Origin of the sequence: Edaphosphingomonas haloaromaticamans (assembly GCF_001853345.1) — a bacterium.
Lineage (GTDB): Bacteria > Pseudomonadota > Alphaproteobacteria > Sphingomonadales > Sphingomonadaceae > Sphingomonas_E > Sphingomonas_E fennica.
Genome location: NZ_MIPT01000001.1, coordinates 2968744 through 3078442, shown reverse-complemented (window position 1 = coordinate 3078442; position 109699 = coordinate 2968744). Strand labels below are relative to the sequence as shown.

At 67.5% G+C, this 109699-nt stretch carries 118 protein-coding genes, 2 tRNA genes and 1 pseudogene (1 of these 121 cut by a window edge); 51 read left to right on the top strand and 70 right to left on the bottom strand.

Annotation, left to right across the window (positions count from 1 at the left end):
* Positions 1–182 carry the 5' end (the start) of a 1,9-bis(guanidino)-5-aza-nonane synthase gene (locus BHE75_RS14200; RefSeq protein ID WP_015457432.1) on the bottom strand. It extends 871 nt beyond the left edge of the window, so the window shows 182 of its 1053 coding nt (coding positions 1–182); the start codon lies at positions 180–182; its stop codon lies off the left edge, out of view.
* Positions 183–308: 126 nt separating this feature from the next.
* Positions 309–1529 carry an Orn/DAP/Arg decarboxylase 2 gene (locus tag BHE75_RS14195; protein ID WP_015457431.1) on the bottom strand — a complete coding sequence of 407 codons (1221 nt, stop codon included), beginning with the start codon at positions 1527–1529 and terminating at the stop codon, positions 309–311.
* 297 nt (positions 1530–1826) lie between these two features.
* On the opposite strand from BHE75_RS14195, the gene BHE75_RS14190 reads away from it, so the two are divergent.
* Complete coding sequence (locus BHE75_RS14190) at positions 1827–2012, top strand: hypothetical protein (RefSeq protein ID WP_015457430.1); 186 nt, start codon at positions 1827–1829, stop codon at positions 2010–2012.
* Between the two features lie 352 nt (positions 2013–2364).
* Here BHE75_RS14190 and BHE75_RS25015 read toward each other — a convergent pair.
* Together BHE75_RS25015 and BHE75_RS14180 are read right to left on the bottom strand one after the other, a co-directional pair.
* Positions 2365–2643: pseudogene (locus BHE75_RS25015) on the bottom strand (class I SAM-dependent methyltransferase); the annotation flags it as partial.
* Between the two features lie 145 nt (positions 2644–2788).
* Positions 2789–3436 (bottom strand): alpha/beta hydrolase, encoded by a 648-nt coding sequence (locus BHE75_RS14180; protein ID WP_015457429.1) that lies wholly within the window; start codon positions 3434–3436, stop codon positions 2789–2791.
* Between the two features lie 105 nt (positions 3437–3541).
* Between BHE75_RS14180 and BHE75_RS14175 the strand changes: the two genes are divergently transcribed.
* Genes BHE75_RS14175 through BHE75_RS14155 form a run of 5 tightly spaced genes read left to right on the top strand, consistent with a single transcriptional unit; the run spans position 3542 to position 7503 of the window.
* Positions 3542–4597, top strand: a complete 1056-nt coding sequence (locus BHE75_RS14175) for a cysteine desulfurase family protein (protein ID WP_070934273.1) — start codon at positions 3542–3544, stop codon at positions 4595–4597.
* Positions 4594–5709 carry a cysteine desulfurase family protein gene (locus BHE75_RS14170; RefSeq protein WP_070934272.1) on the top strand — a complete coding sequence of 372 codons (1116 nt, stop codon included), beginning with the start codon at positions 4594–4596 and terminating at the stop codon, positions 5707–5709. The genes BHE75_RS14175 and BHE75_RS14170 overlap by 4 nt, the downstream gene beginning before the upstream one ends.
* The gene (locus tag BHE75_RS14165) at positions 5706–6041 is read left to right on the top strand and encodes a 2Fe-2S iron-sulfur cluster-binding protein (protein WP_041865122.1); all 336 of its coding nucleotides are present in this window, start codon (positions 5706–5708) and stop codon (positions 6039–6041) included. Before BHE75_RS14170 ends, BHE75_RS14165 begins: the two co-directional genes overlap by 4 nt.
* A 3-nt stretch (positions 6042–6044) precedes the next feature.
* A complete protein-coding gene (locus BHE75_RS14160; RefSeq protein ID WP_084653219.1) occupies positions 6045–7148 on the top strand; it encodes an endonuclease/exonuclease/phosphatase family protein in 1104 nt (367 codons plus the stop codon).
* On the top strand, positions 7138–7503 hold the full coding sequence (locus BHE75_RS14155) for a DUF983 domain-containing protein (protein WP_015457424.1): 366 nt from the start codon (positions 7138–7140) through the stop codon (positions 7501–7503). The genes BHE75_RS14160 and BHE75_RS14155 overlap by 11 nt, the downstream gene beginning before the upstream one ends.
* A 15-nt stretch (positions 7504–7518) precedes the next feature.
* Here the strand turns inward: BHE75_RS14155 and BHE75_RS14150 are convergent, their stop codons facing one another.
* Entirely contained in the window at positions 7519–8307 is a 789-nt protein-coding gene (locus tag BHE75_RS14150) for a crotonase/enoyl-CoA hydratase family protein (protein WP_070934271.1), read from the bottom strand.
* Between the two features lie 114 nt (positions 8308–8421).
* Between BHE75_RS14150 and BHE75_RS14145 the strand changes: the two genes are divergently transcribed.
* The 3 genes from BHE75_RS14145 (at position 8422) to BHE75_RS23345 (ending at position 12828) form a co-directional block, all read left to right on the top strand.
* Entirely contained in the window at positions 8422–10473 is a 2052-nt protein-coding gene (locus tag BHE75_RS14145; protein ID WP_070934270.1) for a S9 family peptidase, read from the top strand.
* A 67-nt stretch (positions 10474–10540) separates the two neighbouring features.
* Positions 10541–10717 carry a hypothetical protein gene (locus BHE75_RS24535; RefSeq protein WP_191225200.1) on the top strand — a complete coding sequence of 59 codons (177 nt, stop codon included), beginning with the start codon at positions 10541–10543 and terminating at the stop codon, positions 10715–10717.
* Positions 10714–12828 (top strand): AMP-binding protein, encoded by a 2115-nt coding sequence (locus BHE75_RS23345; RefSeq protein WP_084653217.1) that lies wholly within the window; start codon positions 10714–10716, stop codon positions 12826–12828. The genes BHE75_RS24535 and BHE75_RS23345 overlap by 4 nt, the downstream gene beginning before the upstream one ends.
* On the opposite strand, the gene BHE75_RS14135 is transcribed toward BHE75_RS23345, so the two are convergent.
* The 11 genes from BHE75_RS14135 to BHE75_RS14085 form a co-directional block, all read right to left on the bottom strand.
* Complete coding sequence (locus BHE75_RS14135) at positions 12825–13844, bottom strand: glycosyltransferase family 2 protein (RefSeq protein ID WP_070934269.1); 1020 nt, start codon at positions 13842–13844, stop codon at positions 12825–12827. The genes BHE75_RS23345 and BHE75_RS14135 overlap by 4 nt on opposite strands.
* Complete coding sequence (locus tag BHE75_RS14130; RefSeq protein WP_070934268.1) at positions 13841–14902, bottom strand: glycosyltransferase family 2 protein; 1062 nt, start codon at positions 14900–14902, stop codon at positions 13841–13843. The genes BHE75_RS14135 and BHE75_RS14130 overlap by 4 nt, the downstream gene beginning before the upstream one ends.
* Entirely contained in the window at positions 14889–15932 is a 1044-nt protein-coding gene (locus tag BHE75_RS14125; protein WP_070934267.1) for an acyltransferase family protein, read from the bottom strand. The genes BHE75_RS14130 and BHE75_RS14125 overlap by 14 nt, the downstream gene beginning before the upstream one ends.
* Positions 15933–16019: 87 nt before the next feature.
* A complete protein-coding gene (gene rfbB, locus BHE75_RS14120; protein ID WP_070934266.1) occupies positions 16020–17093 on the bottom strand; it encodes a dTDP-glucose 4,6-dehydratase in 1074 nt (357 codons plus the stop codon).
* A 1-nt stretch (position 17094) separates the two neighbouring features.
* A complete protein-coding gene (gene rfbD, locus BHE75_RS14115; protein WP_070934265.1) occupies positions 17095–17952 on the bottom strand; it encodes a dTDP-4-dehydrorhamnose reductase in 858 nt (285 codons plus the stop codon).
* Positions 17949–18491 (bottom strand): dTDP-4-dehydrorhamnose 3,5-epimerase, encoded by a 543-nt coding sequence (rfbC, locus tag BHE75_RS14110; protein WP_139181731.1) that lies wholly within the window; start codon positions 18489–18491, stop codon positions 17949–17951. Before rfbC ends, rfbD begins: the two co-directional genes overlap by 4 nt.
* The gene (rfbA, locus tag BHE75_RS14105; RefSeq protein ID WP_070934263.1) at positions 18491–19378 is read right to left on the bottom strand and encodes a glucose-1-phosphate thymidylyltransferase RfbA; all 888 of its coding nucleotides are present in this window, start codon (positions 19376–19378) and stop codon (positions 18491–18493) included. The genes rfbC and rfbA overlap by 1 nt, the downstream gene beginning before the upstream one ends.
* Before the next feature lie 7 nt (positions 19379–19385).
* Positions 19386–20183 (bottom strand): CpsD/CapB family tyrosine-protein kinase, encoded by a 798-nt coding sequence (locus tag BHE75_RS14100; protein WP_015457413.1) that lies wholly within the window; start codon positions 20181–20183, stop codon positions 19386–19388.
* Positions 20184–20228: 45 nt separating this feature from the next.
* Positions 20229–21674, bottom strand: coding sequence for a GumC family protein (locus BHE75_RS14095; RefSeq protein ID WP_015457412.1), 1446 nt, complete (start codon positions 21672–21674; stop codon positions 20229–20231).
* Positions 21671–22885, bottom strand: a complete 1215-nt coding sequence (locus BHE75_RS14090) for a hypothetical protein (protein ID WP_070934262.1) — start codon at positions 22883–22885, stop codon at positions 21671–21673. The genes BHE75_RS14095 and BHE75_RS14090 overlap by 4 nt, the downstream gene beginning before the upstream one ends.
* Positions 22882–23496 carry a polysaccharide biosynthesis/export family protein gene (locus BHE75_RS14085; RefSeq protein ID WP_070935901.1) on the bottom strand — a complete coding sequence of 205 codons (615 nt, stop codon included), beginning with the start codon at positions 23494–23496 and terminating at the stop codon, positions 22882–22884. Before BHE75_RS14085 ends, BHE75_RS14090 begins: the two co-directional genes overlap by 4 nt.
* A gap of 625 nt (positions 23497–24121) precedes the next feature.
* On the opposite strand from BHE75_RS14085, the gene BHE75_RS14080 reads away from it, so the two are divergent.
* From BHE75_RS14080 to BHE75_RS14070, 3 genes are read left to right on the top strand one after another with little or no spacing between them, the layout of a single operon-like run.
* Positions 24122–25705 carry a tetratricopeptide repeat protein gene (locus BHE75_RS14080; protein ID WP_070934261.1) on the top strand — a complete coding sequence of 528 codons (1584 nt, stop codon included), beginning with the start codon at positions 24122–24124 and terminating at the stop codon, positions 25703–25705.
* Positions 25702–27174 (top strand): undecaprenyl-phosphate glucose phosphotransferase, encoded by a 1473-nt coding sequence (locus tag BHE75_RS14075; RefSeq protein WP_015457407.1) that lies wholly within the window; start codon positions 25702–25704, stop codon positions 27172–27174. The genes BHE75_RS14080 and BHE75_RS14075 overlap by 4 nt, the downstream gene beginning before the upstream one ends.
* A complete protein-coding gene (locus tag BHE75_RS14070) occupies positions 27164–27913 on the top strand; it encodes a WecB/TagA/CpsF family glycosyltransferase (protein WP_070934260.1) in 750 nt (249 codons plus the stop codon). The genes BHE75_RS14075 and BHE75_RS14070 overlap by 11 nt, the downstream gene beginning before the upstream one ends.
* An 88-nt stretch (positions 27914–28001) precedes the next feature.
* On the opposite strand, the gene BHE75_RS14065 is transcribed toward BHE75_RS14070, so the two are convergent.
* A complete protein-coding gene (locus BHE75_RS14065) occupies positions 28002–28904 on the bottom strand; it encodes a peptidyl-prolyl cis-trans isomerase (RefSeq protein WP_438830625.1) in 903 nt (300 codons plus the stop codon).
* Positions 28905–29072: 168 nt separating this feature from the next.
* Between BHE75_RS14065 and BHE75_RS14060 the strand changes: the two genes are divergently transcribed.
* Positions 29073–29324 carry an XrtV sorting system accessory protein gene (locus BHE75_RS14060; protein ID WP_015457404.1) on the top strand — a complete coding sequence of 84 codons (252 nt, stop codon included), beginning with the start codon at positions 29073–29075 and terminating at the stop codon, positions 29322–29324.
* A gap of 88 nt (positions 29325–29412) precedes the next feature.
* Here the strand turns inward: BHE75_RS14060 and epsI are convergent, their stop codons facing one another.
* On the bottom strand, positions 29413–30129 hold the full coding sequence (gene epsI / locus BHE75_RS14055) for an exosortase-associated protein EpsI, V-type (protein ID WP_015457403.1): 717 nt from the start codon (positions 30127–30129) through the stop codon (positions 29413–29415).
* Positions 30126–31109 carry an exosortase V gene (xrtV, locus tag BHE75_RS14050; protein WP_368073066.1) on the bottom strand — a complete coding sequence of 328 codons (984 nt, stop codon included), beginning with the start codon at positions 31107–31109 and terminating at the stop codon, positions 30126–30128. The genes epsI and xrtV overlap by 4 nt, the downstream gene beginning before the upstream one ends.
* Before the next feature lie 300 nt (positions 31110–31409).
* Between xrtV and BHE75_RS14045 the strand changes: the two genes are divergently transcribed.
* Entirely contained in the window at positions 31410–32015 is a 606-nt protein-coding gene (locus BHE75_RS14045; RefSeq protein ID WP_236626843.1) for a hypothetical protein, read from the top strand.
* On the opposite strand, the gene BHE75_RS14040 is transcribed toward BHE75_RS14045, so the two are convergent.
* Complete coding sequence (locus BHE75_RS14040) at positions 31995–32540, bottom strand: CAP domain-containing protein (RefSeq protein WP_015457400.1); 546 nt, start codon at positions 32538–32540, stop codon at positions 31995–31997. The genes BHE75_RS14045 and BHE75_RS14040 overlap by 21 nt on opposite strands.
* Positions 32541–32706: 166 nt before the next feature.
* Between BHE75_RS14040 and BHE75_RS14035 the strand changes: the two genes are divergently transcribed.
* Entirely contained in the window at positions 32707–33468 is a 762-nt protein-coding gene (locus BHE75_RS14035; protein ID WP_070934258.1) for a metallophosphoesterase family protein, read from the top strand.
* A gap of 10 nt (positions 33469–33478) precedes the next feature.
* Here the strand turns inward: BHE75_RS14035 and galE are convergent, their stop codons facing one another.
* Entirely contained in the window at positions 33479–34489 is a 1011-nt protein-coding gene (galE, locus tag BHE75_RS14030; RefSeq protein ID WP_070934257.1) for a UDP-glucose 4-epimerase GalE, read from the bottom strand.
* A 123-nt stretch (positions 34490–34612) separates the two neighbouring features.
* Between galE and BHE75_RS14025 the strand changes: the two genes are divergently transcribed.
* On the top strand, positions 34613–35413 hold the full coding sequence (locus BHE75_RS14025; RefSeq protein WP_070934256.1) for a metallophosphoesterase family protein: 801 nt from the start codon (positions 34613–34615) through the stop codon (positions 35411–35413).
* 47 nt (positions 35414–35460) lie between these two features.
* On the opposite strand, the gene BHE75_RS14020 is transcribed toward BHE75_RS14025, so the two are convergent.
* The gene (locus tag BHE75_RS14020; protein ID WP_015457396.1) at positions 35461–36876 is read right to left on the bottom strand and encodes an amino acid permease; all 1416 of its coding nucleotides are present in this window, start codon (positions 36874–36876) and stop codon (positions 35461–35463) included.
* A 175-nt stretch (positions 36877–37051) separates the two neighbouring features.
* Here BHE75_RS14020 and BHE75_RS14015 point away from each other — a divergent pair, with 175 nt between their 5' ends.
* Positions 37052–37537, top strand: a complete 486-nt coding sequence (locus BHE75_RS14015) for a GreA/GreB family elongation factor (RefSeq protein WP_015457395.1) — start codon at positions 37052–37054, stop codon at positions 37535–37537.
* On the opposite strand, the gene BHE75_RS14010 is transcribed toward BHE75_RS14015, so the two are convergent.
* A complete protein-coding gene (locus tag BHE75_RS14010) occupies positions 37521–38921 on the bottom strand; it encodes an alanine/glycine:cation symporter family protein (RefSeq protein WP_191225199.1) in 1401 nt (466 codons plus the stop codon). The two genes, BHE75_RS14015 and BHE75_RS14010, sit on opposite strands and share 17 nt — an antisense overlap.
* An 84-nt stretch (positions 38922–39005) precedes the next feature.
* On the opposite strand from BHE75_RS14010, the gene glmM reads away from it, so the two are divergent.
* The 5 genes from glmM to folP all read left to right on the top strand — a co-directional run bounded on the left by glmM (position 39006) and on the right by folP (position 44346).
* Positions 39006–40343, top strand: coding sequence for a phosphoglucosamine mutase (gene glmM / locus BHE75_RS14005; RefSeq protein ID WP_070934255.1), 1338 nt, complete (start codon positions 39006–39008; stop codon positions 40341–40343).
* Entirely contained in the window at positions 40340–41173 is an 834-nt protein-coding gene (gene thiD, locus BHE75_RS14000) for a bifunctional hydroxymethylpyrimidine kinase/phosphomethylpyrimidine kinase (RefSeq protein ID WP_070934254.1), read from the top strand. The genes glmM and thiD overlap by 4 nt, the downstream gene beginning before the upstream one ends.
* Positions 41170–41793 carry a ribonuclease HII gene (locus BHE75_RS13995; RefSeq protein ID WP_191225198.1) on the top strand — a complete coding sequence of 208 codons (624 nt, stop codon included), beginning with the start codon at positions 41170–41172 and terminating at the stop codon, positions 41791–41793. The genes thiD and BHE75_RS13995 overlap by 4 nt, the downstream gene beginning before the upstream one ends.
* Positions 41794–42043: 250 nt before the next feature.
* The gene (locus BHE75_RS13990) at positions 42044–43192 is read left to right on the top strand and encodes a site-specific DNA-methyltransferase (RefSeq protein WP_015457390.1); all 1149 of its coding nucleotides are present in this window, start codon (positions 42044–42046) and stop codon (positions 43190–43192) included.
* A gap of 41 nt (positions 43193–43233) precedes the next feature.
* Positions 43234–44346, top strand: coding sequence for a dihydropteroate synthase (folP, locus tag BHE75_RS13985; protein WP_070934253.1), 1113 nt, complete (start codon positions 43234–43236; stop codon positions 44344–44346).
* A 53-nt stretch (positions 44347–44399) separates the two neighbouring features.
* Here the strand turns inward: folP and BHE75_RS25010 are convergent, their stop codons facing one another.
* Together BHE75_RS25010 and BHE75_RS13975 are read right to left on the bottom strand one after the other, a co-directional pair.
* Positions 44400–45062 (bottom strand): PEPxxWA-CTERM sorting domain-containing protein, encoded by a 663-nt coding sequence (locus BHE75_RS25010; RefSeq protein WP_070934252.1) that lies wholly within the window; start codon positions 45060–45062, stop codon positions 44400–44402.
* 152 nt (positions 45063–45214) lie between these two features.
* Positions 45215–46627, bottom strand: coding sequence for a sigma-54-dependent transcriptional regulator (locus BHE75_RS13975; RefSeq protein WP_070934251.1), 1413 nt, complete (start codon positions 46625–46627; stop codon positions 45215–45217).
* Positions 46628–46801: 174 nt separating this feature from the next.
* Between BHE75_RS13975 and BHE75_RS23340 the strand changes: the two genes are divergently transcribed.
* The 5 genes from BHE75_RS23340 to BHE75_RS13955 all read left to right on the top strand — a co-directional run bounded on the left by BHE75_RS23340 (position 46802) and on the right by BHE75_RS13955 (position 51085).
* Positions 46802–46939 (top strand): aa3-type cytochrome c oxidase subunit IV, encoded by a 138-nt coding sequence (locus BHE75_RS23340; RefSeq protein WP_015457386.1) that lies wholly within the window; start codon positions 46802–46804, stop codon positions 46937–46939.
* Positions 46940–46942: 3 nt separating this feature from the next.
* Positions 46943–48079 (top strand): NAD(P) transhydrogenase subunit alpha, encoded by a 1137-nt coding sequence (locus BHE75_RS13970; RefSeq protein ID WP_015457385.1) that lies wholly within the window; start codon positions 46943–46945, stop codon positions 48077–48079.
* A 113-nt stretch (positions 48080–48192) separates the two neighbouring features.
* The gene (locus BHE75_RS13965; protein ID WP_010125866.1) at positions 48193–48480 is read left to right on the top strand and encodes an NAD(P) transhydrogenase subunit alpha; all 288 of its coding nucleotides are present in this window, start codon (positions 48193–48195) and stop codon (positions 48478–48480) included.
* Between the two features lie 136 nt (positions 48481–48616).
* Positions 48617–50071 (top strand): NAD(P)(+) transhydrogenase (Re/Si-specific) subunit beta, encoded by a 1455-nt coding sequence (locus tag BHE75_RS13960; RefSeq protein WP_070934250.1) that lies wholly within the window; start codon positions 48617–48619, stop codon positions 50069–50071.
* Positions 50072–50146: 75 nt separating this feature from the next.
* The gene (locus tag BHE75_RS13955) at positions 50147–51085 is read left to right on the top strand and encodes a hypothetical protein (protein WP_139181730.1); all 939 of its coding nucleotides are present in this window, start codon (positions 50147–50149) and stop codon (positions 51083–51085) included.
* On the opposite strand, the gene BHE75_RS24125 is transcribed toward BHE75_RS13955, so the two are convergent.
* Positions 51043–51237 (bottom strand): hypothetical protein, encoded by a 195-nt coding sequence (locus tag BHE75_RS24125; RefSeq protein WP_041864772.1) that lies wholly within the window; start codon positions 51235–51237, stop codon positions 51043–51045. The genes BHE75_RS13955 and BHE75_RS24125 overlap by 43 nt on opposite strands.
* Before the next feature lie 173 nt (positions 51238–51410).
* Between BHE75_RS24125 and BHE75_RS13950 the strand changes: the two genes are divergently transcribed.
* Positions 51411–51485 (top strand) — tRNA-Val (locus BHE75_RS13950).
* Between the two features lie 152 nt (positions 51486–51637).
* Here the strand turns inward: BHE75_RS13950 and BHE75_RS13945 are convergent.
* The 10 genes from BHE75_RS13945 to BHE75_RS13900 form a co-directional block, all read right to left on the bottom strand.
* Positions 51638–52015, bottom strand: a complete 378-nt coding sequence (locus BHE75_RS13945) for a SecDF P1 head subdomain-containing protein (RefSeq protein ID WP_070934248.1) — start codon at positions 52013–52015, stop codon at positions 51638–51640.
* The gene (locus tag BHE75_RS13940) at positions 52012–52434 is read right to left on the bottom strand and encodes a SufE family protein (RefSeq protein ID WP_015457381.1); all 423 of its coding nucleotides are present in this window, start codon (positions 52432–52434) and stop codon (positions 52012–52014) included. The genes BHE75_RS13945 and BHE75_RS13940 overlap by 4 nt, the downstream gene beginning before the upstream one ends.
* A gap of 51 nt (positions 52435–52485) precedes the next feature.
* The gene (locus tag BHE75_RS13935) at positions 52486–52728 is read right to left on the bottom strand and encodes a hypothetical protein (RefSeq protein WP_015457380.1); all 243 of its coding nucleotides are present in this window, start codon (positions 52726–52728) and stop codon (positions 52486–52488) included.
* A gap of 16 nt (positions 52729–52744) precedes the next feature.
* The gene (locus tag BHE75_RS13930; protein ID WP_070934247.1) at positions 52745–53002 is read right to left on the bottom strand and encodes a hypothetical protein; all 258 of its coding nucleotides are present in this window, start codon (positions 53000–53002) and stop codon (positions 52745–52747) included.
* A 27-nt stretch (positions 53003–53029) separates the two neighbouring features.
* Positions 53030–53356 carry a hypothetical protein gene (locus tag BHE75_RS13925; protein WP_015457378.1) on the bottom strand — a complete coding sequence of 109 codons (327 nt, stop codon included), beginning with the start codon at positions 53354–53356 and terminating at the stop codon, positions 53030–53032.
* Positions 53357–53442: 86 nt separating this feature from the next.
* Positions 53443–53736: a hypothetical protein gene (locus BHE75_RS13920; RefSeq protein ID WP_070934246.1), complete on the bottom strand. Its 294-nt coding sequence runs from the start codon at positions 53734–53736 to the stop codon at positions 53443–53445.
* Positions 53737–53776: 40 nt separating this feature from the next.
* Positions 53777–54157, bottom strand: a complete 381-nt coding sequence (gene pspC / locus BHE75_RS13915) for an envelope stress response membrane protein PspC (protein WP_015457376.1) — start codon at positions 54155–54157, stop codon at positions 53777–53779.
* 26 nt (positions 54158–54183) lie between these two features.
* A complete protein-coding gene (gene pspB / locus BHE75_RS13910) occupies positions 54184–54495 on the bottom strand; it encodes an envelope stress response membrane protein PspB (RefSeq protein WP_015457375.1) in 312 nt (103 codons plus the stop codon).
* Positions 54496–54499: 4 nt separating this feature from the next.
* Positions 54500–55171 carry a phage shock protein PspA gene (gene pspA / locus BHE75_RS13905; RefSeq protein WP_041865107.1) on the bottom strand — a complete coding sequence of 224 codons (672 nt, stop codon included), beginning with the start codon at positions 55169–55171 and terminating at the stop codon, positions 54500–54502.
* Positions 55172–55249: 78 nt separating this feature from the next.
* The gene (locus BHE75_RS13900) at positions 55250–55447 is read right to left on the bottom strand and encodes a hypothetical protein (RefSeq protein WP_015457373.1); all 198 of its coding nucleotides are present in this window, start codon (positions 55445–55447) and stop codon (positions 55250–55252) included.
* A gap of 213 nt (positions 55448–55660) precedes the next feature.
* Here BHE75_RS13900 and pspF point away from each other — a divergent pair, with 213 nt between their 5' ends.
* From pspF to BHE75_RS13880, 4 genes are all read left to right on the top strand, one after another.
* Positions 55661–56722 (top strand): phage shock protein operon transcriptional activator, encoded by a 1062-nt coding sequence (gene pspF, locus BHE75_RS13895; protein WP_015457372.1) that lies wholly within the window; start codon positions 55661–55663, stop codon positions 56720–56722.
* 45 nt (positions 56723–56767) lie between these two features.
* Positions 56768–57502 carry a glycosyltransferase family 25 protein gene (locus BHE75_RS13890; protein ID WP_070934245.1) on the top strand — a complete coding sequence of 245 codons (735 nt, stop codon included), beginning with the start codon at positions 56768–56770 and terminating at the stop codon, positions 57500–57502.
* A gap of 141 nt (positions 57503–57643) precedes the next feature.
* Positions 57644–58270, top strand: a complete 627-nt coding sequence (locus BHE75_RS13885; protein WP_015457370.1) for a superoxide dismutase — start codon at positions 57644–57646, stop codon at positions 58268–58270.
* 244 nt (positions 58271–58514) lie between these two features.
* Positions 58515–58820 (top strand): hypothetical protein, encoded by a 306-nt coding sequence (locus BHE75_RS13880; RefSeq protein ID WP_015457369.1) that lies wholly within the window; start codon positions 58515–58517, stop codon positions 58818–58820.
* Positions 58821–58872: 52 nt separating this feature from the next.
* On the opposite strand, the gene BHE75_RS13875 is transcribed toward BHE75_RS13880, so the two are convergent.
* Both BHE75_RS13875 and BHE75_RS13870 read right to left on the bottom strand, forming a co-directional pair.
* Positions 58873–59970: an IS630 family transposase gene (locus BHE75_RS13875; protein ID WP_070934244.1), complete on the bottom strand. Its 1098-nt coding sequence runs from the start codon at positions 59968–59970 to the stop codon at positions 58873–58875.
* Positions 59971–60077: 107 nt separating this feature from the next.
* Positions 60078–61319: an MFS transporter gene (locus tag BHE75_RS13870; protein WP_236626842.1), complete on the bottom strand. Its 1242-nt coding sequence runs from the start codon at positions 61317–61319 to the stop codon at positions 60078–60080.
* A gap of 96 nt (positions 61320–61415) precedes the next feature.
* Here BHE75_RS13870 and BHE75_RS13865 point away from each other — a divergent pair, with 96 nt between their 5' ends.
* Positions 61416–62180: an AraC family transcriptional regulator gene (locus BHE75_RS13865; RefSeq protein WP_070934243.1), complete on the top strand. Its 765-nt coding sequence runs from the start codon at positions 61416–61418 to the stop codon at positions 62178–62180.
* A 51-nt stretch (positions 62181–62231) separates the two neighbouring features.
* On the opposite strand, the gene ispZ is transcribed toward BHE75_RS13865, so the two are convergent.
* Genes ispZ through dapF form a run of 4 tightly spaced genes read right to left on the bottom strand, consistent with a single transcriptional unit; the run spans position 62232 to position 65825 of the window.
* Positions 62232–62870 carry a septation protein IspZ gene (ispZ, locus tag BHE75_RS13860; protein WP_015457366.1) on the bottom strand — a complete coding sequence of 213 codons (639 nt, stop codon included), beginning with the start codon at positions 62868–62870 and terminating at the stop codon, positions 62232–62234.
* Positions 62867–63793 (bottom strand): signal recognition particle-docking protein FtsY, encoded by a 927-nt coding sequence (gene ftsY, locus BHE75_RS13855; protein ID WP_015457365.1) that lies wholly within the window; start codon positions 63791–63793, stop codon positions 62867–62869. Before ftsY ends, ispZ begins: the two co-directional genes overlap by 4 nt.
* On the bottom strand, positions 63790–65034 hold the full coding sequence (gene mtaB / locus BHE75_RS13850; RefSeq protein WP_070934242.1) for a tRNA (N(6)-L-threonylcarbamoyladenosine(37)-C(2))-methylthiotransferase MtaB: 1245 nt from the start codon (positions 65032–65034) through the stop codon (positions 63790–63792). The genes ftsY and mtaB overlap by 4 nt, the downstream gene beginning before the upstream one ends.
* Positions 65031–65825 (bottom strand): diaminopimelate epimerase, encoded by a 795-nt coding sequence (gene dapF / locus BHE75_RS13845; protein WP_015457363.1) that lies wholly within the window; start codon positions 65823–65825, stop codon positions 65031–65033. Before dapF ends, mtaB begins: the two co-directional genes overlap by 4 nt.
* Here dapF and BHE75_RS13840 point away from each other — a divergent pair.
* The gene (locus tag BHE75_RS13840) at positions 65824–66414 is read left to right on the top strand and encodes a DUF924 family protein (RefSeq protein WP_070934241.1); all 591 of its coding nucleotides are present in this window, start codon (positions 65824–65826) and stop codon (positions 66412–66414) included. The genes dapF and BHE75_RS13840 overlap by 2 nt on opposite strands.
* Positions 66415–66573: 159 nt before the next feature.
* Here BHE75_RS13840 and BHE75_RS13835 read toward each other — a convergent pair whose 3' ends face one another.
* Both BHE75_RS13835 and BHE75_RS13830 read right to left on the bottom strand, forming a co-directional pair.
* Entirely contained in the window at positions 66574–67422 is an 849-nt protein-coding gene (locus BHE75_RS13835) for an alpha/beta fold hydrolase (RefSeq protein WP_015457361.1), read from the bottom strand.
* 181 nt (positions 67423–67603) lie between these two features.
* A complete protein-coding gene (locus BHE75_RS13830) occupies positions 67604–68065 on the bottom strand; it encodes a YbaY family lipoprotein (protein WP_070935894.1) in 462 nt (153 codons plus the stop codon).
* A 123-nt stretch (positions 68066–68188) separates the two neighbouring features.
* Here BHE75_RS13830 and BHE75_RS13825 point away from each other — a divergent pair, with 123 nt between their 5' ends.
* Positions 68189–69187 (top strand): retroviral-like aspartic protease family protein, encoded by a 999-nt coding sequence (locus BHE75_RS13825; protein WP_070934240.1) that lies wholly within the window; start codon positions 68189–68191, stop codon positions 69185–69187.
* A gap of 34 nt (positions 69188–69221) precedes the next feature.
* Here BHE75_RS13825 and dcd read toward each other — a convergent pair whose 3' ends face one another.
* The 5 genes from dcd to BHE75_RS13800 all read right to left on the bottom strand — a co-directional run bounded on the left by dcd (position 69222) and on the right by BHE75_RS13800 (position 72340).
* Positions 69222–69776 carry a dCTP deaminase gene (dcd, locus tag BHE75_RS13820; RefSeq protein ID WP_015457358.1) on the bottom strand — a complete coding sequence of 185 codons (555 nt, stop codon included), beginning with the start codon at positions 69774–69776 and terminating at the stop codon, positions 69222–69224.
* Complete coding sequence (locus BHE75_RS13815) at positions 69776–70240, bottom strand: cytidine deaminase (RefSeq protein ID WP_191225197.1); 465 nt, start codon at positions 70238–70240, stop codon at positions 69776–69778. Before BHE75_RS13815 ends, dcd begins: the two co-directional genes overlap by 1 nt.
* Positions 70241–70249: 9 nt before the next feature.
* Positions 70250–70732, bottom strand: coding sequence for a UPF0262 family protein (locus BHE75_RS13810; protein WP_015457356.1), 483 nt, complete (start codon positions 70730–70732; stop codon positions 70250–70252).
* Positions 70733–70811: 79 nt separating this feature from the next.
* Positions 70812–71855 (bottom strand): HlyD family secretion protein, encoded by a 1044-nt coding sequence (locus BHE75_RS13805; protein ID WP_070934239.1) that lies wholly within the window; start codon positions 71853–71855, stop codon positions 70812–70814.
* On the bottom strand, positions 71852–72340 hold the full coding sequence (locus BHE75_RS13800; protein WP_236626840.1) for a MarR family winged helix-turn-helix transcriptional regulator: 489 nt from the start codon (positions 72338–72340) through the stop codon (positions 71852–71854). Before BHE75_RS13800 ends, BHE75_RS13805 begins: the two co-directional genes overlap by 4 nt.
* Positions 72341–72456: 116 nt before the next feature.
* Between BHE75_RS13800 and BHE75_RS13795 the strand changes: the two genes are divergently transcribed.
* The 6 genes from BHE75_RS13795 to trxB all read left to right on the top strand — a co-directional run bounded on the left by BHE75_RS13795 (position 72457) and on the right by trxB (position 79406).
* A complete protein-coding gene (locus BHE75_RS13795) occupies positions 72457–73968 on the top strand; it encodes a replicative DNA helicase (protein WP_015457353.1) in 1512 nt (503 codons plus the stop codon).
* A 389-nt stretch (positions 73969–74357) separates the two neighbouring features.
* Positions 74358–74918 carry a TIGR00645 family protein gene (locus BHE75_RS13790; RefSeq protein ID WP_070934238.1) on the top strand — a complete coding sequence of 187 codons (561 nt, stop codon included), beginning with the start codon at positions 74358–74360 and terminating at the stop codon, positions 74916–74918.
* Between the two features lie 214 nt (positions 74919–75132).
* Entirely contained in the window at positions 75133–77532 is a 2400-nt protein-coding gene (gene lon / locus BHE75_RS13785; protein WP_015457350.1) for an endopeptidase La, read from the top strand.
* A gap of 227 nt (positions 77533–77759) precedes the next feature.
* Positions 77760–78032, top strand: a complete 273-nt coding sequence (locus BHE75_RS13780; RefSeq protein ID WP_015457349.1) for an HU family DNA-binding protein — start codon at positions 77760–77762, stop codon at positions 78030–78032.
* Positions 78033–78213: 181 nt separating this feature from the next.
* Positions 78214–78288: transfer RNA gene (locus tag BHE75_RS13775), tRNA-Val, on the top strand.
* Positions 78289–78434: 146 nt separating this feature from the next.
* The gene (trxB, locus tag BHE75_RS13770) at positions 78435–79406 is read left to right on the top strand and encodes a thioredoxin-disulfide reductase (protein ID WP_070934237.1); all 972 of its coding nucleotides are present in this window, start codon (positions 78435–78437) and stop codon (positions 79404–79406) included.
* A 20-nt stretch (positions 79407–79426) separates the two neighbouring features.
* Here the strand turns inward: trxB and BHE75_RS13765 are convergent, their stop codons facing one another.
* Positions 79427–79702 (bottom strand): acyl carrier protein, encoded by a 276-nt coding sequence (locus BHE75_RS13765; RefSeq protein WP_015457347.1) that lies wholly within the window; start codon positions 79700–79702, stop codon positions 79427–79429.
* A 195-nt stretch (positions 79703–79897) separates the two neighbouring features.
* On the opposite strand from BHE75_RS13765, the gene BHE75_RS13760 reads away from it, so the two are divergent.
* A complete protein-coding gene (locus BHE75_RS13760) occupies positions 79898–81364 on the top strand; it encodes an acyl-CoA ligase (AMP-forming), exosortase A system-associated (protein WP_070935890.1) in 1467 nt (488 codons plus the stop codon).
* On the top strand, positions 81361–82590 hold the full coding sequence (locus tag BHE75_RS13755) for a pyridoxal-dependent decarboxylase, exosortase A system-associated (protein ID WP_070934236.1): 1230 nt from the start codon (positions 81361–81363) through the stop codon (positions 82588–82590). Before BHE75_RS13760 ends, BHE75_RS13755 begins: the two co-directional genes overlap by 4 nt.
* 60 nt (positions 82591–82650) lie before the next feature.
* On the opposite strand, the gene BHE75_RS13750 is transcribed toward BHE75_RS13755, so the two are convergent.
* From BHE75_RS13750 to fmt, 3 genes are all read right to left on the bottom strand, one after another.
* Complete coding sequence (locus tag BHE75_RS13750; RefSeq protein ID WP_015457344.1) at positions 82651–82878, bottom strand: hypothetical protein; 228 nt, start codon at positions 82876–82878, stop codon at positions 82651–82653.
* 108 nt (positions 82879–82986) lie between these two features.
* Complete coding sequence (truA, locus tag BHE75_RS13745; RefSeq protein WP_070934235.1) at positions 82987–83730, bottom strand: tRNA pseudouridine(38-40) synthase TruA; 744 nt, start codon at positions 83728–83730, stop codon at positions 82987–82989.
* The gene (gene fmt, locus BHE75_RS13740; RefSeq protein ID WP_070934234.1) at positions 83727–84632 is read right to left on the bottom strand and encodes a methionyl-tRNA formyltransferase; all 906 of its coding nucleotides are present in this window, start codon (positions 84630–84632) and stop codon (positions 83727–83729) included. The genes truA and fmt overlap by 4 nt, the downstream gene beginning before the upstream one ends.
* Before the next feature lie 105 nt (positions 84633–84737).
* On the opposite strand from fmt, the gene recR reads away from it, so the two are divergent.
* Together recR and def are read left to right on the top strand one after the other, a co-directional pair.
* Complete coding sequence (gene recR, locus BHE75_RS13735; RefSeq protein WP_015457341.1) at positions 84738–85334, top strand: recombination mediator RecR; 597 nt, start codon at positions 84738–84740, stop codon at positions 85332–85334.
* A gap of 70 nt (positions 85335–85404) precedes the next feature.
* Positions 85405–85938 (top strand): peptide deformylase, encoded by a 534-nt coding sequence (gene def / locus BHE75_RS13730; RefSeq protein ID WP_015457340.1) that lies wholly within the window; start codon positions 85405–85407, stop codon positions 85936–85938.
* 20 nt (positions 85939–85958) lie between these two features.
* On the opposite strand, the gene BHE75_RS13725 is transcribed toward def, so the two are convergent.
* Positions 85959–86345 (bottom strand): four-helix bundle copper-binding protein, encoded by a 387-nt coding sequence (locus BHE75_RS13725; protein ID WP_015457339.1) that lies wholly within the window; start codon positions 86343–86345, stop codon positions 85959–85961.
* Between the two features lie 124 nt (positions 86346–86469).
* On the opposite strand from BHE75_RS13725, the gene BHE75_RS13720 reads away from it, so the two are divergent.
* Positions 86470–87966: a DNA recombination protein RmuC gene (locus BHE75_RS13720; protein WP_070934232.1), complete on the top strand. Its 1497-nt coding sequence runs from the start codon at positions 86470–86472 to the stop codon at positions 87964–87966.
* A 400-nt stretch (positions 87967–88366) separates the two neighbouring features.
* Here BHE75_RS13720 and BHE75_RS13715 read toward each other — a convergent pair whose 3' ends face one another.
* The 8 genes from BHE75_RS13715 to BHE75_RS13680 all read right to left on the bottom strand — a co-directional run bounded on the left by BHE75_RS13715 (position 88367) and on the right by BHE75_RS13680 (position 94492).
* On the bottom strand, positions 88367–89203 hold the full coding sequence (locus BHE75_RS13715; protein ID WP_070934230.1) for a universal stress protein: 837 nt from the start codon (positions 89201–89203) through the stop codon (positions 88367–88369).
* Positions 89204–89298: 95 nt separating this feature from the next.
* Positions 89299–90105, bottom strand: a complete 807-nt coding sequence (locus BHE75_RS13710) for a TrmH family RNA methyltransferase (RefSeq protein ID WP_070934227.1) — start codon at positions 90103–90105, stop codon at positions 89299–89301.
* A 60-nt stretch (positions 90106–90165) separates the two neighbouring features.
* Positions 90166–90447, bottom strand: a complete 282-nt coding sequence (locus BHE75_RS13705; protein ID WP_015457335.1) for an HPr family phosphocarrier protein — start codon at positions 90445–90447, stop codon at positions 90166–90168.
* Positions 90444–90848, bottom strand: coding sequence for a PTS sugar transporter subunit IIA (locus BHE75_RS13700; protein WP_015457334.1), 405 nt, complete (start codon positions 90846–90848; stop codon positions 90444–90446). Before BHE75_RS13700 ends, BHE75_RS13705 begins: the two co-directional genes overlap by 4 nt.
* Complete coding sequence (gene rapZ / locus BHE75_RS13695) at positions 90849–91796, bottom strand: RNase adapter RapZ (protein ID WP_070934225.1); 948 nt, start codon at positions 91794–91796, stop codon at positions 90849–90851.
* Complete coding sequence (locus BHE75_RS13690) at positions 91793–92242, bottom strand: HPr kinase/phosphorylase (RefSeq protein WP_070934224.1); 450 nt, start codon at positions 92240–92242, stop codon at positions 91793–91795. The genes rapZ and BHE75_RS13690 overlap by 4 nt, the downstream gene beginning before the upstream one ends.
* Positions 92239–93813 (bottom strand): sensor histidine kinase, encoded by a 1575-nt coding sequence (locus BHE75_RS13685; protein ID WP_015457331.1) that lies wholly within the window; start codon positions 93811–93813, stop codon positions 92239–92241. The genes BHE75_RS13690 and BHE75_RS13685 overlap by 4 nt, the downstream gene beginning before the upstream one ends.
* Positions 93782–94492 carry a response regulator transcription factor gene (locus BHE75_RS13680; RefSeq protein ID WP_015457330.1) on the bottom strand — a complete coding sequence of 237 codons (711 nt, stop codon included), beginning with the start codon at positions 94490–94492 and terminating at the stop codon, positions 93782–93784. The genes BHE75_RS13685 and BHE75_RS13680 overlap by 32 nt, the downstream gene beginning before the upstream one ends.
* A 279-nt stretch (positions 94493–94771) precedes the next feature.
* Between BHE75_RS13680 and BHE75_RS13675 the strand changes: the two genes are divergently transcribed.
* Positions 94772–96370, top strand: a complete 1599-nt coding sequence (locus BHE75_RS13675) for a phosphoenolpyruvate carboxykinase (RefSeq protein ID WP_015457329.1) — start codon at positions 94772–94774, stop codon at positions 96368–96370.
* Positions 96371–96471: 101 nt separating this feature from the next.
* Here BHE75_RS13675 and BHE75_RS13670 read toward each other — a convergent pair whose 3' ends face one another.
* The 3 genes from BHE75_RS13670 to BHE75_RS13660 are packed head-to-tail and all read right to left on the bottom strand — an operon-like array spanning position 96472 to position 98458.
* Positions 96472–97029 (bottom strand): SEL1-like repeat protein, encoded by a 558-nt coding sequence (locus BHE75_RS13670; protein WP_070934222.1) that lies wholly within the window; start codon positions 97027–97029, stop codon positions 96472–96474.
* Positions 97026–97463: an NfeD family protein gene (locus BHE75_RS13665; RefSeq protein ID WP_015457327.1), complete on the bottom strand. Its 438-nt coding sequence runs from the start codon at positions 97461–97463 to the stop codon at positions 97026–97028. The genes BHE75_RS13670 and BHE75_RS13665 overlap by 4 nt, the downstream gene beginning before the upstream one ends.
* Before the next feature lie 5 nt (positions 97464–97468).
* Positions 97469–98458 carry an SPFH domain-containing protein gene (locus BHE75_RS13660; protein WP_015457326.1) on the bottom strand — a complete coding sequence of 330 codons (990 nt, stop codon included), beginning with the start codon at positions 98456–98458 and terminating at the stop codon, positions 97469–97471.
* A 15-nt stretch (positions 98459–98473) separates the two neighbouring features.
* Here BHE75_RS13660 and BHE75_RS13655 point away from each other — a divergent pair, with 15 nt between their 5' ends.
* Entirely contained in the window at positions 98474–100099 is a 1626-nt protein-coding gene (locus tag BHE75_RS13655; RefSeq protein WP_438830592.1) for a M20/M25/M40 family metallo-hydrolase, read from the top strand.
* A gap of 54 nt (positions 100100–100153) precedes the next feature.
* Entirely contained in the window at positions 100154–101611 is a 1458-nt protein-coding gene (gene guaB, locus BHE75_RS13650) for an IMP dehydrogenase (RefSeq protein WP_015457324.1), read from the top strand.
* 102 nt (positions 101612–101713) lie between these two features.
* On the opposite strand, the gene BHE75_RS24120 is transcribed toward guaB, so the two are convergent.
* The gene (locus tag BHE75_RS24120; protein WP_070934220.1) at positions 101714–102388 is read right to left on the bottom strand and encodes a PEPxxWA-CTERM sorting domain-containing protein; all 675 of its coding nucleotides are present in this window, start codon (positions 102386–102388) and stop codon (positions 101714–101716) included.
* A gap of 195 nt (positions 102389–102583) precedes the next feature.
* On the opposite strand from BHE75_RS24120, the gene BHE75_RS13640 reads away from it, so the two are divergent.
* Both BHE75_RS13640 and BHE75_RS13635 read left to right on the top strand, forming a co-directional pair.
* Positions 102584–103783: an RsmB/NOP family class I SAM-dependent RNA methyltransferase gene (locus BHE75_RS13640; protein ID WP_070934217.1), complete on the top strand. Its 1200-nt coding sequence runs from the start codon at positions 102584–102586 to the stop codon at positions 103781–103783.
* A gap of 32 nt (positions 103784–103815) precedes the next feature.
* On the top strand, positions 103816–104340 hold the full coding sequence (locus BHE75_RS13635) for a hypothetical protein (RefSeq protein WP_070935886.1): 525 nt from the start codon (positions 103816–103818) through the stop codon (positions 104338–104340).
* A gap of 82 nt (positions 104341–104422) precedes the next feature.
* Here the strand turns inward: BHE75_RS13635 and rsmA are convergent, their stop codons facing one another.
* The 4 genes from rsmA to BHE75_RS13615 form a co-directional block, all read right to left on the bottom strand.
* Positions 104423–105253, bottom strand: a complete 831-nt coding sequence (gene rsmA / locus BHE75_RS13630) for a 16S rRNA (adenine(1518)-N(6)/adenine(1519)-N(6))-dimethyltransferase RsmA (protein ID WP_070935884.1) — start codon at positions 105251–105253, stop codon at positions 104423–104425.
* 17 nt (positions 105254–105270) lie between these two features.
* The gene (pdxA, locus tag BHE75_RS13625) at positions 105271–106284 is read right to left on the bottom strand and encodes a 4-hydroxythreonine-4-phosphate dehydrogenase PdxA (RefSeq protein WP_015457319.1); all 1014 of its coding nucleotides are present in this window, start codon (positions 106282–106284) and stop codon (positions 105271–105273) included.
* Positions 106268–107647, bottom strand: coding sequence for a peptidylprolyl isomerase (locus BHE75_RS13620; RefSeq protein ID WP_015457318.1), 1380 nt, complete (start codon positions 107645–107647; stop codon positions 106268–106270). The genes pdxA and BHE75_RS13620 overlap by 17 nt, the downstream gene beginning before the upstream one ends.
* 79 nt (positions 107648–107726) lie before the next feature.
* The coding region (locus tag BHE75_RS13615; RefSeq protein WP_070934216.1) for an LPS-assembly protein LptD at positions 107727–109699 on the bottom strand (1973 nt) is incomplete at its 5' end.

Sequence of the window (109699 nt, the reverse complement as noted above, 5' to 3'; positions counted from 1 at the left end):
TCCGGATCGGCGAGCATCTGATTGTAGATGCCGGTCGCCCGCGCCAGATCGCGGCTGGTGAAGCTCATCTTGCCCATCGCATCGACGATGGGACGCGCGTCGAAGCTCTTGATGTCGATATGCTCGACGACGGTGGAGAGCAGATCCGCCTTGCGCGTATCGTTGGTGGGGGCGTCGTTCATGGTTGTTCCTCGAAATGCAAACTGGCCGTCATCCCGGCAAAGGCTGGGATCCCGGGAAGCGAGCGAACCCGTGCTTCGCGAGATGCCAGCCTTCGCCGGCATGACGGCAAATAGAAGGATGTCGTCTTACAGCGTGATGACGTTGGACGGAACCGCGGGTTCCGTTTCGGTGCGATAGAGGCTGGCCATGGGCTCATCCTCGACGATCACCGATTCCCCGGCGGTGAAGCCGTTGAAGCCGGTGCGCATCGCGCAGCCATAGGCGCCCAGCATGCCGATCTCGATATAATCGCCGGCGGCGATATCGGCGGGCAGCATGAACGGGCCGGCCATATGGTCCAGATCGTCGCAGGTGGGGCCGTAGAAGCTGAACGCCATATCCTTCGCGTCCGATCCGCTTTCGCGGACCAGCTCGGTCGGGAAGCGCCAGCCGACATGCGCCGCATCGAACAGGGCGCCATAGGCGCCGTCGTTGATGTAGAGCTCCTCGCCCCGGCGCTTTTCGACGCGGACCAGCAGGCTCGCATATTCGGCGCACAGCGCGCGGCCCGGCTCGCACCACAATTCGGCCGAATAGCTGACGGGCAGGCTTTCGAACGCTTCGTGGATCGCCGCGAAATAGGCTTCCAGCGACGGCGGCTCCATGCCCGGATAGACGGACGGGAAGCCCCCGCCGACATCGACCACGTCCACCGTGACGCCGGCCTCGACGATCGCGGCGCGCACCAGCTCCATCGCCTGGGTATAGGCGGCGGGCGTCATCGCCTGGCTGCCGACGTGGAAGCACACGCCCAGCGTGTCGGCGACCTGGCGGGCGGCCAGCAGCACGGGAGCCGCATCGCGCGCATCGACGCCGAACTTCGAGGCGAGGCTGAGCTTGGAATGATCCGACGAGACCCTGAGCCGCACGCAGAGCGTGAGGTCGCGGGCGCCGTTGGTGGCGCGGACGATCTTGGCCAGCTCCTCCTCGGTATCGAGTGAGAAGGTGCGCACGCCATGGACGTGATACGCCTCGGCGATCGCTTCCTCGGCCTTGACCGGGTGCATGAAGCAGAGCGTGGCTTCCGGCACGATGCCCGCGACCAGCCGCACCTCGGCGATCGAGGCGACATCGAAATGCGTGACGCCGCTTTCCCACAGGAGCGCGATCAGTTCGGGCGAGGGATTGGCCTTCACCGCATACATCGGCCGGCCCGGAAACTTCTCTACGAAGAATCGGGCGGCCCGGCGGGCGGCATGCGGACGAAGGAGCGTGACCGGCTGGACCGGGCGCAGCTTCGCGACGACGGCACCGGTGGTGCCGGTAGGGGCGGTCGCTAGCCCCAGCGCGCTATGGTGCTTGTGCAACTCAAGGGACCTCCAGGGGTAGTGTTGGCAAGAAGGCTGCCTTGCGGTGGAAGTCCCATGGGGCAGCGGACGCGCTACATAGGATCGGGGGTCCCCCCTGTAAAGTTGGATTCCGGGGGTGAGGGCGACGCAGCCGGGATTTGCGGCCGGAAGGGGCCGGATTTCGGGCGATCTGGGCGGCTGGAGGGCGAAAAATAAATATGGCCGCGGAGGTTGGGCGGCGGTTCGGACGCGGAACGAATCGATTCGAATCCGGCCTTCTTCTAAACTGTGCGCCGGCAAGCTAAGGCGATCGATATGCAGTCGATTCTCGAAGGCGTGGCCGGCATTGCCCCGGCAATCGCGATGCTTGCCGTCTTCGCCCTGGTGGCGGGCGGCCTCTATCTGATGCGCAAGCGCCACAGCCGGGGCAAGGGCGCGCTGATGCTGGTCGCGGCCGCCGTGCTCCTGGCCAATGTGATGCTCTGGACCTTGCCGGTCTGAACGCGTCCGCGTCGACCGGCCTTATTTCGTGAGCACCACGATTGCCCCGGCCCGCATGTTGGGGCGGAAGGCGAGATCCACGATCCGTTCTGGCGAATCTGAGGCCCTTCTTGCTCCACAGAGACGGCGGGGGCTTGCCGTAGAAAATCTCGTTCAATTCGTGCGGCATGGGCATCACCCGGAAGCCGGAAAATCCGACCTCCAGCCCCCGGCGGATGATCAGGCTGGGCGGCATATCCCGCTCGTTCACGCCATAGAGCCGCATCGCTTCAATCGAGATCGGGTTCGCGGCATGGCCTTCGCCGGGCTCGTGGGTGATGAGCGTGCCGCCAGGCTTCAATGCCCGGTAGGCGGAGCGGATCGCACCCAATTCGTCATCGGCATGATGGAGGGAATCGAAGAAGATCGCATGGTCGAACGCCGCTTCGAAGCCCAATTCCTCATAATCCCCGCAAACGAAGCGAAGTTGCGCGTCGGAAAGGCCGTGGAGGGCCCTGTTCTCGTTGGCGAGGGCGATCATGTCCTCGCTTATGTCCTGGCCCGTGACCCGATAGCCGCGCCGGGCGAGGAACTGGCTTGTCCAGCCGCCGCCGCAGCCCAGATCGAGCACGCCAGCTGGCGGCTGGCGCATGAGCGACATGATCAGCCCGATCGAGACCAGGTTGATGCCGCAAAGCGGATCGGAAAAGGGCTTGCCGAGCGAGTGGACCCGCCCGGCTTCACCGATCTTCTCCAGATAGGAGCGTTCGCCGTCCTTTGACATCGCCGGTCGATCTTCAGCGATCGGTGGCGAGGCGCATGTCCAGATAATCGTCCACCGACTTCATCAGTTCGGGCATCTCATGCTCGAAGAAGTGGTTGGCGCCGGGGATCACGTCGTGATGGATGGTGATGTGGCGCTGGGTGCGGAGCTTGTCGACCAGCTTCTGCACCGCGCTGGGCGTCACCACCTCATCCGAATCGCCCTGGATGATGATGCCCGAGGAGGGGCAGGGGGCGAGGAAGGTGAAATCATACATGTTCGCCGGCGGGGCGATCGAGATGAAGCCCTTGATCTCCGGCCGGCGCATCAGGAGCTGCATGCCGATCCACGCGCCGAAGCTGAAGCCGGCGATCCAGGTGGTCTGCGCCTCGGGGTGGATGGACTGCACCCAATCGAGCGCGGAGGCGGCGTCCGAAAGCTCGCCGATGCCGTTGTCGAACGTGCCCTGCGACTTGCCGACGCCGCGGAAGTTGAAGCGCAGGGTGGCGAAGCCGCGCTTCACGAACGTCTGGTAGAGCGACTGGACGATGCGGTTGTTCATCGTGCCGCCGCCCTGCGGGTGGGGATGGAGGATCAGCGCCACCGGTGCGCGGGGGCGCGGCCCCGGATTGAAACGGCCTTCGAGACGACCTTCGGGTCCGGGAAAGATGACTTCGGGCATCGGCACCTGCTGATACAATAGGGATCGCGCGCAAGGGTGGATGCGCGCGGAGTTGCAGGCCTATATAGAGGGCGGACTATCGCGCGCAATCTTGTCGGAGCACGAATGCCCCTCGCCCGCATCTATCTCGACCATGCCGCGACCACGCCGCTGCTGCCCCAGGCGCGCGACGCGATGGCCGACGGGCTGGCCCGCTGGGCGAACCCGTCCTCCCCCCATGCCGAGGGACGGGCGGCGCGGGCGGCGCTGGAGGATGCGCGGGCGCGGACCGCCGCCGCGCTGGGCTGGGACGGCGAGCTGATCTTCACCAGCGGGGCGAGCGAGGCGCTGGCGATCGCGCTGCTCCGCGCCAAGGCGGCGGATGTCGCGGTTTCCGCCATCGAGCATGATGCTGTGCGGCGCGTGGCGGCGGAGCCGGTGGTGCCGGTGGGCGGCGACGGCATCGTGCAGGCATTGCCGGACGCGCCGGGAGCGCTGTTCGCCATCCAGCACGCCAATAACGAGACCGGCATTCTGCAGCCCGAGGACCGCGTGGCCGGGATGGTGCGCGCGCAGGGCGGCCTGTGGCTGGCCGATTGCGCGCAGACGGCGGGGAAGCTGCCCCTGCCGGCGGGCGCAGACTTCATCGCGGTTTCCGCGCACAAGCTGGGCGGGCCGCCGGGGATCGGCGCGCTGCTGGTGCGCGATCTCGCCACGCTGGACGCGCCGGGCGGGCAGGAGAAGGGCTATCGCCCCGGCACCGAGAACCTGCCGGCGGCGCTGGGCTTTGCCGCCGCGCTGGAGGCGCGGCGCGAATGGCTGGGCCGGGCGGCGGAACTGCGTGAGCATCTGGAGAAGGCGCTGACGGCGGCGGGCGGCGTGGTGGTGGGGGCTGGGAGCCCGCGCATCCCCACGATCGGCGCCTATCGCATGCCCGGCGTGCCGGCGGCCCCGCAACTGATCCGCTTCGACCTCGCCGGCATCGCGGTTTCGGCGGGGAGCGCCTGTTCTTCGGGCAGCGTGAAGCCCAGCCATGTGCTGATGGCGATGGGCTGGCCCGAGGAGGAGGCGCGCGAGGTGATCCGCGTCAGCTTCGGCCCTTCGACCACGCGGGCCGAGATATATGAGTTCATCCGTGTCTGGACGGCGATGGCGGCGGATGCGGGCAAGCGCGCGGCATGAGCCCCATCTATCTGGACTATCAGGCGACCACGCCGCTGGCGCCCGAGGCGCGCGCGGCGATGCTGCGCTGGCTGGACGGACGGGCGGCCAATCCCCATTCGCCCCACCGCGCGGGCCGCGAGGCGGCGGCGGCGGTGGAGGCGGCGCGGGCGCAGGTGGCGGTGCCGTTCCGTGACGGGCAACTGATCTTCACCGGCGGGGCGACCGAGGCGGTGAACATGGCGCTCCGTGGTACCATGGGGAGGGCCGGCAGCGGGCGCCGCCGGCTGGTGACGATCGCGACCGAGCATGCCTGCGTGCTCGATACCGCGGCTGCACTGGCGCGCGAGGGATATGAGGCAATCGTCCTGCCGGTGGATCGCGAGGGGATGGTGGACCTCGATGCGGCGGCCGGCGCGATCGACGATAGCTGCGCGCTGGTTTCCGTGATGCACGTGAATAACGAGATCGGCGTGATCCAGCCGATCGCGGCGCTCGTTGAGATGGCGCGGCGCGCGGGTGCGCTGGTGCATGTCGATGCCGCGCAGGGTTATGGCAAGCTGCCGATCCCGGAGGGGGCGGACTTCGTTTCGATTTCCGCGCACAAGATTTACGGGCCGATCGGCATCGGCGCGCTGTGGATGGCGGAAGGGCGAACGCTGCCGGCGCTGCTCCACGGTGGTGGGCAGGAAGGCGGCATAAGATCGGGCACGGTCAGCCCGGCGCTGGCGGCGGGCTTCGGCGCGGCGGCGGCGACTGCCTTCGGGCGGATGGAGGAGGACCGCATCCATGCCGAGGCGCTGGCGCGGCGATTGCGCGCGGGGCTGGAAGACTGGACGCTGAACGGCGCGGAAAGCCCGCGCTGGCCGGGCAATGCCAATCTCCGCCGCGATGGGCTGGATGCGGCGCGGCTGATATCGGAACTGCGCGGGATCGCCTTTTCGGCGGGATCGGCCTGCGCCAGCGGATCGGGCCGGCCCAGCCATGTGCTGAAGGCGATCGGGCTCAGCGATGCGCAGGCGCGGTCGAGCATCCGGCTGGGTTTCGGCCGATATACGACGGAGGATGAGATCGACAAGGCGGTGGCGCTGATCCGCGAGGCGGCGGAACGGCAGATGGAGTGGGCGGCATGACGACGGTGCGGTTCGTCTCCGCTGACGGCAGCCATATCGACGAGGTGGAGGCGCCGGCGGGCGCGCGGCTGCTGGATGTGGCGCAGGCCAACGGCCAGCCGCTGGAAGGAACCTGCGAAGGGCAGATGGCCTGTTCCACCTGCCATGTCATCGTCGATCGGGAGGATTTCCCGAAGCTCGATGAAGCCACCGAGATGGAGGAGGACCTGCTGGACCTGGCGGCGAGCGTGACCCGATGGTCCCGCCTGGCATGCCAGGTCTATCTGCCGGAGGGGCTGGAGAGCCTGACGGTGCGGATACCCGGAGAATCCCGCAACATGCAGGGGCGCTGAGCCTTGGGCGGCGCCGGCGGATCGTTCTGCGTGCTGGCCTCGGCCGGGCTGATCGCAGCGCTGGCGGGCTGCACCGGCGCGCCGCCGTTGCGGACCATGGCGTGTGGCGCGGCCAGCGCCCCGGACATCGCGGTTTCGGCCGACGGCAGGACCGCCTCCACCCGCCTCAGCGTGCTGACCTACAATATCGAGGGGCTGGACTGGCCGGCGCGGTCGGGCCGGCCGGTGCAACTGCGCCAGATCGGCGAGCGGCTGGCGGCGATGCGCGCGGCGGGAACCGCGCCGGACGTGGTGCTGGTGCAGGAGATGTTCAGCCGCGCCGCCAAGAAGGCGGTGCGCGACAGCGGCTATCCGGCGATCGCGCCGGGGCCGAGCCGGCTGACCAGGGCGCCGAAGATCAAGCAGGAGCCGCTGCCCGGCAAATCCAAGTGGAAGCATGGCGAGGTGGGCCTGCGGCTGAAGGGCAGCGGGCTGGCGATCGCATCCGCCTATCCGCTGATCGAGACGCAGGTGCGCGCCTATAGCCGCAAGGCGTGCGCGGGCTTCGATTGCCTGTCCAACAAGGGGATCATGATGGGGCGGATCGCCATCCCCGGCGTTCCGGGTGCGATCGACATCTATGGCACGCACATGAATTCGCGCGGGGCATCCAAGGCGCCGGCGGTGCGCAACCTGGCCGCGCACAAGCGGCAGTCGCAGGAAGCGGCCGAATTCCTTGCGGAAACGAACGACGATGCCAATCCGCTGATCTTCGGCGGCGATTTCAACATGCGCCATTCGATCGATCGCTTCGCCGCCTTCAGCCATTATCAGCCGCTGGAGCTGGTCCACCGCATCTGCGCGGACCCGAAATCGGGCTGCGACGTGCGGATGAGCTGGGACGGCGACGAGCCGTGGATGGACACGCAGGACCTGCAATTCTTCTGGCCCGGCGATGCGGTGTCGATCCGGCCGATCCGGGTGGAGGCGATGTTCGATGGCGGCCCGAGCGGGCCGGTGCTATCCGACCATGACGGTTTCATGGTGACTTATGAGCTGAGCTGGCCGGCGGATTCCACCCGCCCATCCGCCTGCACAGGAGCCGGCGGAGGGCGGAGTGACGGATAAGGGGACGGGTGCCAAGGGCGATCGGCCGCTGGGCCTGGCGTTGAAACGGGGCCTGCGCGGCCTGTGCCCGGCCTGCGGCGGGGCGCGGCTGTTCCGCCGTTTCCTGAAGCCGGTGGAGGCCTGCCCCGCCTGCGGCGAGCGCTGGGCCGAGCGGCGCGCCGACGATTTTCCCGCCTATCTGGCGATATTGGTGACGGGCCACCTGCTGCTGCCGGTGATCGTGGAAGTGAACATCCAGTTCGACGTCGGCACGCTCACCCAGATGATCGGCTGGCCGCTGGTCGCCGCCGGCATGGCGCTGGCGATGATCCAGCCGCTGAAGGGCGCGGTGCTGGGCCTGCTCTGGGCGCGATAGGAAGCCGGGGGCCGATCAGTCCGTGAAGCGGGGCGCCCGCTTCTGGAGGTTGGCCATGACGGCCTCCATCTGGTTGGGCGATCCGAGCAGGCGGAGCTGCTCGTCGCTTTCGGCCTGGAGGATGGCGGCGGCGTCGCCATCGGCGGCGAGGTTGAAGAGGCGCTTGGCGCCGCGCACGGCATCCGGGTTGCGGCCGGCGATTTCCGCCGCCAGCGCCAGCGCGTCTTCCAGCGGCGTATCGCTGGTGCGGGTGAGGAAGCCGAGCGCCTGCGCCTCGACTCCGTCGAATTCCCGCGCGGTATAAGTCAGTTCCCGCAGCACGTCGTCGCGCGCCAGCGTGCGCCACAGCGCGATGCCGGCCATGTCCGGCACCAGCCCCCACCAGCCTTCGCGAATGGCGAAGCGCGCCTGCGGATGGCCGAGGCGGATGTCCGCGCCCGACATGATCTGGAAGCCGCCGCCCAGCGCCACCCCATGCACCGCCGCGATCACCGGGAAGGGCAAGGCGCGCCAGCCCCAGGCCACCTGCTGCACGACATTGGCCGGGCCATGGGATCGCGGCCCGAGCTGGAACGGCAATTCGCCGCCCGCCATCGAGGCCATATCCAGCCCCGCGCAGAAACCCCGGCCTTCGCCGGACAGCACGGCCGCGCGGACATCGGTGCGGCGGCCGAGATGGTCGATCGCCTCCACCAGCGCATCGAACATCGCCGGGTCGATGGCGTTCATCTTCTCGGCCCGGGCCAGCCGGACATCGGCGACATGGTTTTCGACCGTAAGGGTAACGCGATCCTTGAAGTTCATCTGTAGCCTTCCCGTGCTGCCGACCGTTCTGTGCGCCGCCAGGGCCGCGCTTCCAAGCGGAATCCGCTTCGCGTTGTTGCCCGACTCCGCACGCTTGCCCTATCCCCATCGCCCATGAAGAAACTCACCGCCGCGAGCCTCGCCGCGCTCGCCTTCGCCACGGCCGCCGCGCCCGCCGCCGCCCGCCCGCTTACCGCGCTCGACATGGTCGGGCTTTCGCGGGTTTCCGATCCGGTCGTATCGCCCGACGGGCGCTGGGCCGTGTGGCAGCAGCGCGAGACGGACCTCGCCGCCAACAAGGGCCGGACGGACCTGTGGCGGATCGACCTGAAGGCAAAGGATGGGAAGCCCGAGAAGCTCGTCGCCGATCCCACCGTAAACGAAAGCGCGCCCGCCTTCGCCGCTGATGGATCGCTGTGGTTCCTGTCCGACAAGTCGGGCGACGGCCAGGCGTGGCGCCTGCCGGTGGGCGCCGCCGCCCCGGTGCAGGTGACGAACATCCGCGAGGGGATTGCCGGCTTCCTGCTGGCGCCGACCGGAGACAAGCTGCTGGTGTGGGCGGACCGGTTGCCCGGCGCGCCTTCGGCCGAGCCGGCGATGGTGAAGAAGGATGCGAACGCCGGGTCCGGCCGCGCCTATGGCCGGCTTTTCGTCCGCCATTGGGATATGTGGGCGGATGGCACGCGATCGCAGATCTTCGTGCTGCCGGTGGCGGACGGCAAGGCCGAGGGGCAGGGCCGCTCGCTGATGGGCGGGCTGATCGGCGACACGCCGTCCAAGCCGCAGGGCGGGGCCGAGGAGATCGCCTGGGCACCCGACGGCAAGACCGTCTATTTCGCGCTGCGCGAGGCGGGGCGGATCGAATCGCTTTCCACCAATCTCGATATCTTCGCGGTGCCGGCGGACGGATCGACCGGGCCGGTGAACCTGACCGCCGACAATAAGGGCACGGACAACCTGCCGGCGGTGTCGCCGGACGGGAAGTGGCTGGCCTGGGCGGCGATGGCGCGCGCCGGCTATGAGGCGGATCGCATGGTGATCCACCTGCGGGAGATCGCGACCGGCAAGGTGACGGTGCTGACCGACGGCTGGGATCGTTCGGTGGAATCGATCCAGTGGGCGCCCAATTCGGATAGCCTGATCGTCACCGCGCACGATCATTTCGACCGGCCGATCTTCCAGGTGGATCGCGCCACCGGCAAGATCCGCCGGCTGACCGGTGACGGTTCGGCGGGCGGCATCGCCACCAACGGCAACGGGCTGGTCTATACCTTCGACAGCCTGACCGCGCCGGCCGACCTGTTCGCGCTGGACGAATATGGCAAGCCGACGCGGCTGACGCAGGTGAACGCCGCCAAGCTCGCCGGCGTCGACATGCCGGAAGCCACCCGCTTCAGCTTCGCCGGCGCCAATGGCGATACCGTCTGGGGCTATGCGGTGAAGCCGGCAGGGCTGGGCAAGGGCGCGAAGGTGCCGGTGGCCTTCGTCGTCCATGGCGGCCCGCAATCGACCATGGGCAACGGCTGGTCCTATCGCTGGAACCCGGCGGTGATGGCGTCCGCCGGCTTCGGCGCGGTGATGATCGATTTCCACGGCAGCATCGGCTACGGCCAGGCCTTCACCGATGCGATCAACAAGGATTGGGGCGGCAAGCCGCTGGAGGACCTGCAGAAGGGCCTTGCCGCCGCGACCGCGAAGTTCGGCTGGCTGGATGGGACCAGGGCCTGCGCGCTCGGCGGCTCCTATGGCGGCTATATGATGAACTGGATCGCCGGCAACTGGCCGGACCGGTTCAACTGCCTCGTCACCCATGCCGGCGTGTTCGATGCCCGCGCCATGGCCTATGAGACCGAGGAATTGTGGTTCGACGAATGGGAGCATGGCGGCCCCTATTTCGAGCACCCGGAAGAGTTCGAGAAATGGAACCCGGTGAACCATGTGACGGCGTGGAAGACGCCGATGCTGGTGATCCATGGCGAAAAGGATTTCCGCATCCCTTACACGCAGGGGCTGGCGGCCTTCACCGCCCTGCAGCGGCGCGAGATCCCGTCGCGGCTGGTGGTGTTCCCGGATGAGAACCATTGGGTGCTGAAGCCCAAGAACAGCCTGCAATGGTATGCCGAAACGCTCGGCTGGATGAAGCGGTGGACGGGCAAGGCCGAATAGGTTGCGGCCGGCCGGTGGGGCCCCTATCGTCCCGCCGGCCCGGACGGAGATGGCGAGACGGCGACCCGTGAATCTGCAAAGCCATCCCAATGCGTTCTGCGAGCAGCGGCCGGAAACGGACGCCGCCCTCGGCCGGATTCTCCCGTTCGAAGGGGATGAACCCATGGCTCGCATCCGGGGGGCAGGCCGTGCAGCGCGCCGCGATGCGGACGGCCGGATCGTCGACGGGCTGGAGCAATCATGACGGAACTCAACGCCAACCCGTTCCGAAGCATGTCCACCGTTGGCGTCGTGGCCACCAACAGCGCCGGCTATGTCCGCCAGATGATCGGCAATCTGGAACGGGGCCGGATTTCCGTGCCCCTGACGCGCGCGGACGACGATTATCGGCTTCGACAGACGTTCACCACCGATATCGCCGAACCGGAAAGCGGCGCGGGCTGGATCGATATGCCCTTTCGTTCCCGCGGGGGCGACGAGCCGGCACAGATTTCCTTTACATCCGGAACGCAGGGCACGCCCAAGGCGGTGTTGCTGAGCCACGGAAATCTCCACGACGTCGTGGTCCGCGTGACCGAGGCGATGGCGATCGACGAGGGAATCCGCGAATATATCGGCATTCCCGTCTATCACTCCTTCGGCTACGCCCGCTGCCGCATCGTCCTCAATGCTGGCGGGCGCGCCTTCATCCCCGAACATGGCTTCGATCTTCAGGAGATCCAGCGGATGCTGCGGGCGGGCGAGATCAACGCGATTTCGGCCGTTCCCACCCTGTGGCGCATCTTCCTGGCGGCGCGCGACCGGTTCGGCGCCGAGCTGGAGCGCGTGCGCTGGGTGGAGATCGGCAGCCAATATATGTCGGGGGAAGAAAAGGCCACCCTTCGCGCGGCTTTGCCCAATGCCCGGATCGTCCAGCATTACGGCCTGACCGAAGCTTCGCGCACGACGCTCCAGAGCATCGACCGCGAGCCTTTGGAGACGCTGGATTCGGTGGGCGAGGCGCGCGGCGGCGTGGAGATCCGCATCAATGCGCGCGGACGCATCGAGACCAGGGGGCCGCACGTCGCCCTCGGCATATTGGACGGCGGCAAATGGCAAGCGATCGGCCGGGACGAATGGCTGGAAACGTCCGACATGGGCCGGATCGAGGATGGGCGCCTCTATTTTCTGGGCCGCGGCGATGACGTGATCAACATCGCCGGCATCAAGCTTTCGCCCGATCTGCTCGAAAGCGCGGTGCGCCGGTCGCTGGAGGAGCAGCAGGTCGATTCCGGCGATTTCGCGCTGCTGCGGCGGGCCGATCCCCTGCGCGGGGATGGCATTGGCCTGGTCGTGACGCCCGCGACGTCGATGGTGCGCGACCAGCTTGTCGAGGCGATCGCCAGCCACGCCCAGGCGCTGGGCGTCAATGCGCGCAGCGCCATCACGGTTCATGAGGTCGAAAGCCTGCCGCGCACCGACACCGGAAAGATTCAGCGCACGATGCTGGCGACTCTGCTGAACGGCAAGCCCGCCGCCCATCCCGGCAAAGCCCTGCGCGTGGACGAGCAGGCCGAGCCCGAAAGCTTCGCGCGCCTGCTGGAGAAGTGCCTGGGCCGGCCTGTCGATCCGGCGCAGAGCTTTGCCGGGATGGGCGGCGATTCTCTCGGCCATTTGCAGGTCGCGCTTGCGCTCGAGCGTGCGCTCGATGGCGCGCCGGCGGGCTGGGAATGGCTGCCGCTGGGCGATCTGATCGCGCAGGTGGATGCGGCCGGCGATTTCGCCACCCTCATGGCCCAGGGGGAGGGGGGCGCGCCGCCGCTGCCCGATGGCAGCCGCAACATGAACCCGCCGGGCATTTCCTTCTGGTCTCTGGTCGCCGAGGATTATCGCGCCAACGGAAGCAAGCTGTCGAGCCAGGGCTTCCTCATGCTGTTCATCCACCGCTTCGGCAACTGGCGCATGGGCGTGCGGCTGAAGCCGCTGCGCATGCCGCTGACGGTGGCCTACCGTTTCCTCAACAAGCTGGCCCAGATCCTGTTCGGGATGAAGCTGGATTACACGGTCAAGGTCGGACGCCGCGTAAGGCTCGAACATTTCGGGGGAATGATCCTGGGCGCGCGCGCGATCGGGAATGACGTGGTCATCCGGCAGAACACGACATTCGGCATCCGTTCGATGGAGGATCTGAACGCCAAGCCGATCATCGGCGATGGCGTCGACATCGGCGCCGGGGCGGTCATCGTCGGCAACATCACGATCGGCGAACATTCGGTGATCGGCGCCAATTCCGTCATATTCACCAATATTCCGCCTTACTCCATCGCCATGGGTGTCCCGGCGAAGGTGGTCGGCCAAGCCCGGCGGCCGGCCTAACCCTTATATTCGATCAACTGCGAGGCCGCGCCGGACAGGCGGCGGCGGTGATAGAGCAGGACGCCGGACAGTTCGGCGAACTTGCCGGCGACGATCAGCGCCGCCCAGCGCAAGGCGAAGCCCGGTGGATCCCCGGCCGCCCGCGCGGGGCGGGCGAGGCGAAGGATCTGGAGCGGATAGGCCAGGGCGAGCACCGCCGCGACCGCGAAGCCGGTCGGGGTGCCGAAGATTCCCGCCAGCAGCGCGAGCAGGATCGCCGCTGGCAGCAGCCCGGCCCAGGCGAGGATGCTGCGCACCTGCCGCGCCCATAGCGGATCGGGCGTTCCCCGCCCGCGCCACGCCAGCTCCGCATAGGCATGGCCGCTGCGGCTGGCCCGTCGCCAATATTGTCCGAAGCGGTGCATGGCGGCGTCGTGCAGGGTCATTTCCGCGTCGATGCGGCGGATGCGGTGGCCGGCGGCGCGCAGGCGGGCGCAGAGATCCGGCTCCTCGCCAGCGATCAGGGTGGGATCATAGCCGCCGGCCGCGATCAGCGGGGGTGCGCGGAACAGGGCATCGCCGCCACAGGCCAGCGCCTCGCCCACCGGCACATTCCATTCACGGTCGCACATGCGGTTGTAGATGCTGGCTTCGGGAAAGCGCTCCCGCCGCCGGCCGAAGACGACGGCAAGGCCCGGCTCCGCATCCATCGCCGCCAGCGCGGCGGGCAGCCAGCCGGGATCGAGCGTGCAATCCCCATCGATCATCTGGACATAGTCCGGCGCTTGGCCGCCCGCCGTTTCGACCAGCGCCTCCAGCCCGGCATTGCGGGCGCGGGCGGCGGTGAAGGGGGTGCCCATGTCCAGCTCCACCACTCGCACGCCCATCGACCGGGCAAAGGCGACGCTGCCGTCGCTGGAGCCGGAATCGACATAGACGGCCGGCGCGCCGGGCGGCAGCGAGCGGAGGCAGGCCTTCAACCTTTCCCCTTCGTTGCGGCCGATGGCGACGATGCCGACGCGGCCGTCCACCGTCATCGCGCGGTTTCCATCCAGGCGGGCGGCTGATCGGGCGGGTCGTTCCAGCGGGCGACGGTGGGCCGGCGATCGCCGGGGCGCGGGGCCAGGCTGAGGCGGAGATGATCGGTGGCCTCCGGCGCCGCGGCGGGCTGGCCGCGCGTCAGCCGCAATGCCTCGCGCAGCTTCCATAATGCCCGGCCCGCCATCCAGGCGAGCGTGGCCGCGACCAGCGTGGCGGTGCCTCCGGTCCGCACGAAATAGCGCCGCCGCGAATTGAACCAGTAAGCCGGGCGGCGCGCGACATTGGCCACGTTCACGCCGGTGGCGGCCCCGCCGACATGGAAGACGCGGCTTTGCGGTTCATGCGCGACGCCCCAGCCGGCGGCGCGCAGGCGGCGCATCAGCTCGACCTCCTCGAAATAGAGGAAGAAGCCGTCGTCGAACAGGCCGACCTCGCGCAGCGCCTCGGCACGCAGCATCACGCTGGCGCCCGTCACCCAATCGGGATCGCCGGCATCCTCCACCAATGTCGGCCGGATGCCGAAGGCGCGGCCGAGTGCGGGGGTGGCGCTGCCGCGCAGGAATTCGCGGCCGATCGAGGGGAAGCGGAAGGCGCTGCCCACCGTGGCGCCGTCCGGCCGGAAAAGCTGGCTGCCGACCGCCGCGTGGCGGGGATGGGCCGCAAGCCATTGCGCGAGCAGGGCGACGGCACCGGGGGCGATCTCCGTATCGGGGTTGAGCAGGTGGATATAATCCGGCGGATCGTCCTGCTGGAGCAGGCGGAGCATCGCCTGGTTATTGGCCCAGCCGAAGCCGCCGTTGATCGGCAGCGGCAGCAGCCTGGCCCAGCCCTGGAAACGGGGATCGGCAATCCCGGCCGCCAGCTTTTCCGCCGATCCGTCCCCCGATCCGCCATCGGCCACCACCACTTCCAGGCCCGGCAGCGCCACGCGCTCCGCGGCCAGCGTCTCCACGCAGCGCAGCGCGAGATCGGGGGTGCGGTAATTGACGATGACGATGGCGACATGCGGGGCGACACGGGCGGTGGCGTGCGGCGGACGTTCAGCTTCTGACATATTTCCCCAACCCGAGAATCGGCGAGAGTTTCCGCCGCCCGGCAAATTCATACAAGCCCAAGGGGCCGAGCAGGCCGACAATCGTGCCGATCGCCAGCAGCCATGCCGGATCGAGGGCGAGGCCCATCTTCTGCACCGCCATCCTGAACCCCGCCGTGAAGAAGGTATGGGCGACATATATCGCCATCGATGCCTGGCCCAGGCGGACCAGCCAGGGCATCCGGCCGCGCAGGATGATGGCGAGCGTGGTCGTCATCGCGATGCCGGCGCCCGCGCCCACATAGAAGAGGATGGTGTGATCGGCGCCGCCGAGCGCCACGACCGTCTGCAGCAGGCGCGTGGCGGCGAAGATCAATGCGCCGCCCAGAAGAATGGTCGCAAGCGTGGGCGTGTCGAGATATTCGCCCCGCATCGCCGGCCACCGGCCCACCGCGATGCCCATGAGGAAGAAGGGGAAGAGCTGGGCGGTTTGCAGGATCATGTTGCCCGAGCCGAAATATGCGTGCGCGGCGATGCCCGTGCCGGCGATCACCGTCAGCAGGCGGAACCGGCCCCAGCCCGCCGCCACGACCAGGCAGCAGAGGAACAGGGCATAGAGGAACCAGAATTGCGCCACGGGTCGCACGCCGATGCCGGCAAGATCGTGGAGATCGAGCGGCCTGTTGGCGCTGCCCGTGGCCATCACGGTGAGGACATGCAGCGTCGACCAGAGCAGATAGGGCCAGGCGATGGCCTTCAGCTTTTCCGTCAGGAAAGCCGGGCGGCCCGCCGCCAGCGCCTGTTCGACATGCAGGCCGGCCAGGAGGAAGAATAAGGGCATGTGAAAGGCGTAGATGGCGCCATCGAAATCCCGCACCGCCGGATCAAGCGGCATCATGCCCGCTTCCACAAAGCCGCGTTCGGCATGCGCGAGCACCACGAGGAAGATGCCGATGCCCCTTGTGGCATCGATCCAGGGTATACGCCGCCCGCGTTCCACCTCCGCCGGCAGCGCGATCGCCGCGCTGGCCAGCGCCTGTCCCTCTCCCATAACGGCTCCCCCCGTTTGAGATCGAATGGTCCGTTATGGATAGATGTAAAATCGTTACGGGGGAAAGCGATTCGATTCGGGTCCGGATCAATCCCGCACGCGCGCGGCACGGCCCTGGATCGCGCGCCACCAGCCTTCATTGGCGAGATACCATTGCAGCGTCGCCTGGAAATGCTCCGCAAAGCCGTGGGCGGCGGCATAGCCCAGCTCGCGCCGGGCCTTGCCCTCGTCGATGGCGTAGCGGCGGTCATGGCCGGGCCGGTCGGTGACGTGGGTCTTGAGCGTGGCGGTCGGCCGGTCCTTCGCGGGCGGCGCATCGGGGAAGCGGCGGGCGAGATCGGGATCGGCGGCGAAGGCGGCGTCCACCGCCGCGCACAGCGTATCGATCACCTGCAGGTTCGCCAGTTCCTGCCCGCCGCCGATGCAATAGGTTTCGCCCGCGCGCCCGCGTTCCAGCGCCAGCTCGATCCCGCGCACATGATCGCCGACATAAAGCCAGTCGCGCACCTGCATGCCATCGCCGTAGATCGGCAGGTTGCGGCCGCTGAGCGCATTCAGGATGAACAGCGGGATCAGCTTTTCGGGAAACTGGTAGGGGCCGTAATTGTTCGAGCAGTTGGTGGTGACGACATCCAGCCCGAAGCTGTGATGATAAGCGCGAACGAGGTGGTCGGACGCCGCCTTGCTGGCGGAATAGGGCGAATTGGGCGCATAGGCCGTGGTTTCGCGGAAAGGCGGGTCCTGCGGCCCCAGCGTGCCGAACACCTCATCGGTGGAGATATGGTGGAAGCGGTGGGGGGTGCCGCTGCCCTTGTCCAGCCAGGCCGCGCGGGCGGCCTCCAGCAGCACCAGCGTGCCACGGACATTGGTGTCGACGAAGGCGGCCGGCCCCGAAAGCGATCGATCGACATGGCTTTCGGCCGCGAAATGGACGATGCGATCGATCGCATGATCGGCCATCAGCCGGCTCACCAGCGCCTCGTCGCGAATATCGCCTTCGACGAAGACGATATCCTCCACGCCGTCCAGGCTGGGGCGGTTGCCGGCATAAGTGAGCGCGTCGAGCACGACGATGCCGTCATCCGGCCGGCTGGCGCGCCAGTGGCGGACGAAGTTCGCGCCGATGAAACCGGCGCCGCCGGTGATGAGCAGGTTGGCCATTTCAGTTCCTTCGGGCGGCCATCGCGGCGCGCAGTTCCTCGCGCCAGTGGCGCGCGATGCCGGTGATGCCCCAGGCCGCGCTCTTGTCGAGCAGCGAGAAAGCGGGGCGGGCCGCGGGGGTGGGATAATCGGCGGTGGCGATGGGCCGGACGGCGGCGGCGCGGACGGGGAGGCCCGCGGCGATCGCCTCTTCCCGGATGGCGACGGCGAAATCATACCAGCTCGCGACGCCGGCGTCCGTCCAGTGGAGGACGCCGCGCGCGTCCGCCATGGCGAGCGCCCACAGGGCATGCGCCAGCGAGGCGGCGTGGGTGGGGGTGCCGACCTGGTCGGCAACGACGGCAAGCTCGTCCCGCTCGGCCATCAATCGCAGCATGGTTTCCAGGAAGTTGCGGCCATGCGCGGCATAGACCCAGGCGGTGCGGACCACCAGCACATCGGCATGTTCAGCCAGCGCCGCCGCCTCGCCGGCCAGCTTGGTGGCGCCATATACGGAAAGCGGCGCGGTGGAATCCGCGGGGCGATAGGGGCGGGAGGCGGTGCCGTCGAACACGAAATCGGTGGAGACATGGACCAGCCGTGCGCCGACCGAACCCGCCGCGCGGGCGAGATAGCCGGGGCCATCGGCGTTGATGCGGCGGGCGGCATCCCGTTCCGTTTCCGCCTTGTCCACGGCGGTATAGGCGGCGGCGTTGACGATCAGCGCCGGGCGGAGGCGATGCACGGCATCCTCGACGGCGGCTTCATCGCCGATATCGAGGGCCGCCCGATCCAGCCCGATCGCCTCCACGCGGGGCGGGGCGGACGCCAGCAGCGCGCGGCCGAGCTGGCCGGCGGCGCCTGTGACCAGCACCCTCATGCGTAGGTGGGGGCGTCCGCCAGCGGCAGGCCGGCGGCATCCTTGGCGGAAAGGGCGGGTTCCATCTCCAGCGGCCAGGCGATGCCGATCGCCGGATCGTTCCACAGCAGGCTATGCTCGTCGGCCGGATCGTAGAAGGTCGTGACCTTATACTGGAACTCCGTCCTGTCCTCGAGCGCCAGGAAGCCGTGGGCGAAGCCGGGCGGTATCCAGAACAAGCGGGGCTCATCCTCCGACAGCGGCACCGCCTGCCAGCGGCCGAAGGTGGGGGAGGATCGGCGCAGATCGACCACCACGTCATAAGCCCGGCCGCGCGTGACGCGGACCAGCTTGCCCTGCGGATTCTTGAGCTGATAATGCAGGCCGCGCAGCACGCCCGCGGCCGAGCGGCTGTGATTGTCCTGCACGAAGCTTTCGCTGAAACCGGCATCGGCGAACCGGCGCTGGTTCCAGCTTTCCAGGAAGAAACCGCGATCGTCGCCGAAGCGATCGAGATCGAACAGCTTGAGCCCCAGCAGATCGAGATCGGTGACGATCATCAGGCACCTTCCTCCAGCAGGCGGAGCAGGTAGCGGCCGTAGCCGCTCTTTTCGAGGGGGCGGGCGATGGCGCGGAGGGCATCGTCGTCGATGAAGCCCTGGCGCCAGGCGATTTCCTCGGGACAGCTGATCTTGAGGCCCTGCCGTTCCTCGACGATCCGCACATAATTGGCGGCGTCGAGCAGCGCGCCGTGGGTGCCGGTATCGAGCCAGGCGAAGCCACGGCCCAATTGGGTGACGTGGAGCTTGCCGGCTTCAAGATAGAGGCGGTTGAGATCGGTGATCTCCAGCTCGCCACGGGCGGAGGGGCGGAGCGTCGCGGCCAGCGCGGGCGCATCGGCATCGTAGAAATAAAGGCCCGTGACCGCCTGGTTGGACCTGGGCTGGACCGGCTTTTCCTCGATCGTTTCCGCCCGGCCCGTGGCATCGAAGGAAACCACGCCATAGGCCGTGGGATCGCTGACGCTGGTGGAAAAGACGGTGGCGCCTTCCGTCCGCGCGTCCGCCGCGCGGAGCAGTTCGGGAAAGCCATGGCCGTAGAACAGGTTATCACCCAGCACGAGGGCCGACGGCGCATCCCCCACGAAATCCGCGCCGATATGATAGGCCTGGGCCAGCCCTTCCGGCTTCGGCTGGATGGCATATCGGATGGCGAGGCCCCATTGGCCGCCATCGCCCAGCAGGTTGCGGAAGCCCGCCGCCTGATCGGGCGCGGTGATGACCAATATCTCGCGGATGCCGGCGAGCATCAGCACCGTCAGCGGATAATAGATCATCGGCTTGTCATAGACGGGCATCAGCTGCTTGCTGACCGAATGGGTCAGCGGGTGCAGCCTGGTGCCCGATCCTCCTGCGAGGATGATGCCGCGCCGGCCGGTTTCCGCCATGATGTTCCTAGCTGTAATATTCGGCGTACTTCTGGCTCTGGCCGTAGCCATAGCCATAATCGTCGCCCATCAGGCCCCCCTGGTAGCGATTGAGCACCGTGCCCAGGCACGGCGCGGGCGAAAGCAGGGCGAAGGTGTCGCGCACCTGCTTGCGGGTCGTCACCCCTTCCTCGACCACGAGGATGTAGGCATCGATCTTCTGCGCGATGATGACCGCATCGTCATTGGCGAAGACGGGCGGCAGATCGCACAGGCACATGCTGTTGTCCGGCAGGCGGCGCATGTCCTCGATCAGCCGGTCCATCGGCGCGCCGGCAAGAAGCTCCGCCGAATGATGCTGGTTTTCGAAGCTGGGGAACAGGCTGAGCCGTTCGCCCGCGACATCGCGCGCGACCGAGGTGAGATCCGGGATGCGGCCGTCGAGATAGTCGGTCACGCCGACTTCGCCTTCCAGCCCGAAATATTCGGCCAGCGAGGAACGACGAAGGTCGAAATCGAACAGATAGGTATGCATCTCCGGCGTGCGGGCCATCGCGGCTGCCAGATTGCAGGCGATGAACGATTTGCCCACGCGCGGGGTGGCCGATGTGATCCCGATCACCCGCCAGTTGCGGCTGCGCGCCAGCTTCAGCACCTGCGAACGCAGCAGGTTGAACGGCCGGGAGCGCTGATCCCGGCTGTTGAAGCCGTAGATATGCTTGTCCAGCAGCCCTTCGATCGGCGTTTCCACCGTCGCCGTGCCCGGCGGCGGGATCACCGACGGAAGCAGCTGGCTGGCCTGGCCTTCGATGCTTTCAACACTCAAGACTGCACTTCCTTCGATTGAGCATCCGCATCCGAAAGGGCGGCATCATGCCGTCTTGGCCGGCTTCTTGCGACGCCAGAACAGATAGCGATGCCATCTGGGCTCGCTGTCGCGGAAGGTGGGCACGACGACAAGCGGCGCCACGCCCAGCAGGTTCTGGAGCGCGGCGACGCCACGGATCGGCCTCAGCAGCAATTCCCACAGCATGGCCAGCACCAGCCCCAGTGCGGCGCCCCCGGCGATTCCGCCGAGGATCAGCATCGGCCGGTTGGGGGAGCTGGGCTTGTCCGGCACCACGGGCGGATCGATCACCGTCAGCCGCTCGCCGCGCTGCTCGCTTTCCATCTTGGCCGATGCCTGGGCGGCCATGAGGTTGGCCGAGACGCGATCATAATTGGCGCGCAGGCCATCGGCCCGGGCCTGGAGCTGGGCGATCTGCTCCATCACCAGCGGGGCCGCCGACTGCGCGGCGATCGCGGCGCTGGAGCGGGATTGTTCGGCCCCGCGCGCGGCCTGGAGCTGCGCGATGGTGGCGTTGTTGGCGGCGATCTGCGCGCCGACCGAGGAGCCGCGCATGTTCGTCGCCACCCGCGCGGTCGCCGCCTGGCGCGCCTCGCGCAGGCGTTGCTCGGCAAGCTTCACGTCGGGATGGTTATCCGAATAGACCGCTTTGGCGTTATCCAGCTGCTGGGTGGCGGCGACCACCGCGGGATCGAAATCGACCGAAGCCTGCGTGCGCGCCTGCGCCTGCAACTGGGCGTTCTCGCGCTGGAGCTGGGCGATCTGCGTATCGTAGGACCCGCTGCTCATCACCGGCCCGCCGGCGTTGGAGAGCGCCATGCCGTTGCGGGCCTTGATTTCCTCGATCTGCTTTTCGAGGCCCTGGAGCTGCCCCTGGATGCTGGCCGCCTGATCCTGAAGGAAGGTGACGGTGCCGGCGGCAGCCGCGGCGGAGCCCGCGGAATCGAGCTTCAGCAGCCGTTCGACGAAATCCTGCGCGACCAGCTGGGCGCGCACCGGATCAGAATAGTTGAACGCCAGCGAGAAGGCGATCGTCGACGAGCCCCGGTTGGAGGAACGCTCGATATCCGCGTTCACCGGGGCGATGAACGTCGATGCCCGCATCTTGTCGATGATTTCCGACAAGGGCTGCGAACGCCGTTCGGCGGGGTAGAGATTGTTGTTCTGGATAAGCTCGATCAGGTCGGGCCGGCTGAGGATCTGCTGGCGGATCTTGGCGATGCGCTGGTCGATCAGGCTGGTGAGCGGCGATCCCACCAGATTCTGCGGCAGTTCCTGAGATTCGACCAGCAGCATCGCGCTGGAGCGATAGGTGGCCGGCATGAAGATGGCGGCGGCAAGGCCCGCGACCGTGCCCGCCAGCAGCGGCGCCAGCACGAACCAGCGGCGCTGCCAGAGAATGGTGGGCAGATGGCCGAGGAGGTTTTCCGAAACCTCTTCCGCGTCCTGCCCCGGCAGATTGGCGTTCATCGACGATCACCCAACGTATAAGCCAGCCCCAGCCTGCCCGAAATATCCGCTGGAGGCGAGACCGTTGAACGATATATGTCGCGATAGCCCACATAGGCCGTGACCCGGAGGCGTTCGTTGAGGCTGCGCGAATATAAGGTCGATACCGTCAGATAATCGCGCGATCCCGAGGTGGGCAGCGCCGCGTTGCCGTTGCGCGAATAGGATATCCGGCTGGACAGCGAGCTGCGTTCGCTGAGCTTGTAGCTGTGGGTCAGATGGCCCTCGGTCTCGTTGCGCACTCCGCCGAAGCCCGTGGCCGTGGTGCTGCGCGAGCCGCCGATGCAGAGATTGCCCCTCGATCCTTCGCGGCAGACCTCGATATTGCCGGTGAAGGCGGTGCTGTTGTCGTTCCCGGTCAGCAGCTTGCGCTGCGTGAAGGAGACGCCGGCCCCGGCGGCCAGCGTCCAGCCGCCGCCGAAGCGCCGCGAATAAGTGAGCTGCGGGCTGATGATCCGCGAATCCCGGCCGGCGGCTTCATAATCCACCTCGGTATAGGTGACCGACGCGCCCAGCGACGAGGTTTCCGAGATGGCGTGGCTGTAGCCCAGCGTGCCGCCATAGGAGACATAATCCTGCCCGACCTCGATCGGCAGGCGGCTATTGTCCGGATAGTCGCTCTTGGTGGCGCGGAAATCGGCGGACCAGCTGTCGCGGGCATTGGGCCGGTAGGTGAGGCCGGCCGATCCGTTGAGCATGTGGCGGCGCTGGCGTGCGCCGATCAGGCCGATATCGGGATTTTCGGGCAGTTCCGGATCGACGAGGTCGCCATCCGGATCGTCCGCGCCGACGATCGAGCTGTCGAAGGAGAGCAGGGCGCGCGCATCGATCTTCTCGCTCAGCTGGCGGGTGGCCCGGACCGAGCCGCCATAGGCGTTGGAATCGTTGTAGCGGCGGAAATATTCGGTGCGGCGGTAATAGGTCGTGATGTCGGTGCGCCCCCGCGCGCCGGTGATCGCCAGGCTGGGGCGGATCGCGCCCTCCACGAAGCCGCTATCCTTATCCCCGACATCGTTGAGGAAAGGATTGCTGGCATAGCCGGCGGAGGCCGAGACATCGACCTTGCCGGTGATTTCCGCGCGCGCGGTCGCAAGCGGCGCGGTTACCGCCAGGCCGGCGGCGGCGATGTGGATGGCGGCTGGACGACGGCGACGCGAACCCTTCAGGCTCATGGGACGATCACCGTATCGCCGCTCTGAAGCTGGGGCAGGCCATCGGCGGCCAGATCGGCGCTGCTGGGCGATCCGCGCAGCGCGCCAGACAGGCGCACCTTCATCGGCACGAGATGGTCGCCCTGCTTGCGCAGGATGGTGACGTTGGAGACATCGGCGAACTCGGTCGGCCCGCCGGCAATGCCGATCGCCTCGAGCACGTTGATATATTTGCCCGGCGTGAAGCTGCCCGGCGACCGGACCTTGCCGATCACCGACACCTGCATGCCGGAGGGCGAGCGCACGGAGACCGTGACCTGCGGCACCTGGCCGCGATACTGCGCCTCCAGCCCCTTGGAGATCACCTGTTCCAGATCGGTCGGCAGCTTGTTGAGCGCGTCGATTCGGCCGACGAGCGGGAAGCTGAACGTGCCGTCCGGCAGCACGCGGATGGTGCGCTGCAACCGCTCCTCGCCCCAGACATAGACTTCAAGCTCGTCGCCCGGATTGATGCGATAGGCCTTGAGCTGCTGGGCGGGCGGGGCGGCCGCCGGCTTGTCCTGGGCGATGGCGGGCGCGGCCACCGGAACGACAAGAAGGGCGGCGGCCAATATGTTTTCGCGCAATTTCATGGTCTCGATGTCCCATCCCCGCTGGACTTCGTGAAGCAAGCCCATATCGCATGACGGTTTCGCACCGCCACATAAAAAAGAAAAGGCCGGCACGTTCGCGAGCCCCCAAGACGCGACGAGCCGGATCGATCCGCTTTGTTATCCCGGCCGAAGGTTCGACAACGCGGCCGGCGCCATCTTCTCCCATCGACGGCCGAAAGATGCACGGTAACGCTGAAAGTTCCATTAACGAAACATTCCGCAATGCGCGTTATCCCGGAAGCGGGCGCCTGCGCGCCGGGATCGCCGCTGGCCGATCCGCGCGGGCATCTGTCGCCCCGGCGTGGCCGGGAAGGGATGAATTCACGGAATGGGCGTTTGTAAGGGAAGCATTTGTTAGGTTATTGGGGAAGTGCGCGCGTAGATGCGGATGTTGATCGGAACAACTCGATCGATCATCCGATTTTTCGCGCGGACGGGCAGATCGTCCATCTGCAACACAGCGAAGAGGCCGGCCGGATGCCCGACAGACCTGCGATGGACAGCCTGCGGCCGGAAGGCCGCGCGACCTTCCTCATGTTGCCCCTGGACAGCGCGCGATACGCGTCCGTCATCTGAGCGCAGCATGGGACGGTCGCCGGGATCTATGACGACGTGGCGCCTTGCCGGCGCGCTTGCCCTGGCGCTGGCGCTGGGCGGGTGCGGATCGCCTGGGGAAAGGGCGGCCGCCGCCGCCGCGCGGGCGGACCAGCTTTTCCAGGCGGGCGATACGTGGAGCGCCGTCACCACGATCCGCGAGGCGCTGGCCCTGCGCGACGATGTCGCCAGCTACTGGCTGCTGCTGGCGCGGATCGAGATGGCGCGGCGCAACTATGCCGGCGCCTATGCGGCCTATGTCCGTTCGCTGGAGCTGGAGCATGGCAATCAGGAAGCGCTGCACGCCGCCGCGGAACTGGCCTTCGCGGGCGGGGACACGGTTGCGGCGGACAAATATGCCGACCAGCTTCTCGCGCTGAACGCGCAGAACGGCCGCGCCTTGCTGGTGAAGGCATCGGTGGCGCTGAAGCAGGGGCGACTGGACGATGCCGATGGCTTCATTAGCCAGGTGCAGGCGCTTTCCCCCGACGATCAGGGCGCGCAATTGCTGCGCGCGCGGCTGCTTTCGGTCCGCAACCAGAATGAGGAGGCGGTGGCCATCCTCGACAAGCTGGCGGCACGCAACGGCGATAACGCTCCGACATTGGTCGCGCTGCTCGAAATCTATCGCCGCACCGGGGACAGTGCGAATATCGAGGCGGTGCTGGCGCGCATGGCGAAGCTGACCCCGGACAATGTCGATGCCCAGATCGATTATGCCCGGCAGCTTTATCGGAACGGCAAGAATGCGGAAGCCTTCGCCGTCCTCGATCGCGTCCAGCAGACCAAGCCGGCCGATGTCCTGCTGCAGGCGCGCGTCGCCGACCTGTGGCTGGACGCGGGCGGCGATGCCGTGCCCGCCGAGGCCGTCGCGCGCATAGCGGCCAATGGCACCCCGGCGATGAAGGTCGCGCTGGCGCGTTATCTCCAGGCGCGTGGGCGGGCGGCGGAGGCGGAGCGCATCCTGCGCCCGCTGGCGGCCGACGACCGGATAACGCAGGCGAATGCCGAGGCGCACGCCATCTATGCCATGACCCGCGAGGCGATGGGGCAGAGGGAAGATGCGCTGCGGCGGGCGAATGCGGTGCTGGCGTTCGACGCGACCAATTCGCATGCCCTGCTGCTGCGCGCCCGCATCCGCATGGCCGGCAAGGACCTGGACGGTGCGCTGGCCGATGCCCGGCTGCTCCAGCGCGACAATCCCGATCTGGCGAGCACGCCGATCGTGCTGGCCGAAATCTACGGCCTGCGGCAGCAGGACGGCCTCGCCACCGGCACGTTCGAACGCGCGCTGCAGGATTTCCCCGGCAATGTCGATGTGCTGGCGGCCTATGTAAACTATCTGATCTCGTCCAACCGCAGATCGCAGGCGATGCAGGTGGCGGAGACCTTTACGGGGCGCAATCCCGATCTGGTGCCGGGATGGAAGATCCGGGCGGATCTGTGCGCGGGCGCCCACGATGCCGATTGCATCCGCACCGTCGCCGCCGCGCTTTCGAAGCTGAAGGGCGGCGATGCGGTGATGCGGGGGCTGCCCGCCGATCCGGCCCGCGAGAGCGCCGGCGGCGAACCCGCCCGGAGGCGCGCCGCATGACGCCGCCGACCGGCCAGATCGCCGTGCCGCGCGGCGGGGACGTTCCCGCGACGCCGAAGGTGCGCTTCACCTCCAACGTCATCGCATCGATGGCGGTGGTGACGGACTTCATCTGCCTCTTGCTGGCGGTGCCGATCAGCCTGTTCGTCTACGACCTGCTGGTGGGCGACCTGTTCGATGCGTCGATCCACAGCACGGCGGCGATCATCGCGGCGGTGAACTTCTTCCTGATCCGCCTTTCGCGCGATGCCTATAGCAGCCCGATGGCGCGCGGCGGCGAGGCGCATCAGGGCGGCGTGCTGGATTATATGATCGCGTCGATCCTGGTGGTCGCGACGATCTGGCAGCTCGGCATGCTCGACATGTTCTCGCGCGGGGTGATCCTGGCCTACATCGCCAGCGTGCTGATGCTGCTCTACCTCGGCACGTTCGTGCTGCGTGGCGCGATCGCATTGCTGGTGCGGGCCGGCTATATCGGCCAGCGCATCGTGATCTACGGCGCGGACGAGGATGTATCGCAGCGCGCGCTGACCCTGCTGGACGTGGAGCGGCTGCCCTATCTCTCCATCGTCGGGGTGGCGGACGGCCGCAAGACGCGGCTGGGCGAGGGGGCGATGCGCGTGCCTTTCCTGGGCGGGCTGGATGCCGTGGTCGACCTTGCCCGGCGCGGGGAGGTGGATCAGGTGCTGATCGCGCTCCCCAAGATCACCCAGGAACGGCTGGACGAGATATTGGCCGACCTGGCCGAGGTGGCGATCGATATCTGCCTGATCCCACGGGAATCGGTGGAGCTGACCACCCAATATGAGATGAAGTTCATCGGCACCGTGCCGATCCTGGCGCTGTGGCAGCGGCCGATCCGCGACTGGCACGGCATATTGAAGGCGGCCGAGGATCGGGGGCTGGCGCTGATCGGCATCGCCCTGCTTTCGCCCCTGCTGATCGGGACGGCGCTGGCGATCCGCCTGACGAGCCCCGGGCCGATATTGTTCAAGCAGCGGCGCTTCGGCTTCAACAATGTCGAGATCGAGGTGCTGAAGTTCCGGTCCATGTATGTCGACCGGGGCGATGCGACGGGCGCGGCCCGCACCACGCGCAACGACGATCGCGTGACATCGGTGGGGCGCATCATCCGCCGGCTGAGCATCGACGAGCTGCCGCAGCTTTTCAACGTGCTGCGCGGCGACATGTCGATCGTCGGGCCGCGGCCGCACGCCACCCACATGAAGGTGGGCGACGCTTATTATTTCGATGCGGTGAAGGGATATGCCGCGCGCCACCGGGTGAAGCCGGGGATCACCGGCCTGGCCCAGGTGCGTGGCCTGCGCGGCGAGATCGATACGATCGAGCGGGCGCGCCAGCGCGTGGAATATGACCGTTATTATATCGACAACTGGTCGCTGGCGCTGGATTTCCGCATCATCCTCGAAACCGTGTTCAAGGTGATCTGGGACAAGGATGCCTACTGATCCCGCCGCGGTGCAGCGCTATCTGGACGTGGATTTCGACCGGCGGGGCATGGAGGAACTGGTCTCCGCGCTGGCGGATCGGCCGGCCGACGCGCCTTTTGCCTATGTCGTCACCCCCAATGTCGATCATGTGATCCGCCTCCATGGCGAAGGACGGGACGAGCGGCTGGCGGAAGCCTATGCCCACGCGCTGGCGCGGCCGTGCGACAGCCGCATCCTCGCGCGGCTGGCGGCGCTGGAGGGCATTCGCCTGGCCGTGGCGCCCGGCAGCGATCTGACCGCGCGGCTGCTGGCGGCGGTGCGGCCGGGCGATCGCATCGCCATCATCGGCGGCGATGGCGAGACGGCGGGGCAGGTGGCGCCGCTGGTGCCCGGCGCCGAGATCGTCCAGCATGTGCCGCCGATGGGCCTGCGCACCAACAAGGCGGCGCTTGCGGAGGCCGCCGCTTTCGTCGCGGCCGCGAAGGCGCGCTTCGTCTTCCTGGCCGTCGGCTGCCCGCAGCAGGAATATCTGGCGCTGGAGATCGCCCGGCGCGGCGATGCGACGGGGCTGGGCCTGTGCATCGGCGCGTCGATCGATTTCCTGACGGGCCGTGCCCGCCGCGCGCCGCGCTGGATGCAGCGGGCGGGGCTGGAATGGAGTTATCGCCTGCTTTCCGAGCCGCGCCGGCTGTGGCGCCGCTATCTGGTGGAAGGGCCGCGCATCTTCCGCATCGCCTGGCGCGCGCGGCGGGGCTGACCGAAGGCCGCCCGGCAGAGCCGGATAAGGGGATGGGAAGGCGCGGTGCGGACGGAGCCGGGCTCCATCCGCACCGCGCGCGGCGCGATCAGTTGGCGGCCGGGGCAGGNGCCGGGGCTGCTTCCGGTGCCGGGAGGGCCGGCGCCGCGGCGCCCTCGGCCCCCGGCGCGGCAGCCGGAGCACCGGGCGCGGCCGTGCCCTTGGCGCCCGTCTTGGCCGGCGGCTCGTAGCCGGGCTGATATTGGATCTTCGCGGCGTCACGCGCCTGCTTCAGCGTCTTGGTGCTGATTTCGGCGAGGTCGCGGCGGCGAATCGCCTCGGTCGCGGCGGGACGGGCGACTTCGGACGGCGTCGGCGTCGCCTGCTGGCCGGTGATGACGCTGGCATAGACCTTGCCGTTCATCGGGATGATGAAGGGCTCGCCGGCCGGCAGCTTCAGGATCTGGGCCATCACCGCCGGCGGCGTCGTGGCCGAATCGAGCACGGCCGTGCCGCGGCGATACTTGATGCCGAGCGAATCGAGCGACTGCGCGACGGCATCGAGCGTCTTGTCCTTCTGGAGGACGGAAAGGCGCTGGGGGTTCGCCGGCAGATCGAACTGGATCTGGTTGAGGGAGTAGCGTTCGCGCTGCGCGAACATCTGCGGATTTTCCGCGATGAACTTGTCGATGGTCGGGCCATCGGGAATCTTCACGCTGGCGGCGGCCTTCTTGCCGAGCAGGCCGACCAGCAGGTTTTCATCCAGGCGGCGGCGCTGGGTGAGATATTCGGGATCCTTGTCCAGCCCCTGTTCCTTGGCGCGCTGGACCAGGAGCTTGCGATCGATGACGCGCTGGAGGACTTCCTTCATCAGCACTTTCTTGTCGACCGAATCGGGAATATTCTGGCCGGCAAGTTCCGCGTTCAATTCCTGCAGAGACACTTCCTCGCCATTGACGACAGCGACGACCTGGCCTTCCGCTTTCTTTTCGCAGGCGCTGAGCGTCAGCATCATCATTGCCGCCGCACTTGCGAGGATCATCGATTTGGTCTTCACATCATTCTCCCATGCGCCACCAGACCGCCATATCGTTCCTTCCCGCAAATAGCGGAGCCGGGCCGATTGGGGCTGGACTGCTTCGATCTATACAGGCATTCCATCAACAAAAGGGGAAGCTTTTTGGAAACTGTCTTCGACTGGATCACGGTAGCTATATTCGCCGGCCTGATTGTTCTGTTCATGCAGCGATCGACCGGAGATGAACCGCCGCGGGATTCGATATGGCAATATCTAGGCCCGTCGGTGGGCTGCGCGGTAGCCAATTATCTTGGCAACGAGGGCTACCAGCTGGCCGCCGTCGCCGTGATTGCCGCGACCCTGGGTTACATCCTGTTCGTGCTGCGCCCCTTCAACTTCTGGCCCAAGCCCTGAACCTCCATCCGGGGCGGGAGAGAGGCGGGTCGTCCCCGCTATATCCCGCCCGGCGGCCGCCCCACGCGCGCCGGGTGGGCGTGGGGCTTCACGTCCGTCCGATAAGGGCCTGGCGGGCCTTGGCGGGCAGGACGGGAAGCAGCTGATTGGTGAAGTCGTCCAGCATCGTGAGCGCGGCGGAACTGTCCTGCGCGATCGTCGATATGCGGACGAGCACGCCGTCGGGAATCCGGCCCTGGAGATTCTCGTCGATCACGGCGCGGCGCTGCCCCAGCCAGCCCGTGGGGAAGCTGGGGCCGACGCGCGTCCAGTAGATGAGCTGTTCGATGCGCGAGCGCCCTTCCGCCACGATGAAGCGCGTGGGCAGGGTGAATTGTGGGCCGACCCGGACGGGGTGCTCCACCGACTCGGTCAGCGCATAGCCGCTGGCCGGATAGCAGACCTCCGGCCGGTGGACCTGAATCATGCCGTCCTGCCGCCCGCTATAGGCGACGAGCAGCATGACGCCGGTGCCGTCCGGCGCCGTATAGACGCGGGTGACGAGCTGGTCGTAGATGCGCTCGCTCAGCTGGTCGCGCGGCGGCAATACGAGGCCCGAGCTGGTCTCGTAGGTCCAGCGACCGATGCGGTTGGGGATCAGGCTGTCGAGCTTGGTCTTGCCCAGCAGCGACGGGACGGGCTTCGGCTGGCGGGCATAGCATAGCGCCGCCGTGCCCAGCATCACCCCGCCGAGCAGCAGGTTGCGCCGGGAAAGGCCCGAGCCGGGGGCCGCGCGCTCGTCATCGGTGTCGCGCATCGTCGTCATTGCTCGTTCGATCCCGCGATGGCGAGGCGGCGGCGGAGCGGCGAGGCCAACGCGTCCACCGCGAAGATGCCCAGCACCGATATGGCGAACATCGTGACGCCCGCGAAATTATGGACGAAGCCCTGCGCCATCGCTTCCCCGAAATGATAGGTGATCAGCACCAGGATCAGCACGCGCACGAAATTGGCGAATAATTTCACGGGCACGATCGCCAGCATCAGCAGCGCCGCATAGCGCCAGTTCGCATTGTGGCGGATGTAGATGTAGAACAGCCCGATCGCGGACAGGCTGATGAGCGAGTTGAGACCCGCGCAGGCGGCCGCGACGAGAAGCTGATACTGGCCGATCTGGATCGTGACGCCCGAGCCCGCGATCGGATAGCCGAGGAAATAGAGCAGCTCGATCGCCGCCCGCGATATCCATATCTTCAGGGGCTGCGTGACCATCGCCACCACGGTATCGGGCGGCGGGAACACGAACAGCATGTAGAGCAGCGGGAACCAGAGCAGCCGCATCACCGCGCCGCCGGCCGACATGTAGAGGATGGAGAGCAGCGCGCCATACATGGCGAAGCCCTCGATCTCGACGATGTTGGTGATGCGCGCGAAGATGTAGAGCAGCAGCGTGGGCAGCAGCATCGCCACGCCCAGCCAGGGCGAGCCCGGCCGCGCGATGGCGCAGGCGGCGCGCCACTGGCGCAGGATCAGCCACAGGCCGGTGGCGAGCACGATGGGGCCATGGGCGCCCTGTTCGGTCGACCAGCTGTCGCGTGCGACCGACGCCATCGTCGGCAGGGCGATGGCGGCCATGCCCAGCCACAGCGGCCAATCCTTGCGGACGTGCGCAGCGAGCCATGCCCCGAACGAGGGTGCTCCTGGCGCCGGCTTCTTGCTGGTCTCGGCTATGTCGGCGTGAGCGTTCAGGCGGAAATCCTCCGGGCTCCGATATCCAACAAAAGCTGCTGTCCGTCCAGACGGCAATCGACGGGATCGCGGAATCGACCGACAAAGATGCCGATTCGCAGGCTTGTGTTAAATTTTGTAAATAAATCCGACAGCGATTCGATTGTTGGGATCGCGGGTTGCGCAGAAATCTTTAGTTTATGTCCATATTCGGGACATTTGCGGCTGGAACGGCTGCTCCTATGTTTCCATTTGTTACGAGGGAGCGTTATCACGCCCTGATTCGTGGTTAATCTCTCGCCGCGTCTTGGGTTTTAGCCAAAATTGCCCTAACGAACCCTTAAGCGTACGGGTGGGTGCGCGGGGAGGGTTCGTAAAGTGCTGCAATCCATGGTCGCGTCGAAGGCCGCCAAGCTCATGGCGGCCTGTGTATGTCCCGTCGTCGGTTCGGCGGCGCTAACCTTATCCGTTCCGCAGGTGCGCAACGCGGTGCACAAGGCCACCGCGCCCCGGCAATATGCCCTGCCGAAGACCCGCGTGCGCCAGCCCGCGGCGGAAATGGCGGCGGCAAGCCCGGCTGCGATCGCGCCGTGCCCCACGGCGGTGCCGGTGGTGCTCTCGTCGCTCGACCTGCCGATTCCGCAGGCCGACGTGGAAACGCCGATCAGCCTCGCGTCCTTCGATCCGAAGACCTTCAATCCGCCGCGTTCGATCCTGCCGCCGCCGGTGCGGCCGGGCGGGGGCATCTTCCCGGGCGGCCCGACGACGCCGGAAGGCCCCGGTCCGGGCCCCGGCACCGATCCGGAAACGCCGCTGCTGCCCGATGCCAATATCTGGGTCCAGATGATCCTGGGCTTCGGCCTGATCGGCGGGGCGATCCGCTTCAGCCGCCGGCAGCGCTGGGATAAGCAGGCTTCGGCGAAGGTGGACCTCAGCGTCCGTTTCGCGCCGATCGCGCCCGAATCAGAACGGCCGTTCGCCTAGCACGTTGCCGCCCTCGCTATAGCGGCAGACCAGGAAATCATCGTATCGGCCGCGCACCACCGCGCAGCCGACATCGGTGGAGCTGCGCCACATCACCTGGGTGTAATGGGCGATATCCTCCAGCCGCGCGGTGCGGCTGTTGTCGGGGAAGATGCCTGCCTTGAAGAAGCGCTTTTCCGACACCCACAGCCCGACCATGTTTTCCGGCGTGTAATAGCCGCGCGTTCCCGCCCACAGATTCTCCCCCTGCGGATCGGGATCGCTCGGATTGTCGGGCGAGTGCTTGAGGTAGCCGAGGCGCGACAGATAGCGGCCCCACGCCGCCGCATCCCGCGCCAGCCCTTCGTTCCACGTAAGCGGCTGGATGCCCAGCGAGGCGCGTTCGCGATTATGGGCGGCGAGCAGGCGGGAATCGAGGTTGGAGGCGAAATCGGTGCCGCCCTGCAGGAGCGGGCTGGACAGGGCAAGCGCGGCGATCGCGCCCGCGCGCCACATCTTCCGTATTTCGCCGGCGATTCCGCCCATGGCTCCTGTCCCGAACAACTGATGGCAAAAGCATGCGATGGAAATGATTGTTCCCTGGTTGGCGGAAATGGTTAACGATTTGGTTAACATTCGCGGCGGGCTTCGCGGTTAACCATGTTTCTGCTAGGCCTGCCTGGCACCGCATCGCGGGGGACGCCTTTTGGACATGCTTTCCCGAGCCAGCAGCCTGTTGCCATGGAAACGGCGGAGTGCCGTTCCGACGGCCCTTCCCGCCGGGCAGCGGGTCTGCGCGATCGGCGATATCCATGGCTGCCTCGACATGTTCGGCCACCTGCTGGAGCGGATCGACGAGGATCTGGCGATGCGCGGCGGCGGCGCGACCGAGGTGGTGATCCTGGGCGATTTCATCGATCGCGGGCCGGACAGCGCCGCGCTGGTCGAGCTGCTGCGCGCCTTCGACGCCGATTCGGGCGTGACGGTGCTGATGGGCAATCACGAGGCGATGGCCGTGGACGCACTGCGCGGGGGCGATGAGGCCATGGCCCTGTGGCTGGGCAATGGCGGCGGTGAGACGCTGGAAAGCTGGGGCGTGCCGCCGGCGGTGCTCGATGCGGGCGACGTGGAGGCGATTGCCGCCGCGGCGCGGGATATCGTGCCCCAAGATGCGATCGCCTGGCTGGAGGCGCTGCCGCACTACAAGATCGTCGGCGACTATCTGTTCGTGCATGCGGGCGTGCGCCCCGGCGTCCCGATCGCGGACCAGGACCCGCGCGATCTGCTATGGATCCGCGACGAGTTTCTCGACAGCAAGGCGGACCACGGCCATTTCGTGATCCACGGCCATAGCGCGACCGAGCAGGTGCAGGAACGCCGCAACCGTATCGGCATCGATACCGGCGCCTACTGGACGGGCCGGCTGACCGCGCTCTGCCTGGAGGGCACGGATCGCTGGCTGATTTCGACCTGAGGGGAAGCCTTCAGGCCGTCGCTAGATCGGCCAGGTGGCGCTGCCAGCGCAGGGCATCGGCCACGATGACGTCCAGATCGTCGCGCTTCGGCCGCCAGGGCAGGCGAGCGAGGATGGCGGCATTGTCCGCGACCAGCGCGTCGGGATCGCCCGGCCGGCGGGGCAGCATGCGGCGTTCGATCGGGTGGTTGGTGGCGCGATCCACGGCATCCAGCACTTCCAGCACCGAATAGCCCCGGCCATAGCCGCAATTGAGCGTGAAGCTTTCCGTGGGCGCGGCGATCAAGGCTTCCAGCGCGTGGACATGGGCGTCGGCCAGGTCGCTGACATGGATATAGTCGCGCACGCCGGTGCCGTCCGGCGTGGCATAATCGGTGCCGAACACCGCGACATGATCGCGCTGGCCGGTGACGGCTTCGGCTGCGACCTTGATGAGATGGGTGGCGCCCGTGGTCGACTGGCCCGAACGGCCGCCGGGATCGGCGCCCGCCACGTTGAAATAGCGGAGCGCGCCATAGTTCATGGGGTGCGCGGCGGCGACGTCCGCCAGCATCCGTTCCGTCATCAGCTTGGACGCGCCGTAGGGATTGATCGGCGCCTTGGGGGCGTCCTCCCGGATCGGGATGCTTTCGGGGATGCCGTAGGTGGCGGCGGTGGAGGAGAAGATGAAGTGGCGCACCCCGCCCGCGACCGCGCTTTCCAGCAGCGATCGCGTGGCGGCGGTGTTGTTGCGATAATATTTGAGCGGATCGGCGACCGATTCCGGCACCACCACCGATCCGGCGAAATGGAGGATGGCGCCCACGCCATGATCGGCGATGATGCGGCCGACGAGCGCCATATCCTCGATCGCGCCTTCGACGAAGGCGGCGCGGGGATCGACCGCCCAGCGGAAGCCGGTGATGAGATTGTCCAGCACCACCACGCGCCAACCCGCATCCGCGAGCGCCAGCACGGCGTGGCTGCCGATATAGCCGGCCCCGCCCGTCACCATCACCACCGGTCGATCATTTCCGTTCATGCGCACCGCCTGCCATCTGCCTGAAGGGCTTATGCCCAACCATTCGGAAAAGCGTTAGCGCCTGTTTCATCATGCGGAAACGGCTGCGCGGCGGCACGAACAGGCGTATACGGACGAGGCGTGATGAAGTTTCTACCGTTCCGATCGCGAAAAGCGCCTCGCCAGGAGGACAGGCCGGCGCCGCGCGGTGCCGCCGATGCGCGCTGCTATGCGATCGGCGACGTGCATGGCTGCCTGGACCAGCTTGCCGAGCTGCTGGGGCTGATCGCGCGCGACAATGCGCTGCGCGGCCCGGCGGCCAAGGCCTATCTGGTGATGCTGGGCGACCTGATCGATCGCGGCCCCGATTCGCGCGGGGTCGTCGATCTGGTGCGGTCGGTGCCGCTGACCGGCATGACCGTGGTTTCGCTGCTGGGCAATCATGAGGAACTGTTCCTGCGCATCCTGGACGGCGAAAGCGGGCTGATGCCGCGCTGGCTGCAATATGGCGGCCTGGAATGCGCGCTGAGCTACGGCGTCGGGCGGGAGGCGCTGCTGGCGGCGGCCGGCGATGACGAGGCGATGGCCGCGCTGCTGCGCGCCAGCGTGCCGGAAGAGCATATCGCCTTCCTGAAGAGCTGCGGCGACGGCTTCCGCTTCGGCGATTATCTGTTCGTCCATGCCGGGATACGGCCCGGCGTGGCGATCGATGCGCAGGATGTCGCGGACCTCCGCTGGATACGCGAGCAGTTCCTCGATTCGGATGCGGACCATGGCGTGGTCGTGGTCCACGGGCACACGATCAGCGACGAGCCGGACGAGCAGGCGAACCGCATCGGCATCGATACCGGCGCCTATGCCACCGGCCGGCTGACCGCGATCGCCATAGAGGGCGAGGATCGCTGGTATCTTTCGGCGGAAGGCGAGCCGAGCTGGTTCGGCTGAGACGATCCGGGCGCCCGCCTGGGTGAGGCGGGGCGCCCGGATGCCGGTTACCGGCCCTGGAGCCCGCGCCCGATCAGGCTGCGCGCGCGGCCGTAGAGGAAATAGACCACCAGGCCGAAGCCGTTCCACAGGAAGAACCAGACCTGCGTCTGGGTCGGCAGGCTGAGGAACAGATAGAGGCAGCCGATGATCGCACCCGCGCCCACCAGCGTGGCGGCGGGCGTGCGGAACGGCCGGCGGGCGTCGGGGGCGCGGCGGCGCATCACCAGCATGCAGACCGACACGGCGATGAAGGCGACGAGCGTGCCCGAATTGGCCAGCGCGGCGATCTTGTCGAGCGGCACGAAGCCCGCGATCACCGATACGAAGGCGGCGGTGATCAGGGTGATGCGCACCGGCGCGCCGCGTTTCGACAGATGGGCGAGCGGCTTCGGCAGGAAGCCGTCCCGCGCCATCACCAGGAAGATGCGGCTCTGGCCGAAGAGGAAGGCCAGCAGCACCGTGGGAAGCGCGATCACCGCCGCGGCGGCGACGACGGTCGCCACCTTGCCCTGGCCGATCTCGCGCAGGATCAGCGCCAGCGGCTCCGGGCTGTCGGCGAAGCGGGTGAAGGGCAGCGCGCCCACGGCGGCGGCGGCGACGAGAACGTAGATCAGCGTGCAGGCCAGCATCGATCCGATGATGCCGATCGGCAGGTCGCGTTCGGGCTTCTTCGTTTCTTCCGCCGCCGTGGAAATCGCATCGAAGCCGTAGAAGGCGAAGAAGATGATCGCGGCGGCCGCCATCACCCCGCGCTCGACGCCGTCGGGGCTCACCCCCTTGGCGAAGCCGAAGGGCATGAAGGGGTGGAGGTTGGCGGTATCGAAATAGGGCAGCGCCACCGCGACGAACAGGGTGAGCGTGGCGATCTTCACCAGCACGAGGATGGCGTTGAGCGTCGCGCTTTCCCGCGTGCCGACGATCAGCAGCCCGGCGACCACGGCGATGATGAAGATCGCCGGCAGGTTGACGATGCCGCCCAGTTCCGGCCCCTGCATCAGCGCCATCGGGAAGCCGGTGGAGGCGTGGAGCAGCGGCGCGGCATAGCCCGACCAGCCGACCGCGACGGTGGATACGACCAGCGAATATTCGAGGATGAGGCTCCACCCCACCACCCAGGCGATGATTTCGCCGAGCACCGTATAGCTGTAGGAATAGGCGCTGCCGGCGGCCGGCATCATCGTCGCCATTTCGGCATAGGCCAGCGCCGCGCAGGCGCAGATCGCGCCCGCGATGGCGAAGGACAGCAGCACGGCCGGGCCCGCGCGATCGGCACCCACGCCGATCAGGGTGAGGATGCCCGTGCCGACGATAGCACCCACGCCCAGCGCGACGAGGTGCGGCCAGGACAGGGTCGGCGCCAGCCGTTCCCCGGAGGGATCTGCGGCCTCCTCCAGCGGTTTGCGGCGGTCGAACAGGCCCATAATGCGATACCCCCTTGAATCTTGTCTTCTATTCTTGTTGCGCGGACCCTGTGCCTGCTGGGACGCAAAGGTCAAGCGCTTGCCGCGTGGGAACCGTCTGCCTGCTGCCGGCGCTATACAGCCATGTTCCGGCGGAGGCCCGGCCCCGCCCAGCCAATTTGAGGATGAAGGTGCAATGAGTGTCGCGTTCCGTCGTGATTCGGACGAGGAGCATAAGGAGCCCCGGCCCGAATTGCCGATCCCGGTGGGGCCCAATCTGGTGACGCCGCGCGGCCTCGCCCTGATCGAGGCCAAGGCGGCCGAGCGGGAGGCGGCGCTGGCCGATCTCGTGGCGGCAGGCGGAGGGGAGGAGGCGATCGAGGCGATCCGCCGGGAACTGCGCTACTGGCATGTCCGCCGCGCGACCGCGCAGGTTACGGCGCCGCCCGCCGATCCCGAGGAAGCGGGATTCGGTTCGCGCGTCACCTACAAGCAGGCGGGCGAGACGCGGACCGTGGATATCGTGGGCGATGACGAGGCCGATCCCGCCGCCGGCCGCATCGCCTTCACCGCGCCGCTCGCCCGCGCGCTGATCGGCGCGGGCGTGGGCGACAAGGTGGATTTCGCCGGCCGGCCCGAGGCGCTGAAACTGGTCGCGGTCGCCCCTATACCGGAAGACTGACGCGGGCCGGCGCGGCGCGCATCCGGGCGATATAGCCCCGGATCTCGCGCCGCACCTCGGGCGCGAAGAGGTATAGGGCGACGACGTTGGGCGCCGCCATCAGGAAGAAGGCGCTGTCCACCAGGTTGATGACGCGGCTGATATCCAGCACCGCGCCCACCGGCAGCGCCACGCAATAGAGGATGCGATAGCTGACGGTGGCGAAGCGCGACGGGCCGAACAGATAGGCCCAGGCCTGCCCGCCATAATAGCCCCAGGCGATCAGCGTGGCATAAGCGAACAGCACCACCGCGACGGCCAGCACATAGGGAAACCAGGAAAAGACGCCGGCAAAGGCGGCGGACGCCATGGCGATATCGTTGAAGCCGTCGTCCCACACGCCCGACACCACGATCATCAGCGCGGTGAGCGAGCACATGATGACGGTATCGAACAGCGGTTCCAGCAGGGCGACCATGCCTTCGGACGCGGGTTCCTTCGTGCGGGCGGCGGCGTGCGCCATCACCGCCGAACCCACGCCCGCCTCGCACGAATAGACCGCGCGCCGCATGCCGACGACGAAGGTGCCGACCGCGCCGCCCGCCACCGCCCGGCCGGTGAAGGCATCGGAGACGATGGTGGCGAAGGCGGCGGGAATATCCGTCCAGTGATAGAGGACGACGGCAAACGCCGCCGCCATGTAGAGGATGCTCATCCCCGGCACGAGCAGCACCGTGACCCGGCCCAGCCAGCGCGCGCCGCCCACCACCACCAGCGAGACGGCGAGCGCCATGCCGATGCCATAGGCCAACGAGAAATCGGCGCCGGCAACCGCGCTGACCTGCGCATAGCTCTGGTTCACCTGCACCAGCGGGATCGCCCCGCCCAGCGCGAACACGGCATAAAGGCCGCCCAGGATCAGGCCGATCTTCGGCCAGCCGCGCGCGCCCAGGCCGTTCTTCAGCACATACATCGGCCCGCCGCGCATCGTGCCGCGGGCATCGACCTCGCGATATTTGAGGCCCAGCGTCACCTCCGCCGCCTTCAGCGCCATGGCGAAGATGCCGATCACGAACTGCCAGAAGGCGGCGCCCGGCCCGCCGATGGCGATGGCGATAGCGACGCCGGCGATATTGCCCAGGCCCAGCGTGCCGGACAGCGCTGTGGAAAGGGCGGCGAACTGGCTCATCTCGCCGGGATGGTCGGGATCGGCATAATGGCCGCGCATCGCCTTCCAGCCCAGCCTGATGCCGCTGATCTGCGGCACGCCCAGCCAGAAGGTGAAGAACAGCATCGGGATCGCCAGCCAGAGCACGATGGCTTCGATCTGCGTGCCGAAGAAGGGGATTTTCCAGAAGACGATGGCAGCCAGCGCATCGATGGCGCGGGACAGGGTTTCGATCAAGGCTCGCTCCGGCCGGGGGTTCGGACTATCCTTGCGCCATAGACGCGAAGGCAACCCCAGCGACAGGCAGGAACAAGACGGGGCATGGCAAGGAAATATTTCGGCACGGACGGGATTCGCGGGCGCACCAACGAGGCGCCGATGACGGCGGCGACCGCGATGAAGGTGGGGCAGGCGGCCGGCGCGCACTTCATGCGCGGCGACCACCGGCATCGCGTGGTGATCGGCAAGGATACCCGGCTTTCCGGCTATATGATGGAATCCGCGCTGGTGGCGGGCTTCACCAGCGTGGGCATGGATGTGGTGCTGGTGGGACCGATGCCCACGCCGGCGGTGGCGATGCTCACCCGATCGATGCGGGCCGACATCGGCGTGATGATCTCCGCCAGCCACAACCCCTTTTACGACAACGGCATCAAGCTGTTCGGGCCGGACGGCTACAAGCTTTCCGACGCGGACGAAGATGCCATCGAGGCGCTGCTGGATGCCGAACCGCTGCTGGTGGCATCCGATGCGATCGGCCGGGCAAGGCGGGTGGAGGATGCGCGCGGGCGTTACATCCACGCCGCCAAATCGACCTTCCCGGACAAGCTGACGCTGGATGGGCTGCGCATCGTGATCGACTGCGCCAACGGCGCCGCCTATCAGGTCGCGCCAGCCGCCCTGTGGGAATTGGGCGCGGAGGTGATCCCGCTCGGCGTTTCGCCCGATGGCATCAACATCAACGACAAATGCGGATCGACCGACCCGGCGGCGCTGGTCGCCAAGGTGGTGGAAACGCGCGCGGATATCGGCATCGCGCTGGATGGCGACGCCGATCGGCTGATCGTGGTGGACGACAAGGGCAATGTCGTCGACGGGGATCAGCTGATGGCGCTGATCGGCGCATCGTGGGCGCGCAAGGGGCTGTTGCGGGGCGGCGGGATCGTCGCCACGGTGATGTCCAACCTCGGGCTGGAACGCTTCCTGGGCGGGCATGGCCTCGCGCTGCATCGTTCGGCGGTGGGGGATCGCTACGTGCTGGAGGCGATGCGATCGCAGGGCTTCAACGTCGGCGGCGAGCAATCCGGGCACATCATCCTTTCCGATCACGCCACCACCGGCGACGGGCTGGTGGCGGCGCTGCAGGTGCTGGCGGAGCTGGTGGAATCGGGCCGGCCGGCGCATGAACTGCTGCGCCAGTTCGATCCCCTGCCGCAGTTGCTGAAGAATGTCCGCTTCAAGGGCGGCGCGCCGCTGGAGCAGGATGGCGTGAAGCAGGCGATCGTCGCGGCCGAGGCGCGGCTGAACGGCACCGGGCGCATCCTTATCCGCAAATCCGGCACCGAACCGCTGATCCGGGTGATGGCGGAGGGCGAGGACGAGGCGCTCGTCGCCGAGGTGGTGGACAGCATCTGCGAGGCTGTTAAGGCCGCCGCGTGACCATCGCCCGCATCCTCATCATCGCCGGTTCCGATTCCGGGGGCGGCGCCGGCATCCAGGCGGATATCCGCACCGTGACCATGCTGGGCGGCCATCCGATGACGGCCATCGCCGCGATCACCGCCCAGAATACGCTGGGGGTGACGGCCGTGCATCCCGTGCCGGCCGATATGGTGATCGCGCAGATCGATGCCGTGGCCGCCGATATCGGCGTGGACGCGGTGAAGATCGGCATGATCGGATCGGCGGCGACGGCCGATGCGGTGGCGGAACGGCTCGCCGCGATGGGCGAGGTGCCGATCGTGTTCGATCCGGTGATGGTGGCATCCAGCGGATCGGTGCTGGCCGATGCCGATACCGTGGCCGCCTTCGGCCGGCTGATGCGGATCGCGACGGTGGTGACGCCCAATGCGCCGGAGCTGGCGGCGCTGACCGGCCTGCCGGTGGCGGATTTCGCCCAGGCCGGGCGGGCCGGCCTCAAGCTGTTCGAAACTTTCGGCTGCGCGGTGCTGGCGAAGGGCGGGCATCTGCCGCCGATGATCCGCAATGGCCGGCCGATGCTGGGGGACATATTGATCCACGACGGCGCGGCCGTGGAATATTGGAACGACCGGATCGAAACCCGCAACAGCCACGGCACGGGCTGCACGCTGGCAAGCGGCATCGCCACCGGCCTGGGGCAGGGGATGGCGCTGCAGCTCGCCGTCGATCGCGCGCGGGATTATCTGCGCGCGGCGCTGGCGGCAGCGCCGGGCCTGGGCGCCGGGCACGGCCCGATGGGCCATGCGCTGGGCGGCGTGCCCTTCGATGCGATGACAGGGCTGGCGTGAAGACGGAGCGTCTCATTGCCGCCGGGCCGAGCTTCGAGCTGGAGCGCGAGCATCCCGGCCCCGTGGTGGGCGTGGACGAAGCCGGGCGCGGGCCGCTGGCCGGGCCGGTGGTGGCCGCCGCCGTGGTGCTGGACCATGGCCGCGTGCCCAAGGGCATCGACGATTCCAAGAAGCTTTCGGAGAAGGTGCGCGCGCGCATCTGTGAGGAACTGCGCGCGGTGGCGCTGGTCGGCGTCGGCATCGCCACGGTCGAGGAGATCGACGAGATCAACATCCTGTGGGCCTCGATGCTGGCGATGGAGCGTGCCGTCGCCGCATTGGGCGTGGCGCCGGGCATGGTGCTGGTGGACGGCAATCGCTGCCCGCGCTGGACGCATCCCTCGCGCCCCGTGATCGGCGGCGACGCCCTGTGCCTTTCGATCGCGGCGGCATCGATCATCGCCAAGCAGGAACGCGATCGGATGATGATCGAATATGATCGCCTGCATCCCGGCTATGGCTGGGCATCCAACAAGGGCTATGGATCGCGCGCGCATATGGACGCGCTCGTCCGGCTCGGCCCCACGCCGCTCCACCGCCGCAGCTTCGCGCCCGTCGCCCAGCAGGTGCTGGCGCTGTAGTTTCCGGGTAGTTCCCGGCCGGATCGGCCGTATTCGGGCGCCCCGCAAAAAAATTCACGGGGGTGAGTCTTCGAGGGCACACCACAATGGATTGAGTCGGTGGTTAACGGCCGACTCAACATAAGGTGGCAGACTCCTTTCGTTCCGCCATGGTAAGATCGCGTCCGAGCTAGCCGGTCCAAGGCCCTGATCTTGACCGCGGAGTCCGGCTGACTCATCCCGCTGCTTCAAGGAACAGGGGATTTTATCGATGGCGGTTGTGCAACGCATTCAGCGGAAGGGGACGGCTGTCGCCTCGGTCAAGCGGCCGAAGCTGACGATGCTGCCGTTCGAAACGATCATCCAGGGCGACTGCATCGAGGCGATGAAGGGCCTGCCCGATCGTTCGATCGACATGATCTTCGCCGATCCGCCCTACAACCTCCAGCTCGGCGGCGATCTGCACCGGCCCGACGGCAGCCAGGTGGATGCCGTGGACGACGATTGGGACAAGTTCGACAGCCTCGCCACCTATGATGCCTTCACCAAGGCCTGGCTGCGCGAGGCGCGGCGCGTGCTGAAGGATGATGGCACCATCTGGGTGATCGGCAGCTATCACAACATTTTCCGCGTCGGCGCCGCGCTTCAGGACGAGGGCTTCTGGATCCTGAACGACATCGTCTGGCGCAAGGCAAACCCGATGCCCAACTTCAAGGGCACGCGCTTCACCAATGCGCATGAGACGATGATCTGGTGCTCCAAGAGCGAGAAGGCGCGCTACACCTTCAATTATCGCACGATGAAGGCGTTGAACGACGACCTGCAGATGCGGTCCGACTGGTCGCTGCCGATCTGTTCCGGCGGCGAGCGGCTGAAGGACGATGACGGCCACAAGGCCCATCCCACCCAGAAGCCGGAGGCGCTGCTCTATCGCGTGATGCTGGCCTGCACCGAGCCGGGCGACATCGTGCTCGATCCCTTCTTCGGCACCGGCACCACCGGCGCCGTCGCCCGCCGCCTGAAGCGCCGCTGGATCGGCATCGAGCGCGAGACAAAATATGTGAAGGTCGCCCGGCAGCGCATAGATTCCACGCTGCCGCTGGACGAAAGCGCGATGGTGCTGATCCCCGAGAAGAAGGCGCAGCCGCGCGTCGCCTTCGGCCTGCTGGTGGAGTTGGGCCTGATCGAGCCGGGCACGATGCTGACGGACGCCAAGCGCCGCTGGAAGGCGGAGGTGAAGGCCGATGGCACGCTGGCGCTGGTGGAAGGCGCGGGCGCGGGATCGATCCACAAGCTGGGCGCCACGGTGCAGGGCGCGCCTTCGTGCAACGGCTGGAGCTTCTGGCATTATGAGGAAGCCGGCAAGCTGGTCGAGATTGATGCGCTGCGCCAGCGGCACCTGGCGGCGACCGGGGAGTGATATCCCCCACCCGCGCCTGAAAAGCCGGCGATCCCGCTGACATGGCCGATATCCCGCCTTCCGCCCGCCTCTATTTCCGCCCGACGGGGTTCGTCGGCGCGCCGTTCGATCGCGACGGGCAGGCGCTGCGGCTGGCGGGCGGGATGACATGGTTTTCCGCCTTCGACGTGATCGCGGTGGATGGCGGACGCCGGGTGGCCGATCGGCTTGTGCCGGTGGAGCGGATCGATCCGTTCATCGACGGGCTTTCCCCCGCACAGGCGGAGGCCACGCGCGCGACGATCGCCCGGATCGTCGCGCCCCGTGCCCCGCTGAAGCTGGGCGAGCGCGTCGTGCGGCTGGACCAGCCGCAGGTGATGGGCATCCTGAACGCCACGCCGGACAGCTTCTCCGATGGCGGGCGGCATGAAGGCGATGCCGCGCGCGCAGCCGATCTGGGCGTCGCGCTGGCGGCGGAAGGGGCGGCGATCATCGACGTGGGCGGGGAATCGACCCGGCCGGGTGCCGCGACGGTGTGGGAAGGGGACGAGATCGCCCGGACCGCGCCGGTGATCGAGCGGCTGGCGCGCGCCGGCACCGCCATCTCGATCGACACGCGCAAGGCGGCGGTGATGGAAGCCGCGATTGCCGCCGGCGCGCATATCGTGAACGATGTGTCCGCATTGCTGTGGGACGGGCGCGCGGCCGAAGTGGCGGCGCGCGCCGGCTGCCCCGTGGTGCTGATGCACCATCGCGGCGATCCGCAGACGATGCAGGACGATCCCCGTTACGGCGACGTGCTGATCGAGGTCTATGACTGGCTGGAGGATCGGATCGCGGCGGCCGAGGCGGCCGGCATCCGGCGCGATGCGATCATCGTCGATCCGGGCATCGGCTTCGGCAAGACGGTGCGCCACAATCTGGCGATCATGAACGGCCTCGCGCTGTTCCACGGGCTTGGCTGCCCGGTGCTGCTGGGCGCCAGCCGCAAGCGGCTGATCGGCGCGCTGGCGGACGAGGCCCCGGCGGACCGCAGGCTGGGCGGATCGATCGCGCTGGCGCTGGCCGGCGCCAATGCCGGCGTGCAGCTGATCCGGGTGCACGACGTGTTCGAAACGGTGCAGGCGCTGAAGATATGGCGCGGCATGCGCGACGAGGCGCTGAGCCCGCTATAACCAGCAAAGGAAAGGCGAGGAGAGGCGCGTCCACGCCCCTCCTCGCGAACCGGTCAGGCCAGCTTGAGCATGTTTTCCCGGCGGCGGCGCATTACGCCGCCCACCATGCCGAAGCCGCCGATCATCATCGCCCAGGTCGCGGGTTCGGGCACGGCGGCAACAGCCGCATCGCCGAGCCGGATATTATCGAACTGGGCGGCGGTGCTCTGGTTGCGGAAGGTGAACTTGGTGATGTCGCCAAGCCCTTCGAAGATCGCAGTGTGGGCCACGATCGGCGAATTGCGGTTGTGATCGAAGGTGAAATAGCGGGTGACGACCGTCTCGTCCGCATCCGCCAGCGTGAACTTGAACTCATAGGTGGAAGAGGCGGTGAAGACCGGGCCGGTTTCCACCTTGGTCTTGCCGAAATCCATCGACACGAACTGGAAGGCGCCGCCATCCTCGCGCGCGACGGTGAAGGTGGTCGCGGCCCCGCTGGCCTTCACGACCGAGGTGCCGCTGCCATCGATGCTGAGCGCGGGATCGACGGCGTTGATGCAATTGCCCGAGATGCTGTTGCAGAAATTGCCGGTGAGGACGAAACCGTCCTCATGATAGGCGCCGCCGCCGTAGCTGGTGGCGAGATTGTCGAAATCGATGACGGCCGAGGCGTGGGCCGAGGCGGCGACGGATGTGGCCGCGAGCATGACGGCCACGGACGAGACGAGCTTGCGCATTTACTGACCCCCGTTTGCTGATCGGTTGCGGCGGCGCCCGATGGCGGCGCGCATCCCATCAGGTGGCGGCCGAACAAGTCAGATCGATTACCTTGATGTTCAAAGCGGGTTACGCCGCCATGACGTTCCGGAATGGGACAGGGGCGGTTCGATCAGGCGGCGTGGTCGATGCCGAGCTCGCCGAGCTTGCGGTAAAGGGTCGAGCGGCCGATGCCGAGGCGGCGGGCCACTTCCGTCATCCGGCCGTGATAATGGCCGATCGCGAGCCGGATGATATCCGCCTCGATCGCTTCCAGCGTGCGCATATGGCCGTTGGGTTCGAACAAGGTGACGCCGGCGGCGTTGGTGAGCGGCGGCGCGCTCCGGGACGCGGGGGCGGCCGCCTCGTGCGCGATTTGCGGGAAATCGGCGGGGGTGAGGGCGTGCCCCTCGCACAGCACGGCTGCGCGGAACAGCGCGTTCTGGAGCTGGCGGACATTGCCGGGCCAGCCATAGCCGGCCAGCAGGCGCAGCGCCTCGTCGGTGATGCCCAGCCCGCGCAGGCCGGGCTGGCGGGCGATGCGGGAGAGCAGGTGGCGGGTGAGGGCGGGGATATCGCCCGGCCGGTCGCGCAGCGGTGGTATGGTGAGCTGGACGACGTTCAGGCGGTAATAGAGATCCTCGCGGAAGCGGCCGGCGGCGACCTCGTCGGCGAGCGTGCGGTTGGTGGCGGCGATGACGCGCACATCCACCTGGCGGGGCGCGCGGGCGCCGATCGGCTGGATCTCGCCGGTCTGGAGGACGCGGAGCAGCTTCACCTGCGCATCGAACGGCAGCTCGCCCACCTCGTCGAGGAAAAGCGTGCCGCCATCGGCATCCTGAAACTTGCCGATATGCCGGTCGAACGCGCCGGTGAAGGCGCCGCGTTCGTGGCCGAACAGCTCGGATTCGACGAGATTGGCGGAAATCGCCCCGCAATTGATGGCGATGAGCGGGCGGCGTTCGCGCGGGCTGGCGGCGTGGATGGCGTGGGCGATGACCTCCTTGCCGACGCCGCTTTCGCCTTCGATCAGCACGGGCACGCGGGCGCGGGCGGCCTTGGCGGCGATGGCGAGCGCGGCGCGGAATTCGGGCGCGGAGCCGACGATCTCGTCGAAGGCGAGCCTTTCGCCGATCTTCTCGGCCATCGGGCGAAGCTCGCCCACGCGACCGGCCATGGCGGCGTCGAGCGCCGCGAGCAGGCGATCGGCCGCGATCGGCTTCACCAGGAAATCGGTGGCGCCGGCCCGCATCGCCGTGACGGCGGCGGCAACCGAGGTCCGCGCGGTGATCATCACCAGCGGCAGATCGGGATGATGCCGGCGGATCGCGGCGATGATCCCTTCTCCATCCGTTTCGGGCGCCCAGCAATCGAACAGGACGAGATCGATCGGCTGCGCGGCGAGCGCGATCGCCTGGAGCGCGGCCTTGCCGTCCGGCGCCGTGATCGTTCGCCAGCCGGCGCGTGACGCCATGGCGGCGATCAGCCGGCTCTGCGCCGGCTCATCGTCGATCAGCAGCAACGTGCGGGTCGCATCCCGGCCCATCGATTCTCCCCAAGGCTTGCGCCACGGCGCGAGGCCCGGATAGCGGCTTGGGGTAAAGCTAGGATTAAGCACGGCTAAGAGTTTGCTGGCCCGATTGCTGCCTTCCGCACTTGAGGCGCCGGGCATGTGCCGTTATTGCGCGCTCGGTTCACGCACCCTGTGGGGGAAAATAAAATGGCGGAAACGAACGGCGCTTCGAACGACCTGAAGGCGCATGAGGGGACTTACGAGGGTTTTCTTTCCCTGATGAAGATCGGCACGATCGCTTGTGTCGTGGCGGCTGCGCTTGTCGTCTATCTGATCGCAAACTGAGCGGTGGCGGGCGTCAGAATCGCGGTCCTTGGGGAGACCGCAGCGGGGGAACCCCGCGTCGCCGCCACGCCGGAAACGGTGAAAAAGTTCGCGGGCCTGGGCGCCACGCTGGCCGTTGAGGCCGGCGCGGGGGCAGGGGCTGCGATCGCGGATGCGGATTATGCGGCTGCCGGCGCCACGATCGGCGACCGGGCGAGCGTGCTGAAGGATGCGGATATCCTGCTGGGCGTGCAGGGGCCGGACCCCGCTTCGCTGGCGGGTGCCAAGCCCGGCGCGTGGCTGGTGGCGGGCCTCAATCCCTTCGGCGAGCGCGCACGGGTGGATGCCTATGCCGCCGCCGGGATCGAGGCGCTGGCGATGGAATTCATGCCGCGCATCACGCGCGCGCAATCCATGGATATCCTGTCGTCCCAGTCCAACCTCGCCGGCTACAAGGCGGTGGTGGATGCGGCCTCCATCTATGGCCGCGCCTTTCCGATGATGATGACGGCGGCGGGCACGGTTTCGGCTGCACGCGCCTTCATCATGGGCGTCGGCGTGGCGGGCCTGCAGGCGATCGCGACCGCGCGCCGGCTGGGTGCGCAGGTTTCGGCCACCGACGTGCGCTCGGCGACGAAGGAGCAGATCCAGTCGCTGGGCGCCAAGCCGATCTTCGTGGAGAATGTCTCCGGCATCGAAGGCGAAGGTTCCGGCGGCTATGCGACCGAGATGTCCGAGGAATATAAGAAGGCGCAGGCCGATCTCGTTTCCAGCCATCTCGCCAAGCAGGATATCGTGATCACCACCGCGCTGATCCCGGGGCGGCCGGCGCCGCGCCTGATTTCGGACGCGCAGATCGCGACGATGCGGCCGGGCAGCGTGATCGTCGACCTTGCCGTCGAACAGGGCGGCAATGTCGAGGGCGCGGTCGCGGGCGAGATCGTCGAGAAGCATGGCGTGAAGATCGTCGGCTTCCGCAACGTGCCGGGCCGGCTGGCGTCCGACGCATCGGCGCTGTTCGCGCGGAACCTCTACAACTTCCTGTCCGCCTTCTGGGACAAGGAGAAGGGCGGCCCGGTGCTGCCCGATGAGGACGAGATCACTCAGGCGATCCGGCTGACCAAGGACGGCAAGGTCGTGAATCAGCGGCTGCTGGGCTGAAGATCCCATGTCGCCCCGGCGCGAGCCGGGGTCTCGCCAGAGCGGGTGCGCCCCGCCTGCATGAGCTGCCAGCCCCGGCCGGCAGGACGACAACGGGGCGAAGGGGATAGTCAATGGACTTCATATCGATCCTGTCGATCTTCGTGCTGGCCTGCTTCGTCGGCTATTATGTCGTCTGGTCGGTGACGCCGGCGCTGCACACGCCGCTGATGGCCGTCACCAACGCGATTTCCTCCGTCATCATCGTCGGCGCGCTGATCGCGGCGGCGGCCACGGAGGCGCCGGGCGCCAAATGGCTCGGGCTGATCGCGGTGGCGCTGGCCAGCGTCAACATCTTCGGTGGCTTCGCCGTCACCGAACGGATGCTGGCGATGTACAAGAAGAAGGAAAAGAAGGGCTGAGCCCGCAAGGCTCAGGCCCGGACATCATCGTCGCCCCGCTGAGGCGGGGATCGGGATGCCTGCGGGCATCACATCCGTCGGCGAACGGGCAATCCATGCCCGGACGCGCGGGAATGACGGGTCGGGGGACTAGAGGATGACTTACGAAACCGCCGCCACCAGCGTGGCGCACGCCGCGGCCGAACATATCGCCGTGCCCGGCTGGGCCGCGCTCGCCTATCTCGTTTCGGGCGTGCTCTTCATCCTGGCGCTGCGCGGGCTTTCCAGCCCGACCAGCTCGCGCCGGGGCAATCGTTTCGGCATGATCGGTATGCTGATCGCCATCGCGACCACGCTGATCCTGCATGGCACCGGCCTGGTCGAGATCGCCATCGCCATCGCCATCGGCGGCGGGATCGGCTTCGTCGTCGCCCGGCGGATCGCGATGACGGCGATGCCGCAGCTCGTCGCCGCCTTCCACTCGCTCGTCGGCCTGGCCGCCGTGCTGGTGGCCGCGGCCGCCTATCTGAACCCGGCCGCCTTCGGCATCGTCGATGTGGCGACCGGCGAGATCCTGCGCGTCAGCCGGATCGAGATGGGGCTGGGCATCGCCATCGGCGCCATCACCTTCTCCGGATCGGTGATCGCTTTCCTCAAGCTCAACGGCAATATGAGCGGCAAGCCGATCATGCTGCCGGGACGCCATGTCATCAATCTCGGCACGCTGGCGGCGATCCTCGGCCTGGTGGCCTATTTCCTCACCGATCAGAGCCCGTGGGTGTTCTGGACGGTGACGGGGCTGTCCTTCGTGATCGGCTTCCTGCTCATCATCCCGATCGGCGGCGCGGACATGCCGGTCGTCGTCTCGATGCTGAACAGCTATTCGGGCTGGGCCGCCGCCGCGATGGGCTTCACCCTCCACAATACGGCGATGATCGTCACCGGCGCGCTGGTCGGCAGCTCTGGCGCGATCCTGAGCTATATCATGTGCAAGGCGATGAACCGCAGCTTCATCTCCGTGATCGCGGGCGGCTTCGGCGCGGAAGCCGCATCCTCGGGCGGGGGCGAGAAGGTCGATCGGCCGTGGAAGCGCGGATCGGCCGAAGACGCCGCCTTCCTGATGAAGCAGGCCGAGCAGGTCATCATCGTGCCCGGCTACGGCATGGCCGTCGCCCAGGCGCAGCACGCGCTGCGCGAAATGGCGGACCAGCTGAAGGCCGAGGGCGTGAAGGTGAAATATGCCATCCACCCCGTCGCCGGCCGCATGCCCGGCCATATGAACGTGCTACTGGCCGAAGCGAACGTGCCCTATGACGAGGTGTTCGAGCTGGAGGACATCAACAGCGAGTTCGCGCAGACCGACGTGGCCTTCGTGATCGGCGCCAACGACGTCACCAATCCGGCTGCCAAGACGGACAAGTCCTCGCCCATCTACGGCATGCCCGTGCTGGACGTGGAGAAGGCCAAGACCGTGCTGTTCGTGAAGCGGTCGATGGGCGGTGTCGGCTATGCCGGCGTCGACAACGACGTCTTCTACATGGACAACACCATGATGCTGCTGGCCGATGCCAAGAAGATGGTCGAGGATATCGTGAAGGCGATGGCCCACTGATTTCGGATGGCGGGCCTGTTTCTCCGAAACGGCCTCGCTGTTGAATTATCGGGCCTGATGCGGAAGGTTCCGGCCATGGGGGATGATCCGAATCAGGATTGGCCGGTGTCGGCCGATGGCGGCCCGGCCTCGGTCCTCGTCTGCGGGGCCGATGCGCTGGCCCGGGCGGAGATCGCCGAGGTGGCCCGCGCGATCGGCCTGCCGGCGGAAGCCGTGGGGCTGGATGCGGACGGCATTGCCCGGTTCGGCCGGGCGGGGCCGGGCGATATCCTGGTCGCCGAGCTGGGCGGCTGTCCGGCCGGGCTGTTCGACGACGCCTTGAGCGCGCTGCGCCGGCGGGCGGATCGCGGGCTTCCCGTGATCGTGGCGGCGCCGCTCGACCGGATCGATGCCGTGATGGGGGAATTCGGGGGCGGGGATGTCCCGATCCTCTGCCAGCCGACGCCCGGCGATATTGCCGCGGCGCTGGTGGGCGCGCGCGGGCGCCCGTTCCCGGCCGTTGCCGAAGGGAAGGCGGACGAACTTTATCCGCAGCTCCAGAATCTTGCCGAGCAGATGGCGCAGGTCGCCCGTGCGCTGGCGCAGCTTTCGCAGGGAGGCCAGCCGGGCGCGGACGGGGTCTCGGCCCATGCCCTGGCTTTCCGGGCGGCGCCCCGGACGGAGCCCGATGTCGATGCCGCTTATGTCCGCGCCATCATTCGCGGCCGGCGGCTGCGCGACAATTATTTCCCGGCCGAGCTGTTCGCCGATCCGGCGTGGGACATGCTGCTCGATCTGATGGCGGCCCGGCTGGAAGGCAGCGATGTCGCCGTTTCCAGCCTGTGCATCGCCGCCGCCGTTCCGCCGACGACAGCGCTGCGCTGGATCAAGACGCTGACCGATTCGGGCCTGTTCGTGCGCATCGCCGATCCCCATGACGGGCGCCGCGTGTTCATCACGCTTTCGGATGCGGCGGCGGCGGGGATGCTCAATTATCTTGCGGCGGCGCGGCGGATTGCGAGCCCCGTGGCATAGAAGCTGTGATCGGCGTTCATGATCTTGAGCTGTTCGCCGAACACTTCGGCGAGTTTGGAATGGGCGAGGCGCAGCTCGGGGCATTCCGCCTCGCGCGCCCGCGCGATTTCCTCCCGATAGCGACGCCGCACATATTCCCTTTCGTACCGCATTCCGACCTTATCCCGAGGTGAGGCCGCACCCCGGTGGCGGGGAACGACCAAAGCAGATCGCCCCCACGGCTGGCGCGCCTATTGCACTGCAGGATGGCCTTGCGAATTACGTAATGTCCCTTATGGGAGGGGCCGTGGCAGGCATGCTTCGACATGGTTCCCGGTATATCGGCGGGCGGTTAGCTCAGCGGTAGAGCGCCTCGTTTACACCGAGGATGTCGGGGGTTCGAAACCCTCACCGCCCACCACATCAACACCGTGGAAATCATGGACTTTTAATCACTTTTACCGGCCCATTGCCAGCCTTGGTCCGCAGATGGTCCGCAAGCCATTTGGCGGGTTCGGGCTGCCTGCTTGCGGAATCTGCGGTGCGGGATTTGCGGGCGGGGCCGATCCCGGTTCAGTCCTCGAACTCCTCCGGCACCGGGTCCTTGCCCGATATCCGCTTTGCCAGCGCCTCGGCCTCCGGCAGGGTGAAGCCGCCGGTCAGGGTCAGCGTGCCGGTGGTGATCGGCTCGTCGACTGTCGGGCTCGCGATGGTCCTGCCGTCCAGCGTCACCGCCAGCGGCTTGCCGATATTGGCGGCGCTCAGCTTATCCAGCCTTGGCGCGGCCTTGGGATCGAAGGTCAGCAGGATGCTGGTCGATCCGTCGATCTCCGGCATCGCGCGGGCATCGAGGATTTCCGCCTGCTGGAAGGGCGCGCCGCCGATCGCGAAGCCCGTGGCGTTGGCGGCGGCCAGCAACAGGCCGCCCAGCAGGATCGCCAGCCTCTTCATCCTTCCGCTCCATAGCGTTCGGCCGTCGCGCGGATGAGGGCGATCATATTGGGTATCCCCTGGGTGCGGTTGGAACTGAGCTGGTTCTTGAGATCGAAGGGCGCCAGCGCATCGGCGATGTCGGTGGCGACGATTTCGGCCGGAGTCCTGTCCTGCACCGTCAGCAGCACCAGCGCGATGATGCCCTTGGTGATCGCCGCGTTGGAATCGGCCAGGAAGTGGAGCCGGCCATCGTCGCGGCGGGTGGGATAGACCCATACCGAGGCCGAACAGCCCCGCACCAGCGTCGCATCGGTCTTGAGGGGATCGGGCATCGGCTCCAGCGCGCGGCCCAGATCGATCAGCAGGCGATAGCGGTCGTCGGCGTCGAGGAATTCATATTCCTCCAGCGTTTCGGCAAGCGTGGTCGGCGCGGTCATGGCGCGCCGCTACCACAAGCGGGCGGCTGCCGGAAGCGGATGCGGCCGGCATCACAGATCGACGCCGGCGGCGATCGCTTCCAGCTTGCGGACACGTTCCTTCAGATCGGCAAGCTCGATCCGCGAGGCGGGCGAGGGGGCGGAGGCGTGGGCCTGTTCCTCGCGGCGATTGTCGATTTCCAGCCGCCGCAGGTCGAGCCAGCCGCGCCAGCCCTTGAGCGCCGCCTGGGTGAGGATGAGGAGGCCGGCAAGGCCGGTGAAGGCGATGGCGAGCCAGAAGGTGGGTTCGGTCATGACCGTCATTCCCTGGTCAGTCGCGGTGGCGCAGGGCCTCGATCTCGCGATCGAGGGTGACGCCCCGGTTGTTTTCGGTTGCGATGCGCTCGAGCACGGCGACGCGTTCCTTCAGCGCCTTCAGCTCGTCGCGCAGGCGATCCGCGTCGGGATCGCGGATCGGCAGCTCGTTGCCGTGGCGATCCCGCCGGACGCCGTATTTGGCGCGCATGATGCCGGCGATCGATACGATCAGCACGATCGCCACCACCATCGAGAAAGGATTGTCGAACATTGGATGAAGCCTCCCTCGGCTCGAAAGTCAGTTGGCGGGGCCGCGCAGCCCCTCGATCTCGCGATCGAGGCGGTAGCTGGCGTCGGTGACGATGCGTTCGACAGTGGCGAGCCGGTCCTTCACCGATCCCAGCTCGGCGCGCAGCTGCGCATTCTCGCTGGAAAGCAGCCGCAGCCGTTCCACCATCTCCTCGTCCTTCTTGGGATAGACCGCCTGGCCCCAGGCGCCGTCGAGCGGATAGCCGTTCTTGATGCGGAGCCAGGTGGTCAGCACCCATCCGCCGACACCGAAGGCCACGGCGAACATCGCCAACGGCGCCATGTGCTGGATGAATACGATATGTTCGGGGTCCATTTCAGCTTTCCCTCATTCTCCGCGCGACGGGGCATCGATCTTTCGACGAACCGCGCATTATGTTCGATCAATGGACGGAACGGCGGTCAGCGCAGGCTGTCTATCTCGTCGCCCAGCCGGACGGCCTTGTCCGTGACGATGCGTTCCAGCACCGCGATCCGCTCCTCCAGCCGGCTGATCTGGCCTTTCAACTGGCCGTTCTCGCTGGCGAGAAGCTCGATCTTGCGATCGGTGCCGGGGCCGTCCGTCTTGTGGACGATGCCGCCGAACTCCCCTTCCACCGGATAGCCGGGCCTTGCCCGGATCCAGGTGCCGATCAGCCAGCCCGCATAGCAGAGCGCGATGATGGCGATGACGGAGACGGGTGATCCCCAGGTCATGATGCTCTCCCTTGATGCCGGGCCTCAGCCCCGGCGAACCTCAGCGCAGGCTTTCGATCTCGTCGGCCAGGCGGCGGTTCTGGCTGGTGATGTGGATCTCCACATCGGCCAGGCGGCGGTCGATGTCGCGGAAGCGGCTGCGCACGTCGCGCACCGAGGTGGAAGGCTTGGCGCGCACGCCCTGCCAGAATTTCGCTTCCTCGGGATCGTCATAGAATTCGCGCGGCTTGTCGCTGGCGACCCAGCCGATCACGAGGTAGACGAGCGGCGCGATCGGTCCCATCGCGAAGATGGTGAGCAACACCATGCCGATGCGGACCAGCGTGGCATCGATCCCGGTATAGTCGGCGATGCCGGAGCATACGCCCATCAGCTTGCCGTTGCGCTTGTCGAGATAGAATTTGGTGCGGCGAGCGGACATTGTTCTTCCCTCCTTGAGGCTGCCTGTCAGCGATGTTCGCCGCGGCGCCAGTTTTCGATGCGCTCGGGCTCGTCGGCCCGGCGATATTCGGGGTTCTCGCTCCGGTCGGAAATCTGGCCGGGGCGGAAATCCGGGTTGTCGGCCGCGATGATCCGTTCGATCGAGCGAAGCCGGTCATCCAGCCTGCGGGCGGTGTCGTGCAACTCGTCGAGGAGGTTCTCATCCTCGACCGTGAGGCTGCTGGAGCGCTTCCACTGGGTCACATAATGGAAGATCAGCCAGGGCAGCCCGATGAAGAGCATGCCGACGATGATGATGGGGAGAAATACATCTTCCATCGCATCAGCCCTCCTGCTTGCCGGCGGCCCTTGCCTTCAGCGCGGCGAGTTCCGCCTCCACCTTCTCGGACGAGCGCAGCTCGGCGATTTCTTCCTCCAGGCTCTTCACCGCACCCATGCCGGCGGCATCCGCGCGGCCTTCGGCCCAGTCGACCCGGCGTTCGAGCATGTCGAAGCGGCTGAACGCCTCGTCGATCTTCGGGCCGGCATAGATTTCGCGCATCCGCAGGCGGTTGTTGGCGCTTTCCATGCGGGCGACGATCGAATTCTGGCGGGCGCGCGCCTCGCGCAGCTTGGCCTGCAGCTTGGCGATGTCGGCTTCCGAGGCCTTCAGGCTCTCGTCCAGGACGCCGATCTCCGCGGCAAGCTGCTCGGCGAGGTCGGCGGCCTTCTGCTTTTCGACCAGCGCAGCCTTGGCCAGATCCTCGCGGCCCTTGGAAAGGGCGAGCTCGGCCTTTTCCACCCAGCCGGACTGGACATTCTCCAGCTTGGCGATCTGGCGGCGCATCTCCTTCTGGTCGGCGATGCTGCGGGCGGCCGAGGCGCGGACCTCGACCAGCGTCTCCTCCATCTCGAGGATGATCATGCGGATCATCTTCGCCGGGTCTTCCGCCTTGTCGAGCAGGTCGGTGACGTTGGCGGCGATGATGTCCCTGGTGCGGGAGAAGATTCCCATCTTGCGATACTCCTTCACGAAACCCGTTTGTTGCGGCCGGGGCGGTTTAAGGGAAGCCGCCCCGGCCGGTCACGCCGCTCAGGCCTTGGGCAGGGCGGCGATATCGAAATACTGGGCCGAGGGGGGCTGGCAGTCCGCCTCGACCGCGATCACCATGCGGCCATCGGCCGCGCGGGCCGGGCCGACCGCGCCGACGATGCAGGCGGCGGAAAGGACGAGCGCACCGATCGACGAAACCGCGATGCGCTGGAAGTCAATGGCGTCGAAGCGGAACATGATAACCTCCCTTGGTTCAGCATGTGGTGCGATGCACCGTAGAGGCTTCGATCATTGCAGGGGGCGTGCCAACTCAAAGGATTGGTGGAAATCAGCCATTTTTGATGGATTGCCGGTGATATTCGCCAGGATAGATATTGCCAATGGTTGGCAAAATGCGCCAAAGATGGGCGGCGGATGGCGATGGGCGCCAGGCCGGCTACGGATGGCAGCATGGAACGCGACAATCAGTTCATCGGCCAGTCGGGCGCCTTCCTCGATTCGGTGGAGCGCGCCAGCCGCGCGGCGGGCCTCAACCGCCCGGTTCTGGTGATCGGCGAGCGCGGCACCGGCAAGGAACTGGTCGCCGAGCGCCTCCACCGCCTGAGCCCGCGATGGAGCGGCCCGCTGGTCACGCTCAACTGCGCGGCGCTGCCCGAAACCCTGATCGAGGCCGAGCTGTTCGGCCACGAGGCCGGCGCCTTCACCGGCGCGACCAAGGCGCGCCAGGGGCGGTTCGAGGAAGCGGACGGCGGAACCCTGTTCCTGGACGAGCTGGCGACGCTTTCGGCCGGCGCGCAGGAACGGCTGCTGCGCGCGGTCGAATATGGCGAGGTGACGCGCATTGGCTCCAGCCGGCCGATCCGGGTCGACGTCCGCATCGTCGCCGCCACCAACGAGCATCTTCCCGATCTCGTCGCCGCCGGCCGCTTCCGCGCCGACCTGCTCGACCGCCTGAGCTTCGAGGTGGTGACGCTGCCGCCGCTGCGCGTGCGCGAGGGCGATGTCGTGGTGCTGGCGGATCATTTCGGCCGGCGCATGGCGGCGGAGCTCGATTGGCCGCATTGGCCGGGCTTCGGCGAGGCGGCGATGGAGGTGCTGCAGACCCACGACTGGCCGGGCAACATCCGCGAGCTGCGCAACGTCGTCGAGCGCGCCGTCTATCGCTGGGACGATCCCGAACGGCCGGTGGATGCCATCCAGTTCGATCCGTTCGATTCCCCCTGGCGTCCTAAGGGCGAGGGCGCGCGCCGCCAGGGCGAGGCGGTGGCAGCCGCGCCCGCCACGGCCGGGCAGGGGGCTCCCGCCGCTCCGCCGGCGACGCCTGCCGCCTTGTCGCTGGAATGCGATGATTTCCGCGCCGCCTGCGATGCGCATGAAAAGGCGCTGCTCGAGGCCGCCCTGCGCCGCTGCCGCTACAACCAGCGGGCGACGGCCGCCGCACTCAAGCTCAGCTACGATCAGCTTCGCCACGCGCTGCGCCGCCACAACATGCTCGACAAGGCGTCCGCTTGATGGGATTCAGGGGCTGATTTCAGCGGATATCGGGGGCGGGCGGCTATGGCGATCGGTGAGCGTCTGGTGCGGGAAATCGGCCCGATCCGCGTGATCAACCTGCCCCGCCGCACCGATCGCCGGGCGGAGGTCCAGGCGGAATTGGCCGGCCTGGGGCTGGCGCTGGGGCCGGCCACGGCCAACGTTCCCGCCGCGATCTTCCCCGCCGTCCGCCCGGATGACGCCGCGGGCTTCCCCACCATCGGCACGCGCGGCTGTTTCCTCAGCCATCTGGGCGTCCTCCGCCAGGCTCTGGCCGAGGATGCGGAATCCGTGCTGATCCTGGAGGATGACGTGACCTTCCCGCGCGATGCGGTGGCGCGGCTGCCGGCGGTGCTCGATGCGCTGGCGGGGGTGGACTGGACGATCTTCTACGGCGGCTATCGCATGCCCGCCGCGCCGGAGGCCGCCGCTGCCGGCATCGCCGCCATCCCGCCCGCAACGGCGGTGGTGACGGCGCATTGCATCGCCTTCCGCCGCCCGGCGATCAAGCTGCTGGTCCCCTATCTGGAAGCGATGCTGGCCCGCCCGCCCGGCAGCCCGGAAGGCGGGCCGATGCATGTGGACGGCGCCTATAGCTGGTTCCGCGCCGCCCACCCCCAGTTCAGGACGATCGCGACCGTGCCGGAGATCGCGCATCAGCGCGCCTCGCGCACCGACATTCACGATCTGAAGCTCTACGATCGGCTGCCGATCGTCCGCGATGTCGTGCAGGGGCTGCGCCGGTTGCGGCGAGGGTGAGCCGGGCCGGGGGAAAGCCGTGCCGCGCCGGGCGGATACCCCCATATTCTCCGATGGTTTCGAGAAGCAAAAATTGGTCCCAATCGGCTTCCCGTTGGTTTAGGTCGCCAGCATCAACGCCCGAGAAAGAGGATTCGCGTCATGGCATTCATCCTTCCCCCGCTGCCGTACGACAAGGGCGCGCTCGCCCCGCACATGTCGGCCGAGACGTTCGATTATCACCATGGCAAGCATCACCAGGCCTATGTCGACAAGGTCAACGGCTGGATCGATGAGAAGGGGCTGGCCGGCCTGTCGCTGATCGACGTGACGAAGAAGGCCAAGGATACCGGCGACAAGGGCCTGTTCAACAACGCCGCGCAGGTGTGGAACCACAGCTTCTTCTGGCAGGGCCTGGCGCCCGCCGGATCGACCAAGCCGTCCGCCAAGCTGCAGGGCCTGATCGACGCGGGCTTCGGATCGACCGACGCGCTGATCGAAAAGCTCGCGGCCGAGGCCGTCGGCCACTTCGCCAGCGGCTGGGCGTGGCTGCTGCTGCAGGGCGACAAGCTGGTCGTCACCTCCTACCACGATGCCGATACGCCGATCGTCCACGATGCCGGCGCGCCGCTGCTCACCCTCGATGTGTGGGAGCACGCCTATTACATCGATTATCGCAACGCCCGGCCGAAGTTCGCCGATACGGTGCTGAAGAACATCGTGAACTGGGATTTCGTCTCCCAGAATCTCGACGGGCAGGGCGCCTCGCGCGCCGATCAGCAGCAATAAGAAATCGTCCCGGAATGGGCTTTCGCCCATTCGGCGGCGCCGGCCCGCTCCCCCGCCCGGCCACCCATAGATACTGCCGTTGGGTGGCCGGGCGGGGGAGCGGGCCGGTGCCGAACCAAAATGCGCTCTTCCGCGCATTTTCAAATGATTTCAGAGCTTCTGCCTGAACCCATTATAAGCAGGCGATAAATCGCGCGTTCACTCTCCCCGGCCCAGCTTTCGTCCGGGCAAGAGGAGAGTGAACATGCGTATATGGGTGATGATGCTGGCGGCCGCGATCCCGGCCGCCGTGGCGATGGCTCCGGCCTCCGCCGAAGCGCGCGGCTGGAACGATCGCCGCGAGGCGCGTGCCGATTACCGGCGCGACGTGCGCGAGGCCGAACGGGATTACCGCCGCGATCTCCGCCGGGCGGACAGCCGCCGCGACGTGATCGAGGCCCGGCGCGACTACCGCCGCAACCTGGCCGAAGCCCGCCACGATTATTATCGAGACCTTAACCGCGATCGCTATCGCGGCGGCCATGGCTATCGATCCGGCTATCGTCGGTAGGACGCTGAAAAGGGCCGGCAGTTGTGGCTGCCGGCCCTCATGTGCCGCCACGCTAGTCACCTGAATCTGAAGTACGTTTCATTGCTTTCTGGCAGAAGCGCTTGACGGAGGCGAGTATTTCGTCGGCGGATTTGGTCCAGCGGTAAGGCTTCGGGTTTTCGTTGTGCGCCTCGATGAAGGCGAGGATGTCAGCTTCGAGCTCGGCGGCGGATCGATGGACGGCGCGTTGCAACTGCTTGCGCGTGAGTTCGGCGAACCAGCGTTCTACCTGGTTGATCCAGGAGGCCGATGTCGGTGTGAAGTGGACGTGCCAGTGCGGACGGCGCGCCAGCCAGGCCTTGATCCTCGGCGTCTTGTGCGTGGCGTAGTTGTCCATCACGAGGTGCACATCGGGTCCCTCGGGCATCGCGGCGTCGATCTGCTTGAGGAAGTCGAGAAACTCGGTTGCCCGGTGGCGCTTGTAGCATTTGCCGATCACTGCTCCTGTGNCGATGTCGAGCGCTGCGAACAACGAGGTCGTGCCGTTGCGAACATAGGTATGGGTTCGCCGCTCAGGGACGCCCGGTGCCANCGGCAGGACCGGCTGTTCGCGATCGAGCGCCTGGATCTGGGACTTCTCGTCAACACACAGCACCACGGCCCGGTTCGGCGGCGACATGTAGAGGCCGACGATGTCCTGAACCTTGTCGACGAATAGCGGATCCGTGGAAAGCTTGAAGGTCTGGGACCGGTGCGGCTGCAGGCCGAATGCCGTCCATATCCGCCGGATAGTGGTGTGCGAAAGGCCGACTTCGGCGGCCATGGAGCGGATCGACCAGTGGGTGGCGCCCTTGGGCGTGGTGTNCAGCGTGCGCTCGATCACCTGTGCCACCTGGCTATCGGAAACGGTACGCGGGCGGCCGGGCCGGTACTCGTCGGTGAGGCCCTCGATGCGGTCCTTCACGANCCTGCGGCGCCACTTGCCGACCGTATGCTCGTGCACCCCAAGGCGCNCGGNGACCTCCTTGCTTTGCGACCCATCTGCGCACAGCAGGATCATCCGGCACCGATCTGACAACGACCGAGGCACCTTGTGCCGTCGAACCTGTGCCTCAAGAAAAGCGCGCTCCTCGGCGCTCAACACCACCGCATCCGCCTGCCGCCCTGCCATCGCTCATCTCCCCAAATGAATCCGGGTCAATGATACGGATTACAGTTCCGGGTGACTAGCTTGAGCGGTCCGTCAATTCGCACAGGCCTGTTGCGGGCGCCTCCTATTCAGAGGCTCGGCCGATGCTTGTGGGAGCGCGGCAGCAGGATCGTCGCGAGGCCCAGAAGCGGCAGATAGGCGCAGAACTTATACACCCAGACGATGCCGTGGATGTCCGCGAGCTGGCCAAGCCCTGCCGCCCCGATCCCGCTGATCCCGAACATCAGGCCGAACATCAGCCCCGATACCAGCCCGACGCGGCCCGGGACGAGTTCCTGAGCATATACGACGAGCGCGGCGAACGCCGACGACATGATCAGGCCGATCGAGATGGCGAAGAGCGTCGTCCAGAAAAGATTGGCGTGCGGCAGGACCATCGCGAAGGGCGCCACGCCAAGGAAGGATGCCCAGATGACGGCTTTCCGGCCGATGCGATCGCCGACCGGCCCGCCGGCGAAGGTCCCGACCGCGACAGCGGCGAGGAAGCAGAACAGATAGAATTGGGATTCGCGCGCCGTCAGGCCGAACCGTTCGATGAGGTAGAAGGTGAAGTAGTTGGTGAAGGCGCCGATGTAGATGAATTTCGCGAACATCAGGATGCCGATCGCGGCGAGCGCGCGGACGATTTCGGCGCGGCTGTGCGGTGAGGCATGGGATGGGGCGGGCGCGCCGGTCTGCGCGGCGCTGTGCCGCACCCTCCACCGCGTGACGCCGAAGAGCACCCAGATCGCCGCGATGGCGACGAAGGCGAGCCAGCCGACCGCGGTCTGCCCGAACGGCAGGATGATCGCCGACGCGACGATGGGGCCGAGGGCCGAGCCCGTGTTCCCGCCGACCTGGAAGGCCGACTGGGCCGTTCCGAAGCGGCCGCCCGACGCCATCCGGGCGACGCGCGATGCCTCCGGGTGGAAGGTCGCCGATCCGATGCCGATGACGGCGGAGGCGAGGATCAGGGCCGGATAGCTGTCGGCCATCGCCAGCCCGCCGACGCCGACCAGCGTGACGATCATGCCGAGCGGCAGCAGATAGGGCAGCGGGCGCTTGTCGGTATAGAGGCCGACCCACGGCTGGAGCAGCGAGGCCGTGACCTGATAAACAAGCGCGATCCACCCGATCTGGCCGAAGCTCAGCCGATATTTGTCCTTGAGCAGCGGATATATGGCCGGAAGCACCGCCTGGATCAGGTCGTTCAGGAGATGGGCGAACGCAACGGCGCCGACGATCTGCACCACGAGCTTCGGCCCATCCTGACGCGGCATGGCGGGAGGGGGGATGTTGGGGGATGCGGTCAGGCTGGCGGTATCGGTCACGATCAGGTCTTTCGCTTTTCGGGAGGCGCCTCTCTAGCAACGGCATTTCTTTCCCGCTTGGTTGCATGAGCCAATCTTTTTTGCGAGTGGGACATCATGCACTTTCGTCCCGACGAAAATGATCAGGTGGATCGCCCCGTCATCGCGATCGGCCACGACTATCCGGATTCGTTCGAGCTGGCCGAGCATCGCCACCGCCGCAGCCAGTTTCTCTATGCGGCGACCGGCGTGATGGCGGTCAGCACGCCTTCGGGGGCATGGGTGGCGCCGCCCGNGCGCGCGGTCTGGATTCCCGGCGGCACGCCGCATTCGGTCCGCATGGTGGGCGCGGTGCAGACCCGCAGCGTTCTCGTCGAGCGCGGGGAGTGCGCCGCGCGGGGAACCGAATGTCAGGTCGTTGGCGTATCGCCGCTGCTCCGCCAGCTGCTGGGTGCCGCCGCCCATGTGCCGCCTGAATATGACGTCGCCGGCCGCGATGGGCTGGTCATGCGTCTCCTCATGGCGGAAATCGATCGTGCGCCGCTGATCCCGCTGGCGGTTCCCTTTCCGTCGCATCCCGCGCTCGCAAGGCGATGCCATGCCTTCCTCGAGCGGCCGAATGCCGCCGCGACGATCGACGAATGGGCGGATGCCATGGGGATCAACCGCCGCAGCTTCACGCGGCTCTTCCGGCGCGAGACGGGGATGAGCTTCGCCGAATGGCGCCAGCAGGCCTGCCTGTCGGCCGCGCTTCCGAAACTGGCGGCGGGAGAGCCGGTGACGTCGATCGCCTATGATCTCGGCTATGACGGCCCAGGCAATTTTTCGACAATGTTCAAGCGCATGCTCGGAGTTCCGCCGAGCCGCTACCGCCTGTCCTGATATATTCGACGCCGAGGCGCGGCATCCGGAGGGAGGCGCCGCGCCGATAAATCATCCCTGCGGGGGAACGGGCGGCGCCTCGGTCTCCACCGACAGGCCGTTCTTCATCAGCATGGGCAGCTGGGCGATGCCGAACAGGATCGAGACCACCGTCACGCCCCAGGTTTTGATCGTCAGCCACTGATCGAAATCGAACTGCCAGCGCAGCAGCTCGTTCGCCACCGCCATCGCCAGGAAGAACCAGGCCCAGTTGCGCGAAAGCTTGCGCCAGCCCACGTCGCTCAGGCCGTCATAGGCGGCTTCCAGCACATATTTCAGCATCGGCTTGCCCATCAGCAGCCCGCCGAACAGCAGGCCCGCCAGCAGCAGATAGATGATCGTCGGCTTGATCTGGATGAACTTGGGATCGTGGAGGTAGATGGTGAGCCCGCCGAAGCCGACCACCAGGATCGCCGTAAGCCACAGCATCGGCGAGACATGGCCAAGCTTGATCTTGGAGATGAGCAGCGACGCCACGATCGCGACCATGAACACGGCGGTGCCGATGAACACGCCATAGACCTTGTAGGCGAGGAAGAAGATCAGCAGCGGGCCGAAATCCAGCAGCAGGCCGAGGCCGCCGGCATTCTTCCTTTTTCCCGCCTTGTCGTTTGACGTCTTGTCGTTCGGCGTTGCCGTCACGTCGGTCATTCCTTCACACCGGCAATCGCCCGCGCGACTTCGATCGCATCGAACGGCCTCAGGTCATCCATCCCCTCGCCCACGCCGATGGCATGGACGGGAAGCCCGTATTTCTCCGCCGCCGCCACCAGCACGCCGCCGCGCGCGGTGCCGTCCAGCTTGGTCATCACGAGGCCGGTCACGCCGGCCGTATCGCGGAACACCTCGATCTGGTTCAGCGCATTCTGCCCCGTGGTGGCATCCAGCACGAGCACAACGTCGTGCGGCGCCTCCGGGTTCAGCCGGCCCAGCACCCGCCTGATCTTGGAAAGCTCGTCCATCAGGCCGGCCTTGTTCTGCAGGCGGCCCGCCGTATCGACGATCAGCACGTCGATGCCTGTCGCCGTGCCCTGCTTCACCCCTTCATAGACCAGGCTGGCCGCATCGCCGCCTTCCTTGCCGGAAATGATCGGCACGCCCACGCGATCGGCCCAGACCTGCAATTGCCCGATGGCGGCGGCGCGGAAGGTATCGCCCGCCACCAGCATCACCGAATAATCCTGTTCCTTCAGATAATGGGCGAGCTTGGCGATCGTCGTGGTCTTGCCCGATCCGTTGACGCCGATCACCAGGATCACCTGCGGGCGGGGGAAGGCCTCGATCTCCAGCGGCCTGGCCACCGGCGCCAGGATCTTCGCCACCTCCTGCGCGACGATCTCGCGCACCTCCTCCTCGGTCAGGCCCTTGTCGTAGCGGGCATCGCCCAGCCGTTCGCGCACGCGGGCAGCGGTCGCGGGGCCGAGGTCGGATGCGATCAGCGCTTCCTCGATCTCGTCCAGCGTCGCCTTGTCGAGCTGCGCCTTGGTGAACAGGCCGGTCAGGTTCTCGCCCAACCGGTCGGATGTGCGGCGGAAGCCGCCCAATATCTTCTGGTGCCAGGGTGTGTCGGTCATGCGGGTTCCGCGATCAGCGTGTCATGCTCGCGCGCGAGGGCGCGGACGGGAAGGATGGCGCCGGGCTCGGCCGGGTTGGCGAGCTTCATGCGCGCGAAATTCTCGGCATGGCCGGTCCGGCCGTCGCGCTCCACCAGCAGGCGCTGCCGCGTGCCGACCAGGCCTTGCAGCCACCCCGCGCGCCGCCGGTCGGCCGCCTCGCGCAGCCGGGCCGCCCGCGTGCGGATCGTGGCGCGGTCGATCTGGGGCATGCGCGCGGCGGGCGTCCCCTCGCGCGGGGAGAAAGGGAAGATGTGGCCGAACACCACGTCGCAATCGTCGATCAGCGCCAGCGTGTTGGCGGCCATCGCCTCGTCCTCGGTGGGGAAGCCGGCGATCAGGTCCGCGCCGATCGCGATTTCCGGCCGCTTCGCCTTCAGCCGGTCGATGATGGCGATCGCCTGCGCGCGGCTGTGGCGGCGCTTCATCCGCTTCAGGATCATGTCGTCGCCGGCCTGGAGCGAAAGGTGGAGGTGCGGCATGATCCGCGCCTCTCCGGTCAGCAGGTCGAACAGCCGGTCGTCGATCTCCACCGAATCGAGCGAGGATAGCCGCAGCCGCTCCAGCGCGGGCACATGGGCGAGGATGCGCTCCACCAGCATGCCCAGGGTCGGCGCGCCGGGCAGGTCGGGGCCATAGCTGGTGAGGTCGACGCCGGTGAGCACCACCTCGCGATGGCCGGCATCGACCAGTGCCTTCACCCTGTCTATCACCAGCCCGGCGGGCAGGGATCGGCTGTTTCCCCGGCCATAGGGGATGATGCAGAAGGTGCAGCGATGGTCGCAGCCATTCTGCACCTCGACGAAGGCGCGGGCGTGCTCGGCGAAGGCGGCGGCCATGTGCGGGGCGGTCTGCCGCACGGCGAAGATGTCGGAGACGATCGTGTCGCCGCCGGCGGCCGATGGCGCGAAACTCGCGGGGTTCAGCTTGTCCGCATTGCCGACCACGCGGGCGACTTCCGGCATGGCGGCGAAGCTCGCGGGATCGATCTGGGCGGCGCAGCCGGTGACGATGATCCGCGCCTCGGGCCGGGCACGGCTGGCGCGGCGGATGGCCTTGCGGGTCTCGCGCACCGCCTCCGCCGTCACCGCGCAGCTGTTGACGATCACCACATCCTCGCCGTCGCCGGCCAGCGCGCGCATCGCCTCGCTCTCGGCGATGTTCAGCCGGCAGCCGAGGGTGATGAGCTCCGGTCGGCTCAAAGGCTGGCCTCGCCGGTGAAGACGTGGGTGGCCGGCCCGCTCATCAGCAGATGGCCGTCCCCGCTTTCGGCCAGCCGCAGGCTGCCGCCCGGCAGGTCGAGCCGCGCGGACGGCGCCAGCAGATCGAGCAGCCGCCCGGCCGCGAAGGTGGCGCAGGCCCCGGTGCCGCAGGCGCGCGTCAGCCCGGCGCCGCGTTCCCATGTCCGCATCACGAGATGATCGGGCGCGAGGACGTGGGCGATGTTGACGTTGATCCGTTCGGGAAAGACGAGATCATATTCGATGTCCGGCCCCAGCGTCTCCAGCGGCACGGCATGCACGTCCGGCACGAAGAACACGACATGCGGGTTGCCGACATTGACGGCGACGGGATTGGCCAGTTCCCCCCAGGCCAGTGGCAGGGCGCGGGTGTCCATGGCATAAGCGAGCGGGATCGCGTTCCAGTCGAAGCTGGGCTTGCCCATGTCCACGGTCGCGCCATCGCCTTCCAGCGCGGCGTGAAGGATGCCGGCGGCGGTGCGGATCGAAACGTCGCGGCCCACCAGCACGGGCACGCAGCGGGTGGCGTTGCCGCAGGCGGCCACTTCCGACCCGTCGGCGTTCCAGATGCGCATCGAGACATCGGTATCGCTGCCGGGGCCGATCAGGATGATCTGATCGCAGCCGATGCCGGTATGGCGATCGGCGATGGCACGGGCGCGATCCGCATCGATGGCGACGGGATCGGTGCGCGCATCGACGACGACAAAATCATTGCCGAGGCCATGCATCTTGTGGAAGCGAAGGGACATGGCGCGCGATCTAGGGCCGCAGGCGGCGGAAGTCCATAAAGAGGCGATCTGGGAGCAGGCGGATGCCGTGCTCGCCTTCTGGCTGGCGGATACGCCGCCGGACAAGCGTTTCGCCAGGGATGACGCGCTGGATGCAGAGATTGCCGGCCGGTTCGGCGCGCTGATCGATGCGGTGGCGGCCTGCCATGGCGCGGGCTGGCGCGCCCATCCGCGCACGCTGCTGGCGGCGGTGATCCTGCTGGATCAGTTTTCGCGCAACATAAGGCGGGGGAGGGCGGATGCCTTCGCCAACGATCCGCTGGCCCGCGCGCTGACCGGCGAGGCGATCGCCAAGGGCTGGGACAAGGCGATGTCGGACGACGAGCGCCATTTCCTCTATATGCCGCTGATGCATTGCGAGCGGCTGGACGATCAGCTGCGCGGCCTGCCGCTGTTCGACCGGCTGGGCGATAATACCGCTGATTTCGCCCGCCGCCATTGCGCGCAGATCGCCCGCTTCGGCCGTTTTCCCGGCCGCAACGCCGCGCTGGGGCGGACATCGACGCCGGAGGAGGTGGAACTGCTTCGCCAGCCGGGGGCGGGGTTCTGAAGCGGGTTCCGCAGGGTTTGCGAAGCTAACGGATTTCGGATGGCGTGCCGGGCTGCGCCGATCGATGTCGAGCCCACCGCTCCGTGCCCACCCCGGCCCCTCCCCTGGCGGGGAGGGGAAGGTAGCCCCGCGCCTTCGTGCGTGGGCCTTCGTGCGTGGTCAGTCCCGCGTCAGGAAGGCCATCACGACATTTTCGAATTCGGCCTTGCGCTCGATCATCGCCCAATGGCCGCAATTCGGGAAGACATGCAGTTCGGCGTTGGGGATCAGGCGCATCGGCACGAGCGCGCCGTCCAGCGGGTTCACCCGGTCGTCGCGGCCCCAGGCGATCAGCGTCGGCGCCTTGATCTTCGGCAGATAGGCGAAGCCCTGCGCCGCATCCGGGCCGCGGTTGAAGGCCGCGATCGCCTCCAGCGCCTGGCGGGTATACATCTTCTTGCTGGTTTCCATCGTCACCGGATCGGTGGCCGATTTCCAGCGCATCTCCATCAGTTCCTCGGTCAGGATCGACTTGTCGAACACCATCGATTCCAGCCACTGCACCAGCCGTTCGCGCGAGGGCTGCTCCACGAAGTCTACGAGCCGGGTCAGCCCTTCCGCGGGGAAGGTGCTGAGGATCCATACGCCGATGCCGCCGATGGTGACGAAGCGCCGCACGCGATCGGGATAGGCGGCGGCGAACTGCCCGCCGACGATCCCGCCATAGCTGTTGCCGAGGATATGGGCTTTCTCGATTCCCATGCCGTCGAGGAAGCGGCGCACCGCATCCACCGCCGCCGGCACCGGCAGGCCATCCACCGGCGCGCTCTTGCCGTAGCCCGGCAGGTCGAGGATGATGGTGCGGAAACGTTCGGCGAAGAAGGGCAGGTTGCGGCCGAAATTGGCCCAGCCGGTCACGCCCGGCCCCGAACCGTGGAGCAGCAGCAGCACCTCGCCCGAACCCGCTTCATGATAATGGAGCGCGCCGCCCGCATCGTCCAATATCCGGCTGGTTTCGTCAAAGCTCATTGCCGACATGCGCATCCTCCGATCATTGTTGGGGCGCATCTCGCACAAAAATGGGCTTATCGGCAAGCGTTCGCGTTGGGTTTTGCCTTGGGGTTGGCGGCGCGGCGGGGGCGCTCGCATCGGTGTTCGGGGAGGGAGATGACGACGCTTTCCGGGCGCGAGCTGCGGCCATGTTCCGCCGTCAGCCGCCGACCTGCACCAGCGGCAGATCCGCGCGCTCGCCCTCGGCCGGTAGCGGGATAAAGATGTCGGTGATCCACAGCAGCTTGCCGGCGCCGTCCTCGATCCGGCCGTGCACGGCGATGCGATGGCCCGGCAGGATGCGGGCGGAATCATATTGCACCTCATAGGGCAGCGGCACCTGCCGGCCTTCGGTGGGCAGCCGCGCCTCCGCGATCAGCGTGGACGGAGCATCGGCGAGGGAGACGTCCTCGATGCGGACGACCAGCACGGCATCGGGCGGCAGCGCTATGCGCTGGCGATAGATGGCGATCCCTTCCAGCAGCACCAGCCTGCTCGGCTCCACCCTGGCGCCCGCGTGGCCGGGCGCGGTGTTGAACGGAACCGTCATCTGGCACGCCCCGGCGGCGAGCGGCAAGGCCGCCGCCAGCAGGAGGGACCGGACAGGCAGGGCGGATTTCATCCCTCTCTCCTCGAAAACGCGCCAAGTTACGGCGATCATGCCCGTTTTGCGGATGGCCGTCACGCTTCTGTTGCGCATGCCCGCGTGTTATAATCGGCTATTACACCATCGGAGGCCGTGGGGATGCTTCTCGATACCATATTCGCGGGCGTGATCGCCTCGGTCGCGGCCGGTTCGGCGGTGCAGCCGCCCGTGGCGTCGGTGCCGTCCGTCGTCAGCTCGGCGCCTGCCCTGGATTCGCAGGAGGTGCAGACGCTGGTGACGGCGCTCGATACCGCAGAGCGGATGACGGTGGGCGTCTATATCAACGGCAGTGGGCCCTATCATTTCGCGGTCGATACCGGTTCCGATCGCACCGTGGTGGCGCGCAGCCTGTCCGACCGGCTCGATCTGCCCAAGGGCGCTGGCGCCCTGATGCACAGCATGGGCGGCGAGAACCGGATCGGCACGGCGAAGATATCCACCCTCCAGGTCGGCGAGCTGGAAGTGAAGGGGGTGACGGCGCCGGTGCTGGCCGATCAGCATCTCGGCGTGTCGGGCCTGCTGGGCGTCGACGGCCTCGTCAACCAGCGGGTGGAGATGGATTTCATCGCCGGCAACATGAAGATCTACCCCTCGCGCGTGGTGGGGGAGGAGCCGGCCGACCCCGACACGATCGTCGTCAAGGCGCGGCGCAAATATGGCCAGCTGATCCTGGTCGATGCCGATATCGACGGGGAGAAGGTGAGCGTCATCCTCGATTCCGGCGCGCAGGTTTCGATCGGCAACAATGCGCTGCGCCGGAAGCTGGCGAGCAAGGGCAAGCAGGGTTCGGTGCAGGTCGTGACTTTGGTGGATGTCGCCGGCCGTTCGCTGCAGGCGGAGATGGGCCAGCTGCCCAAGATGCGGATCGGCGGCCTGCGCGTGGAGAATCTCTCGATCGCCTGGACGGAGGCTCATCCCTTCAAGATGTTCGGCCTGTCCAACAAGCCGGCGATGCTGCTGGGGATGGACCTGCTTCGTTCGTTCGAGCGGGTGTCGGTGGATTTCGGCAACAAGCGCGTGCGTTTCCTGCCGCGCGAAATGGGCAGGCGCGGCCTTGCCAGCCGCGAAACGGCGGGCGCCGCCGCACCGGCGCTTTAGCGGGACGTCTTGGCGGGGCGGCCGCGCGACCGGCTCAGAGCCGGGGCAGGGTGACGCCGCGCTGGCCCATATATTTGCCGGCGCGGTCGGCATAGCTCGTCTCGCACGGCTCGTTGCCCTGCAGGAACAGGAACTGGCACGCGCCTTCATTGGCATAGACCTTGGCGGGCAGCGGCGTGGTGTTGGAAAATTCCAGCGTCACATGGCCTTCCCAGCCGGGTTCCAGCGGCGTCACGTTCACGATGATGCCGCAGCGGGCGTAGGTCGACTTGCCGAGGCAGATCACCAGCACGTCGCGTGGCACGCGGAAATATTCCACCGTGCGGGCCAGCGCGAAGCTGTTGGGCGGGATGATGCAGCAGTCCGTCTTGCGATCGACGAAGCTGTTGGCGGCGAAATCCTTGGGGTCCACCGTCGCCGAATCGACGTTGGTGAAGATCTTGAACTCGTCCGCCACGCGCGCGTCATAGCCGTAGGAGGACAGGCCGTAGCTGATACAGCCGTCGCGCCGCTGCGCCTCGACGAAGGGTTCGATCATCCCGTCCGCCAGCGCGCGCTCGCGGATCCACTTGTCGGACATGATGGACATCAGCTCAATCCCAGATCGTCGGGCCCGAAGGCGAAGGGCAGGAGTTCGGACAGGAGGTGGCGCTCCACCGCGCCGCCATCGCCCGAAGCGCAATGGATCACGATGTCGCGGCCGCCCATCTGCGCGGCCTCGTTCAATATCTGGCGGCAGCGGCCACAGGGGCGCACCGGATCGGCCCCTGTGAGCCCGCCGGGCGTGATCCGCCCGCCGACGATGCCGATCGCCACCACGTCGCGCAGCCGCCCGGCGACGTTGGCGGCCGCCAGCGCCACCGTTTCCGCGCAGAGCGAGAGGCCATAGCTGGCATTTTCGAAATTGGTGCCGGGGATGATCGCGCCATCCTCCAGCAGCAGCGCCGCGCCCACGCCGAAGCGCGAATAAGGCGCGTGCGCGTTGCGGGCCGCCTCGCGCGCGGCATCGATCAGCACGGCGCCGGCGACGTCGCCCAGGTCCACTTCAGCCACGTTTCGTCCTCAACCCCGGATATGCAGCACGCAGATCAGCGTGAACAGGCGCCGCGCCGTATCGAAATCCACGTCGATCTTCCCCCGCAAACGTTCCATCAGCAGATCCGCCGCCTCGTTGTGGATGCCCCGCCGCGCCATGTCCACCGTCTCGATCTGCTGGGGCGTGGCCTGGCGGATCGCCTGGTAATAACTGTCGCAGATCGCGAAATAATCCTTGATGGGCCGGCGGAACCGCGCAAGCCCCAGGATCAGCGTTTCCAGGAGCTGGCCGTCCGCGCTCGAAATGTCGATCGCCAGCCGCCCTTCCTCCACCCGCAGGCGAATGCGGTAGGGGCCGGCATAGCCTTGCGGATAATCCCGCTGGGGATGGAAATGATTGCCCTCCAGCAGATCGAAGATCGCGATCCGCCGTTCCTGCTCGACATCGGCATTGCGCCAGATGATCGTCTTGTCGTCGAGATCGACGGCGATGATGCGCGGATCGGCCATAGGTGTCCCGCCCGCTGTTATCCGAGCGGCCGGCGAATCGCAAAGGGCGGAGGAGGGGGGAGGCGGGCCTCCCCGCCCCTCAGCTCCGCACGTGGACGGTGACGTCCGCGCTCGATCCCGCCACCAGCGGGCGATCGGGCGTGCAGTCCAGCTTCAGCCGCACGGGCACGCGCTGGGTGACCTTCACCCAATTGCCCGTGGCATTCTGGGCCGGCAGCATCGAGAATTGCGATCCCGTGCCCGATCCGATGCTGGCGACATGGGCGGCGCACGCCTTGCCGTCCATCGCGTCGAAGGCGATCTCCGCCTTCTGGCCGACGCGGACATGGGCGAGCTGGGTTTCCTTGAAATTGGCGTCCACCCAGTAATTGCCGCCCGCAACCAGCGTCGCGCTGGTCAGCGACGCGATCGCCATCGAGCCGGGCTGCAGCTTGTCCACCTGCACGATCACGCCGTCGGCCGGCGCGCGGATCTCGGTGCGGGCGAGGTCCAGCGCGGCCTTGTCGCGCGCGGCGATGGCGGCGGCGATCTGCGGATGCAGGCCGGCGCCGGCGGTGCCCAGCTTGGCGCGGGCGGCATTGGCGTCGGCGGACGCCACCGCGCGCTTCGCCTCGGCCGATGCCAGCGCCGCGCGTGCCGCGTCATAGGCGGCGCGGGTGGTGAAGCCCTTGTCCAGCAGGTCCTTCTGCCGCGCGAAATTCTCCTGGGCGAGCTGCACGTCCGATGCCATCGCCCCGATATCCGCCTCCTTGGAGACGAAGGTGCTCGACATCTCGTTCACCTGGATGCGGGCATTGCCCACGTCCGCCTCCGCCTGGGCCAGCGCGATGCGATAGGGTTCGGGATCGATGCGGAACAGCAGGTCGCCCTTCTTCACCCGCTGATTCTCGCGCACCGCCACCTCGACGATCCGGCCGCCCACCTCCGGCGATATGCTGATGATGTCGGCGCCCACCTGGGCGTTGTCGGTCGAAACGCTCCGCCCGCTCGTCGCCCACAGCCAGCCGCCGCCGGCCAGGATCACGGCCGGAACGGAAAGCATCAGCGGCCACCGCCAGCGCGACCGGGCCTTGCGCGCCACCTCGGCCGCGCCGTCCGCCTTGATCGATGTCATGTCGTTCATGCTACCTGCTTTCGCGCGTCGCCGGGGCGCCCGTCTTTCTCGCGCAGCGCCTCGCGGAGCCGTTCCAGGCTGTCAACCAGCTGGTTTCGCTCATCCTTCGTCAATGTGGCCAGAACCTCGCCTTCCACTTCCTTGCCCAGCGCCTCCAGCCGATCGACGATGGCATGGGCGGCGGGCAGCAGATGGAGCCGCCATACCCGCCGGTCGCGCGGATCGGCGCGGCGTTCGACCAGCCCGGCCTCGGCCAGCCGATCGACCATGCGGCAGAGCGTGATCCGCTCCACCTCCAGCCGGTCGGCCAGTTCGGCCTGGTTCAGCCCTTCGTTGCGGGAGATGTGGAACAAGGCGCGCCATTGCTGGCGCGTCACCCCCAGCCCGCGCGCCCGCGCGTCGAAGCGGTAGCGGAAGGCGCGCGCCGTATCGTGCAGCAGCAATCCGATGCTTTCCGGGACATTGGCCGGCATGTCGGGGCTATTCGTAGTCATGCTTATATTATCCTGCCATGCCATAGGCATTGCAAGGTTGAGGTTCGTCCGCATTTCGCGGGAGGGACTCGCCTTTCCGATTGTCGCGGCGGCCCGCATCGGCGATGATGCGCGCCATGGCCGAACCTGTCCGATTGATGCCCGCGGCTTCCGCGGATGCCGCCGAATTGCCGCGCAACGTGGAGGCGGAAGCCGCCCTCCTCGGCGCGCTGATGATCGATAACCGCCTGTGCGAGGACGTGCAGGTCCGCCTGCGTTCGGATCATTTCTTCGAACCCGTTCATGGCCGCGTCTATGATGCGATCCTCAAGCTGGTCGATCGCAACATGGTCGCCAACCCCGTCACGCTCCGTCCGATGTTCGAAGGGGACGAGGCGATGCGCGAGCTGGGCGGCCCCGGCTATCTCGCGCAATTGACCGGCAGCGGCGCCGCGCTGATCGGCGCGCGCGATTTCGCGACCCAGATCTACGATCTCGCGCTGCTGCGCGAACTGATCGGCGTCGGCCGCAACATGGTGGAAAACGCGCTCGACACCAGCGAGTCGGTCGATCCCAAGAGCCAGATCGAGGCGGCCGAGGTCGCGCTCTACCGCGTGGCGGAGGAAGGCGGCGAGCAGGGCAGCGTCAAGAGCTTCGGCCAGGCCACCAAGCTGGCGGTCGAAAATGCCGAGCGCGCGCTCAATTCGGGCGGCCATGTCTCCGGCATCACCACCGGCCTCGATAGCGTGAACAGCCGGATCGGCGGCCTCCACCGTTCGGACCTCATCATCCTCGCCGGCCGCCCCGGTATGGGCAAGACCTCGCTCGCCACCAACATCGCCTTCAGCGCCGCGATACGCCGCGTGCGCGACCGGGAGGACGGCATCCCCGATGCCAGGTCGGTGGGCGCCGGCGTCGCCTTCTTCAGCCTCGAAATGTCGGCGGACCAGCTCGCCACCCGTATCCTGTCCGAACAGGCGGAGATCAGCTCGCAGAAGCTGCGCATGGGCGACATCAGCCACCAGGATTTCCGCAACCTCGCCCGCGCGGCGGCGGAGCTGGAGAATCTGCCGCTCTATATCGACGACACGCCCGGTCTCACCATCGCGGCGCTGCGCACCCGCGCCCGCCGGCTGAAGCGCCAGCGTGGTATCGACCTGATCGTGGTCGACTATCTCCAGCTCCTCCAGGGCTCCGGCAATTCGCGTGACGGCAACCGCGTGCAGGAAATTTCGGAAATCAGCCGCGGCCTCAAGCAGCTCGCCAAGGAACTGCACGTTCCGGTGATCGCGCTCTCCCAGCTCAGCCGCGCGGTCGAAAGCCGCGAGAACAAGCGGCCGCAGCTTTCGGACCTGCGCGAATCCGGATCGATCGAGCAGGACGCCGATATCGTCTGGTTCGTCTATCGCGAGGAATATTACATCAATTTCGAGAAACCGAAGGAAGCCTCGGTCGATGCCGGCGACGATGCCGGCGCGGTTTCCGCCTTCGATACCTGGCAGAAGCGGATGGCCGATGCCCACGGCCTGGCCGAGCTTGTCATCGCCAAGAACCGCCACGGCGCCACCGCGACGGTGACGCTGAAGTTCGAGAGCAAGTTCACCAAGTTCAGCGACCTGGCCGACGATCGCCTGCGCCCGGAACGGTAGGGGCGGGGTTCGGGTTACTGCGTCCCGGCTTTGGCGGCGCCGGTGGGTGTCCGTGGGGCCGGTGCTGGGGTTCAGATGTGACGGGGGGGGGGCATGACGGCGCGTCCAAAAAACCCGTCACCCCGGACTTGATCCGGGGTCCATCTCTCCACGAACAATGGCGTGGGACCTCGGGCTTCGGCGCCTGCCGCACGGTGGACCCCGGACCAAGTCCGGGGTGACGGTTTTTTTGGGGGGGCGCGTTCTCCCGCTTGCCCGAGCATCGATGCGCCGTGGCCGCCCGAAGCCCGGCCGGCGCGGATGAACCCGCCCGCAAAGCTTTGAAACAGAAACCGGCGCGGATGGCCTCTACAGGGTGTCCATCCCGTCAACCATGTTTCCAAGGACCGATGGCCAGTCTTCCCGATTCCACGCCCCCGATCGAAACCCCCGCGCGGCTCCGGCCGCTGCCGTTGCTGATCTTCTCGTCGCGCTGGCTGCAGCTTCCGCTCTATGTCGGGCTGATCGTCGCGCAATGCGTCTATGTCTTCCTGTTCCTCAAGGAGTTGTGGCACCTCGTCACCCACGCCGCCGATTTCGGGGAGCAGCAGATCATGCTCGTCGTGCTCGGCCTGATCGACGTGGTGATGATATCCAACCTGCTGGTGATGGTGATCGTCGGCGGTTATGAAACCTTCGTCTCGCGGCTGCGGCTGGAACGGCACCCGGACAACCCCGAATGGCTGAGCCACGTCAATTCGGGCGTGCTGAAGGTCAAGCTCGCCATGGCGATCATCGGCATCTCCTCCATCCATCTGCTGCGGACCTTCATCGAGGCGAGCGCCATCGGCATGCCCGGCGCGCGCGTCACGGAGACAGGCGTGATGTGGCAGGCGATCATCCACATGGCCTTCATCCTCTCCGCGCTGGGCATCGCCTGGGTCGATCGGATGACGCAGACGCGGCACTGAGGCGGGCGGGGGAGGGCGCCGCCGCCTTCCCCGCACCAAGACGCTGCGACACAAGGAGATTATCGCCGCGGAAGGATTTTGTTTCAGACCCGATATGAAGAGGATTCCGTGCGCCCGTTGATGCGGGACGGCGCCGCGCCCATATATATAACAGATAAGTGACCAAGGAATCACGCGGGCGGCCTCGACCTTTCCGCCCCGCATCGGAGTTTGCATGACCGAAATCCTCCCCGTCCTGCCGCTGCGCGACATCGTCGTGTTCCCGCAGATGATCGTTCCGCTCTTCGTGGGGCGCGACAAATCGGTGGCCGCGCTGGAAAGCGCGATGGCGGCGGACAAGGCGATCTTCCTGGTCGCCCAGCTCGACCCGTCCGAGGATGATCCCGATCGCGACGCGCTCTACGATATCGGCGTCGTCGCCACCGTTCTCCAGCTCCTGAAGCTGCCCGACGGCACCGTGCGCGTGCTGGTGGAGGGACGCCAGCGCGCAGCGCTCGCCACGCTCGATGCCGACGGCGATCATCTGACCGCCTCGGTGGACCTGATCGACGATCAGCCGGCCGAGGGTGACGAGATCGCGGCGCTGATGCGCTCGGTGGTCGAGCAGTTCGAAAATTACGCGAAGCTCAACAAGAAGATGCCGGCCGAAACCGCCGTCCAGCTCAGCCAGATCGAGGATCCGGCGCGGCTGGCCGACGCGGTGTCGTCCAACATCAACATCAAGGTCGCCGATAAGCAGACCCTGCTCGTCGAGCTCGATCCCGCCAAGCGGCTCGAAATGGCCTTCGCCTTCATGGAAGGCGAGTTGGGCGTCCTCCAGGTGGAAAAGAAGATCCGCAGCCGCGTGAAGCGGCAGATGGAGAAGACCCAGCGCGAATATTATCTGAACGAGCAGCTCAAGGCGATCCAGCGCGAGCTGGGCAATGCCGAGGAAGGCGAGGGCGGCGACGAGCTGGCCGAGCTGGCGCAGAAGATCACCAAGCTCAAGCTTTCGAAGGAGGCCCGCGCAAAGGCGAATGCGGAGCTGAAGAAGCTGCGCACCATGGCGCCGATGTCGGCCGAAGCGACCGTCGTCCGCAATTATCTGGATGTGCTGCTCGGCCTGCCCTGGGGCAAGAAGTCGAAGCTCAAGAAGGATATCGCCGTCGCCCAGGCCGTGCTTGATGCCGATCATTACGGGCTGGAGAAGGTGAAGGAGCGGATCGTCGAATATCTCGCGGTCCAGGCGCGCACCAACAAGCTGAAGGGGCCGATCCTGTGCCTCGTCGGCCCGCCCGGCGTGGGCAAGACCTCGCTCGGCCGCTCGATCGCGAAGGCGACGGGGCGCGAATTCGTGCGCCAGTCGCTGGGCGGCGTGCGCGACGAGGCCGAGATCCGCGGCCATCGCCGCACCTATATCGGCTCGCTGCCGGGCAAGGTCGTCACCAACCTCAAGAAGGCGGGCACGTCCAACCCGCTCTTCCTGCTCGACGAGATCGACAAGCTCGGCCAGGATTTCCGGGGCGATCCCGCGTCCGCGTTGCTGGAGGTGCTCGACCCGGAGCAGAACAGCAAGTTCCAGGATCATTATCTGGAGGTCGATGTCGACCTGTCGGACGTGATGTTCGTCACCACCGCCAACTCGCTGAACCTGCCGCAGCCGCTGCTCGACCGCATGGAGATCATCCGGCTCGAAGGCTATACCGAGGACGAGAAGGTCGAGATCGCGAAGGCGCACCTGATCGCCAAGCAGATCGAGGCGCATGGGCTGAAGGCCGGTGAGTTCATCCTCACCGACGCCGGCCTGCGCGACCTGATCCGCTATTATACCCGCGAAGCCGGCGTCCGAACGCTGGAGCGGGAGATCGCGAAGCTCGCCCGCAAGGCGCTGCGCCGCATCCTCGAAGGCAAGGCCGAAACGGTCGAGATCACGCCCGAAAATCTTTCCGAGTTCGCCGGCGTCCGCAAGTTCCGCTTCGGCGTGGGCGAGGAGGAGGACCAGATCGGCGCCGTCACCGGCCTCGCCTGGACGGAAGTCGGTGGCGAGCTGCTGACGATCGAGGCCGTCACCGTGCCGGGCAAGGGCGCCATCGCCACCACCGGCAAGCTGGGCGACGTGATGAAGGAATCGGTGCAGGCCGCCTTCTCCTTCGTGAAGGCCCGCGCGCCGGCTTATGGCATCAAGCCCAGCCTGTTCGGCCGCAAGGACGTGCATATCCACCTGCCCGAGGGCGCGGTGCCCAAGGACGGCCCTTCCGCCGGCATCGGCATCGTCACCGCGATCGTCTCCACGCTCACCGGCATTCCGGTGCGGCGCGAGGTGGCGATGACGGGCGAAGTCACGCTGCGCGGCCGGGTGCTGCCGATCGGCGGCCTTAAGGAAAAGCTGCTGGCGGCGCTGCGCGGCGGCATCACCCACGTGATGATCCCGCAGGAGAATGAGAAGGATCTGGCGGAAATCCCCGCCAATATCCGCGAAGGGCTGAAGATCACGCCGGTCAAGCATGTCGATGAGGTGCTGGCGCTGGCGCTGGCCCAGCCGGTTTCGCCGATCGACTGGACGGAGGCGGACGATCTGGCCGCGCCGCCCGTGCCGCATCTTGCCGGCGAGGCCGGGGCTGCGATTCACCACTGATTCGCCAAGGCGAACGAGGGGCGGCGATCCGGTTTTTACCGGGTCGCCGCCTTTCTTTTTTCGCTCCGGCACCGAATCGAGCCGCGCCAAATCGGCCCGAACCTCGAAAAACCCGCTATTTAGGCGCGCTTTCCTTTTGACACGCCTATCGGCGCTGTTCTTAGATGCGCGCCCGGCCTTGGCCGCGACTCAAATAATCGCACCTTATTCAAGGGGGTTCCTCGGGCATGAACAAGCAAGAACTGATCGCGTCGGTCGCCGAGGCGACAGGCCTCAGCAAGAACGACGCTTCGAAGGCCGTGGAAGGGGTTTTCGATACGATCAGCGGCGCGCTCAAGAAGGGGGATGAGGTTCGCCTCGTCGGCTTCGGCACCTTCTCGGTCTCCAAGCGCAAGGCATCCACCGGCCGCAACCCGCGCACCGGCGAGCCGATGAAGATCAAGGCGTCCAGCCAGCCGAAGTTCAAGGCGGGCAAGGGCCTGAAGGACGCGGTCAACTAAGGATCGGGGCCGGCCCGGTGGGGATCGGGCCGGCCGCTTCTCCGCGATCGCGCGATGTCGCGATGATCTGGGGATATCTCGCCGATGGGGCTGGACAAGTCCGCGGCGACCGCCTAAGCGCCTCCCCGCAACGCCGATCGCCAGCTCCGCTGGCCCCGATGATCGGCCTCAAGCGAAGCGTGGGCGCGTAGCTCAGCGGTAGAGCACACCCTTCACACGGGTGGGGTCACAGGTTCAATCCCTGTCGCGCCCACCACGCTTCCTTCCTCCTTCCAGCGATGTTTTCCGGCCGGCGCCCGAGCCAGCCTTTCCGGGCCGCGAGAATTTCCATTCCTTGCGGTGTGGCCCCCCCACGCCCTATCTCGGGCGCGAGATATTGAGATTCACGAGCAAAGGCGATCCATGACCGCGACCCATTCCACCCGCATGCTCATCCTCGGTTCGGGGCCGGCCGGCCTTTCGGCGGCGATCTATGCCGCGCGCGCCGGGATGGCGCCGATCGTGCTGCAGGGCATCCAGCCGGGCGGCCAGCTGACCATCACCACCGATGTGGAGAATTATCCGGGCTTCGCGGACGTCATCCAGGGCCCGTGGCTGATGGAGCAGATGCAGCGCCAGGCCGAGCATGTCGGCGCGCGGATGATGTGGGACACGATCGTCGAGGTCGATTTCTCGAAGCGTCCCTTCCGCCTCGTCGGCGACAGCGGCACCGTCTATGAAGGCGATACGGTGGTGATCGCCACCGGCGCCCAGGCGCGCTGGCTGGGCCTGCCCAGCGAGCTGAAGCTGCAGGGCAAGGGCGTTTCCGCCTGTGCCACCTGCGACGGCTTCTTCTATCGCGGCAAGAAGGTCGCGGTGATCGGCGGCGGCAACACCGCGGTGGAGGAAGCAATCTACATGACCAACCACAGCCCGGACGTGACGCTGATCCACCGCCGCGATTCGCTGCGCGCGGAAAAGATTCTCCAAGACCGCCTTTTCGCCCATCCGCGCATCAAGGTGCTGTGGAACAAGGAAGTCGCGGAGTTCGTGGGCGGCGGCGATCCCGAGGGCCTCGTCGCGCTCTCGCTGCGCGATACGGTGACGGGGGAGGTCAGCAGCCTCGATGTCGACGGCGGCTTCGTCGCGATCGGCCATTCGCCGGCCACCGATCTCTTCCGCGGCCATATCGCGCTCGACAGCGACGGCTATATCGCGGTGGAGCCGGGCAGCACGCGGACCAGCGTGGCCGGCGTGTTCGCCTGCGGCGATGTGATGGACAAGGTCTATCGCCAGGCGGTGACGGCGGCGGGCACGGGCTGCATGGCGGCGCTGGATGCGGAACGCTTCCTGGCCCATGCCGATTTCGAGGCGAAGGCCACGGTCGCGGCCTGAGGATATGGGGGGAGGCGGCCTCAGGCCGCCTTCGCCACCTTGGCCTTGGCGAAGGCCACCAGCGCGCCGAAGCTTTCCAGCAGCTCGCCGTCCACCTCGTCATCGTCGATGATGATGCCCAGCCGGTCCTCCAGCTCGGTCAGCAGGCCGGCCACCGCCATCGAATCGAGTTCCGGCATGGCGCCGAACAGCGGCGTTCCGGGTTCGAGCGCGGCCGTGCGCGCATCGCCCAGCCCGAGCACGTCGCCCAGCACGCCGCGAACCGCCGTTTCGACATCGATCCCATCGCCGACCATCTAATTCCTCGTCTTCTGGCGAACCCGAACGGCGGTCGCCTAGCCGCTTCGCACGCGCGGGACAAGCATCGGCCGGGTTTCCACCGGGCCGTGGGCGCGCTATCGCCTCCGGCCCAGCATCAGCGCGAAGGAGCATGAGGGGTGCCCGCGACCGATCCCAATCCCGATCCCCGCCCGCTCGATCATCTGCCGCTGATGGGCGCGGCCGATGCGCTGGCGCTGGTCGATCGGGCTGGCGCGCTGGATTATACGGGGCTCGATCGCGCGGTGGGCGCGCTGGCCCGCGCGCTGGCCGATCGCGGTCTCGCCCCCGGCGCGCGCGTCGCCTCATGGCTGGCCAAGACGCGGCTGGCGAGCCTGCTGCCGCTGGCCTGCGCGCGGGCCGGCTTCGTCCACGTCCCCGTCAATCCGCTGCTGAAGCGCGCCCAGCTTGCCCACATCCTCGCCGATAGCGGGGCCGCGCTGCTGATCGCCGGCCCCAGCCGCGTCGCGACGCTGGAGCCGGGGGACCGCCCCGCCGATTGCGCGCTGCTGATCGAGGACGAGGCCGGCGCCGCCACGCTCGCCGCCCAGTCCGGCCTGCCGCCGTCCTCGGCCGATCCGGCCGGTCTGGCCGCCATCCTCTATACCTCCGGCTCCACCGGCCGGCCCAAGGGGGTGATGCTGAGCCACGCCAATCTGTGGCTGGGCGCCGTTTCCGTCGCGCATTATCTGCGGCTTGGGCCGGATGACCGCACGCTCGCCGTGCTGCCCTTCAGCTTCGATTACGGCCAGAACCAGCTGCTTTCCACCTGGGCGGCGGGGGGCTGCGTCCACCCGCTCGATTACCTCACCGCGCGCGATGTGATCCGCGCGGTGGAACGCCACGCCATCACCACGCTGGCCGGCGTGCCGCCCTTGTGGGTGCAGCTTGCCGAGGCGGACTGGCCGGCCGAAACCGCCGCCCGCCTGCGCCGCCTGACCAATTCGGGCGGCCGCCTGCCGGTGCCGCTGATCCGCCGTCTGCGCGCGCTCTTCCCCAATGCCGATCTCTATTCGATGTATGGGCTGACGGAGGCGTTCCGTTCCACCTATCTCGATCCCGCCCTGGTCGATGCCCACCCGGAATCCATTGGCCGCGCCATTCCCTTCGCCGAGGTGATGGTGGTCCGCGCCGACGGCAGCCCCACCGAAGCCGGCGAGCCGGGCGAGCTGGTCCATGCCGGTCCGCTGGTGGCGCAAGGCTATTGGCGCGATGAGGCGCGGACCGCGCACCGCTTCCGCCCCGCGCCCTCCCATTCGCGCCATGGCGGCACCGCCGTCTGGTCCGGCGATACGGTAGCGGTGGACGGGGAGGGGCTGCTCCGCTTCGTCGGCCGCGATGACGAGATGATCAAGACGTCCGGCAACCGCGTCAGCCCGACGGAGGTGGAGGAAGCCGCCATCGCCACCGGGCTTGCGGCGGAAGCCGTCGCCATCGGCGTGGCGGACGATCGGCTGGGCGAGGCGATCCTCCTCGTCCTCAGGGGCGATCCCGCGCAGGAGGCGGCGCTGCGCGATGCGCTGAAGCGGGATCTCCCCAATTTCATGCAGCCGCGCGCGATCGTCTGGCGGGCGGATCTTCCCCGCAACGCCAATGGCAAGGTCGATCGCGCCGGCCTGAAGGCGGAGCTTGCGGCATGAAGCCGATGGGAACCATCCCGGCCGATTACCGGGCGATCGGTGGCGAGCTTGCCGTGGGCGGCCATCCCGTCTCCGCGCTGGTCGCCGAGGCCGGGGATACGCCGCTCTTCGTCTATGACCGCGCGATCATGGCCGCGCGCGTTGCCGCGCTTCGGGCCGCGCTGCCCGCCGAGGTCGCGATCCATTATGCGATGAAGGCCAATCCGAACCCGGATGTCGTCGCCGCCTTCGCGGGGCTGGTGGACGGCCTCGACGTCGCCTCGGCGGGCGAGATGGGCGTCGCGCTTGCCAGCGGCATGGCTGCCGATCACGTCTCCTTTGCCGGCCCCGGCAAGCGCGATCGGGAACTCGAGGCCGCGATCGCCGCCGGCGTCACCCTGAACCTGGAATCCGCCGCCGAAGGCTGGCGCGCCATTGCCATTGCCGGCCGGCTCGGCATCCGGCCCAGGCTCGCCGTGCGGGTGAACCCCGATTTCGAGATCAAGGGATCGGGCATGCGCATGGGCGGCGGCGCGCGGCCCTTCGGCGTGGACGAGGCGGAGGCGGCCGCGCTCTGCCGCGACATGATCGCCGCCGGGGCGGACTGGCGCGGCTTCCACATCTTTGCCGGATCGCAGGCGCTGGATGCCGCCGCGATCATCGAGGCCCAGGCCGCCACGCTCGCGCTCGCCGCAAGGCTGGCGGAGGAGGTCGGTGCGCTACCGCCGCTCGTCAATCTCGGCGGCGGTTTCGGCATTCCCTATTTCCCCTCGGAAAAGCCGCTCGATATCGACACCATCGGTGCGGCGCTGGGCGAAAGGCTGGCCGATCGCCCGGCGGCGCTTGCCCAAAGCGCGTTCGCGATCGAGCTTGGCCGCTGGCTGGTGGGAGAGGCGGGCGTCTATCTGACCCGCATCGTCGACCGGAAGATCAGCCATGGCGAGGTCTTCCTCGTCACCGATGGCGGGCTTCATCACCAGCTCGCGGCGTCGGGCAATTTCGGCACGGTCGTCCGCCGCAACTATCCGGTGGCCATCGCCAGCCGCTTCACGGAGGAAGCGGCCGAGGTGGCGAGCATCGTCGGCTGCCTCTGCACCCCGCTGGATCGGCTTGCCGAAAAGGTGCTGCTGCCCCGCGCGGAGGTGGGCGATATCGTCGCCGTGTTCATGGCCGGCGCCTACGGGGCCACTGCCAGCCCCTCGGCCTTCCTGGGCCACCCGCCGGCCATTGAAATGATGGTCGGCTAGGGCGGCATCCGCTGGATTGAGCGAAGGCGCGTCAGGAAAGGGGCGGCCCGGCCGCGCGCTTCACGCCACCCACTGGCCGGCGAGCGCAAGGGGAACGCGCTTCACATTGCCCTTGATGACCTTGCTGCCGAAGGATTTGGTGATGATGGCGGCGGCATCGCCATTCGCCAGCACGACCCTGGTGCCGCCGGAAAGCAGGCTTTCGATGGCGGTAACGCGCGCATGGTGGCGGTCGCACATGGCTTGGACTTCCGCCGGGGAGGCGTTGAGATTGATGGCGCGCGACATGATGTTCTCCTGCGCGACTGGCGCGCGTGCCGGAATAGGCCCGCTTGCGGTAGCAGGTGCGCGGCCGGGTGTCGCCTTAATACGGGCCATGCAGTCTGTGGCCTTCGCCTATTCCGGATATTTCGCCTCGATGAAGAACAGGCCGTCCGGCGGCGCGTTCAGGCCGAGCGCGTTGCGATCGCGGGCTTCCAGCGCGTCGCTCAGATCGTCGGCGGTCCATTTGCCCCGGCCCACCAGCATCAGGCAGCCGACCATCGACCGCACCTGATGGTGGAGGAAGGATCGGGCGGCGGCCTCGATTTCGATATCGTCGCCATATCGGGAAACGTTCAGCCGATCCAAGGTCTTGACCGGGCTGTCCGACTGGCAGTGCACCGATCGGAAGGTGGTGAAATCGTGCCGGCCGACCAGCCGTTGCGCGGCGGCGTGCATCGCCTCCGCGTCCAGCGGCACCGCCACATGCCAGGCGCGGCCCGCATCCAGCGCCAGCGGCGCGCGGCGGTTGACGATGCGGTAGGAATAGCGCCGGCCGATGCAGGAAAAGCGCGCGTGCCAATCGTCCGCCACCGTTTCGGCCGCCAGGATCGCGATCGGATTGGGGCGGAGATGGGCGTTCAGCGCCTCCATCAGGCGGAAGGGCTGGAAGGGGCGGGCGATATCGACATGGGCGGCCATCGCCTCCGCATGCACGCCGGCGTCGGTGCGGCCGGCGGCGTGGACGCCCGTAACCTCGCCGGTGATGCGCTCCACCGCCTCCTCGATCGCCTGCTGCACGCTCGGCCCGTGCGACTGGCGCTGCCAGCCCATGAAGGGGCGGCCATCAAATTCCACCGTCAGCCGAAACCGCGTCATGCCAGCACCGTGCCGGCCGGGATGGAAAAGCCGCGCAGCAGCTCCGCCGCCGCCATCGCTCCGCGCCCGGCGCGCTGCATCTGCGTGGGGCGGATCGCGCCGTTGCCACAGGCGATCAGCAGCGTATCGTCCAGCACGGTGCCGGGCGTGCCCGCACGATCGATGGTTTCGGCGGCCAGCACGCGGGTGCGCTCCCCCTGATGCTCGAAGAAGGCGCCGGGCGCCGGGTTGAAGGCGCGCACCTGCCGTTCGATCGCGGCGGCATCCTGCGCGAAATCGATCCGTGCTTCGGCCTTGTCGATCTTGGCCGCGTAGGTCACGCCCTCTTCAGGCTGCGGGACGGGCGGGTAACGGCCGATATCGGCGAGCACCGCCACCATCAGCGCCGCGCCCTTTTCCGCCAGTTCCGCCGTCAGGCCGCCGCCGGTCTTGCCGTTTACCTCCGTCTCCACGGTCGCCAGCATCGGCCCGGTATCGAGCCCGCGCTCCATCTGCATGATCGTCACGCCGGTCCGCGCATCCCCGGCCAGGATCGCGCGGTGGATCGGCGCGGCACCCCGCCAGCGCGGCAGCAGCGAGGCATGGACGTTGAGGCAGCCCAGCTTCGGCGCGGCGAGGATGGCCTGCGGCAGGATCAGCCCATAGGCCGCGACCACGGCGGCATCGAGGTCCAGCGCCGCGAAGGTCGCCTGCTCCTCCTCGCCTTTCAGGCTGGCGGGGTGGCGCACCGCGATCCCCATCTCCTCCGCCCGCCTGTGCACGGGGGAGGGGGACAGGGCCTTGCCCCGGCCCGCACGGCGCGGCGGCTGGCAATAGACGGCGGCGATGTCGTGCCCGGCGGCGGCCAGCGCGTCCAGCGTCGGCACGGCAAAGTCGGGGGTTCCCATGAAGGCGATACGCATGGCTCCGCGCTTTGGGCATAGCGGGCCGCCAAGGCAAGTTTCCATGACGGACGGCGTTGCGAAGTTCGGGGTGACGCGGCGATCCGAATTCCCTATCTGTTCCGCATGGCATCTCCCGAAATCGAGGCATTGACGCAGGCTTTGGCGCGGTTGCCGGGCCTTGGGCCGCGGTCCGCGCGCCGTGCCGTCCTCCACCTCATCAAGAAGCGCGAGGTGACGCTCGCCCCGTTGCTGCGCGCGCTGGAGCAGGTGAACGATCGGCTGGCGACCTGCGGCACATGCGGCAATGTCGACACCACCGATCCTTGCGCCATCTGCGCGGACCCGCGCCGCGATGCGCGCCTGCTCTGCGTGGTGGAGGAGGTGGCCGACCTGTGGGCGCTGGAACGCTCGCGCCTCTTTCCCGGCCGCTTCCACGTGCTCGGCGGGCGGCTTTCGGCGCTGGAAGGCGTGCGGCCGGAAGATCTCGCCATCGATCGTCTCGTCAGCCGCATCGCCGCCGGCGGGGTGGACGAGGTGGTGCTGGCGATGAACGCCACGCTGGAAGGCCAGACGACCGCGCATTATATCGCGGATCGGCTGGAAAATTATCCCATCCGCCTCACCCAGCTGGCCCATGGCCTGCCGGTGGGGGGCGAACTGGACTATCTCGACGAAGGCACGCTTGCCCAGGCGTTGCGCGCCCGGCGCCCGGTGGGTTGAGGTGAGGGATATCCCGCCTCCGGCACCAGCCGCCCTTGAAAGCGGCGCCGATTCTCACTAGCTGGCCTCCATGGCCATTCTTCCGATCCTGGAGGCGCCCGATCCGCGCCTGCGCACCATTTCCACGCCCGTCGAAACGGTGGACGATGATCTGCGCGCGCTGATCGCGGACATGTTCGAGACGATGTATGACGCCCCCGGCATCGGCCTGGCGGCGATCCAGGTAGGCGTGCCCAAGCGCGTGCTGGTGATCGACCTGCAGGAGGAACAGGATGCGGAAGGCAAGCCGATCCGCAATCCGCGCGTCTTCATCAATCCCGAGCTGTTCGATCCTTCGGAGGAACATTCGGTCTATCAGGAAGGGTGCCTGTCGGTGCCCGATCAATATGCCGATGTCGAGCGCCCGGCCGTGATCCACGCCCGCTGGCTGGATGAGAAGGGCGAACGCCACGAGGAGCGGCTGGAAGGCCTGCTCGCCACCTGCCTCCAGCACGAGATGGACCATCTGGAAGGCATCCTGTTCATCGACCACCTTTCGCGCCTGAAGCGGGAAATGGTGATGAAGAAGCTGGAAAAGGCCCGCCGCGCCCGCCGCGCGGCCTGATCTTCCCGCCTATCCGCCGCCTAATGCACCGTCGGCAGCGCCCGGCGGCAATCGTCCGCGCATTCGCGGCACATTTCCGCGCAGCGCCAGCAATGCGGATGGTCATGCCGCTCGCATTCCGCCGCGCACACGTCGCACGCCGCGATGCAGCTTTCCAGCATCGCCTGCACGATCAGGATGCTGCGCCCCGTCTGTCGCACCGCGACCTTGGCGGTCGTCTCGCAGATGTCGGCGCAGTCCAGGCAGGTGCGGATGCACTGGCGCATGTCCATCGCCTCGGCCGTGCAGGCATCCGCGCAGGACGTGCAGATCACCGCGCAGAACATCGCATGGCGCACGGCGACGGCCAGCGGCTCGTTGACTTCGGTCACGTCGGGATGGGCGGCGATCATCTTCGAGATGGACATGGGCATGCCACTCCTGGCCTGAAACTGGCCGAACGACCGGCATCGCCCGTCGTTCCGCAGCGGGGCCTTGCAAAATGCGGGCGGGGCGGGCAGGGTTCGCTATCTGTTCCAAAGAAAGGCCGTGATGGAAGCCCTGCTGATCGCCGCGATCCCGATGATGCTCGCGCTAGGGCTCGGCGTCGGCTGGGCGTTGCGCGGATCGGCGCTGGCCGATCTTCGGCGCGAGCGTGATTCCCTTGCCCAGCGTGCTGCCGCCGCCGAATCCGCGCGCGCCGTGGCCGAGGCGCGGGGCGAGGAGCTGCCGCCGCTCCGCCAGATGCTGGATGCCGTGCGCGAGGAGCGGGACGCCGCCCAGCGCGGCCTGGCCGCCGCCGCCAAGGAGGCGGAGCGGGTCGCCAGCCTCGAACGGGCGCTGGCGGACGAACGCACCCGCGCGGCCGAGCTTGCCGCCGCCAACGCCGCTTATGTGCGCGGCGAAAGCGAACGCCAGCGCGCGCATGAGGAGCAGGTCGCCCAGCTCAAGGAGATGGAGGCCAAACTGGAGGCGCGCTTCGGCGATCTCGCCGGCAAGGCGCTGGATGCCGCGCAGGCCAATTTCCTGAAGCGCGCCGAGGAACGCTTCGCCCAGGCCGGGCAGGAGGGCGAGGCCAAGCTCAAGCTGCTGCTCACCCCGGTGGAATCCACCCTCAAGCGCTATGACGAGAAGCTGGAGAAGATCGAGAAGGATCGCGTCGGCAGCTATGGCGAGCTGCGCGAGGCGGTCGCCCAGCTCGCCCAGGGCAATGATGTGGTCCGGCGCGAGACCGCGCGGCTCACCAATGTGCTGCGCTCCAGCCCCAAGGCGCGGGGGCGCTGGGGCGAGGAACAGCTCCGCAATATATTGGAAGCGGCTCAACTGTCCGAGAATATCGATTTCACGCTGCAATCCTCCGTCACCGATGGCGAAAAGCAGCTCCGCCCCGATTGCGTCATCAACCTGCCGGGCGGGCGCTGCATCGTCGTCGACGTCAAATGCCCGCTCGTTCATTTCGAGCAGGCGTTCGACGAGGAGGATGAGGAGCGGCGCGCGGCCCTGCTGCTCCAGCATGCGGCGGCGATGAAGAGCTATGCCGCCGATCTCGGCCGCAAGGGCTATTGGCGGCAGTTCGATCTCTCGCCCGATTTCGTCATCATGTTCATCCCCGGCGAGCATTTCCTCTCGGCCGCCGCCGAACGCGCGCCGGATCTGATCGAAACCGCCTTCCGCAACGGCGTGATCGTGGCGTCGACCATCAACATGCTGGCATTGGCCAAGGTGATGGCGGGCATGTGGCGGCAGGAGCATCTGGCCGAACAGGCGAAGGACATCGCCGAAGCCGGCAAGGAGCTTTACAAGCGGCTCGCCACCATGGGCGCGCATGTCGCCAAGCTCGGGCGCAACCTCTCCCAGGCCACGGGCGCCTACAATGATTTCGTCGGCAGCCTCGAAGGCCAGGTGATGACGCAGGCGCGCCGGTTCGAGGCGCTGAAGGTCGATACGTCGGGCAAGTCGATCGATCTGCTGCCGGTCGTCGAAACCGGCGTGCGCCCGCTGCGCAAGCTTTCGGCCGGCGAGGGCGATGTGCCGGAGGCGGCGGAGTAGGGCCGGGTTGCCGGTTCGCCTTCACTGACGGGTTCTGGGCCGGGGCTGCGTTCGATATCCCGCTTATTGCCCTCGTTTCCGCTGTCCCCCACTTACGGCTTACCCGTTTTCGGGGCCGGGCAGAGGGCCCTTCTAGCCCGCCATCCCATGTCGGCGTGGCTTCCCCGCCCCCGTCATTCCCGCGAAGACGGGAATCCATTGTGTCGGGTGTTGGCGGCTCCATCGGGTCCGGCTGCCGATCATGGATTGGCTGCGATGCCTGCGCGGCCTTCAGCCTGGCGTCCACCGAAGGTGAACCCCGGACCGGGTTCGGGGCGACGGGTTTGGGGCAGGTGGTATGCCCGCATCCCGCCGCTGCCCTGAATGTCGTTCTCGCCGTGCGGCTGGAAAGAGCCGGTACCTAGCCCTCCCGCGCCCTCTCGCGCACCATCAGCACGTCGCAGGGCATGGATTCCAGGAGATCGGATGCCCGGCTGCCGAGGGCGGCGTGGACGATCGGGCTGCGGCCGTGGGTGCCGAGGACCAGAAGGTCGATGGGCTGGGCGCGCAGGCGCGCGAGGATGACGGATGCGAGCGGGCCGACCTCGAGCTGCGTGTGCAGGCGGGGCCGGGCGGCGGCAAGCTCCGGCGAGGAAACGAAATCGGCCAGCTCGCGCTCCGCCTCGGCATGGGCCTCGGCGCGCACCTCATCGGGGTTGAGGCGGGATTCATAGGCGCCGCGATAGGCGTGGACCAGGTTCAGCCGGGCGTGGGGGAAGATTTCGGCCGCCACCCGCGTCGACTCCAGCGCGCAGGCCGAGAAGTCGGTGGCGATCAATATGTCGCGATAGGCGTGGGCCGCGCGGCGCTTCACCACCAGCACCGGCACATGCGCATGGCGGACGAGATAGTCCACCGCCGTGCCCAGGAAGAAATCGGTGATGTTGTTATAGCGGGCCGCGCCCACCACGATCAGGTCGCTGCCCTCGCGGTCCGCCGCCTCGGCGATCAGCGAGGGGGCCGATCCCCGCTCGATCAGCAGATGGATGGGAACCCCGGCATCGGGCAGGTCCTCCAGGATCGTCGCGCGCAGCTCGTCCATGCCCGCGGGGCCGCGCGGCGCGGCGCCGGGTTCCAGCACATGGGCCAGCGTGATCGATCCGCCCAATTCCCTTGCCAGTGATGCGGCGCGGTCGAACGGACGGTCGCTGCGGGCGCTGAGGTCGGTCGCGAGGAGGATGTTGGGATGATCGTGCAAGCGAATTCTCCCTGTCGTGCCGGGCCCATAGCCGGCGGCGGCATCCTAGCGCGACGGGGGGCGGGGGCCAACCTCGCGGGTGGCGGGCGTTTCGCTCAGCCGATATGCCGGCGCTGGTTCAGCACCTCATAGGCCATCACCGCGGTCGCGACGGCGGCGTTCAGGCTGTCCGCCTTGCCCAGCATCGGCATCTTCACCAGCAGATCGCACTCCGCCGCATAATCGGCGGGCAGGCCCTGCGCCTCGTTGCCGACGAGCAGGAAGGTGGGCGCGGCATAGCGCGGCGCCTGATAGTCGATATCCGTATCCAGGCTCATGCCGACGAGTTCGCCCGGCCCGCTCCGCAGCCATTGCAGGAATTCGGGCCAGCGGGCCTGGGCGATGCGCTGGGTGAAGAGCGCCCCCATCGATGCACGCACCGCCTCGACCGAGAAGGGATCGACGCAATCGTCGACCAGGACCAGCCCGCCCGCGCCCACGGCGTCGCCCGTGCGCAGGATCGTGCCGAGATTGCCGGGATCGCGCATCGATTGGGCGACGATCCAGATGCTGGCCGCCGTCCGGTCGATCCGGTCGAGCGCGGTGTCGAACTCGTCATAGACGCCGATCACCGTCTGCGGATTATCCTTGCCGGATAGCTTGTGCAGGATGTCGCGATCGGTCTCGATCGCCTCGCCGCCCTTGGCCTCCACCACCCGCACCAGCTCGCGCACCAGCCGGTGATCGGCCGAATCGGCGGCGTAGAAGATGTAGCGCGGGATATGGCCGGTCTCGCGCGCTTCGGTCAGAATGCGCAGGCCTTCCGCCAGGAACATGCGTTCCTCGCGGCGATGGCGCTTCTCGCGCAGGCCGCGGATGCGCTTCACGAGCGGATTGGAAAAGGCGGTGATCTGTCGGGGCATGGCGTGTCGTTTGTCGTCCGGGCCTGTGGCTTTTGTCCGCTTTCCCCGCAGGGGAAGGGGTCAGTCCTCGCCGAACTTCGCTTCCACCAGCTCGCACAGCGCGGCCAGCGCGCGTTCGGCATCCTTGCCGGCGGCGGTGATGACGATGCTGTCGCCCATCGCGGCGCCCAGCATCATCAGCCCCATGATCGAGGTGCCGGCCACGCGCGATCCGTCCTTCTCCACCTCGATCGTCGCGGCCTGGCCGCTGGCGAGGGTGACGAACTTGGCGCTGGCGCGGGCGTGCAGCCCCCGCTTGTTGGTGATCTGGACGGCGCGTTGGAGCAGCGCTTCGCCGTTCATGCGGCCTCGCCCAAAACTTCGGACGCGACGGAGATATATTTGCGCCCCGCCTCGCGCGCGGCGGCGACGGCGGCCTTCACCTTCATCATCTTGCGGGCTCCCTCCAGGCGGATCAGCATCGGCAGGTTGATGCCGGCGATCACCTCGATCCGCCCCGGCTCCATCAGCGATATGGCCAGGTTGGACGGCGTGCCGCCGAACAGATCGGTGAGCAGGATGACGCCCGAGCCGCGGTCGACCCGCTTGACGGCACCGGCAATGTCCGCGCGGCGGACCTCCATGTCGTCGTCGGGACCGATGCAGATCGCCTCGATCGCATCCTGCGGCCCCACCACATGCTCCATCGCGACGATGAATTCGGCGGCAAGCCGACCATGCGTCACAAGCACCAATCCAATCATTCAGCCACCCGAACCATGTTTTGCCGAGCCATTATTTGGCTTCCCCTCCATCGAGTCGTGCGGCGCTGTAGCGAGGTCACGATGGGCCACATTCGGAGAAAATCCCGCGGCGCGCAACCGTGCCGCGACCCGCTCGGCGACATGGACCGAGCGATGTCTCCCCCCGGTACAGCCGAAAGCGACCGTGACATAGGATTTTCCTTCCGCCGAATAACGCGGCAGCAGCAGCAGCAGCAGGTCTTCGATCCGGGATATCGCGGGTTCGTAGGCGGGATCTTCGGCGATATGATCGCCCACCGCCGCGTCGATGCCAGTCAGCGGGCGCAATTGCGGGTCCCAGTGGGGATTGCGCAGGAAGCGCATGTCGAACACCAGGTCCGCATCGCGCGGGATGCCGCGGGAAAAGCCGAAGGACATCACCGCGAGCGTGGGCTTGGCCGGCTCGTCCTGGCCGAAGCGCTGGCGCAGCTCGCGCTGCAGCGCGTTGCTGTTGCGGTCGGTGGTGTCGATCAGATGATCGGCCGATCGGCGAAGGTCCGCCAGCAGCTCGCGCTCGCGCACGATGCCGTCGGCGGCCGGCCGGTCCTGGGCCAGCGGGTGGCGGCGGCGGGTCTCGGAATAACGCCGCTGCAATTCGGCGCCGCCGCAGTCTAGGAACAATATCTCGATGTCGTGGCCATGCTCCTCGCGAAGCTGGCCGATGCGCCGTGCGATCGCGGCGGCATCGAAGCCGCGCGTCCGGCTGTCGATCCCCAGCGCCAGCGGCCGTCCCTGATCGTCCGATCCCTTGGGCAGCGGCGTGCCGAGCAGCCGTTCGAGCAGCGAGAGCGGGAGGTTGTCCACCACCTCCCAGCCCATATCCTCGAACGTGTCCAGCGCGGTGGACTTGCCCGCGCCGGACATGCCGGTGACCAGCAATATGCGCCGTGGGCGGCTGGATGTGGTCATGATCGGGCCGGCAGGCCGAAGCGGGCGAGCGCCAGTTCCAGCTTGATCGGGGCCGATGCCTCCAGCGCCGCCAGCGCGATCACCGGCACCCGCAGTCCCGCCACCGGGCGGGTCGCCGGCTGGTCGTCCGGCATGCGTTCGACCAGTTCGTCCAGCAGCGCCATCAGCGCCACCGGCGCGTTTTCGATCGCCTCCATCGGCACGATGCCGATGCCGCGCACCTCGATCCGGCCGGATATGTTGGGCGGCGCGCTGGCCACCAGCCCGTCGCCGGCGCGGCGCACGACGGTATAGTCGTCGCTCACCAGCTTCGCGCCCCGGTCGATCAGCCGCAGCGCGAGATCGGATTTGCCCGATCCCGATCGGCCGTGCAGCAGCACCGCCCGGCCGCCGATCGCGACGCAGGAGGCGTGGAGGGTTTCGGAGGAAAGGGGCGGCACGCTCATCGTTCGGCCACCGGCAGGCGGATGATGAAGCGGGCGCCGGTCGGCGCATCGTCGCGGTCTTCTACCATGATCGTCCCATTATGCGCCTCGACGATCGCCTTTGCGATGGCGAGGCCGAGGCCGCTATGTTGGCCAAAGGCCTCACCTTCGGGCCGAATGCTGTGGAAACGCTTAAAGATCGCCTCGCGCACGTCGGGCGCGACGCCGGGGCCTTCATCGTCGACGCGCAGCACCACCTCGTCCCCGTCGCGCGTGGCGGCGATTTTCACGAGGCCGCCGGGGGGGGAGAAGCTGATGGCATTGTCCACCAGATTTTCGATCAGCCGGGTCAGCCGCGATCCGTCGCCCAGCACCACGGCGGTGCCGGCATGGGGGCGGGCGAAGGCCAGCCGCACATCCGCATCGATGCCGCGCTTCTCCCGTTGGGCGATCAGGCCCTCGATCATCTGCCCCAGATCGATCGTCTCGAAGCGCGCCCGCGAAAGCTCGGCATCGAGGCGGGAGGCGTCGGCGATGTCGGTTATCAGCCGGTCGAGCCGGTGGACGTCATCGCGCACCACGTCGAGAAGCTGGTCCTGAAGCGCGGGGTCCTTCACCTTTTCCAGCGTCTCCACGGCCGATCGCAGCGATGCTAGCGGGTTCTTCAGCTCGTGCGTCACATCGGCGGCGAAGGCTTCGGTCGCGTCGATCCGCTGGCGGAGCGCCAGGCTCATGTCCGAAAGCGCGCGCGCCAAAAGGCCGATCTCGTCGCGGCGGGAGGGGAGGCGCGGCACCTGCACCTCTCGCGCGCGGCCCAGCCGCACGCGATGCGCCGCGCGCGCCAGCCGGCGCAGCGGCCGCACGATGGTGCGCGCCAGGAACAGCGACAGCAGCACGGAAAGCGTGATGACCATCGCCAGCACGATGCCCAGCCGCAGCCGTTCGGCCCGGACGATGCGGACGATGTCGCGTGCGTTGGTGGTGGCGAGCAGGGTCATCCCCGTATCCGGCATGGCGACCGCCGCCGATATCACCGGCGTCCGGTCCGGCGCGCGGCGCAGCCGGGTTTCGGGAATGCCTTCCTTTTTCGCCGCCAGCGCTTCCGGCCAGGCGGAAAGCGTGTCGCGCGCGGGTTCGTTGAAGCGTTCGGGCCTGTCCGCGCCGACGACGATGTCGATGGCCCGGTCCAGCGCGCGCGCCGCCTTGCGCTGCCAAGCTTCCTCGTCGGGATCGCGCAGCACATAAGTGGGCGGGCCGACGAGCCAGCTGTCGAGCACCCGCGCGCCCCCGGCATCATAGACGCGCAATCGCAGGTCGCTCGCCTGCTCAAGCTGCTCGAGCAGGACGTGCTGCCGATCAGGCTGGGCGGCATCCAGCGCCTCGGCGATCAGCCGCGCCTGCACCGCCACCTCGTCCAGCCGCGCGTCGATCAGCTGCGACCGATAGCTGTCCAGATAGAAGAAGCCGCCCGCCAGCATCGCCAGCGCGAAGATGTTCACCGCCAGGATGCGGGTGGTGAGCGACCAGCGGGCCGACCACATCAGCGCGAGCTCGCGCTCCTCACTCCTCCGCAAAGCGATACCCCACGCCATAAAGGGTCTCGATCGCCTTGAAATCGGGATCGACCTGGCGGAACTTCCGGCGGAGGCGCTTGATGTGGCTGTCGATGGTGCGGTCGTCGACATAGACGTCGTCCTGATAGGCCGCATCCATCAGCTGGTCGCGCGATTTCACGAAGCCGGGCCTTTGGGCCAGCGCCTCCAGGATCAGGAATTCCGTCACGGTCAGGGTCACGTCCTTGCCCGCCCACTGCACGCGATGGCGCGCCGGGTCCATGGACAGGCGCCCGCGCACGATCCGCTCGGCCGGCGTTTCCGCCGTCTCCTCCTGCTCCGGCTGGGCGCGGGCATCGGTGCGGCGCAGGATGGCGCGGATGCGGGCGATCAGCAGCCGCTGGGAGAAAGGCTTGGTGATATAATCGTCCGCGCCCATGGCGAGGCCCAGCGCCTCGTCCAGCTCGTCATCCTTGCTCGTCAGGAAGATGGCGGGGACCGCGCTTTTCTCGCGCAGGCGGCGCAGCAGCTCCATCCCGTCCAGCTTGGGCATCTTGATGTCCAGCACGGCCAGGTCGGGCGGATTGTCGATCAGCGCCTTCAGCGCCGCCTCGCCATCGGAATAGACGCGGACGGTGAACCCTTCGGACTGGAGCGCGATCGAAACCGAGGTCAGGATGTTGCGATCGTCGTCAACGAGCGCGATCGTAGCCGTCATCGACCCTTAACCCCACTATCTGCACGGCCCGTCCGATCATGTTCGAGCCGGCCGGATCCGGCTGGAGGGCCGGAAAATGCGGGCAGCGAAGGATCGTAACGGTTCCGCCTGAGCGAAACCCGCTCTAGCCCAAGCCATTGTCCCCGGCAACAAAGCTGCAACGCGGTTCAGGCATCACCCATTCGGCACTTTGACCCGGAATGTCTTGTCCTATATGCGCGCCGGGGACAGGGGGCGCATGCCTCCGAGACAGAAATTGTCCTGTGAAGGAGATATTACGTGTCCAGCCCGATTCCCGCCCACGACCTTGCCGCCCAGGGCATCAAAGTCGATGCGGCCCTTCACTGGAACCTGCCGACCGCGCCGCTGGTCGAGGAAGCGGTCCGTCGGGGCGAGGGCGTGCTCGCCAAGGACGGCCCGCTGGTGGTGAAGACCGGCAAGCACACCGGCCGGTCCGCCAACGACAAGTTCATCGTCCGCGATGCCGAAACCGAAAACACGGTGTGGTGGGGCAAGACGAACAAGGGCATGACGCCCGAGCATTTCGCCGCGCTGAAGGAGGATTTCCTCAAGCATCTCGGCACCAAGGAAACGCTGTTCGTCCAGGACCTCTATGGCGGATCGCAGCCGGAATATCGCGTGAACGTGCGCGTTATCAACGAATTGGCCTGGCATAACTTGTTCATCAAGACGCTGCTGGTGCGCCCCGGCGCGGAGGAGCTGCCTGGCTTCGTTCCCGAATATACCATCATCGATCTGCCCAGCTTCCGCGCCGATCCCGAACGGCACGGCGTGCGCTCGGAAACGGTCATCGCGGTCAACCTCACCGAAAAGCTGATCCTGATCGGCGGCACCGCTTATGCCGGCGAGATGAAGAAATCGGTGTTCGGCATCCTCAACTACAAGCTGCCGGTCGAAGGCGTCATGCCGATGCATTGTTCGGCCAATATCGGTCCCAAGGGAGACACGGCGGTATTCTTCGGCTTGTCCGGTACGGGCAAGACCACCTTGTCCGCCGATGCCAGCCGCACGCTGATCGGCGATGACGAGCATGGCTGGTCGGACACGGCGGTCTTCAACTTCGAAGGCGGCTGCTACGCCAAGATGATCCGCCTCTCGCCGGAAGCCGAGCCGGAGATCTACGCCACCACCAAGCGTTTCGGCACGGTGCTGGAAAATGTCGTGATCGACATGGACACGCGCGAGATCGACCTGGACGACGACAGCCTGGCCGAGAACAGCCGCGGCTCCTATCCGATCGATTTCATCCCGAACGCGTCGGAAAAGAATCTCGGCCCCGTGCCGAAGAACATCATCTTCCTGACGGCCGATGCCTATGGCGTGCTGCCGCCGATCGCGAAGCTGACGCCGGATCAGGCCATGTATCACTTCCTGTCGGGCTACACCGCGCGCGTCGCCGGCACGGAAATCGGCGTCACCGAGCCGACGGCCACCTTCTCCACCTGCTTCGGCGCGCCGTTCATGCCGCGCCATCCCTCGGTCTACGGCAATCTGCTGAAGGAACGCATCGCCAAGGGCGGGGTGGATTGCTGGCTGGTCAATACCGGCTGGACGGGCGGCTCCTACGGCGTCGGCCACCGCATGCCGATCAAGGCGACCCGCGCGCTGCTGAACGCCGCGCTGGACGGTTCGCTGAACGCGGCCACGTTCGAGATCGATCCGAACTTCGGCTTCCAGGTGCCGCAGGCGGTGCCGGGTGTCGATTCCGCGATCCTCAACCCGCGCGAAACCTGGGCCGACAAGGCCGCCTATGACGCCACCGCGCGCAAGCTGGTCGACCAGTTCATCGAGAACTTCTCCCAGTTCGCGGATCATGTGGACGAAGGCGTGCGGCAGGCGGCGCCCAAGGCCGCCTGAACCTGTTTCGGGGCCTCGCCCCCGGAAAGATTAGGAGAGCGGGGGCGCGTCTGGCGACGGACGCGCCCCTTTTTCTTGGCCGGGATATCCCGGAAGGGAGATCAGGTGCTGGGGCCGTTCATGATGGCGGCATAGCGGGCGCGGGCCGGCGGATAGCCGCCATCCGCCGCCTGCTTCAGAAGCTTCAGGCCCTTGCGGTAGGACGGCCGGGCAGCACGCCCTTCGATATGCATCAGAGCGCGGCGATAGGCGGCCTCGGGCAGACCGGGCTCGCCGGGGCCGATGGTATGGGGCATGACCCGGCCGGGCTGGCCGCCGACGCCGGGCACATAGATCCAGAGTGTGCCCGGCTTGGGCGTGGCGGCGATCTTGTAGAGATCCTCGGCCCGTTCGGGATCGCGGGCGATGCCGTCGCCGGCTTCCAGACGGCGGGCCAGTTCCGTCATCATCCGGCGATCGCCGGTGGCCGCCCAGCAGCGAACCTGCTCGGTCGTCATCCGGCCGCGAATGGTGGCAAGGATCAGGTGCATGTCGCCGGCGGCGTCGCGGATCAGCGCGGTTACGCGTTCCTGCGCGGGCGCGCAGGCAGGTTTCGCGGCCGCGGGCAGGGGCGCAAGCCACAGCGCGGCGGCCAGCGCCGCGCGCCGGCGGTGCTTCATAATGGCCCCACGATCAGCGTATTGCCCTGCGCGCCGACGACGCGCACCGTCGTCCCGCTCGGCGCCTCCGGGCCGGAGGCGTTCCATACGCCGTCGCCCACGCGCACCCGTCCGTGGCCCTCGCCGATCGGTTCCACCACCGTCACGATCTCGCCGATCAGGCGGGCGGTGCGATCGTTGAGCATCGGATCGGGCGACTCGGCCGGATAGACCTTCATGTAGCGCCGGCCGGCATAGACCGCCGCCAGCGCGGCGATGGCGAAGACCAGCGCCTGCAACGGCACCGAAAGCGCGAAGAAGAAGGCGATCGCGCCGGTGATGGCCGCGGCCGCCGCCAGCCAGATCAGGAAGAAGCCGGGCAGCACGATTTCCGCGATCGCCAGCACGATCGCGGCGATCAGCCACAGCCAGTGGGGATCGAGATCGAACGGCATCGCCGTCACCCCTGCTGCTCGAACGGGCCGGGCCGGCGCGGGGCGACCGGCCGGGATGGGGCGGGCGGCGGTCCATCCCGGCCCGATCCGTCCTTGCCCAGCGCTTCCCTGGCCAGTTCGCCGATACCGCCCAGCGTGCCGATCAGCTGGGTCGCCTCGACCGGGAACAGGATCGTCTTGGCATTGGGCGATGTCGCGAATTGCTGGACGGCATCGACATATTTCTGCGCGACGAAATAGTTGATCGCCTGCACATTGCCTTCGGCGATGGCATCGGAAACTAGGCGGGTCGCCTTGGCCTCCGCCTCGGCCGAACGCTCGCGCGCCTCGGCATCGCGGAACGCCGCCTCGCGCCGGCCCTCGGCCTGCAGGATCTGGCCCTGCTTCTCGCCTTCGGCGCGCAGGATCTCGGACGCGCGCATGCCTTCGGCTTCCAGGATCGACGCGCGTTTCTCGCGTTCGGCCTTCATCTGCCGCGCCATGGAATTCACGATGTCCTGCGGCGGCCGGATGTCCTTCACCTCGACGCGGGTGATCTTCACGCCCCAGGCGGTGGTGGCGTGATCGACCACGTTGAGCAGCCGGGCGTTGATCTCGTCGCGCTTGGACAGCGTCTCGTCCAGGTCCATCGATCCCATTACCGTGCGCAGGTTGGTGGTGGTGAGCTGGAGCAACGCGAAGTTGAGGTCGGAAACCTCATAGGCCGCCTTGGCCGCGTCCAGCACCTGGAAGAACACCACGCCGTCCACCGAGACCATGGCATTGTCGCGGGTGATGATCTCCTGCCCCGGAATGTCGACAACCTGCTCCATCATGTTGATCTTGCGGCCGACGCGGTAGAAAAAGGGGATGTAGAAATTGAAGCCCGGCTGCGCCACGGCGACGAACTTGCCGAAATATTCGATGGTATACTGATAGCCTTGGCGCACCACCGTCACGCCGGCCGCGACGAACATGATCGCGAGTATCAGCAGAACCAGTGCCAGCGTGCCCATCGGCCATATCCCTCCATGCCCTTGTCGTTTGCGGGAGTGTGCATCGGCGGGGGCCGCCATCCAAATGGAATCGTCAGGATGGAATCGGCCGTGGCGTCTTGTGCTGCGCGCCCGATGCTGTCATTGCGCGCCATGGGCCGTTTACCCTTGGCGATTCCGCCGCNCCTGTTTCTAGCCGCCNTTCCCCTGCAACCGCNCGGCGCGCGTCCGGCGGCCGAGGCGGACGTAGAAGCGCGGCTGCGCGGCCATATCGAAACGCTTGCCGCCGATGCGATGGAAGGCCGCAAGCCCGGCACGCCGGGGGGCGACCTCGCGGCCGGCTATATCGCCAGCCAGTTCGCGGGGCTTGGCCTCGTTCCCGGCGGCGGCGATGGCGGCTTCTACCAGCCGGTGAAGCTGGTGGAGCGGCGATCGGGCACGATCGCGGCCGATTGGCGGATCGCCGGCACCGTTGTTTCGATCGCGCCCGCGGAAATGGCGCTGCGCGGCGGGGACGGCGCCGTCCGCACCGCCGCGCTGCCGATCGTCTTCGGCGGCTATGGCGTGGAGGATGCCAGGGCCGGCCTCCATCCTTTCGATGGCGTGGACGTAAAGGGTGCCGCCGTCCTCATCCTCTCCGGCCAGCCGGAAGGCGTGGCCCATGCGCCCGGCTATGCGGCCCGGCGCGAGGCGCTGCTGAAGGCCGGGGCCGCCGCCGTGCTCCGCATCGAGACGGACGAGCAGGGCTGGCCGCAGCTTCGAGACACGCTGAACGAACCACGCAACGAGCTTGCGGATGATGCGCCGGCGCCGATCACGGGCGCGCTTTCGCCGGCAGCGTGGCAGCGTATCGCCGAGGCGGCCGGGCTTTCGGCCCTGACGCCGGCCGATATGGTGAAGCGCGATTTCCGCGCCCGCCGGATCGACGGCACCGCCGCCTTCTCGATCGACAATGTCAGCCGGCCCTATACCAGCTGGAACATCGTCGGCCGGTTGCCCGGCAGCGATCCCGCGGCCGGCGCGCTCCTCTATCTCGCCCATTGGGACCATCTCGGCCTCTGCCGGCCCGAAGGCGTGCCCGATCGTATCTGCAACGGCGCGGTGGACAATGCCAGCGGCGTCGCGATGATGCTGGAGGTGGCGCGCGGCCTGATCCAGTCCGGCAAGCGGCCGGTGCGCGATATCTGGTTCGTCGCGACGACGGCGGAGGAAATGGGCCTGCTCGGCGCCCATGCGCTGGCCAAGGCGCCGCCCGTCGATGCCGCGAAGATCGCTGCCGTCCTCAATTTCGATACGGTCGCCATCGCCCCGCGCGGGGCGCCGGTGGCGATGCTCGGCCGTGGCCAGCCCGCGCTCGACGCCGCCGTCGATGCGGTTTCGCGCCGCATGGGCCGGCGGATCAACCCGTCCGATGCCGCCAACGCGCTTGCCCAGCGGCAGGATGGCTGGGCCTTCGCCCAGCAGGGCATTCCCGCCGCGATGGTGGGCGGATCGCTCAACATGGACCTGCTCCAGGCCTATCTGGGCCAGGAATATCACAAGCCGGGCGACGATCTTTCCCAGCCTCTGCCGCTCGATGGCGTCGCGCAGGATGTGGAATTGCACGTCGCCCTCGGCCTGATGCTCGCCGATCCCAAACGCTATCGACCGCCGCCCCGGTAGAAATTTCGCTCCGCCATCCCCATAAACCTGCCTCGACCACCTGGATCTTGCCCCATGGAAATCAGCCTCGGCCTCACCTTCGACGACGTTCTCCTCATCCCCGGCGCTTCGGAAGTGCTGCCCAGCCAGGCCGATACGCGCACGATGGTGACGCGGGAGATCGGGCTCAACATCCCGATCCTCTCCTCCGCCATGGATACCGTGACGGAAGCGGACATGGCGATCGTCATGGCCCAGCTCGGCGGGCTCGGCGTGCTCCACCGCAACCTGACGGTCGAGGAACAGGCCGCCGCCGTCCGCCAGGTGAAGCGCTTCGAAAGCGGCATGGTGGTGAACCCCATCACCATCACCCCCGATGCCACGCTCGGCGACGCGCAGGCGCTGATGGCGCGGCACAAGATTTCGGGCATCCCGGTCGTCGAGGCGTCGGGCAAGCTCGTCGGCATCCTCACCAACCGTGACGTCCGCTTCGCTGAAAAGCCGGGCCAGCCGGTGGCCGAGCTGATGACCAGCCAGAACCTCGCCACCGTCCGCCCCGGCGTCAACCAGGAGGAGGCGCGCCGCCTGCTCCACCAGCGCCGCATCGAAAAGCTGCTGGTGGTGGACGACAATTATCGCTGCATCGGCCTGATCACCGTGAAGGACATCGAGAAGGCCGTCACCTACCCGGATGCCACCAAGGACGCGAACGGCCGCCTGCGCGTCGCCGCGGCCACCACGGTGGGCGACAAGGGCTTCGAGCGGACCGAGGCACTGGTCGATGCCGAATGCGACCTGATCGTCATCGATACCGCCCACGGCCACAATGCCGATGTCGCCCGCGCGGTGGAGCGGGTGAAGCGCCTGTCCAACTCCGTTCAGGTCGTTGCCGGCAACGTCGCGACGGCGGAGGCGACCCGCGCCCTGATCGATGCGGGGGCGGACGGCATCAAGGTCGGCATCGGGCCGGGCTCGATCTGCACCACCCGCGTCGTCGCCGGCGTCGGCGTGCCACAGCTCACCGCCGTCATGGAATCGGCCGAAGAGGCGATGAAGGCCGGCGTGCCGGTGATCGCCGATGGCGGCCTGCGCACCTCGGGCGATCTCGCCAAGGCGCTGGCGGCCGGCGCGTCGACCGTGATGGTCGGGTCGCTGCTGGCAGGCACCGAGGAAGCGCCCGGCGAAACCTTCATCTACCAGGGGCGCGCCTATAAGAGCTATCGCGGCATGGGCTCTGTGGGCGCGATGGCGCGCGGATCGGCCGACCGCTATTTCCAGCAGGACATCAAGGACCAGATGAAGCTGGTGCCGGAAGGGATCGAAGGGCAGGTGCCCTTCAAGGGGCCGGCCAAGGACATCATCCACCAGCTCGTCGGCGGCGTGAAGGCGGCGATGGGCTATACCGGCGCGCCCTCCATCCCCGAATTGCAGAAGCGTGCGCGCTTCGTGCGCATCACCAATGCCGGCCTGCGCGAAAGCCACGTCCATGATGTGACGATCACGCGCGAGGCGCCCAATTATCCGACGCGCTGAGCGGCGGGCATGAAAGGCAAAGCCCGGCCGGTGCGGAACCGGCCGGGCTTCCTCGTTTCAGTCGCGGTGCGGCGGCCTCGTTTCAGTCGCGGTGCGGCGGCTTCAGGCGAAGCTGACCGAGACGCTGGCGCGGCGACGGCGGATGGCGCCGCCCACCATGCCGAAGCCGGTGATCATCATCGCCCAGGTCGCCGGTTCGGGAACGGCCGGCAGATGTTCGTTGAAGCCGGTCACGAGGCCCTGGTTCCAGTCATAGGGATAGGCCGAGAAGCGGCTGTTGGTGAGGCCGCTATTCTTGTCGGTATCGAGGAAGAGCCGGCCGCTGCCGAGATCGAACGAACGGATCGTCAGCAGCAGGTTGCCCTGGGTGGGATCATAATCGAACGCCTGCGACAGATCGATGTCGAGCCGGCCATCGGCCAGCACCGGCAGCGCGCCGTCGAACACCTGGATGAAGGACGCGTCTAGCCACGCGCCGGCGCTGGTATCGAACGTGTCGATCGCGGCGGACGTGGTGGACAGGTAGATCTGGAAGCTCCCGGTGCGCGGGGTGCCGCCCGGCGTCTGCGAATTGTAGAAGCTGAGCTGGCTGATGTTGATCCCCGAACCGAAGCTCGAGGCATTATAGACCTGCTGGTAATAATAGCCGAAGCCCGGATCGCCGAACGGAATCCCGTTGCTCGAATCGGCGCTACCGATCACCACGGCCTGTGCTGGCGAAAGCGCCGCTGCGGCGCAGAACGCGGCCACGGCCGCCTGGAACAGAAATTTGCTCACCCCAATGCTCCTCTTGAACGAGTGTTCGCTCAATGCCTTATGAAGATATCGGGCAGGCGGTTGGCAGCGCCGGCCACGGGGCCGTGGCTATGGGGCGTTTGCGACATGTCGGTGACAATGGTTAATGAAAATTAAGACAGTTCAGTGAATTAAGGGCGGATTGTCGCAGAATGACACAATGAAGGGCCACAACCGATGACGCCTGCCGGCCGCGCGCAGGCGGCGATCGACCTGCTCGACGAGATCATTGCCGCCGCCGCACGGGGCGGGGCGGCTGCTGACACGCTGATCGCGCGCTATTTCAAGGCGCGCCGCTATGCCGGGTCGAAGGACAGGCGGGCGGTGCGCGACCTCGTCTATCGCGCGATCCGCCGCGCGGGCGAGGTGCCGGCAAGCGGCCGCGCGGCGCTGATCGGCCTCGCCGTCGACGATCCCGCGCTCGCAGCTGCCTTCGACGGATCGGCCGTGGGCCCCGCGCCGATCGCGGCCGGGGAGGCGGCGGCGCCCGCCGGCATCGCGCCAGTCTGGCTGATGGAGCGGCTCGGCCGCTCGCTGGACGAGGCCCAGCTTTCGGCGCTGCTCGATCGCGCGCCGCTCGATATCCGCGTCAATGCGCTCAAGGCGAGCCGGGCGGAGGTTCAGGCGCTGATCCCGGGCGCCGAGCCCACGCCCCATGCGCCCATGGGGCTGCGCCTGCCGGAAGGCACGCAGGTGGAGGCGCTGCCCGCCTTCGCCCAGGGCCTGTTCGAGGTGCAGGACGAAGGCAGCCAGATCGTCACCGCCGCAGCCGATGCCCGGCCGGGGATGACGGTGGTGGATCTCTGCGCCGGCGCTGGGGGAAAGACGCTGGCGCTCGTCGCCGCCATGGAGAATCGGGGCCGGCTGATCGCCTGCGATGCCGATCGCGCGCGCCTGTCCCGCCTCGCCCCGCGCGCCGAACGGGCCGGCATCGGTCCGGTTGAGACTCGGCTGCTGGACGGCGGGCGGGAGGCGGATGCGCTGGCGGACCTGCGCGATGCCGTGGACGTCGTGCTGGTGGATGCGCCCTGTTCCGGCACCGGCACCTGGCGCCGCAACCCGGAGGCGCGCTGGCGGCTCACGCCTGAACGGCTCGATCGGCTGGTGGCGTTGCAGGCACGGCTGATCCGGGTGGCCGCCGCGCTTGTCCGGCCGGGCGGATATCTGGTCTATATCGTTTGTTCTCTGGTGGATGAGGAAGGGGCCGGGCAAGTGGCGACGTTCCTGGCGGATCATGCCGGATGGTCGGCGGCGGAACCGCTGCCCGTTCAGACTGGGCTCATCGCCGGCAGCCCATATGGGGCCGGATTGCGGCTGACACCGGCGACAGACGGGACGGACGGCTTTTTCGTCGCTAGACTGCACCGGCCATGGTAGAAGCCCGCCAAGAGACCCTCACGGAGTTGTTCATGCGTTTGTCTCCGATCGCCCTTGTCATCTCCCTGGCCTTCGCCACGGTTTCCAGCGTCGGCTACGGCCAGAAGCCGGACGATCAGATCAATCCCCGCTCGCTGGCGCTGATGCAGCAGGGCGAAGCCGCGCGCCGCGCGGGCAATCTTGTCGCCGCCAACGATTATCTCGAAACCGCGCTCGCGGTCGATCCGCGCAACCGCGCCGCCTTCGTGGCGCTGGGCCGTGTCGCCCAGGCGCAGGAACTGCCGGGCAAGGCGATCCGCTTCTATCGCGAGGCGCTGGCGCTGGAACCCAATGATCTCGCCGCGCTGACCGCGCAGGGCGAGGCGCTGGTGCAGAAGGGCGCGGTCGATCGCGCCAAGGCCAACCTCGCGCGCATCCGCACGCTGTGCAAGGCGGAATGCGGCCAAGCGACCGAGCTTGCTGCCGCCATCGCCAAGGGCCCGCCGCCCGCCGTCGTCACCGCCCAGGCGGGAACCATGGTCGCGCCCAAGAGCCAGGAACCGGCGGCCAAGCAGTAAGAAGCAGGGGAGGGGGCGTTCGGCCCCCTTCTTCTTTTCGGATCCGTTCTCTCTTTCGGGACGGGGCGTCCGCGAACTGGCGTTACCGCCCCATGATGCGGGCGATCGCCACGAATTCGTCGACCGACAGGGTTTCCGCCCGCCGCTGCGGATCGATCCCGATCCGGTCCAGCGCGTCCAGCGCGCCGGGAACGCCCTTCAGGCTCTGGCGCAGCATCTTGCGGCGCTGGCCGAAGGCGGCGGCCGTGATCCGTTCGAGATCGGCGAGCTTCACGCCCTCCGGCTGGGCGGCCGGCACGATATGGACGACGGCGGACATCACCTTGGGCGGCGGCACGAAGGCGGATCGATGGACGGTGAAGGCCAGCCGCGCGGTCGCGCGCCATTGCGCCAGCACCGCCAGCCGCCCGTAAGCGGAGGTGCCGGGCGCCGCGACGATGCGTTCGGCGACTTCCTTCTGGAACATCAGGGTCAGCGATCGCCACCAGGGCGGCCACGCCTCGCTGCCCAGCCAGTTCACCAGTAGGGCGGTGCCGACATTATAGGGCAGGTTGGCGACGATATGGGCGCCCCGGCCGGCCTCGGCCTCGGCATCCACCTCCAGCGCGTCGCCGGAAATTACCCGCAGCCGGCCGCCCGATGCCTCGTCCAGTTCCGCAAGCGCCGGCAGGCAGCGGCGATCGCGCTCCACCGCAACCACATTCGCCCCGGCGCCCAGCAGCGCGCGGGTCAGGCCGCCGGGGCCGGGGCCGACCTCGAACACGGTCTCGCCCTCCAGCGATCCCGGCACGCGGGCGATGCGATCGAGCAGCTGGCCGTCGAACAGGAAGTTCTGGCCCAGCGCCTTGGATGCGGAAAGCCCGTGGCGCGCGATCACGTCGCGCAGCGGCGGCAGCGCCTTCAGGCCGTCCATCCTCGCGTCGTCCACCGTCACGCCATGCAGCGGAAGCCGGCGGCCTCGCCGGCCATGCGGATCGCGGAGATCATCGCGCCGGGATTGGCCTTGTCGCGGCCGGCAATCTCGAAGGCGGTGCCGTGATCGGGCGCGGTGCGCACGATCGGCAGGCCCAGCGTCATGTTGACGCCTTCGTCGAAATGCAGCGTCTTCAGGGGGATCAGCGCCTGATCGTGATAGAGGCAGATCGCCGCGTCATATTGCGCGCGGGCGCGGGCATGGAACATCGTGTCGGCGGCCAGCGGCCCCATCACGTCCACGCCTTCGCTGCGCAATATCTCGATCGCGGGGATGATGAAGTCGATCTCCTCGCGGCCCAGCGCGCCGCCCTCGCCGGCATGGGGGTTGAAGCCGGCGATCACCAGGCGGGGCTTCTCGATGCCGAAATTGCGGATCAGCCCCCGCTCGGTGGCCCTGGCCTTGGCCACGATCAGGTCGATGCTCAGCAATGCCTGCACTTCGGCCAACGGCACATGCGTCGTCACCGGCACGGTGCGCAGGCTGGGGCCGGCGAGCATCATAACCGCATTGGCGCCGGAAATGCCGCAGCGTTCGGCCACGAACTCGGTCTGGCCGGGATGGACGAAGCCGATCGAATAAAGCTGGGCCTTGGAAACGGGCCCCGTCACCAGCGCGCCGGCCGCGCCCGATCGGGTGAGGCCCACCGCCAGCTCCAGCGAATCGAGCGAGCAGCGCGCGCCGGCCATATTGGGTTCGCCGGGAATGATCTCGCCGGCATCCTCCATCTGGATGAGCGGCAGCGCGTGCGCGAAGGTGCGCAGCGCCTCGTCGGGCGATCCGATGCGCTGGAGGGGGCCATCCCATACCGCGACGATCGAGCGGGCGTCGCCCACCGCGAAGAAGGGCGGCACGCAGGCGTCGTGGCGCGCCTCCCAGGCCTTGGCGACGATTTCGGGGCCGATCCCGGCGGGATCGCCAAGCGCGACCGCCAGAGGCGGGATCGGGGGCGAATCAGCGATAATCGACAACCGCGTCTCGCCTGAGGTCGCGCAGATAGCGGCGGGCGCGGCGGTTGACGCGCTCTTCCTCCATCTGGGCAAGGATCTGGTCGAAGGACGGGCCGGAACCGACCTGGCTTTCGTCGCGGCCGCACAGCACCAGCACGCGCACGCCGTCGCCCAGCGATCCGAAGGGCGCGGTGGCCTGGCCGATCTGCAGGTCGATCATCATCTTCTGCAGCGGGGCCGGCAGATCGCGGATGCGGACCTGATCGTTGTCGATCACTTCCGCGCCGATGTCCTTGGCCACTTTCTCCACCGTGCCGCAGCCGGTGATATGCTTCATCGCCGTGGCGAACTGCTCCACCTTGGGCGTCGCTTCGGCCTGCGTCATCCCCTTGGGGAAGCTGATCGATACCTGCTTGAGCGCCAGCTGCGCATCGGCGGGATCGGCCATCAGCACCTGGCGCTTGTCCACCAGCGCGATGATCGAATAGCCGCCGGGAACGGGCACGGGATCGCTGATCTGGCCGCGCTCCAGCGAGGCCGCGGCGGCCGCCAGCGAATCCGGCAGCTGTTCGCCGCGCACCCAGCCCAGGTCGCCGCCCACGGCCGCCGTCGATGCTTCGGAGAATTGCCGCGCATAAGCGACGAAGGATGCGCCCTGGCGGATCTGGTCCACGATCCGATGGGCGTTCTGCACCACCTCGTCATTGCTGTCGGGCGTGGCGGACAGGAAGATTTCGGCGATATGCAGCTCTGTCGCGCCCTTGGAGGCGTTGAGCCGCTGGATCACCGCGTTCACTTCTTCCTCGCCGACATTGACGAAGGGCTCGACGCGGCGGCCCAGCAGGCGGCGCCAGGCAAGCTCGCCCTCGATCTGGCGGCGGAGCGACGCGGCGGAGGCGCCCTGTTCGCGCAGATAGGCGGCGAACTGATCGGGCGTGCGCTTGAAGTTGCCGGCCACGCGGGCGAAGGTCTGGTCGATCTCGGCCGACGTGATCGTGATCTCGTTGGCCTTGGCCTCCTGGATCTGCAGCGTCTCGTCGATCAGGTTGCGCAGCACCTGCAGCTTCAGCCGCTCGCGCTCATCGTCGCTCACCTTGCCGCCATTGGCCGCCACCACCAGCGCCAGCCGCTGATCGACGTCCGTGTCGGTGATGATCGTGCCGTTGACGATCGCGGTCGCCTTGCGGACCGATGGATCGGAAGGCCCGAAGATGGTCAGGTCCTTCGGCAGGTTGAGCGCGGAAGCCGGGGCCGCGGCATCGTCTTCCACCGTTTGCGCCGGCAGCGCCGACATCGACAGGCCTGCAAGAACCGCGGCGGCAACGCCCAATCCGGGCCGGAAACGCAGCAACGCCTTGCGATTGTTCCTGAACTGCGCCTTCACTCTCACCCCATCGAATACTGGTATCGGAAAACAGGTCGCTTCAAGCGCATATTTTGCGCAGCGGCGGCTGAACGCAGGCTTAGCGGCCCAAATTCTTCAGCGCTACCCGCAACAGGAAGGTATTGCCGCGGCGGGCATCGCCGGTGGCGTCATAGTCGCGCCGCCACGTCACGCCAAGCTCAATGCACTCGTCGTCGTAAAGGAAGCCCAGCCGGTGGCGGACGGGCTCGAACCCGTCGGCCTGCGACAGGGGGTCCTCCTGCCGGCCGGTGAGGTCGATCACCGTCGATCCGAAGACGGACCAGTAACGCGCCAGCTGCAGCCGCGCGCCCAGCCGCACCTCCTCGCGGTCGCGCAGATCCTCGATCGAGGGATCGATGTCGCGGTTGAGGCGCAGATAGGCGGCCGTCACATAGGTGCGGCTGCTGCCCAGCGTCAGGTCCATCTCGTTACGGCGGATGGCGAGATTGTCCTTGTCCAGCCGATAACGGTGCGTGAACTCAACAAAATTGCCGTATTTCAATGTGGTGCGGCCGACGATGTCGGAATGGCGATCCGAAAGACCGGTGCCTTCGGGCAGGATCGACGGGCGGCTGTTCAGCCGATAGCTCTGCCCCACCACGCTGCGCAGCGAGAAGCGCGGCAGGTCCACCGCCCATTCCACGCCATAGGTGACGCGGCTGCCATCCTCCCACCGGTCGTAGCCGGGGAAGCGGTTGAGCGCGAACAGGTTCGAATCCTCGAGGTCGACGGCGCGGGCATCCTCGTTGGGGATATCGAGATTCTTGGTGCGCGGCGTCGCCACCATCTGCACGCGCGGCGTGATCTGCTGCGTCCCGCCCAGGAACTCGCCCACGAACGGCCAGCGCATGTCGGCGGCGAGCGCGCCGATCGCGCGGCCTTCCCAGCCGGCCTTGCCGCGATAGCTGGGCGTCAGCGTCGATAGGACATCGTCCGTATGGTAGATGTCGGCGCGGCTATAGGCGGTCAGCGTCAATTCCTGGCCCAGCCCGGTATATTGGCGCAGGTCCCAGCGCGCGCCGGCGAAGGCGCGCTGCGTATCCTGGCCCGCCGTGCGCAATATGGCGAGGCTGTTGGCCTGGATCTGCACCTTGCCGCCCAGCAGCGGATCGTCCAGCCGCAGGCGATAGTCGATCGCCGGCAGCGCGATCGGCTGGTTGCCGCCCTTGTCCTCGGCGCGCAGGCTCTGCACCGCCCAGCCCGCGATCGACAGATAACTGTCGGCGTCGATCCGCTCGAGGTTGAAGGTGGAACGCAGCCGATCGTCGCGCGATATGTCGTAGCGGCGCAGGAAGGTCTTGTCGGTGGTGACGCGGGTGGAGGCGCTCAGGCTCCATTGCGGATCGAACTGGAAGCGACCGTTCGCCTCGAAATAGCCGCGTATGTCGCGGCTGCTGTCCGCCGTCGGATCGTCGACGATGCTGGGCGACTGCCGCCGGCTATATGTCAGGAACCCGCCGACGCTATAGGCGCCGAGGGAGGTCAACTCGCGATATTGCGCCTCGATCCCCGGCAGCACGCTGGAATAGATGTGCGGCGTCAGCGTCACGTCCCGATTGGGGGCGAGCTGGATGTAATAGGGCGTCGCGATCTCGAAGCCGTTGGTGCGGCTGTAGTTGACGTTCGGCATCAGCAGGCCCGAGCCGCCACCCTCGCTGCCGTCGGGGTGGGAGAGGCCGGGCAGCCAGATCAAGGGCTGGCCGAACAGGGTGAGCTTCGCATCGTCGTAGGATATGCGCCGCTTGACCGGATCGTGGACGACGCGGACGGCGGTGATCTTCCAGCTCGGATTCTTGGGGCATCCATCCGGGTTGGTGACGTGACAGGGCGTGTAGGCGGCGTGATCCAGCGTCGATACGCCGTTCACCCGCGTGCCTTTGTCCGCCGCCAGCCGGCCGCCATCGTCCAGCACCAGCAGCAGATTTTCGATCACGCCGTCCTTCAGCGTGTCGGTCAGCCGCACATTGTCGCCATAAGCGGTGTCGCCGGCGGGATTGACGACGGCGACATTGCCCTCGGCCGTCACCTCGC

Bases quoted from the DNA above. Each gene is read 5' to 3' on its own strand.
- BHE75_RS13665 (WP_015457327.1), bottom strand. From the start codon at position 97,463: ATGCCGTTCGATCTCGATCCCCACTGGCTGTGGCTGATCGCCGCGATC.
- BHE75_RS14190 (WP_015457430.1), top strand. From the start codon at position 1,827: ATGCAGTCGATTCTCGAAGGCGTGGCCGGCATTGCCCCGGCAATCGCG.
- BHE75_RS13990 (WP_015457390.1), top strand. From the start codon at position 42,044: ATGGCGGTTGTGCAACGCATTCAGCGGAAGGGGACGGCTGTCGCCTCG.
- BHE75_RS13780 (WP_015457349.1), top strand. From the start codon at position 77,760: ATGAACAAGCAAGAACTGATCGCGTCGGTCGCCGAGGCGACAGGCCTC.
- BHE75_RS13930 (WP_070934247.1), bottom strand. From the start codon at position 53,002: ATGTTCGACAATCCTTTCTCGATGGTGGTGGCGATCGTGCTGATCGTA.
- BHE75_RS13720 (WP_070934232.1), top strand. From the start codon at position 86,470: ATGGAAGCCCTGCTGATCGCCGCGATCCCGATGATGCTCGCGCTAGGG.
- BHE75_RS13810 (WP_015457356.1), bottom strand. From the start codon at position 70,732: ATGGCCGATCCGCGCATCATCGCCGTCGATCTCGACGACAAGACGATC.
- BHE75_RS13635 (WP_070935886.1), top strand. From the start codon at position 103,816: ATGCGTTTGTCTCCGATCGCCCTTGTCATCTCCCTGGCCTTCGCCACG.
- BHE75_RS14135 (WP_070934269.1), bottom strand. From the start codon at position 13,844: ATGACGGTGGACGGCCGCGTCGGCATCGTCGCCATCGGCCGCAACGAA.
- epsI (WP_015457403.1), bottom strand. From the start codon at position 30,129: ATGACGACGATGCGCGACACCGATGACGAGCGCGCGGCCCCCGGCTCG.
- fmt (WP_070934234.1), bottom strand. From the start codon at position 84,632: ATGCGTATCGCCTTCATGGGAACCCCCGACTTTGCCGTGCCGACGCTG.
- pspB (WP_015457375.1), bottom strand. From the start codon at position 54,495: ATGGAAGATGTATTTCTCCCCATCATCATCGTCGGCATGCTCTTCATC.
- trxB (WP_070934237.1), top strand. From the start codon at position 78,435: ATGACCGCGACCCATTCCACCCGCATGCTCATCCTCGGTTCGGGGCCG.
- BHE75_RS13690 (WP_070934224.1), bottom strand. From the start codon at position 92,242: ATGAGCGTGCCGCCCCTTTCCTCCGAAACCCTCCACGCCTCCTGCGTC.
- BHE75_RS13975 (WP_070934251.1), bottom strand. From the start codon at position 46,627: ATGGGCCGGGATGCGACCCGCACGTTGCTGCTGATCGACGATGAGCCG.
- BHE75_RS13705 (WP_015457335.1), bottom strand. From the start codon at position 90,447: ATGAACGGCGAAGCGCTGCTCCAACGCGCCGTCCAGATCACCAACAAG.
- BHE75_RS24125 (WP_041864772.1), bottom strand. From the start codon at position 51,237: ATGCGGTACGAAAGGGAATATGTGCGGCGTCGCTATCGGGAGGAAATC.
- BHE75_RS14040 (WP_015457400.1), bottom strand. From the start codon at position 32,540: ATGGGCGGAATCGCCGGCGAAATACGGAAGATGTGGCGCGCGGGCGCG.
- BHE75_RS13885 (WP_015457370.1), top strand. From the start codon at position 57,644: ATGGCATTCATCCTTCCCCCGCTGCCGTACGACAAGGGCGCGCTCGCC.
- BHE75_RS13890 (WP_070934245.1), top strand. From the start codon at position 56,768: ATGGCGATCGGTGAGCGTCTGGTGCGGGAAATCGGCCCGATCCGCGTG.
- galE (WP_070934257.1), bottom strand. From the start codon at position 34,489: ATGAACGGAAATGATCGACCGGTGGTGATGGTGACGGGCGGGGCCGGC.
- glmM (WP_070934255.1), top strand. From the start codon at position 39,006: ATGGCAAGGAAATATTTCGGCACGGACGGGATTCGCGGGCGCACCAAC.
- BHE75_RS14125 (WP_070934267.1), bottom strand. From the start codon at position 15,932: ATGGGAGAGGGACAGGCGCTGGCCAGCGCGGCGATCGCGCTGCCGGCG.
- BHE75_RS14175 (WP_070934273.1), top strand. From the start codon at position 3,542: ATGCCCCTCGCCCGCATCTATCTCGACCATGCCGCGACCACGCCGCTG.
- BHE75_RS13765 (WP_015457347.1), bottom strand. From the start codon at position 79,702: ATGGTCGGCGATGGGATCGATGTCGAAACGGCGGTTCGCGGCGTGCTG.
- BHE75_RS13685 (WP_015457331.1), bottom strand. From the start codon at position 93,813: ATGGCGTGGGGTATCGCTTTGCGGAGGAGTGAGGAGCGCGAGCTCGCG.
- guaB (WP_015457324.1), top strand. From the start codon at position 100,154: ATGGAAATCAGCCTCGGCCTCACCTTCGACGACGTTCTCCTCATCCCC.
- BHE75_RS13900 (WP_015457373.1), bottom strand. From the start codon at position 55,447: ATGTTCCGCTTCGACGCCATTGACTTCCAGCGCATCGCGGTTTCGTCG.
- rfbD (WP_070934265.1), bottom strand. From the start codon at position 17,952: ATGAGGGTGCTGGTCACAGGCGCCGCCGGCCAGCTCGGCCGCGCGCTG.
- rfbA (WP_070934263.1), bottom strand. From the start codon at position 19,378: ATGGCGGAAACCGGCCGGCGCGGCATCATCCTCGCAGGAGGATCGGGC.
- BHE75_RS23345 (WP_084653217.1), top strand. From the start codon at position 10,714: ATGACGGAACTCAACGCCAACCCGTTCCGAAGCATGTCCACCGTTGGC.
- BHE75_RS23340 (WP_015457386.1), top strand. From the start codon at position 46,802: ATGGCGGAAACGAACGGCGCTTCGAACGACCTGAAGGCGCATGAGGGG.
- BHE75_RS13945 (WP_070934248.1), bottom strand. From the start codon at position 52,015: ATGAAGAGGCTGGCGATCCTGCTGGGCGGCCTGTTGCTGGCCGCCGCC.
- BHE75_RS13800 (WP_236626840.1), bottom strand. From the start codon at position 72,340: ATGACTACGAATAGCCCCGACATGCCGGCCAATGTCCCGGAAAGCATC.
- BHE75_RS13835 (WP_015457361.1), bottom strand. From the start codon at position 67,422: ATGAGCTTTGACGAAACCAGCCGGATATTGGACGATGCGGGCGGCGCG.
- BHE75_RS13660 (WP_015457326.1), bottom strand. From the start codon at position 98,458: ATGGGCACGCTGGCACTGGTTCTGCTGATACTCGCGATCATGTTCGTC.
- BHE75_RS13670 (WP_070934222.1), bottom strand. From the start codon at position 97,029: ATGAAGCACCGCCGGCGCGCGGCGCTGGCCGCCGCGCTGTGGCTTGCG.
- BHE75_RS13795 (WP_015457353.1), top strand. From the start codon at position 72,457: ATGGCCGAACCTGTCCGATTGATGCCCGCGGCTTCCGCGGATGCCGCC.
- BHE75_RS13965 (WP_010125866.1), top strand. From the start codon at position 48,193: ATGGACTTCATATCGATCCTGTCGATCTTCGTGCTGGCCTGCTTCGTC.
- BHE75_RS14130 (WP_070934268.1), bottom strand. From the start codon at position 14,902: ATGTCAGAAGCTGAACGTCCGCCGCACGCCACCGCCCGTGTCGCCCCG.
- BHE75_RS14085 (WP_070935901.1), bottom strand. From the start codon at position 23,496: ATGAAATTGCGCGAAAACATATTGGCCGCCGCCCTTCTTGTCGTTCCG.
- pspF (WP_015457372.1), top strand. From the start codon at position 55,661: ATGGAACGCGACAATCAGTTCATCGGCCAGTCGGGCGCCTTCCTCGAT.
- BHE75_RS13940 (WP_015457381.1), bottom strand. From the start codon at position 52,434: ATGACCGCGCCGACCACGCTTGCCGAAACGCTGGAGGAATATGAATTC.
- BHE75_RS13755 (WP_070934236.1), top strand. From the start codon at position 81,361: ATGAAGCCGATGGGAACCATCCCGGCCGATTACCGGGCGATCGGTGGC.
- BHE75_RS13880 (WP_015457369.1), top strand. From the start codon at position 58,515: ATGCGTATATGGGTGATGATGCTGGCGGCCGCGATCCCGGCCGCCGTG.
- pspC (WP_015457376.1), bottom strand. From the start codon at position 54,157: ATGTCCGCTCGCCGCACCAAATTCTATCTCGACAAGCGCAACGGCAAG.
- pspA (WP_041865107.1), bottom strand. From the start codon at position 55,171: ATGGGAATCTTCTCCCGCACCAGGGACATCATCGCCGCCAACGTCACC.
- BHE75_RS14035 (WP_070934258.1), top strand. From the start codon at position 32,707: ATGCTTTCCCGAGCCAGCAGCCTGTTGCCATGGAAACGGCGGAGTGCC.
- BHE75_RS13840 (WP_070934241.1), top strand. From the start codon at position 65,824: ATGGCGCGCGATCTAGGGCCGCAGGCGGCGGAAGTCCATAAAGAGGCG.
- BHE75_RS14095 (WP_015457412.1), bottom strand. From the start codon at position 21,674: ATGAACGCCAATCTGCCGGGGCAGGACGCGGAAGAGGTTTCGGAAAAC.
- BHE75_RS13680 (WP_015457330.1), bottom strand. From the start codon at position 94,492: ATGACGGCTACGATCGCGCTCGTTGACGACGATCGCAACATCCTGACC.
- def (WP_015457340.1), top strand. From the start codon at position 85,405: ATGGCCATTCTTCCGATCCTGGAGGCGCCCGATCCGCGCCTGCGCACC.
- BHE75_RS13925 (WP_015457378.1), bottom strand. From the start codon at position 53,356: ATGGACCCCGAACATATCGTATTCATCCAGCACATGGCGCCGTTGGCG.
- BHE75_RS14080 (WP_070934261.1), top strand. From the start codon at position 24,122: ATGACGACGTGGCGCCTTGCCGGCGCGCTTGCCCTGGCGCTGGCGCTG.
- BHE75_RS14170 (WP_070934272.1), top strand. From the start codon at position 4,594: ATGAGCCCCATCTATCTGGACTATCAGGCGACCACGCCGCTGGCGCCC.
- rfbB (WP_070934266.1), bottom strand. From the start codon at position 17,093: ATGGCCAACCTGCTCATCACCGGCGGCGCCGGTTTCATCGGCGCGAAC.
- BHE75_RS13710 (WP_070934227.1), bottom strand. From the start codon at position 90,105: ATGCCCCGACAGATCACCGCCTTTTCCAATCCGCTCGTGAAGCGCATC.
- BHE75_RS14070 (WP_070934260.1), top strand. From the start codon at position 27,164: ATGCCTACTGATCCCGCCGCGGTGCAGCGCTATCTGGACGTGGATTTC.
- BHE75_RS14020 (WP_015457396.1), bottom strand. From the start codon at position 36,876: ATGGGCCTGTTCGACCGCCGCAAACCGCTGGAGGAGGCCGCAGATCCC.
- folP (WP_070934253.1), top strand. From the start codon at position 43,234: ATGGCCGATATCCCGCCTTCCGCCCGCCTCTATTTCCGCCCGACGGGG.
- BHE75_RS14145 (WP_070934270.1), top strand. From the start codon at position 8,422: ATGAAGAAACTCACCGCCGCGAGCCTCGCCGCGCTCGCCTTCGCCACG.
- BHE75_RS13750 (WP_015457344.1), bottom strand. From the start codon at position 82,878: ATGTCGCGCGCCATCAATCTCAACGCCTCCCCGGCGGAAGTCCAAGCC.
- BHE75_RS14025 (WP_070934256.1), top strand. From the start codon at position 34,613: ATGAAGTTTCTACCGTTCCGATCGCGAAAAGCGCCTCGCCAGGAGGAC.
- dcd (WP_015457358.1), bottom strand. From the start codon at position 69,776: ATGTCCATCATGTCCGACAAGTGGATCCGCGAGCGCGCGCTGGCGGAC.
- BHE75_RS25010 (WP_070934252.1), bottom strand. From the start codon at position 45,062: ATGCGCAAGCTCGTCTCGTCCGTGGCCGTCATGCTCGCGGCCACATCC.
- BHE75_RS14150 (WP_070934271.1), bottom strand. From the start codon at position 8,307: ATGAACTTCAAGGATCGCGTTACCCTTACGGTCGAAAACCATGTCGCC.
- BHE75_RS13935 (WP_015457380.1), bottom strand. From the start codon at position 52,728: ATGACCGAACCCACCTTCTGGCTCGCCATCGCCTTCACCGGCCTTGCC.
- BHE75_RS13960 (WP_070934250.1), top strand. From the start codon at position 48,617: ATGACTTACGAAACCGCCGCCACCAGCGTGGCGCACGCCGCGGCCGAA.
- BHE75_RS14165 (WP_041865122.1), top strand. From the start codon at position 5,706: ATGACGACGGTGCGGTTCGTCTCCGCTGACGGCAGCCATATCGACGAG.
- ispZ (WP_015457366.1), bottom strand. From the start codon at position 62,870: ATGACCGACGTGACGGCAACGCCGAACGACAAGACGTCAAACGACAAG.
- BHE75_RS13805 (WP_070934239.1), bottom strand. From the start codon at position 71,855: ATGAACGACATGACATCGATCAAGGCGGACGGCGCGGCCGAGGTGGCG.
- BHE75_RS14090 (WP_070934262.1), bottom strand. From the start codon at position 22,885: ATGAGCCTGAAGGGTTCGCGTCGCCGTCGTCCAGCCGCCATCCACATC.
- ftsY (WP_015457365.1), bottom strand. From the start codon at position 63,793: ATGACCGACACACCCTGGCACCAGAAGATATTGGGCGGCTTCCGCCGC.
- truA (WP_070934235.1), bottom strand. From the start codon at position 83,730: ATGACGCGGTTTCGGCTGACGGTGGAATTTGATGGCCGCCCCTTCATG.
- dapF (WP_015457363.1), bottom strand. From the start codon at position 65,825: ATGTCCCTTCGCTTCCACAAGATGCATGGCCTCGGCAATGATTTTGTC.
- BHE75_RS13700 (WP_015457334.1), bottom strand. From the start codon at position 90,848: ATGATTGGATTGGTGCTTGTGACGCATGGTCGGCTTGCCGCCGAATTC.
- BHE75_RS14015 (WP_015457395.1), top strand. From the start codon at position 37,052: ATGAGTGTCGCGTTCCGTCGTGATTCGGACGAGGAGCATAAGGAGCCC.
- BHE75_RS13830 (WP_070935894.1), bottom strand. From the start codon at position 68,065: ATGAAATCCGCCCTGCCTGTCCGGTCCCTCCTGCTGGCGGCGGCCTTG.
- rsmA (WP_070935884.1), bottom strand. From the start codon at position 105,253: ATGGACGGCCTGAAGGCGCTGCCGCCGCTGCGCGACGTGATCGCGCGC.
- recR (WP_015457341.1), top strand. From the start codon at position 84,738: ATGGCATCTCCCGAAATCGAGGCATTGACGCAGGCTTTGGCGCGGTTG.
- BHE75_RS13640 (WP_070934217.1), top strand. From the start codon at position 102,584: ATGACGCCTGCCGGCCGCGCGCAGGCGGCGATCGACCTGCTCGACGAG.
- BHE75_RS13725 (WP_015457339.1), bottom strand. From the start codon at position 86,345: ATGTCCATCTCGAAGATGATCGCCGCCCATCCCGACGTGACCGAAGTC.
- lon (WP_015457350.1), top strand. From the start codon at position 75,133: ATGACCGAAATCCTCCCCGTCCTGCCGCTGCGCGACATCGTCGTGTTC.
- BHE75_RS13790 (WP_070934238.1), top strand. From the start codon at position 74,358: ATGGCCAGTCTTCCCGATTCCACGCCCCCGATCGAAACCCCCGCGCGG.
- BHE75_RS14180 (WP_015457429.1), bottom strand. From the start codon at position 3,436: ATGCCCGAAGTCATCTTTCCCGGACCCGAAGGTCGTCTCGAAGGCCGT.
- BHE75_RS13920 (WP_070934246.1), bottom strand. From the start codon at position 53,736: ATGACCTGGGGATCACCCGTCTCCGTCATCGCCATCATCGCGCTCTGC.
- BHE75_RS14075 (WP_015457407.1), top strand. From the start codon at position 25,702: ATGACGCCGCCGACCGGCCAGATCGCCGTGCCGCGCGGCGGGGACGTT.
- rfbC (WP_139181731.1), bottom strand. From the start codon at position 18,491: ATGATCGTCACCGATCTCGATCTGCTGGGGCTCAAGCTGTTCGATCTC.
- BHE75_RS13825 (WP_070934240.1), top strand. From the start codon at position 68,189: ATGCTTCTCGATACCATATTCGCGGGCGTGATCGCCTCGGTCGCGGCC.
- rapZ (WP_070934225.1), bottom strand. From the start codon at position 91,796: ATGACCACATCCAGCCGCCCACGGCGCATATTGCTGGTCACCGGCATG.
- BHE75_RS13955 (WP_139181730.1), top strand. From the start codon at position 50,147: ATGGGGGATGATCCGAATCAGGATTGGCCGGTGTCGGCCGATGGCGGC.
- BHE75_RS13760 (WP_070935890.1), top strand. From the start codon at position 79,898: ATGGGCGCGGCCGATGCGCTGGCGCTGGTCGATCGGGCTGGCGCGCTG.